This window comes from Pseudomonas jinjuensis, assembly GCF_900103845.1.
Taxonomy (GTDB): domain Bacteria; phylum Pseudomonadota; class Gammaproteobacteria; order Pseudomonadales; family Pseudomonadaceae; genus Pseudomonas; species Pseudomonas jinjuensis.
Map to the genome: position 1 here is coordinate 363,299 of NZ_FNIJ01000002.1, position 87,124 is coordinate 450,422.

At 63.5% G+C, this 87,124-nt stretch carries 77 protein-coding genes and 1 CRISPR repeat array (1 of these 78 only partly in view); of the genes, 34 read left to right on the plus strand and 43 right to left on the minus strand.

Going from position 1 to position 87,124, the window contains the following annotated elements:
- Positions 1-618, plus strand: the 3' portion of a protein-coding gene (gene ssuB, locus BLR75_RS04110; protein ID WP_084310091.1) for an aliphatic sulfonates ABC transporter ATP-binding protein. The gene continues 189 nt to the left of window position 1, outside the view; the window shows 618 of its 807 coding nt (coding positions 190-807); the start codon falls outside the window, past its left edge; its stop codon occupies positions 616-618.
- Positions 619-644: 26 nt separating this feature from the next.
- On the plus strand, positions 645-860 hold the full coding sequence (locus BLR75_RS04115; protein WP_084310092.1) for a TOBE domain-containing protein: 216 nt from the start codon (positions 645-647) through the stop codon (positions 858-860).
- 86 nt (positions 861-946) lie between these two features.
- Here the strand turns inward: BLR75_RS04115 and BLR75_RS04120 are convergent, their stop codons facing one another.
- Complete coding sequence (locus BLR75_RS04120) at positions 947-1,903, minus strand: threonine dehydratase (protein ID WP_084310093.1); 957 nt, start codon at positions 1,901-1,903, stop codon at positions 947-949.
- A gap of 388 nt (positions 1,904-2,291) precedes the next feature.
- Between BLR75_RS04120 and BLR75_RS04125 the strand changes: the two genes are divergently transcribed.
- The gene (locus BLR75_RS04125) at positions 2,292-3,260 is read left to right on the plus strand and encodes a DMT family transporter (protein ID WP_084310094.1); all 969 of its coding nucleotides are present in this window, start codon (positions 2,292-2,294) and stop codon (positions 3,258-3,260) included.
- Between the two features lie 41 nt (positions 3,261-3,301).
- Here the strand turns inward: BLR75_RS04125 and BLR75_RS04130 are convergent, their stop codons facing one another.
- The 3 genes from BLR75_RS04130 to BLR75_RS04140 all read right to left on the minus strand — a co-directional run bounded on the left by BLR75_RS04130 (position 3,302) and on the right by BLR75_RS04140 (position 6,409).
- Positions 3,302-3,925 carry an NAD(P)H-dependent oxidoreductase gene (locus tag BLR75_RS04130; protein ID WP_084310096.1) on the minus strand — a complete coding sequence of 208 codons (624 nt, stop codon included), beginning with the start codon at positions 3,923-3,925 and terminating at the stop codon, positions 3,302-3,304.
- On the minus strand, positions 3,918-5,312 hold the full coding sequence (locus BLR75_RS04135) for a class II fumarate hydratase (protein WP_084310098.1): 1,395 nt from the start codon (positions 5,310-5,312) through the stop codon (positions 3,918-3,920). Before BLR75_RS04135 ends, BLR75_RS04130 begins: the two co-directional genes overlap by 8 nt.
- A gap of 83 nt (positions 5,313-5,395) precedes the next feature.
- Positions 5,396-6,409 carry a DUF2804 domain-containing protein gene (locus BLR75_RS04140; protein WP_084310100.1) on the minus strand — a complete coding sequence of 338 codons (1,014 nt, stop codon included), beginning with the start codon at positions 6,407-6,409 and terminating at the stop codon, positions 5,396-5,398.
- 143 nt (positions 6,410-6,552) lie between these two features.
- Here BLR75_RS04140 and BLR75_RS04145 point away from each other — a divergent pair, with 143 nt between their 5' ends.
- The 5 genes from BLR75_RS04145 to BLR75_RS04165 all read left to right on the plus strand — a co-directional run bounded on the left by BLR75_RS04145 (position 6,553) and on the right by BLR75_RS04165 (position 10,946).
- Positions 6,553-7,110: a DUF2059 domain-containing protein gene (locus BLR75_RS04145; RefSeq protein WP_090415987.1), complete on the plus strand. Its 558-nt coding sequence runs from the start codon at positions 6,553-6,555 to the stop codon at positions 7,108-7,110.
- 24 nt (positions 7,111-7,134) lie between these two features.
- Entirely contained in the window at positions 7,135-7,443 is a 309-nt protein-coding gene (locus tag BLR75_RS04150; protein ID WP_084310104.1) for a BolA family protein, read from the plus strand.
- 139 nt (positions 7,444-7,582) lie between these two features.
- Positions 7,583-8,524 carry an oxygen-dependent tRNA uridine(34) hydroxylase TrhO gene (trhO, locus tag BLR75_RS04155; RefSeq protein WP_084310106.1) on the plus strand — a complete coding sequence of 314 codons (942 nt, stop codon included), beginning with the start codon at positions 7,583-7,585 and terminating at the stop codon, positions 8,522-8,524.
- A gap of 39 nt (positions 8,525-8,563) precedes the next feature.
- A complete protein-coding gene (locus BLR75_RS04160; RefSeq protein WP_084310170.1) occupies positions 8,564-9,166 on the plus strand; it encodes a DsbA family protein in 603 nt (200 codons plus the stop codon).
- Complete coding sequence (locus BLR75_RS04165) at positions 9,159-10,946, plus strand: ABC transporter ATP-binding protein (RefSeq protein WP_084310108.1); 1,788 nt, start codon at positions 9,159-9,161, stop codon at positions 10,944-10,946. The genes BLR75_RS04160 and BLR75_RS04165 overlap by 8 nt, the downstream gene beginning before the upstream one ends.
- A gap of 1 nt (position 10,947) precedes the next feature.
- On the opposite strand, the gene BLR75_RS04170 is transcribed toward BLR75_RS04165, so the two are convergent.
- On the minus strand, positions 10,948-11,814 hold the full coding sequence (locus BLR75_RS04170; RefSeq protein ID WP_084310110.1) for a class I SAM-dependent methyltransferase: 867 nt from the start codon (positions 11,812-11,814) through the stop codon (positions 10,948-10,950).
- A 287-nt stretch (positions 11,815-12,101) separates the two neighbouring features.
- On the opposite strand from BLR75_RS04170, the gene BLR75_RS04175 reads away from it, so the two are divergent.
- The 3 genes from BLR75_RS04175 (at position 12,102) to BLR75_RS04185 (ending at position 14,771) form a co-directional block, all read left to right on the plus strand.
- Positions 12,102-12,746, plus strand: a complete 645-nt coding sequence (locus BLR75_RS04175; protein ID WP_090415988.1) for a helix-turn-helix transcriptional regulator — start codon at positions 12,102-12,104, stop codon at positions 12,744-12,746.
- A gap of 175 nt (positions 12,747-12,921) precedes the next feature.
- Positions 12,922-13,404 (plus strand): curlin, encoded by a 483-nt coding sequence (locus BLR75_RS04180; protein WP_371858101.1) that lies wholly within the window; start codon positions 12,922-12,924, stop codon positions 13,402-13,404.
- Between the two features lie 41 nt (positions 13,405-13,445).
- Positions 13,446-14,771 (plus strand): hypothetical protein, encoded by a 1,326-nt coding sequence (locus BLR75_RS04185; protein ID WP_084310113.1) that lies wholly within the window; start codon positions 13,446-13,448, stop codon positions 14,769-14,771.
- Between the two features lie 55 nt (positions 14,772-14,826).
- Here the strand turns inward: BLR75_RS04185 and BLR75_RS04190 are convergent, their stop codons facing one another.
- Positions 14,827-15,933, minus strand: coding sequence for a helix-turn-helix transcriptional regulator (locus BLR75_RS04190; protein ID WP_084310115.1), 1,107 nt, complete (start codon positions 15,931-15,933; stop codon positions 14,827-14,829).
- A gap of 301 nt (positions 15,934-16,234) precedes the next feature.
- Here BLR75_RS04190 and BLR75_RS04195 point away from each other — a divergent pair, with 301 nt between their 5' ends.
- Entirely contained in the window at positions 16,235-18,673 is a 2,439-nt protein-coding gene (locus BLR75_RS04195; RefSeq protein ID WP_090415989.1) for an EAL domain-containing protein, read from the plus strand.
- Here BLR75_RS04195 and BLR75_RS04200 read toward each other — a convergent pair.
- The 3 genes from BLR75_RS04200 to BLR75_RS04210 all read right to left on the minus strand — a co-directional run bounded on the left by BLR75_RS04200 (position 18,670) and on the right by BLR75_RS04210 (position 20,914).
- A complete protein-coding gene (locus tag BLR75_RS04200) occupies positions 18,670-19,626 on the minus strand; it encodes a quinone oxidoreductase family protein (RefSeq protein ID WP_084310119.1) in 957 nt (318 codons plus the stop codon). The genes BLR75_RS04195 and BLR75_RS04200 overlap by 4 nt on opposite strands.
- Before the next feature lie 44 nt (positions 19,627-19,670).
- Complete coding sequence (locus BLR75_RS04205; protein ID WP_084310120.1) at positions 19,671-19,844, minus strand: DUF1427 family protein; 174 nt, start codon at positions 19,842-19,844, stop codon at positions 19,671-19,673.
- A gap of 293 nt (positions 19,845-20,137) precedes the next feature.
- A complete protein-coding gene (locus BLR75_RS04210; RefSeq protein ID WP_084310121.1) occupies positions 20,138-20,914 on the minus strand; it encodes an AraC family transcriptional regulator in 777 nt (258 codons plus the stop codon).
- Positions 20,915-21,312: 398 nt separating this feature from the next.
- Between BLR75_RS04210 and hppD the strand changes: the two genes are divergently transcribed.
- The 4 genes from hppD (at position 21,313) to BLR75_RS04230 (ending at position 25,030) form a co-directional block, all read left to right on the plus strand.
- Positions 21,313-22,398: a 4-hydroxyphenylpyruvate dioxygenase gene (gene hppD / locus BLR75_RS04215; RefSeq protein ID WP_084310122.1), complete on the plus strand. Its 1,086-nt coding sequence runs from the start codon at positions 21,313-21,315 to the stop codon at positions 22,396-22,398.
- Positions 22,399-22,445: 47 nt separating this feature from the next.
- Complete coding sequence (maiA, locus tag BLR75_RS04220) at positions 22,446-23,087, plus strand: maleylacetoacetate isomerase (protein ID WP_084310124.1); 642 nt, start codon at positions 22,446-22,448, stop codon at positions 23,085-23,087.
- 86 nt (positions 23,088-23,173) lie between these two features.
- Positions 23,174-24,583: an amino acid permease gene (locus BLR75_RS04225; RefSeq protein WP_084310126.1), complete on the plus strand. Its 1,410-nt coding sequence runs from the start codon at positions 23,174-23,176 to the stop codon at positions 24,581-24,583.
- A gap of 72 nt (positions 24,584-24,655) precedes the next feature.
- Positions 24,656-25,030: an MliC family protein gene (locus BLR75_RS04230; RefSeq protein WP_084310128.1), complete on the plus strand. Its 375-nt coding sequence runs from the start codon at positions 24,656-24,658 to the stop codon at positions 25,028-25,030.
- 176 nt (positions 25,031-25,206) lie between these two features.
- On the opposite strand, the gene BLR75_RS04235 is transcribed toward BLR75_RS04230, so the two are convergent.
- Positions 25,207-26,043, minus strand: a complete 837-nt coding sequence (locus tag BLR75_RS04235; RefSeq protein ID WP_090415990.1) for a nucleoside-binding protein — start codon at positions 26,041-26,043, stop codon at positions 25,207-25,209.
- Between the two features lie 278 nt (positions 26,044-26,321).
- Between BLR75_RS04235 and arfB the strand changes: the two genes are divergently transcribed.
- Positions 26,322-26,735: an alternative ribosome rescue aminoacyl-tRNA hydrolase ArfB gene (gene arfB / locus BLR75_RS04240; protein WP_084310130.1), complete on the plus strand. Its 414-nt coding sequence runs from the start codon at positions 26,322-26,324 to the stop codon at positions 26,733-26,735.
- A gap of 165 nt (positions 26,736-26,900) precedes the next feature.
- Here the strand turns inward: arfB and BLR75_RS04245 are convergent, their stop codons facing one another.
- The 4 genes from BLR75_RS04245 to BLR75_RS26295 all read right to left on the minus strand — a co-directional run bounded on the left by BLR75_RS04245 (position 26,901) and on the right by BLR75_RS26295 (position 29,612).
- Positions 26,901-28,094, minus strand: a complete 1,194-nt coding sequence (locus BLR75_RS04245; RefSeq protein ID WP_084310132.1) for an amino acid aminotransferase — start codon at positions 28,092-28,094, stop codon at positions 26,901-26,903.
- On the minus strand, positions 28,091-28,447 hold the full coding sequence (locus tag BLR75_RS04250; RefSeq protein ID WP_084310133.1) for a 4a-hydroxytetrahydrobiopterin dehydratase: 357 nt from the start codon (positions 28,445-28,447) through the stop codon (positions 28,091-28,093). Before BLR75_RS04250 ends, BLR75_RS04245 begins: the two co-directional genes overlap by 4 nt.
- A gap of 155 nt (positions 28,448-28,602) precedes the next feature.
- The gene (gene phhA, locus BLR75_RS04255; protein ID WP_084310135.1) at positions 28,603-29,391 is read right to left on the minus strand and encodes a phenylalanine 4-monooxygenase; all 789 of its coding nucleotides are present in this window, start codon (positions 29,389-29,391) and stop codon (positions 28,603-28,605) included.
- The gene (locus BLR75_RS26295; RefSeq protein WP_139206989.1) at positions 29,388-29,612 is read right to left on the minus strand and encodes a hypothetical protein; all 225 of its coding nucleotides are present in this window, start codon (positions 29,610-29,612) and stop codon (positions 29,388-29,390) included. The genes phhA and BLR75_RS26295 overlap by 4 nt, the downstream gene beginning before the upstream one ends.
- 39 nt (positions 29,613-29,651) lie before the next feature.
- Here BLR75_RS26295 and BLR75_RS04260 point away from each other — a divergent pair, with 39 nt between their 5' ends.
- From BLR75_RS04260 to cas2e, 11 genes are all read left to right on the plus strand, one after another.
- Positions 29,652-31,211 carry a sigma-54-dependent transcriptional regulator gene (locus tag BLR75_RS04260; protein ID WP_090415991.1) on the plus strand — a complete coding sequence of 520 codons (1,560 nt, stop codon included), beginning with the start codon at positions 29,652-29,654 and terminating at the stop codon, positions 31,209-31,211.
- Positions 31,212-31,300: 89 nt separating this feature from the next.
- Complete coding sequence (locus BLR75_RS04265) at positions 31,301-34,045, plus strand: CRISPR-associated helicase/endonuclease Cas3 (RefSeq protein WP_084315206.1); 2,745 nt, start codon at positions 31,301-31,303, stop codon at positions 34,043-34,045.
- A gap of 62 nt (positions 34,046-34,107) precedes the next feature.
- Entirely contained in the window at positions 34,108-34,359 is a 252-nt protein-coding gene (locus BLR75_RS04270; protein WP_084315207.1) for a type II toxin-antitoxin system Phd/YefM family antitoxin, read from the plus strand.
- The gene (locus tag BLR75_RS04275; protein WP_084315209.1) at positions 34,359-34,784 is read left to right on the plus strand and encodes a type II toxin-antitoxin system VapC family toxin; all 426 of its coding nucleotides are present in this window, start codon (positions 34,359-34,361) and stop codon (positions 34,782-34,784) included. Before BLR75_RS04270 ends, BLR75_RS04275 begins: the two co-directional genes overlap by 1 nt.
- Before the next feature lie 95 nt (positions 34,785-34,879).
- Positions 34,880-36,433 carry a type I-E CRISPR-associated protein Cse1/CasA gene (gene casA / locus BLR75_RS04280; protein ID WP_084315211.1) on the plus strand — a complete coding sequence of 518 codons (1,554 nt, stop codon included), beginning with the start codon at positions 34,880-34,882 and terminating at the stop codon, positions 36,431-36,433.
- Positions 36,430-37,074: a type I-E CRISPR-associated protein Cse2/CasB gene (gene casB / locus BLR75_RS04285; RefSeq protein WP_084315213.1), complete on the plus strand. Its 645-nt coding sequence runs from the start codon at positions 36,430-36,432 to the stop codon at positions 37,072-37,074. The genes casA and casB overlap by 4 nt, the downstream gene beginning before the upstream one ends.
- Positions 37,071-38,105, plus strand: a complete 1,035-nt coding sequence (gene cas7e / locus BLR75_RS04290; protein WP_084315215.1) for a type I-E CRISPR-associated protein Cas7/Cse4/CasC — start codon at positions 37,071-37,073, stop codon at positions 38,103-38,105. Before casB ends, cas7e begins: the two co-directional genes overlap by 4 nt.
- Positions 38,106-38,108: 3 nt before the next feature.
- The gene (gene cas5e, locus BLR75_RS04295; RefSeq protein ID WP_084315217.1) at positions 38,109-38,873 is read left to right on the plus strand and encodes a type I-E CRISPR-associated protein Cas5/CasD; all 765 of its coding nucleotides are present in this window, start codon (positions 38,109-38,111) and stop codon (positions 38,871-38,873) included.
- On the plus strand, positions 38,870-39,538 hold the full coding sequence (gene cas6e / locus BLR75_RS04300; protein ID WP_084315219.1) for a type I-E CRISPR-associated protein Cas6/Cse3/CasE: 669 nt from the start codon (positions 38,870-38,872) through the stop codon (positions 39,536-39,538). The genes cas5e and cas6e overlap by 4 nt, the downstream gene beginning before the upstream one ends.
- Complete coding sequence (gene cas1e, locus BLR75_RS04305; RefSeq protein WP_174688588.1) at positions 39,538-40,455, plus strand: type I-E CRISPR-associated endonuclease Cas1e; 918 nt, start codon at positions 39,538-39,540, stop codon at positions 40,453-40,455. Before cas6e ends, cas1e begins: the two co-directional genes overlap by 1 nt.
- Positions 40,452-40,751, plus strand: a complete 300-nt coding sequence (cas2e, locus tag BLR75_RS04310) for a type I-E CRISPR-associated endoribonuclease Cas2e (protein WP_084315223.1) — start codon at positions 40,452-40,454, stop codon at positions 40,749-40,751. The genes cas1e and cas2e overlap by 4 nt, the downstream gene beginning before the upstream one ends.
- A 65-nt stretch (positions 40,752-40,816) precedes the next feature.
- A CRISPR array of direct repeats spans positions 40,817-41,150; the repeat unit is 28 nt; unit sequence GTGTTCCCCGCGCCAGCGGGGATGAACC.
- A gap of 126 nt (positions 41,151-41,276) precedes the next feature.
- Here the strand turns inward: cas2e and BLR75_RS04315 are convergent.
- Genes BLR75_RS04315 through BLR75_RS26300 form a run of 3 tightly spaced genes read right to left on the minus strand, consistent with a single transcriptional unit; the run spans position 41,277 to position 42,235 of the window.
- Entirely contained in the window at positions 41,277-41,663 is a 387-nt protein-coding gene (locus BLR75_RS04315) for a type II toxin-antitoxin system VapC family toxin (RefSeq protein WP_084315225.1), read from the minus strand.
- Positions 41,660-41,905, minus strand: a complete 246-nt coding sequence (locus BLR75_RS04320; RefSeq protein ID WP_084315227.1) for a type II toxin-antitoxin system Phd/YefM family antitoxin — start codon at positions 41,903-41,905, stop codon at positions 41,660-41,662. The genes BLR75_RS04315 and BLR75_RS04320 overlap by 4 nt, the downstream gene beginning before the upstream one ends.
- A 30-nt stretch (positions 41,906-41,935) precedes the next feature.
- Entirely contained in the window at positions 41,936-42,235 is a 300-nt protein-coding gene (locus BLR75_RS26300) for a hypothetical protein (RefSeq protein ID WP_139206990.1), read from the minus strand.
- A 21-nt stretch (positions 42,236-42,256) separates the two neighbouring features.
- On the opposite strand from BLR75_RS26300, the gene BLR75_RS04330 reads away from it, so the two are divergent.
- The gene (locus BLR75_RS04330; protein WP_090415992.1) at positions 42,257-46,582 is read left to right on the plus strand and encodes a DEAD/DEAH box helicase; all 4,326 of its coding nucleotides are present in this window, start codon (positions 42,257-42,259) and stop codon (positions 46,580-46,582) included.
- Between the two features lie 631 nt (positions 46,583-47,213).
- On the opposite strand, the gene BLR75_RS04335 is transcribed toward BLR75_RS04330, so the two are convergent.
- From BLR75_RS04335 to BLR75_RS04350, 4 genes are all read right to left on the minus strand, one after another.
- Positions 47,214-47,444, minus strand: coding sequence for a YheU family protein (locus BLR75_RS04335; protein WP_084315233.1), 231 nt, complete (start codon positions 47,442-47,444; stop codon positions 47,214-47,216).
- A gap of 143 nt (positions 47,445-47,587) precedes the next feature.
- Positions 47,588-48,769, minus strand: coding sequence for an osmoprotectant NAGGN system M42 family peptidase (locus tag BLR75_RS04340; protein ID WP_084315235.1), 1,182 nt, complete (start codon positions 48,767-48,769; stop codon positions 47,588-47,590).
- Positions 48,766-50,544, minus strand: coding sequence for an N-acetylglutaminylglutamine synthetase (ngg, locus tag BLR75_RS04345; RefSeq protein WP_084315236.1), 1,779 nt, complete (start codon positions 50,542-50,544; stop codon positions 48,766-48,768). Before ngg ends, BLR75_RS04340 begins: the two co-directional genes overlap by 4 nt.
- 46 nt (positions 50,545-50,590) lie before the next feature.
- Positions 50,591-52,360 carry an N-acetylglutaminylglutamine amidotransferase gene (locus BLR75_RS04350; RefSeq protein ID WP_084315237.1) on the minus strand — a complete coding sequence of 590 codons (1,770 nt, stop codon included), beginning with the start codon at positions 52,358-52,360 and terminating at the stop codon, positions 50,591-50,593.
- Between the two features lie 130 nt (positions 52,361-52,490).
- Here BLR75_RS04350 and BLR75_RS04355 point away from each other — a divergent pair, with 130 nt between their 5' ends.
- Positions 52,491-52,949: a MarR family winged helix-turn-helix transcriptional regulator gene (locus tag BLR75_RS04355; RefSeq protein WP_084315239.1), complete on the plus strand. Its 459-nt coding sequence runs from the start codon at positions 52,491-52,493 to the stop codon at positions 52,947-52,949.
- A gap of 240 nt (positions 52,950-53,189) precedes the next feature.
- Here BLR75_RS04355 and BLR75_RS04360 read toward each other — a convergent pair whose 3' ends face one another.
- A complete protein-coding gene (locus tag BLR75_RS04360; protein WP_084315241.1) occupies positions 53,190-53,939 on the minus strand; it encodes a sulfite exporter TauE/SafE family protein in 750 nt (249 codons plus the stop codon).
- Between the two features lie 14 nt (positions 53,940-53,953).
- Positions 53,954-55,924 carry a bifunctional tRNA (5-methylaminomethyl-2-thiouridine)(34)-methyltransferase MnmC2/FAD-dependent 5-carboxymethylaminomethyl-2-thiouridine(34) oxidoreductase MnmC1 gene (gene mnmC / locus BLR75_RS04365; RefSeq protein ID WP_084315243.1) on the minus strand — a complete coding sequence of 657 codons (1,971 nt, stop codon included), beginning with the start codon at positions 55,922-55,924 and terminating at the stop codon, positions 53,954-53,956.
- Positions 55,925-56,014: 90 nt separating this feature from the next.
- On the opposite strand from mnmC, the gene pap reads away from it, so the two are divergent.
- The gene (gene pap, locus BLR75_RS04370; protein WP_084315245.1) at positions 56,015-57,505 is read left to right on the plus strand and encodes a polyphosphate:AMP phosphotransferase; all 1,491 of its coding nucleotides are present in this window, start codon (positions 56,015-56,017) and stop codon (positions 57,503-57,505) included.
- A 521-nt stretch (positions 57,506-58,026) separates the two neighbouring features.
- Here pap and rnt read toward each other — a convergent pair.
- Complete coding sequence (rnt, locus tag BLR75_RS04375) at positions 58,027-58,701, minus strand: ribonuclease T (RefSeq protein ID WP_084315247.1); 675 nt, start codon at positions 58,699-58,701, stop codon at positions 58,027-58,029.
- Complete coding sequence (gene pyrC / locus BLR75_RS04380) at positions 58,698-59,744, minus strand: dihydroorotase (RefSeq protein WP_084315249.1); 1,047 nt, start codon at positions 59,742-59,744, stop codon at positions 58,698-58,700. Before pyrC ends, rnt begins: the two co-directional genes overlap by 4 nt.
- Before the next feature lie 190 nt (positions 59,745-59,934).
- Here pyrC and BLR75_RS04385 point away from each other — a divergent pair, with 190 nt between their 5' ends.
- From BLR75_RS04385 to gloA, 3 genes are all read left to right on the plus strand, one after another.
- Positions 59,935-60,873, plus strand: coding sequence for a flagellar protein MotY (locus tag BLR75_RS04385; protein ID WP_245726098.1), 939 nt, complete (start codon positions 59,935-59,937; stop codon positions 60,871-60,873).
- A gap of 117 nt (positions 60,874-60,990) precedes the next feature.
- Positions 60,991-62,208, plus strand: coding sequence for an argininosuccinate synthase (locus BLR75_RS04390; protein WP_084315251.1), 1,218 nt, complete (start codon positions 60,991-60,993; stop codon positions 62,206-62,208).
- Between the two features lie 176 nt (positions 62,209-62,384).
- Positions 62,385-62,777, plus strand: coding sequence for a lactoylglutathione lyase (gene gloA / locus BLR75_RS04395; RefSeq protein WP_084315253.1), 393 nt, complete (start codon positions 62,385-62,387; stop codon positions 62,775-62,777).
- Between the two features lie 445 nt (positions 62,778-63,222).
- On the opposite strand, the gene BLR75_RS04400 is transcribed toward gloA, so the two are convergent.
- From BLR75_RS04400 to BLR75_RS26845, 18 genes are all read right to left on the minus strand, one after another.
- Complete coding sequence (locus tag BLR75_RS04400) at positions 63,223-65,307, minus strand: YjbH domain-containing protein (RefSeq protein ID WP_084315255.1); 2,085 nt, start codon at positions 65,305-65,307, stop codon at positions 63,223-63,225.
- Positions 65,304-66,077, minus strand: coding sequence for a capsule biosynthesis GfcC family protein (locus BLR75_RS04405; protein WP_084315257.1), 774 nt, complete (start codon positions 66,075-66,077; stop codon positions 65,304-65,306). The genes BLR75_RS04400 and BLR75_RS04405 overlap by 4 nt, the downstream gene beginning before the upstream one ends.
- Entirely contained in the window at positions 66,074-66,736 is a 663-nt protein-coding gene (locus BLR75_RS04410) for a YjbF family lipoprotein (protein ID WP_084315259.1), read from the minus strand. Before BLR75_RS04410 ends, BLR75_RS04405 begins: the two co-directional genes overlap by 4 nt.
- Positions 66,737-66,754: 18 nt before the next feature.
- Positions 66,755-67,861 (minus strand): polysaccharide biosynthesis/export family protein, encoded by a 1,107-nt coding sequence (locus tag BLR75_RS04415; protein ID WP_084315261.1) that lies wholly within the window; start codon positions 67,859-67,861, stop codon positions 66,755-66,757.
- A 166-nt stretch (positions 67,862-68,027) separates the two neighbouring features.
- The gene (locus BLR75_RS04420) at positions 68,028-68,330 is read right to left on the minus strand and encodes a hypothetical protein (RefSeq protein ID WP_084315263.1); all 303 of its coding nucleotides are present in this window, start codon (positions 68,328-68,330) and stop codon (positions 68,028-68,030) included.
- A 243-nt stretch (positions 68,331-68,573) separates the two neighbouring features.
- Positions 68,574-69,989, minus strand: coding sequence for an undecaprenyl-phosphate glucose phosphotransferase (locus BLR75_RS04425; RefSeq protein ID WP_084315265.1), 1,416 nt, complete (start codon positions 69,987-69,989; stop codon positions 68,574-68,576).
- 148 nt (positions 69,990-70,137) lie between these two features.
- Positions 70,138-71,550 carry a mannose-1-phosphate guanylyltransferase/mannose-6-phosphate isomerase gene (locus BLR75_RS04430; protein ID WP_084315267.1) on the minus strand — a complete coding sequence of 471 codons (1,413 nt, stop codon included), beginning with the start codon at positions 71,548-71,550 and terminating at the stop codon, positions 70,138-70,140.
- A gap of 29 nt (positions 71,551-71,579) precedes the next feature.
- Entirely contained in the window at positions 71,580-72,833 is a 1,254-nt protein-coding gene (locus tag BLR75_RS04435) for a glycosyltransferase (protein ID WP_084315269.1), read from the minus strand.
- Positions 72,830-73,984, minus strand: a complete 1,155-nt coding sequence (locus tag BLR75_RS04440; RefSeq protein ID WP_084315271.1) for a glycosyltransferase family 4 protein — start codon at positions 73,982-73,984, stop codon at positions 72,830-72,832. The genes BLR75_RS04435 and BLR75_RS04440 overlap by 4 nt, the downstream gene beginning before the upstream one ends.
- 79 nt (positions 73,985-74,063) lie before the next feature.
- Positions 74,064-75,272, minus strand: coding sequence for a hypothetical protein (locus tag BLR75_RS26305; RefSeq protein ID WP_139206991.1), 1,209 nt, complete (start codon positions 75,270-75,272; stop codon positions 74,064-74,066).
- Between the two features lie 86 nt (positions 75,273-75,358).
- Positions 75,359-76,411 (minus strand): CDP-glycerol glycerophosphotransferase family protein, encoded by a 1,053-nt coding sequence (locus BLR75_RS04445; protein WP_084315273.1) that lies wholly within the window; start codon positions 76,409-76,411, stop codon positions 75,359-75,361.
- Positions 76,408-77,640, minus strand: a complete 1,233-nt coding sequence (locus tag BLR75_RS04450; RefSeq protein WP_084315275.1) for an oligosaccharide flippase family protein — start codon at positions 77,638-77,640, stop codon at positions 76,408-76,410. The genes BLR75_RS04445 and BLR75_RS04450 overlap by 4 nt, the downstream gene beginning before the upstream one ends.
- Positions 77,641-78,335: 695 nt before the next feature.
- Positions 78,336-79,826, minus strand: coding sequence for an HAD-IIA family hydrolase (locus tag BLR75_RS04455; RefSeq protein WP_084315277.1), 1,491 nt, complete (start codon positions 79,824-79,826; stop codon positions 78,336-78,338).
- A gap of 789 nt (positions 79,827-80,615) precedes the next feature.
- A complete protein-coding gene (rfaH, locus tag BLR75_RS04460) occupies positions 80,616-81,125 on the minus strand; it encodes a transcription/translation regulatory transformer protein RfaH (protein ID WP_084315279.1) in 510 nt (169 codons plus the stop codon).
- Between the two features lie 85 nt (positions 81,126-81,210).
- A complete protein-coding gene (locus BLR75_RS04465) occupies positions 81,211-83,439 on the minus strand; it encodes a polysaccharide biosynthesis tyrosine autokinase (RefSeq protein ID WP_084315280.1) in 2,229 nt (742 codons plus the stop codon).
- Positions 83,440-83,463: 24 nt separating this feature from the next.
- The gene (locus BLR75_RS04470) at positions 83,464-83,910 is read right to left on the minus strand and encodes a low molecular weight protein-tyrosine-phosphatase (protein WP_084315281.1); all 447 of its coding nucleotides are present in this window, start codon (positions 83,908-83,910) and stop codon (positions 83,464-83,466) included.
- 448 nt (positions 83,911-84,358) lie between these two features.
- Positions 84,359-86,854 carry a glycerol-3-phosphate 1-O-acyltransferase PlsB gene (gene plsB, locus BLR75_RS04475; protein ID WP_084315283.1) on the minus strand — a complete coding sequence of 832 codons (2,496 nt, stop codon included), beginning with the start codon at positions 86,852-86,854 and terminating at the stop codon, positions 84,359-84,361.
- A gap of 47 nt (positions 86,855-86,901) precedes the next feature.
- A partial coding sequence (locus tag BLR75_RS26845) for a hypothetical protein (RefSeq protein WP_217633565.1) occupies positions 86,902-87,124 on the minus strand: 223 nt, incomplete at its 5' end.

The window sequence follows — 87,124 nt, forward strand, 5'->3', positions numbered from 1 at the left end:
GACCAGCCCAGCGGCGGCGCGCTGCTGGCCGGTCCGGCGCCGCTGGAGGCGGCCCGCGAGGAAACCCGCCTGATGTTCCAGGACTCGCGGCTGCTGCCGTGGAAGCGGGTGATCGACAACGTCGGCCTCGGTCTTTCCGGCGACTGGCGCGGCCAGGCCTTGCAGGCGCTGGAGGAAGTGGGGCTGGCGGATCGCGCCCATGAATGGCCGGCGGCCTTGTCCGGCGGCCAGAAGCAGCGCGTCGCCCTGGCCCGCGCGCTGATCCACCGGCCGCGCCTGCTGCTGCTCGACGAGCCGCTCGGCGCGCTGGATGCGCTGACCCGCATCGAGATGCAGCAACTGATCGAACGCCTGTGGCGGCAGCATGGCTTCACCGTGCTGCTGGTCACCCACGACGTCAGCGAGGCTGTGGCCACCGCCGACCGGGTGATCCTGATCGAGGACGGCGAGATCGGCCTCGACCTGCTGGTCGACCTGGCCCGCCCGCGCTCCCGCGGTTCGGCACGGCTGGCCGCGCTGGAAGCGGAAGTCCTCGACCGCGTACTGGCCCAACCGGCGGCCACCGCCGAGCCGGAACCCGTACAACCCCTGCCCACGCAACTGCGCTGGGCGCTCTGATCCGAACATCCCCAAGGAGAAATGCCATGACCATCAAAGCCATCAACGTCCGCAACCAGTTCAAGGGCACCGTGAAGGAAATCATCGAGGGCCCGGTGCTCTCGGAAATCGACGTGCAGACCGCCGCCGGTGTGGTCACCTCGGTGATCACCACCCGTTCCGTGAAGGAGCTGGAACTGGCGGTGGGCAGCGAGGTGATCGCTTTCGTGAAGTCGACGGAAGTGTCGATTGCCAAGCTGTGAGCTCCCGTAGGGTGGATGAGGCTTTTTTCATCCACCATTGCGGGGCCTGGAGTTGCGGGGTGGTGGATCGATGGAGCTGATCCACCCTACTGATGCAGCTCCCCCGCAAACACCTCGCGATCCACATTCCCACCGCTCAACACCAATCCCACCTTCAACCCCGCCAGCTTCTTGCGCTCCTGCATCGCAGCCGCCAGCGCCGCCGCGCCCGCGCCTTCGGCGACATTGTGGGTGGCGCTGAAATACAGGCGCATGGCCGCGCCGACTTCCTCGTCATCCACCTGCACGATGTGATCGGCGCCGTCGAGGATGATCGCCAATGCCTGCGGGTCCGGAGTGCTGCAGGCCATGCCATCGGCAAGGCGGGTGCTGGTCGGATGATTGACCGGCTTGCCCGCGGCGAAGGACAGCGCGTAGGCCGGCGCATGCTTCGACACCACGCCGACGATGCGCGTCTTCAGTCCCAGCGCGTTGCGCGCCGCGATCATCCCGCAGATGCCCGAGCCCATGCCGATCGGCACGTAGGCCACGTCCAGCCCGGCCACGGCGCGGAACAACTCCAGGCTGTAGCTGGCGACCCCGGCCACCAGCCAGGGATGGAAGGACGGCACCAGGTGCAGGCCGTCGCGCTTCGCCAGTTCGGCGGCATGTTCGCGGGCGGCCTGGAAGTCCTCGCCATGTTCGACCAGGTTGGCGCCGAGGCTGCGCATCGCCGCGTTCTTCTCGCGGCTGTTGCCGTGGGGCACGACGATGGTGGCCTGCATGCCATGACGTGCCGCGGCGAAGGCGATGGACTGGCCGTGGTTGCCGCGGGTGGCGCTGATCACCCCACGCGGTCGTTCCGGCTGCTCGCTGAGGCGCTGGAAATACACCAGCCCGCCACGCAGCTTGAAGGCACCCACCGGCGAGTGGTTCTCGTGCTTGACCCAGGCTTCGCAACCCAGCGCCTCGCCGAGCAGCGGCCAACGGAATTGCGGGGTGGGCGGCAGGCTGGCGTGGACGATGGCGGCGGCCTGTTCCAGTGATTCGAGGGAAAGGGGCATGGGCGGTCTCCGGGTGGGCTTCATTGCAGTCTAGGAGCCGAGGCGCAGGGTCGACAGGCACAGCTGGGGGCGGAAACTGTAGCGGCGGTACGATCGGTTGTAGGGTGGAAAACCGCGAAGCGTTTTCCACCATGGTGGACGTGGAAAGCGACGTCCACCCTACGTGTGTTGTGCCTGATGGGATCGGCAGGTAGCTGGTCGCGGGCATGGCCCGCTCCTACACAAATCCTGCACCTTGTAGGAGCGGGCCATGCCCGCGACCTATTGCAGGTGGCTGGATAGAGCACGTCCGTCCCAGCCGACCAGCACAGTTGCCCCGCTTAACTGTTCCTGTCGGCACGGCTTCGGCTGGCATAGCATGGTCGACCACTCACGCGTCGAGGCTCCCATGCACGTTTCTTCCGGCCGCTGGCAATTCGGTCTGTTTCTCGCCCTGGTCACCGCCGTGCTCTGGGGCATCCTGCCGATCAAGCTGAAGGAAGTCCTCAAGGTCATGGACCCGGTCACCGTGACCTGGTTTCGCCTGGTCGTTTCCGGCGGCCTGCTGCTGATCTACCTCGCCTTCACCCGCCAGCTGCCGCGCTTCCGGCCGCTGGGACGCAGCGGCGGCCTGCTGGTGGTGCTCGCCGTCGGCGGGCTGACCGGCAACTACGTGTTCTACCTGATCGGCCTGCGCATGCTCTCGCCGGGCACCACCCAACTGGTGATCCAGATCGCGCCGATCCTGCTGCTGCTCGGCAGCCTGTTCGTCTTCAAGGAAAGCTTCAGCATCGGCCAGGCGCTGGGCCTCGCGGTGCTGTTCTGTGGCTTCGGGCTGTTCTTCAACCAGCGCCTGGCGGAGCTGTTCGGCTCCCTCGGTGACTACACCGTCGGCGTGCTGATCGTGGTGCTCGCGGCGTTCGTCTGGACCTTCTACGGGCTGGCGCAGAAACAGCTGCTGACCCAGTGGAGCTCGGTGCAGGTGATGATGGTGATCTACCTCGGCTGCGCGGCGCTGCTGACGCCCTGGGCGCATCCGGCCGAAGTGTTCGACCTCAACCCGCTGCAGTTCTGGCTGCTGCTGGCCTGCTGCCTGAACACCCTGGTGGCCTACGGCGCCTTCGCCGAGGCGCTGGCGCACTGGGAGGCCTCGCGGGTCAGCGCGACCCTGTCGATCACGCCGCTGGTGACCTTCATCTCGGTGGCCGTGGCGGCTTCCCTGTGGCCCGACCATGTGCACCCGGAAAGCCTGAACGGGCTGGCCTATATCGGCGCGCTGCTGGTGGTCGGCGGCTCGGCGCTGATCGCGCTGGCGCCGTCGCTGCTGAAGAGCTACCGGGCGCGCCGGGCGCGGATGGCGGTTTCGGAGAACGGCTGAGGTTCATTCACCCTCTCCCATGAACGGGAGAGGGGATTTCCTCACACCTGCGTCCCCAACTGCTCCGCCCGCTTCAGCCAGGCCTGCCGCTGTTCCTCGTTGGAGCTGCGCACCGGGCTGAATTCCTCCAGGTGGTGGGTGTGGATGCCGCAGGCTTCGAGGATGCCGTGCTGCATCTGGCGGAACGCCGGGGCGCCCTGGCGGATGCGGTAGCGCCAGCGGGGCTGGTCGTGGCTGACCAGCAGGTCGGCGGTGCGCCCGCCAAGGAGTTTTTCCCAGTCGCGGTCTTCCGGATGGCGGTAGCGGAAGGCGAAGCCGGGCAGCAGCACGCGGTCGAAGAAGCCCTGCAGCAGCGCCGGCAAGCCGCCCCACCAGACCGGGTAGACCAGCGCCAGGTGCTCGGCCCAGTGGATCTGCCGCTGGGCTTCCAGCAGGTCGGGTTCGAGCACCTGGTTCTGCTCGTAGCCGCCGCGCAGCACCGGGTCGAAATGCAGTTCGCCGAGCTTCAGTACGTGCACCACGTGGCCCTTGCTGCGCGCGCCCTGGGCGTAGGCCTCGGCGAGGGCGTGGCAGAAGCCGAAGGGTTTCGGCGTGCCGAGGATCAGCAGGATGCGCTTGCCGTCGCCCTCCAGCGGGGTCGCGCCGAACTTCGTCGATTCAACCATTCTGGCCGGCCTCCAGCATGGTTTCCGGGCGCACCCACTGGTCGAACTGTTCCTCCGTCAGGTGCCCCAGCGCCAGCGCCGCGGCACGCAGGGTGGTGCCTTCGGCGTAGGCCTTCTTGGCGATCTCGGCGGCCTTGTCGTAGCCGATGTGCGGGTTGAGCGCGGTCACCAGCATCAGCCCGCGCTCCAGGTGCTCGGCCATCTGCCGCGCGTCCGGCTGCATGCCGGCGATGCAGTGGCTGTTGAAGTTGCGACAGCCGTCGGCCAGCAGGCGCACCGATTCCAGCAGGTTGTGGATGATCACCGGCTTGAACACGTTGAGCTGCAGGTGGCCCTGGCTGGCGGCGAAGGTGATCGCGGCGTCGTTGCCGAACACCTGGCAGGCCAGCATCGACAGCGCCTCGCACTGGGTCGGGTTGACCTTGCCAGGCATGATCGAGCTGCCCGGCTCGTTGGCCGGCAGCTTCACCTCGGCGAACCCGGCGCGCGGGCCGGAGCCGAGCAGGCGCAGGTCGTTGGCGATCTTCATCAGCGCCACGGCGAGGGTCTTCAGCGCGCCGCCGATCACCACCAGCGGCTCGTGGCCGGCGAGGGCGGCGAACTTGTTCGGCGCGGAGACGAAGGGCAGGCCGGACAGCGCGGCCAGCTCGGCGGCGATGGCGTCGGCGAAGCCCTTCGGCGCGTTCAGCCCGGTGCCCACCGCGGTGCCGCCCTGGGCCAGTTCGTAGACCGCCGGCAGCGCGGCGCGGATGGCGCGGTCGGCGTAGTCGAGCTGGGCGACGAAGGCCGACAGCTCCTGGCCGAAAGTCACCGGCGTGGCGTCCATCAGGTGCGTGCGGCCGGTCTTCACCAGCTTCGCGTGGCGCGCGGCCTGTTCGGCGAGGCCGTCGCGCAGTTCGGCGATGGCCGGCAGCAGCTGCTCGTGCACGGCCTTGGCGGCGGCGATGTGCATGGCGGTGGGGAAGCAGTCGTTGGAACTCTGCGCGCGGTTGACGTGGTCGTTCGGGTGCACCGGCGCCTTGCCGCCGCGCGGGTTGCCGGCCAGCTCGTTGGCGCGGCCGGCGATCACCTCGTTGACGTTCATGTTGCTCTGCGTGCCGCTGCCGGTCTGCCAGACCACCAGCGGGAACTGCTCGTCGTGCCTGCCGGCCAGCACCTCGTTGGCGGACTGTTCGACCAGCCGGGCGACCTCCGGCGGCAGTTCGCCGAGGCGGTCGTTGACCCGCGCGGCGGCCTTCTTGATCAGCGCCAGGGCATGGACCACGGCCAGCGGCATGCGTTGGCCGCCGATGGCGAAGTTTTCCAGCGAGCGTTGGGTCTGGGCGCCCCAGTAGGCGTCATCGGGGACTTCGATGGGGCCCAGGCTGTCGGTTTCGGTGCGGCTCATGGCGAATTCTCCTGGTCGGTCTCGGCCAGTTTAGGCCGTACTTGGTGCTCCGGGTTCCATGCTCCCTAAAGCCGATGACAGACCTACCAGCGGGCGTTGGTCTCGCCGATCCAGCCGAGCGCGCCGGCCACCGGCACGCGGGTGCCGGCGGCGTTGCGCAGGAAGCCGTCGAAGCGGCCGAACCACTGCCGGGTGTCGCTGTACAGGCAGGCGAGGGTAGGGCAGGCGCGATGCAGCTTGCGCGGGATGAACAGCAGTTCGACGCTGCCGCAGGCGCTGCTCAGGTTCCATGGCGCCTGCTCGCCGTCGGCGGGCTGGCGGATTTCCACCGGGGCGCGCAGGTGCAGCAGTTCGCCGCCGAACCACAGGGCGTTCTCCTTCAGCTCGCTGCGGTCGGTCCAGCCCCAGCCGAAGTTGCCGGCGATGCCGCCGGGCGCGGCGAAGGCGGCGCGTTGCCACCAACTGTTCAGCGGCCACACGCCGCGGCCGAAATCCAGCGCGGCGAAGCTCTGGCCGGGCTCGCAGTGGTAGCTGTCGCTGCCCAGGCGCAGGCTGCCGGTGATCGGCAGGCCCATCTGCCGGCTGCAGGCGTGGAAGTGGCGGCCGCCCATCGGCGCCACCAGGTTGACCGACTCCAGGTGCGACGGCCGCTGGACTTCCAGCGACATCAGCATCGGCAGGCCGCCGAGGTCCGGCGCGTGGGCGGAGATGCGCAGGCGGCCGGGCTGCTCGTCGAACTTCAGGGTCAGCCGGTCGTGCTGGAAGGAGTGGCTCTGGTTGGGCATGTCGGGCAGCTGGCAGCCCCAGCCGAACGGCTGCAGCTGCGAGCGGCTCACCGACTTGCCGGTTTCCAGGTCGAGGAAATAGATGGCGCCGTAGCCGAGGTAATCCAGGTCGGCGATGGTCAGCGAGAGCATCCAGCCGGGGGTGACGATGCACCAGTGGTTCCAGCGCTTGCGCCGGCCCAGGTTGCCCGGCAGCTGGCAGTTCACCCGCGGTCGTACCGACCAGCCGACCGCCGCCGGGTCCAGCCGGCCCCGCGCGTCGCACAGGGGCTGGAACCAGCCGGCCGGCGAAATGGTGGCGTGAGTAGTCATCGGACACATCCATGTGGCAACCGGACTCAGGATGCCGGTTCACCGGAGGCAGGGCAAGCGATCCCCGGCGCCAGGCGATCGCCGGCCGCTGCTGGCATTCCGTCATCGGCGAATCTTGAGGGGAACCTGAACTTGTGCCAAGAATGGAGGGCCTTATGGATACCCAACTTCACACTCAAGGACTGCCCATGACCAATCTCCGCAAGATTTGCACCGCCGCCCTGCTGGTGGGCTTCAGCTCGGTAGCCCTGGCCGATTCCGCCGCCGAGGCCGAGAAATTCCTCAAGCAGGTGCACGCCGACCGCCTGACCACGCCGGTGTACGCGCAGGTGCAGCAGATGTTCGCCCAGCGCTTCGCCCAGGCCAAGGCGCCGGAAAGCAAGAAGGCCGTGCTCGACCGCTACCAGGCCAAGGCCAATACCGAGCTGGACCGCGCGGTGGGCTGGGACAAGATCAAGCCGGACCTGATCAAGCTCTACACCGACAACTTCACCGAGTCCGAACTCAAGCAACTGAACACCTTCTATGCATCGCCCCTGGGCAAGAAAGTCCTGGAGAGGATGCCGCGCCTGACCGCGCAGTCCGCCCAGCTGACCCAGTCCAAGCTGCAGAACGCCGTCGATCCGGTGAACAAGCTGCTCGCCGACATGGACAAGGAACTGGGCGTGAAGGCCCCCGCAGCCCCAGCCAAGAAGCCCTGACGAGCGGCTTCCGAGAGAGTGAACATGAGTATGCGTGAACGACTCCAGACCGCCCTGGCCGCCCTCGAACCGCAGCACCTCGAAGTGTTCGACGAGAGCCACATGCACAGCCGCGGGCTGGAGACGCACTTCAAGGCAGTCGTGGTCAGCCCGGTGTTTTCCGGGCTGAACGCCGTCAAGCGGCACCAGAAGGTCTACGCCAGCCTGGGCGACCTGATGGGGCAGTTCCACGCCCTGGCCCTGCACACCTACACCCCAGATGAGTGGGCGACGCAGGGCATGGCGCCGGATTCGCCGACCTGCCGCGGCGGCAGCAAGCACGACGCGCACTGAGGCGAAGGTGCGGGGCGTGCCCCGCTCGGGTAGAATCCACGCAGCGCCGGCCTTCGCCGGCGCTGTCGTTTTCGCCAGGTCCAGATACCTGGCCGGTCCGCCCTTTACGTGGGCGATTACTGAAAGGAAATACCCCGCAATGACCCAGAAGATCGTCGTCGCGGCGCTCTACAAGTTCGTCTCCCTGCCGGACTACGTCGCGCTGCGCGAACCCCTGCTGCAAACCCTGCTCGACAACGGCATCAAGGGCACCCTGCTGCTCGCCGAGGAAGGCATCAACGGCACCGTCTCCGGCACCCGCGAAGGCATCGACGCCCTGCTGGCCTGGCTGAAAGGCGATCCGCGCCTGGTCGACGTCGACCACAAGGAGTCGTACTGCGACGAGCAGCCGTTCTACCGCACCAAGGTCAAGCTGAAGAAGGAAATCGTCACCCTCGGCGTGCCGGGCGTGGACCCGAACAGCCAGGTCGGCACCTACGTCGAGCCGCAGGACTGGAACGCGCTGATCTCCGACCCCGAGGTGCTGCTGATCGACACGCGCAACGACTACGAGGTGGCGATCGGCACCTTCGAGGGCGCGATCGATCCGAAGACCCAGTCGTTCCGCGAATTTCCCGACTACATCCGCGCCAACTTCGACCCCGCGAAGCACAGGAAGGTCGCCATGTTCTGCACCGGCGGCATCCGCTGCGAGAAGGCTTCCAGCTACATGCTCGGCGAGGGCTTCGCAGAGGTGTTCCACCTCAAGGGCGGCATCCTCAAGTACCTGGAGGAAGTGCCCGAGCAGCAAAGCCTGTGGCGCGGCGACTGCTTCGTCTTCGACAACCGCGTGACCGTGCGCCACGACCTCTCCGAGGGCGACTACGACCAGTGCCACGCCTGCCGCAACCCGATCTCGGTCGAGGATCGCCAGTCCGGGCACTACGCCCCCGGCATCAGCTGCCCGCACTGCTGGGATTCGCTGAGCGAGAAGACCCGCGCCAGCGCCCGCGAGCGGCAGAAGCAGATCGAACTGGCGAAGGCGCGCAACCAGCCGCATCCCATCGGCCGCGACCCGCGGCAAGCCGCAGTGGAGAACTGAACCTTGGCCAACGCCCGCCTGCTCTACGTGATGGACCCCATGTGCTCCTGGTGCTGGGGCTTCGCCCCCGTGGCGCAGGCGCTGGCGGAACAGGCCGCCGCCGAAGGGATCGGCATGACCCTGCTGCTCGGCGGCCTGCGCACCGGCCACGGCGCGGCGCTGGACCCGGCCACCCGCGACAGGATCCTCCAGCACTGGCAGGCGGTGCAGCTCGGCACCGGGCAGCCGTTCCTCTTCGACAACGCCCTGCCGGACGGCTTCGTCTACGACACCGAGCCGGCCTGCCGCGCCGTGGTGGCGGCGCGCGGGCTGGACGCGGCGTGCGCCTGGGCGCTGGTCAAGGCCATCCAGCATGCCTTCTACGCCGAGGGCCGCGACGTGACCCAGGCACCCCTGCTCGCCGAGCTGGCGGAAGGCGTCGGCCTGCCGCGCATCGAATTCGCCGAGGCGTTCGACAGCCAGGAGAACCACCTCGCCACCCTGGCCGATTTCGGCCGCGCCCGCGATCTCGGCATCGCCGGCTTTCCCACCCTGCTGGCCGAACGCAACGGCCAACTGGCCCTGCTGACCAACGGCTACCAGCCGCTGGCAGAGCTTTCCCCCCTGCTGGCCCGCTGGCTGGAGCGCGGACGACATGTCTGAAACCCCCGATCGCCTGAGCTGGACGGAAATCCGCAGGCTCGCCCTGCGTCACCGCAAGTCCCTGATGCTCGCCAACCTGGTGGCGGTGTTCGCCACCCTCTGCAGCGTACCGATCCCGCTGCTGCTGCCGCTGCTGGTGGACGAAGTGCTGCTCGGCAAGGGCGACGCCGCCCTGCTGTTCATGAACGACTTCCTGCCGGACGGCTGGCAGCGGCCGATCGGCTACATCGGCCTGATGCTGCTGGTGACCCTGACGCTGCGCGGCGCCTCGCTGGTGTTCAACGTGGTGCAGGCCAGGCTGTTCGCCAGCCTCGGCAAGGACGTGGTGTACCGCATCCGCCTGCGCCTGATCGAACGCCTCAAGCGCATCTCCCTCGGCGAGTACGAGACCCTCGGCAGCGGCTCGGTCAACGCGCACCTGGTCACCGACCTGGACACCATCGACCGCTTCATCGGCGAGACCCTGAGCAAGCTGCTGGTCGCCATCCTGACCCTGACCGGCACCGCGGCGATCCTGATCTGGATGCACTGGAAGCTGGCGCTGCTGATCCTGCTGTTCAACCCGCTGGTGATCTTCGCCACCGTGCAGCTGGGCAAGCGCGTCAAGCACCTGAAGAAGCTGGAGAACGACAGCACCTCGCGCTTCACCCAGGCGCTCACCGAGACCCTGGAGGCGATCCAGGAAGTCCGCGCCGGCAACCGCCAGGGGCATTTCCTCGGCCGCCTCGGCCTGCGCGCCAGGGAAGTGCGCGACTACGCCGTCGCCTCGCAGTGGAAGAGCGACGCCGCCGGACGCGCCAGCGGCCTGCTGTTCCAGTTCGGCATCGACGTGTTCCGCGCCGCGGCGATGATCACCGTGCTGCTCTCCGACCTGTCCATCGGCCAGATGCTGGCGGTGTTCAGCTACCTGTGGTTCATGATCGGCCCCGTGGAGCAGCTGCTCAGCCTGCAGTACGCCTTCTACGCCGCCGGCGGCGCGCTGGTGCGGATCAACGAGCTGCTGGCGCGCAAGGACGAGCCGCAGTACCGCGGCGGCGTCGACCCGTTCCTGAACCGGCCGACCGTCGGCATCCAGGTGCGCGGGCTGACCTTCGCCTACGGCGAGGAACCGGTGCTGCAGGACATGGACCTGGACATCGCGCCGGGCGAGAAGGTCGCCATCGTCGGCGCCAGCGGCGGCGGCAAGAGCACCCTGGTGCAGCTGCTGCTCGGGCTCTATACGCCGCAGGCCGGCAGCATCGCCTTCGGCGGCGCGAGCCAGGCGGAGATCGGCCTGGAAACCCTGCGCGACAACGTCGCCGTGGTGCTGCAGCATCCGGCGCTGTTCAACGACACCGTGCGCGCCAACCTGACCATGGGCCGCGAGCGCAGCGACGACGCCTGCTGGCGCGCGCTGCAGATCGCCCAGCTGGCCGACACCATCCGCGCCCTGCCGCAGGGACTGGACAGCGTGGTCGGGCGTTCCGGCGTGCGTCTCTCCGGCGGCCAGCGGCAGCGCCTGGCGATCGCCCGCATGGTCCTCGCCGAACCCAAGGTGGTGATCCTCGACGAGGCCACTTCGGCCCTCGACGCCGCCACCGAATTCGCCCTGCACCAGGCTTTGGCGCACTATCTGGAAGGCCGCACCACGCTGATCATCGCCCACCGCCTGTCCGCGGTTAAGCAGGCCGATCGCGTGCTGGTGTTCGACGGCGGGCGCATCGCCGAGGATGGCGACCATCAGCAACTGATCGCTGATGGCGGGCTATACGCGAAGCTATACGGCCACCTGCAACATTGAGTCAGCCGTGGCGGATCGCCTCGACGAACGCCACGCAGCCGCTCAGGTCATGGAAGACGCGGGTGCCGCCGATCTCCTCTTCTGGAATTCCGCCGAGCAGCGCCTGTAGCGCCTCGGCGCCGCGATAGCGCGGCCGCCAGTCGAGCAGGCCTTCGAGGTAGGCGATGTTCGGCACGCCTGGCCGGAAGTTGGCCAGCAGCAGCCGGCCGCCGGGCTTCAGGCGGCGGAACAGGTCGCGGACGAGGGTGGCGGCGAGCCTGTCGTCGAGCTGTTCGCAGAGGCTGGGGCAGTAGATCAGGTCGAAGTCGCGCAGCTCGGGATAGCCGCCCGGGAACTGCTCGATGCCGCCGAGGCAGGTGCGCACGCCAAGGCTGCCATAGCACTGTTCGATCACCTGCAGGTGCGGCGGATGGCTGTCGAAGGCGACGAACTCGCCGAAATGGCCGTGGCGCAGCGCCTTCGACAATTCCGCTTCGCGCAGGTGGCCGCTGCCCACGCAGAGGATGCGCGCCTGCCCGGCCCGCAGGTGGCAGCAGGCGTCTATCTCCCGCGACAGCCGTTGCCGGCGCGAACGCAGCGCGCGTGGCGCCGGGGCGCTGCAGGCGTAATGGAACAGCTCCTCGGTCAGCCCCGCGGGATTCTGCTCCCCCAGGGGGCTGTTGATGCCGTAGAGATAGTCGATCAGCACGGCGTTGCCGGCGCGGGGCGCCGCCGGCCGCGAAGCGCGCATGGAGAAGGGCGGCCGCTCGGCCTGCACCGGCCCGTCCGCCCGCGGGACGAACCCCCTGCCGAGCTGGCGGATCTTCCGCTCCAGCCTGCCGATGGCTTCTTCCAGCGAGACCGCCAGTTGTCGCGTCCGCTCTTCCATTCCGCCGTTCCCCCCTGCTTCAGCTCGAAAGGTGCCGTCTGCGCTGGACGGCGACCATGGGAGACAAGCTAGTGGCTTGGCAGCGCGCGGCCATCATTCATGTGAATGAAAGTGGCGGCGGTATGGCGGATGCGAGGCCGGCACCGACGAGCGGTCGAAAGATTCATCCAGATGAATGATGGTCCGGGGGGCTTTCCCGGACTAAGGTTTGATGTCAATTGGCTATCGGGGATGGTCGCCCTCATAGCGGAATCTTCAAGACGTACGCCAGGGACGTTTTCATGGAAATGGATTTGCTTCGCAGTGAAAGGGCCGGCCGGCCACGAGAAATCACCCTGCTCACCGCCAACGAACTGCTCGGCCAGTTGTTCCGGCATTTTCTCGGCAGCAGCGACGAGTGGGAGGTCACCCTGCAGCCGCTCGACCTGAGCCTGCCGGCCGATACCGCGCTATGGCTGCTCGACGTCGGCAGCGTCGAGCAGCCGCAGCTCTCGATGCTGCTCGAACGCCTTCTGGCGCAGGCGCCCGGGGCGCTGGTGAATGTCTCCGCGAAGGAAGCCGAGCGCCTGGTGGACAGGCACCCGGGGATCAACGGCGTGTTCTACAGCCACGCCAGCCGCGAGCAGGTGCTGAGCGGGCTGCGGACGCTGCTCGATGGCGGCGTCTGGCTGCCGCGCACCGTGCTGGAGCAACTGCTCTGGCAGTTCCGCCGCCTGCGCCAGTCCCCCGAAAGCCTGGCCGGGCTGACCGGCCGCGAGCAGGAAATCCTCGGCCTGGCGGGCAAGGGCCTGTCCAACGCCGAGATCGCCAGCCATCTCTGCCTCAGTCCGCATACCGTCAAAAGCCATATCCACAATCTCCTGGGCAAGCTGGGAGCGTCGAACCGCGTCGAAGCGGTGTTCCTCCTGCGCAGCCAGCTCAGGCTGGAGTAGCACCTCCGGATTCATCCCCCCACGGCATCCAGCCCGGCCGGCAGACCTGCGCGGAATGGCTGCGCTTCCACCCGGATTAATCCCCAGGGCGCGCATTTTCCATCCATCTACCGATACCGGGCCGGCGAGCCCCCTCTGAAACTGGCGCCATCCGTATCGAGGAAGGGAAATCGCCATGGGGCTCCTGCAAGGCATTCGCACAGCCATAGTGCTGGCACTCCTGGGGGGCTGGGGCTGCATGCCGGCGTGGGCCGGTGACCTGGCGGACAACTTCGACCTCGCCCCGGACCTCGACCTGGTCGTGCTGCGCGACCGGCTTCCGGTCGCCAACAACCGCGCCTACGTGCTGCAGCAGGGCGCCGCCAACCACGCCACGCTGAGCCAGACCGGCCACGGCTCGCTGGGGCTGATCGTGCAGGCCGGCAGCGACCAGGAGGCCTTCATCCTGCAGCAGGGCACCGGGCAGATGGCCGCCATCGGCCAGTACGGCTCGGCCAACGAGGCGTGGATCTCGCAGGTCGGCGCCTACAACCAGGCCCAGATCACGCAGTACGGCGCCGGCAACAGCGCCAGCATCGAACAGGCCGGCTACGGCCTCAACACCGGCATCACCCAATACGGCAATGGCCAGAGCGTGCAGGTACGCCAGCTGCGCTGAAGTCGGCCGCACACAACGAGCGCAACCCAAGGAGATCGACCATGTTCAAGCTAAAACCCCTGGCCATCGCAATCCTGACCCTTGCCAGCGCGCAGGTCATGGCGGCGGGCAACACCGCCACCCAGATCCAGCTGAGCGGCGACGGCAATGACTCCACCGCGATGCAGACCGGAATCTCCGACGGCAACACCTCGACCCAGGTGCAGGCGGGCGACAACAACACGGCCAACGTCAGGCAGCTGGACGTATCCACCGGCAACGTGGCTGGCCAGGCGCAGGCGGGCAACGGCAATACCGCCACCATCGAGCAGAAGTGGGGGGCCTACTACAACGAGGCTGCGCAGGCGCAGACCGGCAACGGCAACACCGCAACCGTGGACCAGCACGACGAGGCCACGGCCAACCATGTCTATCAGGTACAGGATGGTTCCGCGAACAAGGCATTCGCGGAGAATGCCTACGTCTCGACCGGCAACTACGCCACCCAGCTGCAGAGCGGCACCAGCCACGAGGCGGAGATCTGGCAGCAGTGGGGCGAAGGCAACCAGGCCCTGCAGGTCCAGGATGGCGACGATCACTACGCCAAGGTCTATCAGGGCGCGGATGCCAACAGCAACATCTCCGTGCAGACCCAGACAGGCACCAGCAACACCTCCACGGTCAACCAGCTGTTCAGCGCCGACGGCAACTATTCCGAGGTGACCCAGAACGGCGTCGGCGCTGGCAACTCGGCGCTGGTCGAGCAGAACTGGGGCGGTGGCAACGTATCGGTCCTCGACCAGGACGGCGACGGCAACGATGCCCACGTCACCCAGCAGCACGGCGACGGCAACGGCTCCGCCCTGACCCAGGCCGGCAACGGCAACCTCGCCAGCGTGTCGCAGCACGACGGCGACGGCAACCAGTCCGCCCTGACCCAGACCGGCAACTACAACAGCGCATCCGTCACCCAGGCGGACGGCGGCTGGAACGTCTCGTCCCTCAGCCAATCCGGCAACAACCACCAGGCGACCGTCACCCAGGGTGGCGGCAACAGCAACGAGCTGTATTTCGAGCAGGACGACGACGGCAACGTCCTGACCGCCGACCAGTCCGGCACCGACAACCTGATCACCGGCTACAGCCACGGCGACGACAATGTCGTGGACGTCGATCAGGTCGGCAGCCTCAACACGGCGCACGTGGAGCAGTACTCGGGGTCCAGCGAAAACCTGGCGGACATCTCCCAGACTGGCAGCGACCACGTCGCCACCGTGCTGCAGGGCGGCATGGGCAACGAGGCCTTCGTCACCCAGACCAGCACCGGCAATACCGCCTACGTGCTGCAGGCCGGCACCAACGGCACCGCCACCATCATCCAGAACTGAGCCTTTGCGTGTGCCTGGCTGCCGACTTCGGTCGGCAGCTTTTTTTATTTCCGGCCTACTGGCGCAGCCGCCCGATCAGGCCGACCAGCTCCACCTGGCGCTCGGTGCCGGTCTTGCGGAACAGGCTGCGCAACTGGCTGCGCACGGTGTTGATCGACACGCCCAGGCGCTCCGCGCACTGCTCCGGGGTCAGGTTCAGGCTCAGCAGTTCGCACAGGCGCCGCTCGGCGGGGGACAGGCCGAACAGTTCGGCCAGCAGCGGGCCCGGCCTTGCCTGTTCGAGCAGGGCGAGCAGCGCCAGGGGTTTCTGGAACTGCAGGTTGAACGCAGCGTCGGCCGGGATCGGCGTGACCAGCAGCTCGCAGGGCGGATCGCCGTCGAGGCGCAGCCAGCCGGCCTGGCGCTTGCTCCTGTCCCTGCGTTCGCAGGCCTGGCGGACCAGCGCCTGCAGGCGGGCGCCCTGCTGGCGGCTGTGCAGGCGCTGGAAGTTTTCGTAGAAGGGCGCGCCGCGCTGGCGCATGCGCTGCTGCGCGGCCTGGTTGCAGTAGAGCACCCGGCTGTCGCTGTCGAGCAGCCATAGCGGCGTCGGATGCTGGTCGAGCAGCAGGTCGCGCTTGGCCAGCTCCACGCGCATGTCGCTGATCCGTTCGAACATCCGCGCGGCCTGCAGCAGATGCGGGCCGAGGCGCCGCAGCAGGGCCTGCTGTTCCGCGCCGGGCTCCGCGGCGTCGGTGCTGGTCAGCAGCGACAGGAAGATGCCCGACGACGGCTGCTCGTGGAGCTTCATGCAGGAGATGTTGCGCATCCCGTGGGGGAAGTGGAATTCCTGGTAGTACGGGTCGGTCAGGATGTTCTGCCGGCCGTAGTGCTGGAGATCGTGATACCAGTCGCCCACCGCCCGGTTGAGCATGAAGCCGCGGCTCGGATCGAGATTGCAGAATTCGCGGTTGTAGGCGTCGATGGCCGAGGATTCGCAGAGATTGATCTCGCTCGCCTGTGCGGTGGCGGAGTTCAGGTCCCAGAACAGCAGGGCGCCGAACTGCCGGCCGGTGGCGCCGGCCAGCCCCTTGAGCAGCGGCAGCCAGGCGTTTTCGTCGAGTACGCATTCATAGCAGAGTCCGACCAGACGGTCGTACTCGGCTTCGAGGTCCCTCTCTCGCACGTGAGCTTCTCTCCCTTGCTGCCCAGGCCCGGCAATGCGTTGCGGCGGATATATGGCATATGGCCTCCACCCTCGCAAGACCGCCGCCGGGGCCTTTCCGATGGACGGCCGGGCAAGGACAGAACGGCCAAAGAACCATACTCGCGTGCATTAGTTCTTGAGGATTCAGCGACAAGCGCCTATCTGTATTGATGGGCAGAATGCCAGCTACCCGTCGCGATCGGACGGAGAAGCCGGGGGGGCCTGTGCCTGGCGGGCGCAGGGGTGAAGAAGAATACCGGTGCGATCGATGGAAGCAGTCATGCAGGACAGATTCCGGCGTGTTCCCCACCTGGCGAGGCTGGTATGGCCGTTCGTCCTGGTGGTGCTTTTCCAGGGGCTGATCAGCGGCGCGAGCCTGTATGCGCTCTCCGCCGTGCGCGCCTATGTCGGCGGCGAAAGCCTCTGGTCCAAGGGCCAGAAGGACGCCATCTACTACCTGCAGCGCTACGGCATCACCCATAACCCCCGGGACTACCGCGGCTATCTCGACGCCATCGGCATTCCCCTCGGCGACCGGGTGATGCGCCTCTCCCTCGACCAGCCCGAGCCGGACCTCGAACGCGCGCGGCGCGGCGCCCTGCAGGGCGGCAACCATCCCGCCGACGTCGACAGCCTGATCTGGCTGTACCGCAACTTCCACGATGTCAGCCAGTTCCAGCATGCGGTGAAGCTCTGGCTGATCGGCGATACCTATCTGGACCAGCTGATGGCCGTCGCCGAGACCCTGCATGCGCGGATTTCCAGCGGCAGGGTGGAGCCGGCCGAACTGCAGGCGCTGAGCGATCGCATCGAGGCGATCAATGTCGCGGTGACGCCGGTCGAGCAGGCCTTCTCCGAGACCCTCGGGAGCATTTCCCGCCAGCTGATGGGGCTGCTGCTGGCGCTGAACCTGCTCACCGGCGCCGCGCTGATCGCCCTGGCGAGCTGGCGCACGGGCAAGCTGCTGCAGCGCCAGCAGAGCTTCGAACATGCCCTGGAGGCCATGCGTGAACGGGCGCAGACCACCCTGGCGGCGATCGGCGACGGGGTCATCGCCCTCGACCTGGGCGGCCGCGTCACCTTCGTCAACACCGCCGCCGCCGGGCTGATCGGCTGCCATGCCGACGCGGGCGTCGGTGGGCCGCTGGCGGGGCTGCTGCAGATCGTCGACGAGCGTACCCGCGAGGAAGGCCTGCCAGTGCTCGGGCAGATTCTCCGTGGCGAGTCGGACGGCTGCTGCGAATCGGGCAAGGTCATCCGCCGGGCCGACGGCGGCAGCGTGGCGGTGACCCTGGTCTGCACGCCGATCCAGGCGCGCGGCCGGGTGGTCGGCGCGGTGCTGGTGCTGCACGACATCACCCGCGAGCGGCAGTACATGGAGAAGCTGTCCTGGCAGGCCAGCCACGATGCGCTGACCGGCCTGACCAACCGCCGCGAGTTCGAATTCCGCCTCGAACAGGCCTTGCAGCGCTCGGCGCGCCAGGGCGACCGGCACAGCCTGATGTATCTCGATCTCGACCAGTTCAAGCTGGTCAACGACACCTGCGGGCATGCCGCCGGGGACGAGCTGCTGCGCCAGCTCTGCGCCGCGCTGGAGGATGGCCTGCGCGAGGTCGACACCCTGGCGCGGCTGGGCGGCGACGAATTCGGCATCCTGCTGGAGAACTGCCCGCCGGAGGTCGCCGGGCAGATCGCCGAGCACCTGCGGCAGACGGTGCAGGGCCTGCATTTCATCTGGAACGGCCGCTCGTTCAAGATCACCGCCAGCATCGGCATGGTGCATGTCTCCACCCGGCTGGAGTCGGTGGAGGAGGCGCTGCGCTGCGCCGACATGGCCTGCTACATGGCCAAGGAGAAGGGCCGCAACCGCGTCCAGCTGTTCAGCGCCGACGACTCCGAGCTGGCGCAGCGCTTCGGCCAGATGACCTGGGTGCAGCGCATCCGCCTGGCCATGGAGGAAGACCGCTTCTGCCTCTACGCGCAGCCGATCTATCCGCTGCGGCCCTGCGGCGACGAGGGCGAGCATGTCGAACTGCTGCTGCGCCTGCATGACGAGGGCGGGCAGCTGGTCTCGCCGGGCCACTTCATCCCCGCCGCCGAGCGCTTCGGCCTGATGCCGCAGGTGGACCGCTGGGTGGTGCGCAGGGCCTTCGAGGAACTGGCGGCACGCGCCCGCGACGGCGAGCGGCGGCCGATCTCCACCTGCGCGCTGAACCTTTCCGGCGCCACCATCGGCGATCCCACCTTCATCGATTTCCTGCGCGAACTGCAGCCGCGCTACGGCGTGGCGCCGCAGCGCATCTGCTTCGAGATCACCGAGACCAGCGCCATCGCCGACCTCGACAGCGCGGCGCGCTTCGTCGGCGAACTCAAGGCGCTGGGCTACCGCTTCGCCCTCGACGACTTCTGCGCCGGCATGTCGTCCTTCGCCTACCTGAAGCACCTGCCGGTGGACTACCTGAAGATCGACGGCAGCTTCGTCAAGGACATCCTCGACGACCCGATCGACCGGGCGATGGTCGAGATGATCAACCAGATCGGCCATGTGATGGGCAAGAGCACCGTGGCCGAATTCGTCGAATCGACGGAAATCCTCGAAGCCTTGCAGGAGATCGGCGTGGATTACGTGCAGGGCTACGCGCTGGCCGCGCCGCAGCCGTTCGGCCGGCGCGTGCGCCAGGCCGAAGCGGTGGAGGAGGTCGGGGCGATCTGCAGTTAGGGAATCAGCACGATCTTGTCGCTGCGCCCCTCGTTCACTTCCCGATAGCGCTCGAGGCCTTCGCTGAGCGGCGACTCGTGGACGTCGATGGGCAGCGGCAGGCTGCCGTCGTCGAACAGCTGGCCGAAGCGGCTGAGCATCGCCGCGCAGGCCACGGTGTCGTAGAGCAGCGTGTTGACCCCGACCACCGCGCCGCCGCGGCGGTACAGCGCCAGGGCCGGCAGCTGCACCTGGCCGTCCACCGGGGCGGCGATGATGGCGATGCGGCCGAAGGTGGCCAGGGCCGGCACCGCCGCCGGCAGCCAGAAGCCGGTGGTATCGAAGATCACCTCGGCGCCGCCGGCGAATACGTGATCGACCTGTACCGCCAGGTCTTCCGGCGCATCCAGCGTCAACGCGTCGATTCCCTGGGCCTTCAGCTGCTGCGCCTGACCGGCGCGGCGCACCCCGGCCAGCACCTGCGCACCGCGCGCCTTGGCCAGGGCGATGGCGGCCGAACCCACGGCGCCGACGCCGATCACCAGCAGCCGCGTGCCGGCGCCGACCCCGGTGCGCTCCAGGGCGTCCCAGGCGGTGGTGTAGGGCACCCCGCAACTGGCGGCCTGGGCGAAGCTCAGCGCCTTCGGCATCAGCGCCACGCCGGCGGCGGGCAGGCAGAGGCGCTGGGCATGGCTGCCGTCGCTGAGGAAACCGGGCCCCCTGCCGGTGCCCCAGACGGCCTGGCCGAGCAGATGTTCCGGGCCTTCCAGCACCACGCCGGCGAAATCGCGGCCGGGCACGCGGGGCAGGGTGGTGTAGGGGAAGCGGCCGAGGACGTTCTTCACGTCGCTCGGGTTGAGGCCGGCGGCGCGCACCTCGACCAGGACTTCGTCGGCGGCGGGAACCGGGTCGGGAAGCTCGACCAGCTTCAGCGCGGCGAGGTCTCCGGTGTAGGCGAATTGCAGGGCTTGCATGGGGAATGTCCGTAGCGGATGGGTTGAAAGGAAGTGCCGGTTGTTCACTGTAGCCAGCGCAGCACCAGCTCGCGCCCGGCCGGCAGCAGACTCTCGCCGATGCTCATGCCGAGCAGCCCGACCAGCGCCACCGCGGGCGGGGCGGGCGAGCGGAAGTCCAGCAGGTTGTACAGGGCGCCGACGGCAAGGCCGATGGCCAGCGAGATCATGTAGTTCATGGTGCCTCCGAGGTGGGCCGGGGGAGTGGAGGCATTCTGGCGACAGCGGGTTGGGGCTGCCGGTCATAGGCTTCGGAATTTCGGACAGGGTGAGACTGGCACGATCCTTTCTCTTTGTAGGAGCCAGCTTGCTGGCGATTTCCGCGCTCTCCTTCCGCGCTGGCGTCGACGAGAAACCCGGATCGCCAGCAAGCTGGCTCCTACAGGTAAGGCACTGCGCCTGTAGGAGCGGGCCATGCCCGCGACCTCAGCCGCGCAGGAGGAACGGTGGAAAACGCTTCGCGTTTTTCACCCTACGGAGCGCCCGACTCCAGGAATGCCGAAGGCGCCACCCCCAGCTCGCGCCTGAACATCTCGCTGAAACTCCCCGGCTGGTACCCCAGCGAATGGGCGATGGCGCTCACCGGCGTGCCTTCGGTCAGCGCCGCCACCGCCGTGGCCAGCTGCACCTGGCGGCGCCAGGCGGCGAAGCCCATGCCGAGGCTGCGCTGGAACAGGCGGGCGAGGGTGCGCACGCTGGCGCCGGCGTCGGCGGCGTGCTGTTCGAAGGGGATTTCCTGCGACGGCGCCGCCATCACCGCGTGGCACAGATTCAGCAGGCGCCGGTCGGACGCATCCGGCAGCGGCACCCGCGGCAGGCTGCGGCGGGCGCGGCGCAGTTCCAGCACGGCGAGGTCGGACAGCGCGCGGTAGTACTCGGCGTCCGGGCTCTGCTCCTGCTCCACCAGCCTGAGGATCAGCTCGCGCAGCAGCGCGCCGACCTCGACCACCTGCACCTGCGCCTCCAGCGACTGCGCCAGGGACGGGCGCAGGTAGATGTTGCGCATCTGCAGCTCCGACACCACGCGAATCCCGTGCGGCACCCCCGGCGGCAGCCACACCGCGCGGTGCGGCGGCACCAGCAGGGCCTCCTCCGGCGTTTCCAGCCACATCAGCCCGGACATGGCGTAGAGCACCTGGCCCCAGTCGTGCTCGTGCGGCTCGATGTACAGGCCGCGCGGATAGTTGCGCGCCACGCCGCGCAGGGGCGTGGTGCTGTTGTTCAGGTCGGGTGGCGCGGCGCGGGCCATGGGCGATCACGGGGACGGAAGTGGGGTGAGAACTGTAGGAGCCAGCTTGCTGGCGATCAACTGTGCCTGCCGGCAACGTAGTAACCCGGATGAGATTTCGGATCGCCAGCAAGCTGGCTCCTGCCGGAGCGTGCGATGTGGTTGTTTCGGAGTGAGTACTTCATCTCCCGTGGCAGCTTGTCGCACCGCCTTGTAAGGATTTCGTTACGCCTGTCAGGCCCCCGGCACGGGGCTTTCGCGGCTGTAAGGATTTCTTGACGCCGCGAACGCCGGAGCGCATCCCAGAGCGCCTCGCCGCGTCTTGCCCGAAAGCCCCGCGGCGGTTGAGATGAAGGCATCCAATCCAGCCTGGCGGCCGCCTTGCGACGCCAGTTCCACAACAACAATGAGGAGGCCGGATGAACGCCGTGGCCAAGATCGAGCAACACAATCCCATCGGTACCGACGGTTTCGAGTTCGTCGAATTCACAGCGCCGGACGCCACCGGCATCGAGCAACTGCGCCAGCTGTTCACCGCCATGGGCTTCACCGAGACGGCCAAGCACCGTTCCAAGGAAGTCTGGCTGTTCCAGCAGAACGACATCAACATCGTGCTCAACGGCAGCCCCACCGGCCACGTCCACGAGTTCGCCAAGAAGCACGGCCCGAGCGCCTGCGCCATGGCCTTCCGGGTGAAGAATGCCGCCCAGGCCGCCGCCTACGTCGAGTCCCAGGGCGCCACGCTGGTCGGCAGCCACGCCAACTTCGGCGAGCTGAACATCCCCTGCGTCGAAGGCATCGGCGGTTCGCTGCTGTACCTCGTCGACCGCTACGGCTCGCACAGCATCTATGACGTCGACTTCGAGTTCATCGAAGGCCGCAGCCCCAACGACAATGCCGTCGGCCTGCTGGCCATCGATCACCTGACCCACAACGTCAAGCGCGGCCAGATGGACGTGTGGTCCGGCTTCTACGAGCGCATCGCCAACTTCCGCGAGATTCGCTACTTCGACATCGAGGGCAAGCTCACCGGCCTGTTCTCCCGCGCCATGACCGCGCCCTGCGGCAAGATCCGCATCCCGATCAACGAGTCGGCGGACGACAAGTCGCAGATCGAGGAATTCATCCGCGAATACCACGGCGAAGGTATCCAGCACATCGCCCTGGCGACCGACGACATCTATGCCACCGTGCGCCAGCTGCGCGCCAACGGCGTGGACTTCATGCACACCCCGGACACCTACTACGAGAAGGTCGATACCCGCGTGCCGGGCCACGGCGAACCGCTCGACCAGCTGCGCGACCTGAACATCCTGATCGACGGCGCGCCGGGCGACGACGGCATCCTGCTGCAGATCTTCACCAACACGGTGATCGGCCCGATCTTCTTCGAGATCATCCAGCGCAAGGGCAACCAGGGCTTCGGCGAGGGCAACTTCAAGGCCCTGTTCGAATCCATCGAGGAAGACCAGATCCGTCGCGGCGTGATCGCCGACGAGCACTGAAGCCAGCCGCCCTCTCCCGCGAGGGAGAGGGCCTGCGAGAAGCCCCCATGCCGACCCTGTACTCCTACTGGCGCTCCAGCGCCGCCTACCGGGTGCGCATCGCGCTCAACCTGAAGGGCCTGGCGTACCGCCAGGTGCCGGTGCATCTGCTGAAGGACGGCGGCCAGCAGCACGCCGCCGACTACCGCGCACTGAACCCGCAGGAGCTGGTGCCGCTGCTGGTGGACGGCGAGGCGCGCATCGCCCAGTCGCTGGCGATCCTCGAATACCTCGAGGAAACCCACCCGCAACCGGCCCTGCTGCCGCGCGAGCCGCTGCAGCGGGCGAAGGTGCGGGCGCTGGCGCTGCACCTCGCCTGCGACATCCATCCGCTGAACAACCTGCGCGTGCTGCAGTACCTCAGCGGCACCCTGGGCGTCGCCGACGAGGCGAAGAGCGCCTGGATCCGCCACTGGATCGATACCGGCCTGCGCAGCATCGAGGCGGGCCTGGCCGACCTGCGCGGCCCGCTGTCCCTCGGCGAGCGCCCGGGCTACCTGGAAGCCTGCCTGATTCCCCAGCTCTACAACGCCCGCCGCTTCGGCTGCGACCTCTCCGGCTACCCGCGCATCCTCGCCATGGAAGCGCGCTGCCAGGAGCTGGAAGCCTTCCAGCAGGCCGCCCCGGAGGTGCAGCCGGACGCGCAGTGATCCCCGCCTGATACGCCTTGTATCCCCCGGAGCCACAAGCGCCGGGGTTCCAGCTCCGTCACAGACAAAAACAAAAGGTGACGTTAATGACGTGTGACACCCAGCACGCAGGCCAGCTCCAGCGCGGCCTGAAGAATCGCCATATCCAGCTGATCGCCCTCGGCGGCGCCATCGGCACCGGCCTGTTCCTCGGCTCCGCCGGGGTGATCAAGTCGGCCGGGCCGTCGATGATCCTCGGCTACGCCATCGCCGGCTTCATCGCCTTTCTGATCATGCGCCAGCTCGGCGAGATGATCGTCGAGGAGCCGGTGGCCGGTTCCTTCAGCCACTTCGCGCACAAGTACTGGGGCGGCTTCGCCGGCTTCCTCTCCGGCTGGAACTGCTGGGTGCTGTACATCCTGGTGGGCATGTCGGAACTGACCGCGGTCGGCAAGTACATCCACTACTGGTGGCCGGACGTACCGACCTGGGCGACCGCGGCAGCATTCTTCGTGGTGGTCAACGCGATCAACCTGTTCAACGTGAAGGCCTTCGGCGAGACCGAATTCTGGTTCGCCATCATCAAGGTCGTCGCCATCGTCGGCATGATCGCCCTTGGCAGCTGGCTGCTGGTCAGCGGCAACGGCGGCGAGCAGGCCACGGTGAGCAACCTGTGGAGCCACGGCGGCTTCTTCCCCAACGGCATCAGCGGCCTGGTGATGGCCATGGCGATCATCATGTTCTCCTTCGGCGGCCTGGAAATGCTCGGCTTCACCGCCGCCGAGGCCGACCAGCCGAAGACCGTGATCCCCAAGGCGATCAACCAGGTCATCTACCGCATCCTGATCTTCTACATCGGCGCGCTGGTGGTGCTGCTCTCGCTGACCCCGTGGGACAGCCTGCTGCAGACCCTCAACGCCTCCGGCGACTCCTACAGCGGCAGCCCGTTCGTGCAGATCTTCTCGATGATCGGCAGCGACACCGCCGCCCACGTCCTCAACTTCGTGGTGCTCACCGCCGCGCTGTCGGTCTACAACAGCGGCACCTACTGCAACGGCCGCATGCTGGTAGGCCTGGCCGAGCAGGGCGATGCGCCGAAGGCGCTGGCCAAGGTCGATGCCCGTGGCGTGCCGGTGCGTTCGCTGCTGGTTTCCGCGGCGGTGACCTTCCTCGCCGTGCTGGTCAACTACCTGATGCCGGCCCGCGCGCTGGAACTGCTGATGTCCCTGGTGGTGGCGGCGCTGGTGATCAACTGGGCGATGATCAGCCTGGCGCACCTGAAATTCCGCGGCCAGATGGACCGCCGCGGCGTGCGCACCGGCTTCCGCGCCCTGTGGTACCCGGCGGGCAACTACCTGTGCCTGGGCTTCGTGCTGTTCATCCTCGGCGTGATGCTGCTGACCCCAGGCATCCAGGTGTCGGTCTACGCCATCCCGGTGTGGCTGCTGGTGATGTTCGCCTGCTACCGCCTGAAGCGCCCGCTGCCGGCGCGCCAGGCGGTGGCGCTGGCGGACTGAGTTTCCAGCGTTGACCCGTCGGCCCGGTCATTCCTAGAGTGACCGGGCCGATTTCATTTCAGAGGGATATCCATGAAAAAAGCACTCTGGCTGCTGGCTGCCGTTCCCGTGTTCCTGGTCGCCTGTGGCGGCGAGGAGCCGAAGTCCGCGGCGGCGGACGCGCTGGTCCTGCCCGGCGACGCCGAACTCGATTCGCGCAACGTCGAATACAAGTGCGAGGACGGCCGCGACATCACCGTCCAGTACCTCAACAAGGGCGACAACCGCCTGGCCGTGGTGCCGGTCAGCGACAGCTCGACCCTGGTGTTCGCCAACGTCATCTCCGGCTCCGGCGCGCGCTACGCCGCCGCGCAGTACATATGGTGGAGCAAGGGAGCGGAGGCGACGCTGTACAAGGAATGGATGGGCGGCGAGCCGGTGAATGGAGTGGTTTGCAGGGAGCGGTGAGGAGGACGCTCATGCCGATCCTGTAGGAGCGGGCCATGCCCGCGACATCGCGGTCGGTCGTGGGCATGGCCCACTCCTACAAAAAGCACTATCCGGCTACACCGGCGCTGAAGGAAAGCCGGATCGCCAGCAAGCTGGCTCCTACGGGTTCCTCCCGCGCCTTCGCGTTTCGAACCTCAGAAGGTGAACTCCACATTCACCGTCGGCGTCGAGGTACGGCTCCCTGTGCCGCCATCCACGCCGAACTTGTTGTGCCAGTACTCGTAGCCCACGCCCAGCCATAGATTGGGTTTGGTCTTCGCGCCGGGGAAGGTGGCGAACATCAGCGACGTGCGCATCAGCGTCTCCGGCGCCGTGTCCTTGTCGAAGTAGTCCTCGCCCTTCTCGCCGACGTGGTTGACGAAGCCCTGGAACTTCGCCGCGTGGTCGCCGACCTGGAACGGCTTCAGCCAGGTCAGGTTGAACATGTAGGTGCCGTCGAAGGTGTGGTCCGGATGCTTCGCGCCGGGGATGCCGGAATGGTTCTTCTCGCGGTAGTAGAGGACGCTCAGGTCGAGCACGGCGGCGCCGTTGAACTTCATGGTCGGGCCGATCACCAGGGCGCGCTTCTTCGCCGAGGCCAGGTTGTTGTTGCGGCTGGCGTCGAAGCCGAAGGTCAGCGCGTGGTCCTTCACCAGCCCGGTGCCCAGCGGCAGGTCGAACACCCGCGAGGCGTACAGCTGGTGGCGATAGACCGCGTAGACCTCGCTGCCGCCGTGGTCGGTGCCCTTGCGCGGGTCGTTGCTGTCGGAGAGGAATACGTCGACGTTGAAGAAATTGCTGCCGTAGCGGTAGCCGTCGGCATGGCTGAAGCTGTAGATGCGCTTGCTGATGTCGTCCGGATTGTTCGGATTGGTGAAGTGTTCGCCGTAGCGGAAACCGATGGTGTTGCTGGTCCACTCGAAGAACTTGCCGTCCTCGGCGATGGCGGCATCGGCCTGGAAGCCGGCCGCGAGGATGGCGCTCAGAACCATTCCGCGATTGATCGAACGATGGCGGGTTGAAGCAGGTGAAACCGGACTGAACATCGATGCACCTCATGTTGTTTTTGTTATGGGGCCGCGCCGCCTCTGTGGGCGTTTGGGACTGGCGATGTTCTAGCGTTTTGTTGGATACGTTGCAATAAGAAAATGTACACAATTTCGTGTACAAAATTGATCTCAAAGTCAGGATCGTCGTTGCGGATGCGATGGTTGCTGGTTTGCGCCGGTCGTCGCGTTATCCTGTGACGAACATTCCGCGAAGCGCCGCCATGCTCATCATTTCCAATTCCGTGCAGATTCCCGACAGCGAGATCGAGCTGACCGCCATCCGCGCCCAGGGCGCCGGCGGGCAGAACGTCAACAAGGTCTCCAGCGCGCTGCACCTGCGCTTCGACATCCGCGCCTCGTCGTTGCCGGAGTTCTACAAGGAACGCCTGCTGGCGCTGCGCGACCAGCGCATCACCGGCGACGGCGTGATCGTCATCAAGGCGCAGCAGTACCGCACCCAGGAGCAGAACCGCGAGGACGCGCTGAACCGCCTGGCGGAACTGATCCGCAGCGTGGGCAAGGTGCAGAAGACGCGCCGGCCGACCAAGCCGACGCTCGGCTCGAAGACGCGCCGCCTGGAAGGCAAGAGCAAGCGCGGGGCGATAAAGGCGGGGCGGGGGAAGGTGGACTTCTAGTAGGGCGCTCCCGCCGCGTGGCGACGGGAGAGGGGATCAGTACGTAGGGTGGATCACGCTCCATCGATCCACCACGGCCGCGCAGGCGGCCCCGCAATGGTGGATGGAAGAGCGCCATCCACCCTACGCCTGGCGCTCCCGCCGGGTGGCGACGGGAGCGGTGGATCAGCAGACGCTGGCGATCGCCGCCGCCAGCGCTTCCAGATGCCGCGCATCCAGCCCGGCGACGTTCGCCCGGCCGCTGCCGACCATGTACACGCTGTGCTCCTCGCGCAGGCGGCGCACCTGCTCCGGCGTCAGGCCGGTGTAGGAGAACATGCCGCGCTGGATGGCGACGTGGGCGAAGCGCTCGGCCAGTCCATGCGGGCGCAGCGCCTCGACCAGGCCCAGGCGCAGGCTGGCGATGCGTTCGCGCATGGCGTCCACTTCCTCCAGCCAGATGGCCTTCAGCTCGGGGTTGCAGAGGATGGTGGCGACCACTTCTGCGCCGTGGGCCGGCGGGGTGGACCAGAGGTTGCGCGCCAGGTAGGCGAGCTGGCTGCGCACGTCGGTGAGCTGGCCGGCGTTGGCGGCGCAGACGATCAGCGCACCGACGCGGTCGCGATACAGCCCGAAGTTCTTCGAGCAGGAGCTGGTGATCAGCAGTTCCGGCAGGCTGTCGGCGAACAGGCGCACGGCGCGCGCGTCCTCCTCCAGGCCGTCGCCGAAGCCCTGGTAGGCGAAGTCGATCAGCGGCAGCAGCTCGCGCCGCTTGACCACGTCCAGCACCCGCTGCCAGTCGTTGTAGGCCAGGTCGAAGCCGGTCGGGTTGTGGCAGCAGGCGTGCAGCAGCACCACGTCGCCATGGGGCACGTGCTCCAGCGCGGCGAGCATGCCCTCGACGTCGAGATGATTGTCGGCGCCGACATAGGGGTAGTAGCCGATGCGCACGCCGGCGGCGGCGAAGATGGTTTCGTGGATCGGCCAGGTCGGATCGCTCAGCCACACGCCGCGGCCGGGCAGGCAGCGGGCGATGAAGTCCGCCGCCAGGCGCAGGGCGCCGGTGCCGCCGGGCGTCTGGGTGGCGTCGGCGCGCTGGCTGGCGAGCAGCCGCGAGTCGCTGCCCAGCACCAGCTCGCACAGGCGCGCGGCGAACAGCGCGTCGCCGTGGCCGCCGACGTAGCTCTTGGTGGTCTCGTGCTCCACCAGGTGTTTTTCGGCGAGCTTCACCGCGCGCGGGATCGGCGTCAGGCCCTGGGCGTCCTTGTAGACGCCGACGCCGAGGTCCAGCTTGGCCGGATTCGGATCGGCGCGGAACGCATCGATCAGGCCGAGGATGGGGTCGCCCGGAATCCGGGTGACCTGGGCGAAATGGTTCATTTGCGGCCCTCGGCGGTTTTCGCCACCTCGTCGGTGCGGGCGGCCATGATGAAGTCGTTGCGGTGCAGGCCCTTGATCGAGTGGCTCCACCAGGTGACGGTGACCTTGCCCCACTCGGTCAGCAGGCCGGGGTGGTGGCCTTCCGCCTCGGCGATCTCGCCGACCGCGTTGGTGAACGCCAGGGCATGTTTGAAGTTCTTGAACAGGAAGACCTTTTCCAGCTCCATGTGGCCGTCGCGGACCTCGATGTTCCAGTCCGGGATCTGCTTGATCAGCTCGGCCAGTTCTTCGTCGGAAACCTTCGGTGCATCGGCGCGGCAGGCTTCGCAATGGGCTTGGGTGAGGGCGGTCATGGGGTTCTCCTTATCGATCTTGTGGGGCAAGGCGCACGCAAATCCGCCTTGAAGATTAGTTCGTCGTTTGCTGTAGGAGCGGGCCATGCCCGCGAAGATCGCCGCTGCGATTCCTGTCGCGGGCATGGCCCGCTCCTACGGAAAGGCGTACGGCGTCAGGCCGCCTGCTTCGGCGGAAACTTCGGCGCGTGCAGGCCCATCTGCATGGCCTGGTGGACCATCGCCATGATGTCCTCATGGGCCAGGTCGAACAGGCGCTTGAGTTCCGGCAGCACGAAGTACAGCGGCTGTAGGATGTCGATGCGGTACGGCGTGCGCATCGCTTCCAGCGGGTCGAACGGCTGGTGCTCGGGCTCGCCGGACAGGCAGTAGACGGTTTCCTTCGGCGACGAGAGGATGCCGCCGCCGTAGATGCGCTTGCCCCGGGAGGTTTCCACCAGGCCGAATTCGATGGTCATCCAGTACAGGCGGGCGAGGTAGACGCGCTCTTCCTTGCTCGCCTTGAGGCCGAGCTTGCCGTAGGTGTGGGTGAATTCGGCGAACCAGGGGTTGGTCAGCAGCGGGCAGTGGCCGAAGATCTCGTGGAAGATGTCCGGCTCCTGCAGGTAGTCCAGCTCTTCCGGGGTGCGGATGAAGGTGGCGACCGGGAATTGCTGGCTGGCCAGCAGTTCGAAGAAGGTCTGGAAGGGGATCAGCGCCGGCACCCGGGCGACGCTCCAGCCGGTGGAGGCCTGCAGCACCTTGTTGACTTCGCCCAGCTGCGGGATGCGGTCGTGGGGCAGGCCGAGCTGCTCGATGCCGTCGAAGTATTCCTGACAGGCGCGGCCCTCGATCACCTTCAACTGGCGGGTGATCAGGGTGTTCCAGACCTCGTGCTCGGCTTCCGGGTAGTGGATGAAACCGTGCTCGTCTGGTTTGCGGGCCACGTACTGCGTTGCTTTCATGGGTCCTCCGGCTCCGAGGCTTTGTTGTTGTGATGACCTATGAATAGCGCGCGAAGCGCCCCGGTGGGGTGTCCTGCCGGGGTGCCGGATGGGGGACGGGCGGTCTGATCCGTAAGGATTTCTTTACGAATTGGCGAAAGTCCTACATCGATAAGCTTGCTGCCGCTTCGAAATGTCACATAATCTTGACGGAAATTTCCGCATCCCTTGCGATAGGTCATGGCGGAATTCCCCTACCAGACTGCTTCCGGGCTCCCTCCATGCGCATCAAGGTGCACTGCCAGAACCGTGTCGGCATCCTTCGCGACATCCTCAACCTGCTGGTCGAGTACGGCATCAACGTCAACCGCGGCGAGGTCGGCGGCGAGCAGGGCAACGCCATCTACCTGCTCTGCCCGAACCTGATCAACCTGCAGTTCCAGTCGCTGCGGCCGAAGCTGGAGGCGATCCCCGGGGTGTTCGGCGTGAAGCGCGTCGGCCTGATGCCCAGCGAACGCCGCCACCTGGAACTCAACGCGCTGCTCGCCGCGCTGGATTTCCCGGTGCTGTCCATCGACATGGCCGGGCAGATAGTCGCGGCGAATCGCGCCGCCGCCCAGCTGCTCGGCGTGCGCGTCGACGAGGTGCCGGGCATCCCGCTGTCGCGCTATGTGGAAGACCTCGACCTGCCGGAACTGGTGCGCGCCAACAAGGCCCGCCTCAACGGCCTGCGGGTGAAGGTGAAGGGCGACGTGTTCCTCGCCGACATCGCCCCGCTGCAGTCGGAGAACGACGAGAACGAGGCGCTGGCCGGCGCCGTGCTGACCCTGCACCGCGCTGACCGCGTCGGCGAGCGTATCTACAACGTGCGGCGCCTGGAGCTGCGCGGCTTCGACAGCATCTTCCAGAGCTCGCGGGTAATGGCCGCGGTGGTCCGCGAGGCGCGACGCATGGCGCCGCTGGACGCGCCGCTGCTGATCGAGGGCGAAACCGGCACCGGCAAGGAACTGCTCGCCCGCGCCTGCCACATGGCCAGCCCGCGCGGGCAGTCGCCGTTCATGGCGCTGAACTGCGCCGGCCTGCCGGAATCCATGGCCGAGACCGAACTGTTCGGCTACGGCCCCGGCGCCTTCGAGGGCGCGCGCCCGGAAGGCAAGCTCGGCCTGCTCGAACTCACCGCCGGCGGCACCCTGTTCCTCGACGGCGTCGGCGAGATGAGCCCGCGCCTGCAGGCCAAGCTGCTGCGCTTCCTGCAGGACGGCTGCTTCCGTCGGGTCGGCAGCGACGAGGAGGTCTACCTCGACGTGCGGGTGATCTGCGCGACCCAGGTGGACCTCTCCGAGCTGTGCGCCAAGGGCGAATTCCGCCAGGACCTCTACCACCGGCTGAACGTACTGTCGCTGCACATCCCGCCGCTGCGCGAATGCCTGGATGGCCTCGAACCGCTGGTCGAGCACTTCCTCGACCAGGCCAGCCGGCTGATCGGCTGCCCGCTGCCGAAACTCGCCCCCCAGGCCCTCGACCGCCTCGGCCGCTACCACTGGCCGGGCAACGTGCGGCAGCTGGAGAACGTGCTGTTCCAGGCCGTGTCGCTGTGCGAAGGCGGCACCATCAAGCCCGAGCACATCCGCCTGCCCGACTACGGCGCGCCGCACCCGCTGGGCGACTTCTCCCTGGAAGGCGGTCTCGACGCCATCGTCGGCCGCTTCGAAAAGGCCGTGCTGGAACGCCTCTACCGCGAACACCCGAGCAGCCGCCAGCTCGGCAAGCGCCTCGGCGTGTCGCATACGACGATCGCCAACAAGCTGCGGTATCACGGGATTGGGCAGGACACCGAATAGCTCTCGCCACCCCGATGTAGGAGCCAGCCTGCTGGCGAATCCGGACGAAGAGGGTGGTCGGTTTGTAGCCCACAATCCGAGGAGCTCTTATGAGCAACGATCAGCCCGCGTACTTCGCTTATTGGGGCAAGGCATCTCCTGCGCAAGACGTGTCGGCTCGTTATCACCTGCTGGCATTCCACAGTCTCGACGTGGCCGCGTGCGGACAGGTCTTGCTCGGGTTGCCGCAGTTTTCGTTGCGGCCACTGGCACAGGCGTTGGACTGGTCATTGCCGATGGTCGAACGGCTGTGCGTGTTCTTCCTGGCCTTGCACGATCTGGGTAAATTCGCCCGTGCGTTCCAGGGGCTGGTGCCGGAACTGGCGCCTGAACTGGTGCGCAACGATGCCGGCAAGGCCTATAGCCGCCGTCACGACACCCTGGGCTGGCTGCTCTGGGCGGAAGAGCTGGCGGGCGCATTTCCGGATGACCGGTTGCCTGTCGCCGACGATGACTTCTGGGCAGCCTGGGTACGTGCGGTAGTGGGGCATCACGGCCAACCGCCAGAGGAGGACCAGGGTGGCGGCCTGTTCGGCTTGCCCGTGGCGGATTTCTTCCTGCGAGAGGATTGCCGGGCTGCCCGGGCATTCGTGGCGGACCTGGCGGATTGGCTGCTCCCGGACGGCATTCCCGAGCCGGGACGGCGGCAGTGCGGAGTGCTGCGTCAGCATGCCTGGCGCCTAGCCGGATTGGCGGTGCTGGCCGACTGGCTTGGTTCCAGCCAGGCGTCGTTCGCCTACGTGACGCAACCCCGGGACCTGCAGGACTACTGGCAGTCAACGGCCTTGCCGCAGGCTCGGCAGGCGGTGCAGGGCGCAGGGCTGCAAGCCCAGCCGATTCGCCACTGGCAGCAGCCATTGCAATTGTTCGACTATCTGCAGCAGCCCACACCGCTGCAGCGTTATGCCGCCGACGTGGCCCTGGAGGCAGGGCCACAGTTGTTCCTGCTGGAAGACGTGACAGGCGCCGGCAAAACCGAGGCCGCGCTTATCCTGGCCCAGCGGCTGATGCAGCAGGGCGTGGCCCATGGGTTGTATTTCGCCTTGCCGAGCATGGCCACCGCCAACCAGATGTACCAGCGGGTGGGGCAGGTCTACCGGCGGTTGTACGACGAGCAATCGCAGCCGTCGCTGATTCTCGCCCATGGTGCGCGACAACTGATGGACAGCTTTCGCCAGAGCATCCTGGAAGCCGGCGGGCAGCCGGCGGACCGCAGCTATGATCCAGGCGACACCTCGGCCACGGCACAATGCAACGCCTGGCTGGCCGACAACCGCAAGAAGGCGCTGCTCGCCGAGGTGGGCGTCGGTACCCTGGACCAGGCCCTGTTGGCGGTGCTGCCGGTGCGTCACCAGTCACTGCGCCTGCTGGGACTGGCCGGCAAGGTGCTGCTGGTCGACGAAGTGCATGCCTACGACAGCTACATGACCGTGCTGCTGAAAAAGCTGCTGACCGCTCATGCTCGCCAGGGTGGCAGTGTCATCCTGCTGTCCGCCACCCTGCCGGCGAAGATGCGCGAGGAGTTGCTGGGGGCATATCGCTTCGGCCTGGATGTGGCGCGCGACGACCTGCCGGTCGAGCGCAGCTACCCCCTGGCGACCCAGGTCGGCCAGCGCATTGCCAGCCATGCTTGCGCGACCCGACCGCAATTGGTGCGCCAGGTACGGGTGAGCGCCCTGCATGACGAGGAGTCGGTGCTGGCATTGGTCGCTGCGCAGGCTGCCGCTGGGCGCTGTGTCTGCTGGATACGCAATACCGTTGACGACGCCCGCCGGGCGTTCACTGCATTGGCTCAGCTAGTGCCGGCCGAACGTCTTCTGCTGTTCCATAGCCGCTTCGCCATGGGCCACCGGCTGGATATCGAGGAGCGCGCCCTGCAGTTGTTCGGCAAGCACTCCAGTGCTGCACAGCGTCAGGGCCGGGTGTTGATAGCGACCCAGGTGGTGGAGCAATCCCTCGATCTGGACTTCGATGCCATGGTCAGCGATATGGCCCCGATCGACTTGCTGATCCAGCGCGCTGGCCGTTTGCAGCGGCATGCGCGACTAGCCGATGGTTCGCCGGCCGAGGATGGCATCGAACGGCGGCCAGCTCCGCTCTTGCACCTGCTGTGCCCGGAAGTTGACGAGGAGCCCCCGGCGGATTGGTATGCGGCGCTGTTTCCAAAAGCCTGCTACGTGTACCCGAATATCGGTCAGCTCTGGCTGGGTGCCAGGGCGTTGCTGCGAGCCGGTTGCATTCGCAGTCCTGGGGACATTGGGCAGTCAGGTGCGGTGCGAGAGTTGGTGGAGGCGGTCTACGGCGAAGACGCCGAAAAAATCCCTGAAAAACTGCAAAAGGCCACTCAAGAGCAGTTGGGAAAATGCTTGGCCGAGGAGAGCCAGGCGCATTTCAACGCGCTCAATCTGGAAAAGGGTTATTGCATCGATAGCAGTGCCCGCTGGTACGAAGACTCGCGGGTGCCCACCCGCCTGGGCGAGGAAAGCCTGACGCTGTACCTGGCCAGGGAGCGGGACGGCGAGCTGCTTCCATTGCTTGAGGGCTTGGCCAATACCTGGGAGCAGTCGGCGGTACGCATCGATACGCGCGCGGCTGAGGCCTTGTCCAGCGACTGGCAGCAGCGCTTTTGCGCCGCACTGCACGCCTTGCGCGGCCGCTATCGACTGCTCGAAGAGCCGGCGTTCGTCCTGCCGCTTATTGTCGACGATGGCGGCAGGCTGCTGGGCAAGGTGGTGGACGAGAAGGGAAGGGAATTGACTCTGCATTACGACCCTGCCCAGGGGTTGTGTTGGTAATGGCTTGCCAATCGCGGATATCGGTTTAAAATGTAGAAACATATCTACATGCGGGGTGGGCGATGCAAACCATATTGAGCAGCCGCGAGTTCAACCAGGACACCAGTGGTGCCAAGCGGGCAGCTGATCACGGACCGGTGTTCATCACCGACCGCGGCCGGCCAGCGCATGTCCTGTTGAGTATCGAGGAGTATCAGCGCCTGACCGCCGGCCCTGGCAGCATCATCGAGCTGCTGGCCATGCCGGGCATCGAGGATATCGAGTTCGAGGCCCCGCGGGCCGATAGCCTGTCCCGTCCTGCGGACTTTTCCTGATGTTTGTCCTCGACACCAACGTGGTGTCCGAACTGCGCAAGGCGAAGGCCGGCAAGGCCGACGCCAACCTCACCAAGTGGGCGCGTGGCCTGTTGCCAGGCCAGTTGTTCATTTCGGCCATCAGCGTGCTTGAGCTGGAAACCGGCGTGCTGTTGGTCGAGCGTCGCGACCCCGCGCAGGGCGCCATCCTCCGCGCCTGGCTGGACGGTCATGTGCTGCCGGGTTTCGCTGGGCGGGTGCTGCCAGTGGATAGCGCAGTGGCACAGCGCTGCGCCCGCCTGCACGTGCCCGATCCTCGTGCCGAGCGCGATGCCCTGATCGCGGCGACGGCGCTGGTGCATGGCATGACCGTGGCCACGCGCAATGTGAAGGATTTCGAGCCGACCGGAGTGGGATTGCTCAATCCGTGGGAGTTTGCTGGTTGAGACATCGGGGCATCCATGCCTTGGCGCAGGACTAGAGTTGCACCAACACTTGGTTGAGCCAGGAGCCCCTGGCGAGCTGATTGAAGGAGTGCTCGATGGATTTGCTGGCAGCGGAATGGCTCGGCGTGCGCGATGTGGGCGGTGGGGTTTCGCGTATTGCACTGGGGGAAGTTGGCGGCCAATGCTGGCAGGAGCTCCAGGCCTTGCGCCCTGACTTCCGTGGCGCGCTCTATCAGTTCCTGATTGGCCTGTTGCAGACCGCCTATGCCCCGCAGGATCTCAATGAATGGCGCGAGCGTTGGCGTAACCCGCCCACGGCTTCCGAACTGGAAGGGGCCTTTGCGCCCTATCGCGATGCCTTCGTATTGGAGGGTGACGGCCCGGCCTTCATGCAGGATCTGCAACTGCCCGAGGATGCCAACCAGTTGCCGGTGCTCAACCTGCTGATCGACGCCGGCTCCGACAGCAACCAGTTCTTCAACAAGCCTGCCGCCGATCATGGTTTGTGCGAGAGCTGCTTCACCCAGGCATTGCTGACCCTGCAACTCAATGCTCCCCCGGGAGGGCGAGGGACCCGTACCTCGCTACGGGGTGGCGGCCCGTTGACCACCCTGCTGGTGCCGGCCGATCAGCAATCCACGCTGTGGCAGAAGCTCTGGCTCAACGTGCTGCCCAAGGACTTTCTCGGCTATCCCGAGGTGGAGACGCGGGGTGATGTCCTGCCCTGGCTGGTTCCCACCCGCACCAGCGATGCTGGCGGCACTGGCGACACCACGCCGGAAACCGTGCATTCCTTGCAGGCCTACTGGAGCATGCCGCGGCGTATCCGCCTGGATGCCTCTACCGCCAACCAGGGCGATTGCGCCATCTGCGGGGCCCGTGATGCGCGGCTGATCCGTCACTACCGCACCCGCTACGGCGGCACCAACTATACCGGCGCCTGGCTGCACCCGTTGACGCCTTACAACCTCGATGCCGAGGGGAAGAAACCGCCGCTGTCGATCAAGGGGCAGCGCGGCGGCATCGCCTATCGCCACTGGCTGGGGCTGACCCAGGGGCGTGATGACCACCAGCCCGACGCCGCGCGGGTCGTGCGGCACTTCACCCGAAGGATCAAGCATCCGGCGGTGCGCCTGTGGTGCTTTGGCTATGACATGGACAACATGAAAGCCCGTTGCTGGTACGACAGTACGTTGCCTGTGCATGCGCTCGAGGATGGTTTGCAGGAGACATTCGCCAGGCAGGTGAGCGCCTTGCTCGATGTCGCCAGCGAAACCGCCGGCATCCTGCACAAGCAGGTCAAGGCCGCCTGGTTCAAACGCCCCGGCGATGCCGGCAGCGAGCCAGCCATCGGGCAGAGTTTCTGGCAGCGTTCGGAGGCTGATTTCTACGAACTGCTGGAACAGTTGGCTACCAGCGATCTGGAGCGTGAGGCAGCGATTGCCCCATTGCACCGACACTGGTTGCTGCAAACCCGTCGCCTGGCTCTGGTGTTGTTCGATGAATGGGCCATGGCAGGCCCCGTCGAGGAGCTGAACCTGAAACGCATGGTCGAGGCGCGCGCGGCGCTGGGCAAGGAGCTCAATGGTGGCAAGGCGATGAAGCCGCTGTGGAAGATCGTCAACTCTCATCTCAAGGAGCATGCATGAAAGCCAGGAGCTCCTATCTGGACGAGGCGCAGCGGCAATGGGTGCGCGACTGGTGGGGCGCATTGCAGCCACGCCCGTCGGATGCCTCGTCATTATCCCCGATGCTCGCCGGATTGGGCCGTGGTGCGCGAGCCATGCTGCGACGTTGCGCGGATCTCGATGGTTTATTGATGGAGTCGGCCAACCATGTGCTGGCTCGGCGCCTGATCGAGTTGGATGAGCATAAGACCTGGCGCAGTTTGGCTGATGCAAATGCCTATAGCCATCTGGCGCTGATCGGGGGAGTGCTGGCACAAGTCAAGGAAGACCTGCGAGACAAACGCAGCCTGGCCTGGCATCTGGGCAACGGCGCGGGCAACGGGCGGCCATCGATGAGCGAGCTGCGCTTCAAACGCCTGCAACGAGTCCGCGATCCGGACGACCTCTATCTGCAATGGCGGCGTGCCGTGCAGCTCGCCGATGGCAAGGCCGATGTCGCTCAGTTGGCCGACGACCTGCTGGCCTGGCTGATCGAAGGAGAACGGCCCGTCGCCCGCGCCAGCGACGGCGTGAAGTTTCGCTGGGCCTATGACTACTACCTGACCAACCGGGAACAGGCGGCTGCCGCGGAACCCGAATCCAACAAGGAGTTGACCGCATGACGCGTTTCGTCCAGTTGCACCTGCTGATTTCCTATCCGCCGGCCAACCTCAATCGCGATGATCTTGGCCAGCCCAAGACTGCACGTCTGGGCGGTGTCGAACGCTTGCGGGTTTCATCGCAAAGCCTGAAGCGCGCCTGGCGTACCTCGGAACTGTTCCAGCAACACCTGGCCGGTAATATCGGGACGCGCACCAAGCGCCTGGGGCGCGAAGCCTTCGATGCCCTGGTCGTGGCGGGCGTGAGTGAAAAGCAGGCCACTGATTGGGCCGCTCAGATCGCCAAGGTGTACGGCGCGGTGAAGAAGGACAACCCGTTGGAAATCGAACAGTTGGTGCATATCGCCCCTGAGGAGCGAGCCTCCCTGGATGCGTTGGTGGCGACCCTGGTCGCGGAAAAGCGTGCTCCGGGCGATGAAGAGCTGGACGCGCTGCTGCATGAGCAGACGGCGGTGGATATCGCCATGTTCGGCCGCATGCTGGCTTCCAGGACTGAGCACAATGGCGATGCGGCGGTGCAGGTGGCCCATGCCATCGGCGTGCATGCTTCGGTGATCGAGGACGACTACTTCACGGCCGTGGATGACCTCAATCTCAGCGATCCGGGTGCTGCCCACATCGGCGAATCCGGTTTCGCCGCAGCGGTGTTCTACCAATACCTGTGCATCGACCGTGACCTGCTGAAGAAGAACCTCGGTGGAGACGAGGAACTCACTCGGAAAACCTTGCGAGCCCTGGTCGAGACCGCACTGAAAGTCGGCCCCAACGGCAAGCAGAACAGCTTCGCCAGTCGTGCCTACGCACACTACGCCATGGCGGAGAAGGGACCTCAGCAGCCGCGCGCATTGACCCTGGCATTCGTCAAGCCAGTCAGCGGCGATGACTATGCCAGCGATGCGGTGGTGGCCCTGAAGCGGGTGCGTGACAACATGGACAAGGTCTATGGCGCCTGTACCGACAGCCGTTACCAGATCGATGTCCTGCAAGGGGAAGGCAGTGCCGCCGAACTGCTCGATTTCGTCGCAGCGGAGTAAGCCATGACTGAATATCTGCTGCTACGCCTCTATGGCCCTCTGGCCAGTTGGGGCGAGATCGCGGTGGGCGAGTCGCGGCATTCGGCGGTCCATCCGTCGAAGTCGGCGCTGCTGGGGTTGCTCGCGGCCGCGCTGGGCGTCGAGCGTGATGACGAGGTGGCTCAGCAGGCATTGGCCCAGGGTTACCGTTTCGGCATCAAGCTGGAATGTATCGGTACGCCATTGCGCGACTATCACACGGTGCAGTCCGGCGTACCCCCGCGCAAGACGCGCTTCCGCTCGCGACGCCAGGAGCTGGCAGCGGACAAGGTGGGGACTCTGCTGTCCGCCCGGGAATATCGCTGCGACAGCCTGGCGTTGGTCGCCGTCGAGGCTCTCGACCAAGCTCCGCACTCGCTGGAGAAACTGGCTGAAGCCCTGCGCCAGCCACATTTTTCCCTGTATCTGGGCCGTAAATCCTGCCCGCTGGCGCTACCCCTGGCTCCACGTGTGCAAGGTGCGGAAAGCCTGCGACAGGTACTGGACGAGGTACCTTGGCATTCGCTGCTCGCCCTGCTCGGTCATGACCCGCAGCAGGCCTGGCCGACCCCGACGGATCGTCACGCGTTGCGCCCCGGTCAGACGCGCTACTACTGGGAAGACGGCATGCAGGCCGGCATGAGCGCGAGCTTCGACAGCGTCCGTCATGATCAGCCGGTGTCGCGTCGACGTTGGCAATTCGCACCACGCCGCGAACTGGTATTCCTTGCTGGAGGCAAGCAGCCATGAGCCATTATTTTTCCAGGGCTCAACTCGTTGTCCGCCCGCGGGACAGCGAACTGTTGCGTAATCTGGCTAGCCATGGCGATGCCTACCGTGACCATGCGCTGGTCTGGCGGCTGTTCCCTGGTGATGGCTTGCCGCGGGACTTCATCTTTCGCCGCGATCTCGATGCTCTGGGGCGACCGGTCTACTTCATCGTCTCCCGGCGCCCGCCCCAGACCGACTCGGGTTTGCTCCAGGTCCAGAGCAAAGCCTATCGACCACAACTGTCCGTGGGCGAATGGCTGCGCTTCGATCTGCGCGCCAACCCCACAATCAGCCGGAAGGTGGAGGGGAAGTCGTCGCGTCGGCATGACGTGCTGATGGACGCCAAGCGCAGGGCCGGCTCGCCGGTGCAGGTCCAGCAGGCGGTGGATGCCGCCGGCTTGGCTTGGCTGCTCGAGCGGTCGGTGAATTGGGGGCTGGAGGTGGCGGGCGATAGCGTTCTGCAGAGTGCCTATCAGCAGCATCGCCTGCATCCCAGGGGCAAGCGCATCGAGTATTCATCTCTCGATTACCAGGGGTTTGCCCGGGTAGTCGATCCGCAGCGCTTGCAACAGGCCTTGCTTGAGGGGGTAGGGCACGGCAAGGGTTTCGGCTGTGGCCTGTTGCTGGTCAAACGGGTGAGCTGATGCTGCCGCCCCTCAAGCCATTACCGATGAAGGACCGGGTGTCGATGGTCTTCGTCCAGTATGGGCAGATCGATGTGCAGGACGGCGCCTTCGTAGTGATCGACAAGACCGGGATTCGTACGCACATTCCGGTCGGCTCGGTCGCTTGCATCATGCTGGAGCCGGGCACCCGGGTTTCCCATGCTGCGGTGCACCTGGCCTCGACGGTCGGCACCCTCCTGGTCTGGGTCGGCGAATCCGGGGTGCGTCTGTACGCCAGCGGCCAGCCAGGCGGGGCGCGGGCGGATCGATTGCTGTATCAGGCCAAACTGGCGCTGGACGATGACCTGCGGCTGAGCGTTGTACGCAAGATGTACGAATTGCGCTTCCAGGAGCCGGCGCCGACGAGGCGTAGCGTAGAGCAACTGCGTGGTATCGAGGGCGCTCGAGTCCGTGAAACCTACAAGTTGTTGGCCAGGCAGTATGGCGTGGACTGGCGGTCGCGAAACTACGACCGCCAGCAGTGGGATGCCGCGGATGTGCCCAACCGATGCCTGTCGGCCGCTACTTCGTGTCTTTACGGCATCACCGAAGCGGCAGTCCTGGCCGCGGGCTACGCGCCTGCGGTGGGCTTCATTCATACCGGCAAGCCATTGTCGTTCGTCTACGATATCGCCGACCTGTTCAAGTTCGAGACAGTGGTACCGCTGGCCTTCAGGATTGCCGCCAAACACCCGCCGCAGCCGGAGCGCGAAGTCCGCCTTGCCTGCCGTGACCTGTTCCGCAGCAGCAAATTGCTGGGACGGATCATCCCTGCTATCGAAGAGGTTCTCGCCGCAGGTGGCATATCTCCACCCGAGGCACCTCCCGAATCCGTACCGCCAGCGATTCCAAACCCTGAGGGAATCGGTGAAGCCGGACATAGGAACCAGGGATGAGCTTTGTCGTAGTGGTCACCGAAAACGTTCCGCCGCGTCTACGCGGGCGCATGGCGATCTGGCTGCTGGAAGTGCGCGCGGGGGTGTACATCGGCGACGTCTCCAGGCGTACCCGGGAAATGATCTGGGAGCACCTGAGTGAAGGCCATGAGAACGGCAATGTGGTTATGGCCTGGGCCAGCAATCACGAGTCTGGATACGAGTTTCAGACTCTGGGCCCGAATCGGCGATTGCCGGTGGAGTTTGATGGCTTGCGTCTGGTGGCATTTCACCCAATTGAGCAATCCGATCTTTAACAAGAAAAGTTGGTAGATTTTTAGCGGACTATTTTTCCTTCTGGAAACAGGTAGTTACGCGAAGAGTGTTCCCCGCGCCAGCGGGGATGAACCGGTCCAGAAGGCCGCGGAGGACGCCATTCCAGGGTGTTCCCCGCGCCAGCGGGGATGAACCGCAACGTCGCCCAGTTGGGCAATAGGTGAGAACCGTGTTCCCCGCGCCAGCGGGGATGAACCAGCACCGGAACACACGGGAGATCCGCCAGTGATGTGTTCCCCGCGCCAGCGGGGATGAACCGGGCGGCTCGTTCACCAACTCCATCGTAAGTACGTGCTCCCCGCGCCAGCGGGGATGAACCGACCGAGAGCTTCTCGGGCAACCGCCTGCAGTAGTGTTCCCCGCGCCAGCGGGGATGAACCGTTTGCGCATATGTGGAAACTTGCACGGTAAGGCATCAATTTTGCGCGTGGTGAGGCGATCGCGTGGGCCTCTCGCGCAGTGTGGCGCAAATCTGGTGGCGTAGCGGCGATTTTACGGGGGAGGTGTCAGACGAGTTTGATAGCGCCCGGGTAGCGGGCGACAGTTTGGTCTGCCGTCACCAGCACCATTCCGCCGAGTTGCGCCTGAGCGATCAGGATACGGTCGAAGGGGTCGCCATGGATTTTCGGCAGCTCCGTCGAGGCCATGGCGTGGTGGCTGTCGATGGCGAGTTCCTGATAGCCGGCGTCCAGCAGTGCCTGGCGGATGACGGGCGCGTCATGCGGGAAGTCCGGGCGGCCACGGCTACGTTTGACAGCGATTTCCCACATGCTGGCGGCGCTGAATACCAGCGTGTTGCGGGTGTCCTCGACCAACTGCAGGACGGTTTTCGGCAAGCGTGGATCGTTGCCGGCGAGCCACAGCAGAATGTGTGTGTCGAGCAGTAGTCTCACTGGTCATCCTCGCCGTAGAACATGGCTTCGATATCAGCGGCGAACATGCTGTCGAAATCGTCCGGAACGGGCGGGTACAGCCCCTCCAGCATGCCGAAGCGCTTGCGCGGCTTGTCCTCGATCGCCGTTACCACTACCAGCGGCTTGCCGGCCTTGGCGATGATGAAGGGTTCGCCGGCGGCAGCCAGCTCGACCAGCTTCGACAGGTGCGTCTTGGCTTCGTGGATGTTGACGATTTGCATGGGGGTTCCTCCGCGGTTGTCTAGTCTAGTTTAACCAACTAGACCAAGCTCGGAAAAGCGCTGCGCCAGGCGCTCCAGGACTTTCTGTGCCACGCGCTCGGCGATTCGCTCCAGGTCGGCATCGCTGAGCGTGCCGCGCGCCGGCGGCGCCTGCTCGCGCAGCTCGTCGCGATAGGCCGGGTCGTTGTAGGCGCGGGTCAGCTGGGCCGGCGACAGGCGCACGTCGGCGCAGCGCCTGGCGTGTTCCCCGCGCCAGCAGGGACAACCCATCTCGACAAGATGAACAACGCCATGCCGGCGCACGATCGGTGGCCCTTGTGACCGCTCCATGTCGCCACCATCATCCCTGTCATGACCGACGCCCTCGCTTCCCCCGCCACCAGCGTGCTCGACGACTTCCACCCCGCCGTCGCCGCCTGGTTCCGCCGGCACTTCGCCGCGCCGACCCGTGCCCAGCAGCTGGCCTGGCCGTCGATCCGCGCCGGGCGCTCGACGCTGGTCGCCGCGCCCACCGGCTCGGGCAAGACGCTCACCGCCTTCCTCGCCGCCATCGACGAACTGGTGCGCGAAGGCCTGGCGAACGGCGGTGAGCTGCCGGATCGCACTGCGGTGGTCTACGTCTCGCCGCTGAAGGCGCTGTCCAACGACATCCGCATCAACCTGGAAGAGCCTCTCGCCGGCATCCGCGATGAGCTCGAACGTGCCGGCCTGCCGCAGGTGGACATCCGCACCGCCGTGCGCACCGGCGACACCACCCAGGGCGAGCGCGAATCGATGCGCCGGCGGCCGCCGCACATCCTCGTCACCACGCCGGAATCGCTCTACGTGCTGCTCGGCTCGGACTCCGGGCGGGCCATGCTGGCCGGGGCGCGCAGCGTGATCGTCGACGAGATCCACGCGCTGGCCGGCAGCAAGCGCGGCAGCCACCTGACCCTCTCGCTGGAACGCCTGCAGGCGCTGTGCGCGGCGCCGCTGGTGCGTATCGGCCTGTCCGCCACGCAGAAGCCCATCGAGGCGGTGGCGCGTTTCCTGGTCGGCAGCCGTGCCGGCGATGCGAAGCCGCGGCTGGAAGCCTGCCGCATCGTCGACATCGGCTACAGCCGCGCCCGCGACCTCGGCATCGAGGTGCCGCCGGCGCCGCTGGAGGCGGTGATGTCCCACGAGGTGTGGGATTCGGTCTACGACCGCCTCGCCGAGCTGGCGAAGGCGCAGCGCACCACGCTGATCTTCGTGAATACCCGGCGGCTGGCCGAGCGCATCACCCGCCACCTCGCCGAACGCCTGGGCAACGACCAGGTGGCGGCGCATCACGGCAGCCTGTCCAAGGAACTGCGCCTGGACGCCGAGCAGCGCCTCAAGGCCGGCCGCCTGCGGGTGCTGGTGGCCACCGCGTCGCTGGAGCTGGGCATCGACATCGGCGATGTCGAGCTGGTCTGCCAGATCGGTTCGCCGCGCTCCATCGCCGCCTTCCTGCAGCGGGTCGGGCGCTCCGGGCACAGCGTCGGCGGCACACCCAAGGGCCGGCTGTTCCCCACCTCGCGGGACGACCTGATCGAATGCGCGGCGCTGCTCGACAGCGTGCGCCGCGACGAGCTGGACAGCCTGGTGATCCCCCACGCGCCGCTGGACGTGCTGGCGCAGCAGATCGTCGCCGAAGTGGCCTGCCGCGAATGGCACGAGGACGAGCTGTTCCGCCTGCTGACCCGCGCGCAGCCTTATGCCGACCTGTCCCGCGCGACCTTCGACAGCCTGCTGCGCATGCTCGCCGAGGGCTACACCAGCCGCGTCGGCCAGCGCGCCGCCTACCTGCACCGCGATGTGGTCAACCACATGCTGCGCAGCCGGCGCGGGGCGAAGATGACCGCCGTGACCTCCGGCGGAACCATCCCCGACAGCGGCGACTACGCCGTGCTGCTGGAGCCGCAGGGGCTGCTGGTGGGCACGGTGAACGAGGACTTCGCGGTGGAAAGCCTGGGTGGCGACGTGTTCCAGCTGGGCAATATTTCCTACCGCATCCTGCGCGTCGAACCGGGCCGCGTGCGCGTCGAGGATGCCCAGGGCCAGCCGCCGAACATCCCGTTCTGGCTGGGCGAGGCGCCGGGGCGCAGCGACGAGCTGTCGGCCAGCGTGTCGCGCCTGCGCGAACGGCTCGACGGGTTATTGGCAGAAGGCGAGGGCAGCGCCGAACCGCTGGCGCCGGCCATCGGCTGGCTCGCTCGCGAACTCGGCCTCGACGAGGCGGCGGCGCAGCAGATGGTCGAATACCTGGCCCGCGCACGGGCGGCGCTGGGCGTGCTGCCGAGCCAGTCGAAGCTGGTGCTGGAACGCTTCTTCGACGAATCCGGCGGCATGCAACTGGTGATCCATTCGCCCTTCGGCAGCCGCATCAACCGCGCCTGGGGCCTGGCGCTGCGCAAGCGCTTCTGCCGCAACTTCAACTTCGAGCTGCAGGCGGCGGCCACCGAGAACGCGATCATCCTGTCGCTGTCCACCAGCCACAGCTTCCCGCTCGACGAGGTGTGGCGCTACCTGCACTCCAACACAGCGGAACACGTGCTGGTCCAGGCGCTGCTGGATGCGCCGCTGTTCGGCGTGCGCTGGCGCTGGAACGCCACCACCGCGCTGGCCCTGCCGCGCTCCCGTGGCGGGCGCAAGGTGGCGCCGCAACTGCAGCGCATGCGCAGCGAGGACCTGCTGGCGGCGGTGTTCCCCGACCAGGTGGCGTGCCTGGAGAACATCGTCGGCGAGCGGCAGATTCCCGATCACCCGCTGGTGGCGCAGACGCTGGACGACTGCCTGCACGAGGCCATGGACAGCGAAGGCTGGCTGGCGCTGCTGCGGCGCATGGAGTCCGGCGCGATCGAACTGCACGCCCGCGACCTGCCGGCGCCCTCCGCACTGGCGGCGGAAGTGCTGACCGCCAATCCCTATGCCTATCTCGACGACGCACCGCTGGAGGAACGCCGCACCCAGGCCGTGCAGAGCCGTCGCTGGACCGATCCGGAGTCGGCCGATGATCTTGGCGCTCTGGATGCCGAGGCGATCGCCGCGGTGCGCGCCGAAGCCTGGCCGGAAGCGCGTAATCCGGACGAGATGCACGAGGCGTTGAGCGGCCTCGGCTTCATCCGCGCCGACGAGGCCGTAGCCAATGAAGGCTGGCCGGCGCTGCTGGCGCAACTGCTCAAGGCTGGCCGCGCCACGCGCCTGGGAACGCTGTGGGTGGCGGCCGAGCGGCTTGCCCAGTTGCAGGCCGTGCATCCCGCCGCCCATCCCGAACCGGCGTTGCTGCTGCCGGCGGAGTTGCGAGAAAGCTGGACGGCGGAAGAGGCGCTGGTGGAAATCGTCCGCGTCCGCCTGACCGGCTTCGGCCCGCGCACCCAGGCATTGCTGGCCGAGGATATCGGCCTGCCAGAGGCGGATATCGGCTTCGCCCTGGCCAGCCTGGAGCGCGAGGGCTACGTGCTGCGCGGCCGCTTCACGCCGGGCGCTGCAACGGAGGAATGGTGCGAGCGCCACCTGCTGGCGCGCATCCATCGCTACACGGTGAAGCGCCTGCGCCGCGAGATCGAGCCGGTGGAGCGCGCCGATTTCATGCGCTTCCTGTTCGACTGGCAGCGCGTCGCGAAGGATTCGCGGGTGCGCGGCGCGGAGGCGCTGGCCGGCGTGCTCGGCCAGCTGGAAGGCTTCCAGGCCGCGGCCGGCGCCTGGGAAAGCGACATCCTGCCGGCGCGGGTGGCGGACTACGGGATCGACTGGCTGGACGACCTGTGCCGCGCCGGCCGGCTGGTCTGGGCGCGCCTGCCGTCACGCTCGACCATCCGCGGACGCAGCGGCGGCGGGCCGCTGCGCAGCACGCCCATTGTCCTGCTGCCGCGCCGCCAGCTGGCGCAGTGGAGCATGCTGGTAGCGGATGCGGCGGAGCCGGAGCTGTCGTCGAAGGCGGCCAAGGTGCTGGAAACCCTGAAGGAGCAGGGCGCGCTGTTCTTCGACGAGCTGACGACGGAGACCCACCTGCTGCGCACCGAACTGGAAAACGCCCTCGGCGAACTGGTGGCGGTGGGACGGGTGAACGCCGACAGCTTCGCCGGCCTGCGCGCCCTGCTGATGCCCGCCGCCCAGCGCAGCCGCCACGACCGCCGGCGGCGCACGCCGCTGTTCGGCATGGCCGATGCCGGCCGCTGGGCCGCCCTGCGCCGTCCGCGCAGCGAGGGGAAATTGCCGGCGGAGGTGCTGGAGCACATCGCCATGACCCTGCTGCGCCGCTACGGCGTGGCCTGCTGGCGCCTGCTCGACCGCGAGGCCGACTGGCTGCCGCCCTGGCGCGACCTGCTGCGCGTCTACCACCGCCTGGAAGCGCGTGGCGAGATCCGCGGCGGCCGCTTCATCGCCGGCCTGACCGGCGAACAGTTCGCCCTGCCCGAAGCGGTCGGCCTGCTGCGCGAAGTGCGCCGGCGCGTGTGGGATGGGGAATGGCTGGTAGTGTCGGCGGTCGATCCGCTCAACCTGACCGGCACCCTGCTGCCCGGCGAGCGGGTGCCGGCGCTGGCGGGGAATCGGGTGCTGTACCGCGACGGCGCGCCGGTGGGGGCGCTGGTTGCCGGGAAGGTGACGATGTTCACCGAACTGCCGCCGGCGGACGAGGCGCGGGCGCGGGAGTTGTTGATTCGGCGGGTTTGATGGGGACGTGCCGGTGGTGAAGTAGTTCGTAGGGTGGATGAGGCTCTTTTCATCCACCATTGCGGGGCCGCGTGCGTGGCTGTGGTGGATCGGTGGGGGCCGCTCTTCGTAGGAGCCAGCTTGCTGGCGATCCATGGTTTCGACCGGCGCCCCATCATCAGGGAATACACCGGATCGCGAGCAAGCTCGCTCCTACAAAAGCGTGCATTTCCGTAGGGTGGATGAGGTTCTTTTCATCCACCATTGCGGGGCCGCGTGCGCGGCTGTGGTGGATCGGTGGGGGCCGCTCTTCGTAGGAGCCAGCTTGCTGGCGATCCATGGTTTCGACCGGCGCCCCATCATCAGGGAATACACCGGATCGCGAGCAAGCTCGCTCCTACAAAAGCGTGCATTTCCGTAGGGTGGATGAGGTTCTTTTCATCCACCATTGCGGGGCCGCGTGCGCGGCTGTGGTGGATCGGTGGGGGCCGCTCTTCGTAGGAGCCGGCTTGCTGGCGATCCATGGTTTCGACCGGCGCCCCATCATCAGGGAATACACCGGATCGCGAGCAAGCTCGCTCCTACAAAAGCGTGCATTTCCGTAGGGTGGATGAGGTTCTTTTCATCCACCGTTGCGGGGCCGCGTGCGCGGCTACGGGTGCAACCACTCCTTCGGCACTTCGCTTTTCAGCATCAACTGGCACTGTTGGCTTTCCGGGTCGAAGACGATCACCGCTTCGCCGCGCTTCAGCGCATGGCGGGCGCGTTCGACGCGGGTGGGGAGGGGAGTTTCGTCGCCGTTGTCGGTGCCTTCGCGGGTGACGAAGTCTTCCAGCAGGTTGTCGAGGGTGGCGGGTTCGAGCAGGTCGTAGGGGATCAGCATGGGTGAAGCTCCGGGGCAGGCGGCGATTGTAGGGCGGCCTGCGATTCGGAGCGAGCGGACGGATGAACGGGAGGTTTCCTACGGCGCCTGTAGGAGTGGGCCATGCCCGCGACATCGCGGCGGGTCGCGGGCATGGCCCGCTCCTACTTTCCTGTCTCCACAATCTCCTCCACCGCCGGCACATGCGTCGTGCTTTCCATGTGCACCGGATGCTCCAGCTGCTTGCTGAATTTCTCCAGCGAAGCGTCCTTCGGCTCGGCGTCGCTGGCGAAGACCGGCGGGCTGAGGAGGTAGGCGGTGAGCAGGCGGGCGAGGGCGGCGAGGCTGTCGATGTGGGTGCGTTCGTAGCCGTGGGTGGCGTCGCAGCCGAAGGCGAGCAGGGCAGTGCGGATGTCGTGGCCGGAGGTGATCGCCGATTGCGCGTCGCTCTGATAGTAGCGGAACAGGTCGCGGCGCACGCCGATCTCGTGACGGTCGGCGAGGCGCAGCAGGTGCCGCGACAGGTGGTAGTCGTAGGGCCCGCCGGAGTCCTGCACGGCGACGCTGACGGCGTGTTCGCTGGAGTTCTGCCCCTCGGCCACCGGGGCGATGTCGATGCCGACGAATTCGCTGACGTCCCAGGGCAGCGCGCCGGCGGTGCCGGAGCCGATTTCCTCGGTGATGGTGAACAGCGGATGGCAGTCGATCGGCGGTTCCTGGCCGCTCTCGCGGATCGCCTTGAGCGCGGTGAGCAGGGCGGCGACGCCGGCCTTGTCGTCGAGGTGGCGGGCGCTGATGTGGCCGCTCTCGGTGAATTCCGGCAGCGGGTCGAAGGCGACGAAATCGCCGATGGACACTCCCAGCGCCTCGCTGTCGGCCTGGCTGGCGGTGGCGGCGTCGAGGCGCAGCTCGATGTTGTCCCAGCTCACCGGCAGGCTGTCCACCGCGGTGTTGAAGGCGTGCCCGGAGGCCATCAGCGGCAGCACGCTGCCACGCAGCACGCCGTTCTCGCAGAACACCGTGACCCGGCTGCCCTCGGCGAAGCGGCTCGACCAGCAGCCCACCGGCGCCAGGCACAGGCGGCCGTTCGGCTTGATCGAGCGGACCATCGCGCCGATGGTGTCGAGGTGGGCGGAAACCGCGCGGTCCGGGCTGTTGCGCTTGCCGGTGATGGTCGCGCGGATGGTCCCGCGGCGAGTCAGCTCGAAGGGCACGCCGAGTTCTTCCAGGCGTTCGGCGACGTAGCGCACGATGGTGTCGGTGAAGCCGGTGGGGCTGGGAATGGCGAGCATTTCCAGGAGTACCTGCTGCAGGTAGTTCAGGTCCGGCTGCGGCAGTTGCTTCATGCGGGTACCTCCGTCTCGCCGAGGCGCTGCAGCGGCTCGCGGCTGAGCGGGAATAGCAGGTCGACGAAGCGCTCGGCGGTGGGCTGCGGTTCGTGGTTGGCCAGGCCCGGGCGCTCGTTGGCCTCGATGATCACGTAGTCCGGCTGGCCGGCGTCCTCGACCAGGAAGTCCAGCCCGGTGACCGGGATTTCCAGGGCGCGGGCGGCTCGCACGGCGGCGTCGCGCAGCTTGGGGTGCAGGCTGGCGGTGACGTCTTCCATGGTGCCGCCGGTGTGCAGGTTGGCGGTGCGGCGCACCGCCAGGCGCTGGCCGCTGGGCAGCACGTCGTCGTAGTCGCAGCCGGCGTCGGCCAGGGTGCGCCCGGTTTCCTCGTCCAGCGGAATGCGGCTTTCCCCGCCGGTGGCGGCCTGCCGGCGGCGGCTCTGCGCCTCGATCAGTTCGCGGATGCTGTGGCGGCCGTCGCCGATCACCTCGGCGGGTCGGCGGATGGCCGCGGCCACCACTTCGTAGCCGATCACCACGATGCGCAGGTCGCTGCCGCTGTGGTAGCTCTCCAGCAGCACGCGGCTGTCGAACTGGCGGGCGCGCTCGATGGCCGCCTCGACGTCCTCGGCGCTGCGCAGGTCGACGGCGACGCCCTGGCCCTGCTCGCCATCCACCGGCTTGACCACCAGCGCGCCATGTTCGGCGAGGAACGCGGCATTCTCCTTCGCGCTGCCGGCCAGGCGCTGTTGCGGCTGGCTGAGCCCGGCGCGGTCGAGCACGCCGTGGGTGAGGGTCTTGTCCTGGCAGAGGGTCATGGTGACGGCGCTGGTCAGGTCGCTCAGCGACTCGCGGCAGCGGATGCGCCGGCCGCCCTGGGTGAGGGTGAAGAGGCCGGCGGCGGCGTCCTGCACCTGCACCTCGATGCCGCGCCGGTGCGCCTCGTTGACGATGATGGTGGCGTAGGGGTTGAGGTCCTGTTCCGGGCCGGGGCCGAGGAACAGCGGCTGGTTGAACGAGTTCTTGCGCTTGATGGCGAAGGTCGGCAGCTCACGGAAGGCGAGCTTGCGGTAGAGCGCCTTGGCCTGGCGGTTGTCGTGCAGCACCGACAGGTCGAGATAGGCCCGACCGCGGCTGATGAAGTGCTCCACCAGGTGCCGCACCAGCGCCTCGCCGACGCCCGGCCGGCTGCACTGCGGGTCCACCGCCAGGCACCAGAGGCTGGAGCCATCCTCGGGATCGTGGAACGCCCGGGCATGGTCCAGGCCCATCACGGTGCCGATCACCGCGCCGGTCTCGGCGTCCTCGGCCAGCCAGTAGGTCGGGCCGCCATGCTTGCGCGGGGTGACCTGGGACGGCTCCACCGGCAGCATGCCGCGCGTCAGGTACAGGCGGTTGATCGCCGCCCAGTCGTCGTCGCTGTGCACGCGGCGGATGCGCAGGCCACGGTGCGGCCGGCGCGCCGGGCGGTAGTCGGTGAACCACAGGCGCAGGGCGTCGGAGGGGTCGAGGAACAGCTGCTGCGGCGCGTGCGCCAGCACCTGCTGCGGCGCCGCCACGTAGAGGGCGATGTCGCGTTCGCCGGGGCATTCGTTGAGCAGCTCCTGGGCCAGCGCCTCCGCCGTCGGGAAGGTATGCCCGAGCAACAGGCGGCCCCAGCCGCAGTGCAGGATCATCGCTTCGCCGGGCTGCTTGCCGTGGCCCTCGGCGAAGCGCGCCTGCAGCCGTTCGTAGGTCGGCGTCTGGCCGCGCAGCAGGCGCTGGTTATGGGGAAGGTTGGTATGGGGTTTCATGGGGTACTCCCGGATCTTTCCATGTTCGCCGGTAGTTGGCCGGCTCTCAGAGCCCGTGCTCGCTGAGCCACAGGTTCAGCGCGGCGAGCTGCCAGAGCTTGGAGCCGCGCAGGGGAGTGAGGTCGGCGTGCGGATCGCCGAGCAGGCGGTCGAGCATCGCCGGTTCGAACAGGCCGCGGTCCTGGCTGGGGTCGAGCAGCAGTTCGCTGACCCAGGCACGGGTATCGCCCTGCAGGTGCTTGAGGCCCGGCACCGGGAAGTAGCCCTTGGGCCGGTCGATCACCTCCGCCGGGATCACCCGCCGGGCGGCGCCCTTGAGCACCTGCTTGCCGCCGTCGCCGAGCTTGAAGCGCGCCGGGATGCGCGCCGACAGTTCCGCCAGGCGGTAGTCGAGGAACGGCACGCGGGCTTCCAGGCCCCAGGCCATGGTCATGTTGTCGACCCGCTTCACCGGGTCGTCGACCAGCATCACCGTGCTGTCCAGGCGCAGCGCCTTGTCCACCGGATCGCTGGCGCCGGGGCGGGCGAAATGCTCGCGGACGAAGGCGCCGGCCACGTCCTCCACGCGCAGCGCTTCGCGCACGGTTTCCAGGTATTCGTCGTGACTGCGGTCGAAGAACACCGAGCGGTAGGCGTGCAGCGGCTCGCTGGCGCCATCCATCCGCGGATACCAGTGGTAGCCGGCGAACAGCTCGTCGGCGCCCTGGCCGCTCTGCACCACCTTGCAGTGCTTCGATACCTCGCGGGAGAGCAGGTAGAAGGCGATGCAGTCGTGGCTGACCATCGGCTCGCTCATGGCGCGGAAGGCCGCCGGCAACTGCTCCAGCACTTCCTTCTCGGCGATGCGCAGCTGATGGTGACGGGTGTTGTAGTGGCGGGCGATCAGGTCGGAGTAGTGGAACTCGTCGCCGCGCTCGCCGCCGGCATCCTGGAAGCCGATGGAGAAGGTCAGCAGGTCCTCGATGCCGGCCTCGTGGAGCAGGCCGACCAGCAGGCTGGAATCGACCCCGCCGGAGAGCAGCACGCCGACTTCGCGGGCGGCGCGCTGGCGCACCGCGACGGCGTCGCGCAGGCTGTCGAGCACGCGGGTTTCCCAGTCTTCCAGGCTGAGACCCTGCTCGTCGGCGCGCGGGCCGTAGTCGAGGTTCCACCAGGTCTGCTGCTCGCTGCGGCCGTCGGCGTCGAGCGTCATCCAGGTCGCCGGCGGCAGCTTGCGCACCCCGGCCAGCAGCGTGCGCGGCGCCGGGACCACGGCGTGGAAGTTCAGGTAGTGGTTGAGCGCGTGCGGGTCCAGCGCCGCATCGATGTCGCCGCCCTTGAGCAGCGCCGGCAGGCTGGAGGCGAAGCGCAGGCGCTGGCCGGTCTGCGACAGGTACAGCGGCTTGATGCCGAGCCGGTCGCGGGCGATGAACAGGCGCCGCCGGTCGCGTTCCCAGATGGCGAAGGCGAACATTCCGTTGAGTCTGGGCAGCAGCTCCGCGCCCCAGGCGTGGTATCCCTTCAGCAACACTTCCGTATCGCCGTCGGAAAAGAAGCCGTAACCCAGGGCTTCCAGCTCCTGGCGCAGTTCCGGGTAGTTGTAGATGGCGCCGTTGAAAACCATTGACAGACCGAGCGCCGGGTCGATCATCGGTTGGCCCGATGCTTCGGCGAGATCCATGATCTTCAATCGACGGTGACCGAAGGCGATCGGGCCTTCGCTGTGGAATCCCCAGGCGTCCGGACCGCGAGGGGCGAGATGGTGGGTGATGCGTTCGACCGCTGCGAGGTCGGCTGCCTGGTTATCGAGACGGAATTCTCCTGCTATGCCGCACATGTTCCTTACCGGTTCTCCGTTGGGGATGAATGGTGGCGAATGCCCTGTCTATGAACGGACAGTTCGTTATGAAAGTAGTTCTATCAGATTTTTACCTCATATGAACAGTTTTCATGTTGGATAAATGATTATGGTTAAAAGTAATTCGGCGTACGCGCTGGCGATCTTCCAGGCGCTGCGGCGCCTGCAGCAGGCGGGAGAGGTGCATTCCAAGCGCCTGGGCCGCTACGGTGGACTGACGCCGTTGCAGCTGCTGATCCTGCAGGTGCTGGAGGTGGAGGTGGAGATCACCGCCAGCCAGTTGGCCAAGCGCGTGAGCCTGTCCCAGGCGTCGCTTTCGGGCGTGCTCGACCGCCTGGAAAGCCGCGGCCTGATGGCCCGCCGCCGCGACGAACAGGACCGTCGCAAGCAGTGGCTGCTGCTCGAAGACGCCGGTCGCGAAGCGCTGCAGGCGGCGCCTTCGCTGCTGCCCGAGCACGCGATGGCGCGCTTCGCCGAACTGGCGGAGTGGGAGCAGCACTCGATCCTCGCGGGGCTGCTGCGGGCGGCGGACCTGTTCGAGGTGCCGGGGGTGGAAGAGGAAGAATGAGCCCAGGTGGCTTTTTGTAGGAGCCAGCTTGCTGGCGATCACCACGTTCACCTGCCACGCTGGCGTCGAGGGGAAACCCCGGATCGCCAGCAAGCTGGCTCCTACAGGTTCGTGCGTCTGGACGTAGTCGAACGCGCCGGCGTTATCCGCCGCCAGGCCCCCCATCGGCTCAGCCAAGCAGCTTCTGCAGCGCCAGCCCGTAGGATGGGTTGAGCGCAGCGATACCCATCGTCATTGCGCTCAGCCGAGCAGCTTCTGCAGTGCCAGTGAAAAGCTCACCGCCACCAGCATCAGCGCGAACAGGCGTTGCAGGGTGGCGCCGCCGAGGCGTTGGGCGAAATGGTTGCCGGTGAGGACGCCGAGGGCGCCGCCGGCGGCGAGGCTGGCGAGCAGCGGCAGCGGCGGTTGTGCGCCGCCGAGGTAGAGCAGGAAGCCGCCGCCGGAGACCAGTGCGATCACCGCCATGGAGGTGGCCGTGGCGGCGAGCATGGACAGCGGCGTGAACCACAGCAGCCCCGGCACGATGAGGAAGCCGCCGCCCACGCCCATCAGCCCGGACAGCGTGCCGACGCCCAGCCCCAGCGCCAGCAGCGGTCCGTTGCGCACCGGCCCGCCGCCTTCCTTGGGCGTCGACGAGTTGAACCAGATGCGCTGCGCCGACCACAGCACCAGCACGCAGAAGCCGACGATCAGCACCGCTTCCGGCACGTAATGGCCGAGCCACTGGCCGAGCGCGCTGCCCGGCCAGCCGGCGGCGGTCAGCAGGAGCACCGGCCGCCAGGCCACCTGGCCGAGGCGGGCGCGGGGAATGGCGCCGATCGCCGCCGACAGCGCCACCGCGCCGAGGCTGACGCCGATGGCGTCGTGCAGCGGCAGGTGCAGGCTGAGCAGCAGCGGCAGCGCCACCAGCGAGCCGCCGGCGCCGGTCAGGCCGAGCAGCAGGCCGAGGATGACGCCAACGGCCAGGTATTCCAGCAGTGCGATTTCCATCTGCAAGACAGTCCTTATGAGTCCTTGCGGGTGCCGCGCACCACCTCGCGGAGGAAGAAGCGGTTCGGGTGGCAGGCCTCGGCGACCGCGCGCGGCAGCGGCAGCGGCTCGTCGTCGATCCAGGCGGCCAGCAGTTCGCCGGCCAGCGGCGCGCTGATCAGCCCGCGCGAGCCGTGGGCGCTGTTCAGGTACAGGCCGTCGAGCCAGGGGCAGGGCGCGTCCGGCACCTGGCGGGCGTCCTTGCCGAGCAGGGCGTAGGTGCTGGCGAAGGCGTCGCGCTCGGCCAGCGGGCCGACCAGTGGCAGGTAGTCCGGCGTGGTGCAGCGGAAGGCGGCGCGGCCTTCCAGGGTTCCGGCGTCGATGGTGTCGCCGCCGAGGCGGGCGAGCAGGTCGGGGGAGATTTCCCGCAGCAGTTCGAGGTTGCCGAGGTGTTCCTCGCGCGTCGGTTCAAGATCATCGCTGTGAAAATCGAAGCTGGCGCCGAGGGTGTGTTCGCCGGCGCGCGGCGGGGCAACGTAGCCCTCGGCGCAGACCACGGTCGCCAGCGCGCCGCTGGTGGCGGTGGCCGGCAGGCGGCTGATCTGCCCGCGGATGCGCTTCAGCGGCAGGCTGGCGGCGGCGGGGAAGTCGCGTACTTCGGCGGCGGTGGCGAGCACCGCGACCGGCGCGCTGGCGAGTTTTTCCTCGCCGGCCCAGGCGCTCCAGCCGTCGGCGTCGCGCTGCAGGCGGATTTCCTTGCCGCAGATGACGCGGACGTTCGGCTGCGCGGCGAGCCAGCGGCACAGCGCCGGCGGATGGACCCAGCCGGCCTCGGGGAAGAACAGTCCGCCGGCCGGCAGGCTGACGCCGGCGATGCGTTCGGCTTCGCCCTTGTCCAGCGATTGCTGCAGGGACGCCGGGAAGGCGCCGGCCAGTTGCGCCTGGCGCTTGCCCTCGGCCTCGTCGAAGGCCAGTTGCAGCACGCCGCAGGCGTCCCACTCGCTGCCGCGCTGCAGGCGCTGGAGCAGGCGGCGGGTGTAGCCGAAACCGCCGACCACCAGTTGCGAAAGCGCCGTCCCGTGGGCGGACAGCTTGAGATAGAGCACGCCCTGCGGATTGCCCGAGGCTTCCTCGGCGAGCCCGGCGTGGCGTTCGAGCAGCGTCACCTGCCAGCCGCGCGCGGCCAGGCTGGCGGCGCTGGCGCAACCGGCCATGCCGCCGCCGATCACCAGCGCCTCGCGCGGGCCGCCGTGGCGCGGCGGGCGGGCGTACCAGGGCTTGGCGGAGTCGTCCGGCGTGCCGCTGAACTCGCCGACCAGCATCTCGCGCTTCTGCCCGTAGCCTTTCACCCGCTCCATGCGGAAGCCGGCGGCGATCAGCCCGCGGCGGACGAATCCGGCGCTGGTGAAGGTCGCCAGGCTGGCGTCGGGAGCGGAGAGCCGGGCCATCTGCCGGAACAGCGCGTCGGTCCACATCTCAGGGTTCTTCGCCGGGGAGAAACCGTCGAGGAACCAGGCGTCGATGCGCGCATCCAGTTCCGGCAGCACGTCCAGCACGTCGCCCAGCAGCAGGGTGAGGACCACCCGCCCGCCGGCGAACACCAGGCGCTGGAAGCCGGGATGGATGCCGACGTACTGCTCCAGCAGCGGGTCGGCCCAGGGCTGCAGCTCCGGCCAGAGGGCCAGGGCGCGTTGCAGGTCGGGCAGGGCGAGGGGGAATTTTTCCACGCTGACGAAGTGCAGGCGCGCATCCGCCGGGGCCAGTTGCTCGAACAGCGCCCAGGCGCAGAGGAAGTTCAGGCCGGTGCCGAAGCCGGTCTCGCCGATGCACAGGCGGCCGCCGGCGGGCAGTTCGGCAAAGCGCCGGGGCAGGCGGTTGCCGTCGAGGAACACGTGGCGCGTCTCCTCCAGGCCGCTGGCGCGGGAGAAGTAGACGTCGCCGTAGACGCGGGAGGTGGGCTGGCCGTTTTCGTCCCAGTCGAGCTGGGCGGGCTGGAAATCTGGCATGCGCGGGTCCGGGCGGAAAAGCGCGCATTCTAGCCCATCGCGGCGGGACGGCCTGCTACCTTGAATGCATCGGAAATCAAGGAGCCGTGCATGTTCGAGTCCGCAGAGATCGGCCATTCCATCGACAAGGCCACCTACGAGAAGGAAGAGGCCGAACTCCGCGAAGCGCTGCTGGAGGCGCAGTTCGAGCTGAAGCAGCAGGCGCGCTTCCCGGTGATCATCCTGATCAACGGCATCGAGGGGGCGGGCAAGGGCGAGACGGTCAAGCTGCTCAACGAATGGATGGACCCGCGGCTGATCCAGGTGGAAAGCTTCTTCAAGGCCACCGACGAGGAGCTGTCGCGGCCGACGCAGTGGCGCTACTGGCGCAAGCTGCCGCCTAAGGGGCGGATCGGCGTCTTCTTCGGCAACTGGTACAGCCTGATGCTGCAGTCGCGGGTCGCCGGCGACATCAACGACGCGCGCCTGGACGCCGGCATCGCCGCCGCCGAGCGCTTCGAGGAGATGCTCTGCGACGAGGGCGCGCTGCTGTTCAAGTTCTGGTTCCACCTGTCCAAGAAGCGCCTCAAGGAGCGCCTCAAGGCGCTGGAGAAGGACCCCGAGCACAGCTGGCGGATCAGCGAACTGGACTGGAAGCAGAGTGAGGTCTACGACAAGTTCGTGTGCTACGGCGAGCGCATCCTGCGCCGCACCAGCCGCGACTTCGCGCCATGGTACGTGGTGGAGGGCTCGGACCCGCGCTACCGCAGCCTGACGGTGGGGCGCACCCTGCTGGAAGGCATGCAGGCGGCGCTGGACACGCTCGAGCGGCCGGTCCGCCAGCCGCACACCGCGCCGCTCACCGCCAGCCTGGACAACCGCGGCCTGCTCACCAGCCTCGACCTCGGCAGGACGCTGGCCAAGGACCAGTACAAGCGGCAGATGGCCAAGGAGCAGGCGCGCCTGGCCATGCTGCTGCGCGACAAGCGCTTCCGCCGGCATGCGCTGATGGCGATATTCGAAGGCAACGACGCGGCCGGCAAGGGCGGCGCCATCCGCCGCGTAACGGCGGCGCTGGACCCGCGCCAGTACCACATCGTGCCGATCGCCGCGCCGACCGAGGAGGAACGCGCCCAGCCCTACCTGTGGCGCTTCTGGCGGCACATCCCGGGGCGCCAGCAGTTCACCATCTTCGACCGTTCCTGGTACGGGCGGGTGCTGGTGGAGCGGGTCGAGGGCTTCTGCTCGGAGGCCGACTGGCTGCGCGCCTACGGCGAGATCAACGACTTCGAGGAGCAGCTCGCCGAGTTCGACATCGTGGTGGTGAAGTTCTGGCTGGCGATCGACAAGGACACCCAGATGGAGCGCTTCAAGGAGCGCGAACTGACGCCGTTCAAGCGCTACAAGATCACCGAGGAGGACTGGCGCAACCGCGACAAGTGGGACCAGTACATCGACGCGGCGAGCGACATGATCGAGCGCACCAGCACCGAGATCGCCCCCTGGACCCTGGTGGAGGCCAACGACAAGCGCTACGCCCGGGTGAAGGTGCTGCGGACGATCAACGACGCGCTGGAGAAGGCGTACGAGAAGGACAAGTAGGGTGGACGGGGAGTGAGGGAAACGCTGCGAACGGCACCGTTCCCCGTAGGAGTCAGCTTGCTGGCGATTATCAGGTTCACCCGCCACGCTGGCGTTGAGGGGAAACCCGGGATCGCCAGCAAGCTGGCTCCTACAGGTTTGGTGCTGTGCTTAATCGTGATCGTCAATAACGGTTGGCGATGCGGCAGAGCGTAGGGTGGACGTGGCTCTTTACGTCCACCATGGGAACGCCGGAGTTGCTGCGGGTGGCACCGTTCCCTGTAGGAGCCAGCTTGCTGGCGATTACCAGGTTCGCCGGACACGCTGGCGTTGAGGGGCAACCCGGGATCGCCAGCAAGCTGGCTCCTACAGGTTTGGTGCTGTGCTTGATCGTGATCGTCAATGACGGTTGGCGATGCGGCAGAGCGTAGGGTGGACGTGGCTCTTTACGTCCACCATGGGAACGCCGGAGTTGCTGCGGGTGGCACCGTTCCCTGTAGGAGCCAGCAAGCTGGCTCCTACACGTTTGGCGCTGCGATCACTCAATCGTGATCGTCGATCCAGCCGCCCATTTCCTTCCAGCGGTTGACGATGCCGCAGAACAGCTCGGCGGTCTTCTCGGTGTCGTAGCGCGCCGAGTGCGCCTCGCGGTTGTCGAACTCCACGCCGGCCGTCTGGCAGGCTTTCGCCAGGACCGTCTGGCCGTAGGCGAGGCCGGCCAGGGTGGCGGTGTCGAAGCTGGAGAAGGGATGGAACGGGTTGCGCTTGATGCCGGTGCGGCCGACCGCGGCATTCAGGAAGCCGAGATCGAAGCTGCTGTTGTGCCCGACCAGGATCGCCCGCTTGCAGCCGTTGGCCTTGATGGCCTTGCGCACGCCGCGGAAGATCTCGTGGAGCGCCTGCTCCTCCTGCACCGCCATGCGCAGCGGGTGGTCCAGCTTGATGCCGGTGAACTCCAGCGCGGCCGGTTCGATGTTGGCGCCTTCGAACGGTTCGATGCGGAAGAAATAGGTGTGTTCCGGGTACAGGAAGCCCTTCTCGTCCATCGCGGTGGTGACCGCGGCGATCTCCAGCAGGGCGTCGGTGGCGCAGTTGAAGCCGCCGGTCTCGACGTCCACCACTACCGGCAGGTAGCCGCGGAAACGCTCGGCCATCGGATGGCGCGGGCCCGGCGGGAAGTTGCCGTCGAACTCGTCTTCGTACTGTTCCTGGCTCATGCGCCGGCCTCCAGCAGACGCCAGCGAAGCGTTTCGCCGGCACGCAGCGGGATCAGCTCCTGCTCGCCGAGCTGAAGGCTGGCGGGTGCCTGCCAGTCCTCGCGGACCAGGGTGATGCTGTCGGCGTTGCGCGGCAGGCCGTAGAAGTCCGGGCCGTGGAAACTGGCGAAGGCTTCCAGCTTGTCCAGCGCGTTGCGCTGTTCGAAGGCTTCCGCATACATCTCGATGGCGGCGTAGGCGGTGTAGCAGCCGGCGCAGCCGCAGGCGGCTTCCTTGGCGTGGCGGGCGTGGGGCGCCGAGTCGGTGCCGAGGAAGAATTTCGGGTTGCCGCTCACCGCCGCGTCGAGCAGGGCTTCCTGGTGCACGTTGCGCTTGAGGATCGGCAGGCAATAGAAGTGCGGACGGATGCCGCCGACCAGCATGTGGTTGCGGTTGTACAGCAGGTGGTGCGCGGTGATGGTGGCGCCGACGTTGGCCGGGGCTTCCTTGACGAACTGCGCGGCGTCGCCGGTGGTGATGTGCTCGAGCACCACCTTCAGGGTCGGGAAGCGCTGGACCACGCGGGTGAGATGCTCGTCGATGAAGCGCTTCTCGCGGTCGAACACGTCGACCTCGGCGCGGGTTACCTCGCCGTGCACCAGCAGTGGCAGGCCGACTTCGGCCATGGCTTCCAGCACCGGGAAGATGTTGTCGATGCTGGTCACGCCGGAATCGGAGTTGGTGGTGGCGCCGGCCGGATACAGCTTGGCGGCATGGACGAAGCCGCTGGCCTTGGCGGCGCGGACTTCCTCGGCAGTGGTGCGGTCGGTGAGGTAGAGCACCATCAGCGGCTCGAAGCGGCTGCCGGCCGGGCGCGCGGCGAGGATGCGCTGGCGGTAGGCGTCGGCCTCGGCGGCGTTGCGCACCGGCGGGACCAGGTTGGGCATGATGATGGCGCGGCCGAAGGTGCGCGCGGCGTCACCGACGGTGCGGACGAGGGCGGCGCCGTCGCGCAGGTGGATGTGCCAGTCGTCGGGACGCAGGAGAGTCAGGCGGTCGAGCATGCGAATTCCAGGGGGCGGTTTGCAGCAGGGAAGAGGTGGAATGCTACCGGAAAAGGGGGCTGACGTGTTCATCGAGGTGGCGATGGGGTGCCAGCGGGTCGCGGGCATGGCCCGCTCCTACAGGGTGTGGGCCATCAAGTTCTGCCGCGAACGGCCGATACCCATTCGAATCGCCCACACGGAGCAACCCGTGCGCCTGCCGTCCCTCATCCTCCTCACTCTCTGCACCGCCCTCCCGGCCTGGGGGCTGACCTTCCAGACGCGCCTGGAAAGCGCCGAGTGGACGGTCGCCGGCGATCAGTTCGAGTGCCGCCTGTCGCAGCGGGTGACCAACTTCGGCGTCGGCGAGTTCGTCTGGCGGGCCGGCGAGCAGCCGGTGTTCCGCCTGAAGCCGCAGCAGGCCCGCCTGGGTCGCGGCTTCGCCAACCTGCTGGCGGCGGCGCCGAGCTGGCGGCCGGGGCAGGGTGATATCGATCTCGGCAGTGTGGCGGTGGCGGGCGGTGGTGCGGCGTTGAACAGCAGCCAGCACCAGGCCGGCCGCCTGCTCGCCGGGTTGCTGGAAGGGCGCAGCCCGGAAGTGCGGCATCGCACGATGGAAGGCGACGGGCTGCTGGTGCGCCTGCAGCCGGTGCGTTTCGCTGCGGGCTACGGGCAGTTCCACGAGTGTTCGGAAAAGCTGCTGCCGGTGAATTTCGGCCAGGTGCGCTTGTCGCAGCTCGGCTTCCCCGCCGGAGGAGTCGACCTCGACGCGGCGGCCAGGGCGCGGCTGGAAGTGATCCTGCGCTACATGAAGGCCGACCCGACGGTGAACCGTATCGAGCTGGATGGCCATTCGGACAACAGCAGCAACCGCCTGACCAATCGCGATCTGTCGCGCCGGCGGGCGAACGCGGTGATGGAGTACCTGAAGGCCAACGGCGTGGCGGAAGAGCAAATCACCCTGCGCTTCTACGGCGAGCAGTTCCCGCTGGTGAAGAACGATTCCGCCGCCAACCGCGCGCGCAACCGGCGGGTGACGGTACGCCTGTCCCGCGCGCCGCAACCGGAGAAACCCGCCGAAGCCCCGTCGGCCGCGGCTCCGGTGGCCAGTCTGGGCGGTCAGAAAACCGATTCAGCGACCAGTGACTAGTCGCAACGTCGATCGAATCTGTCGCTTCATCGTCAAACCCTGTCGCACCCCTGTAAATAATCCCAAACGAACAGTAGAATCAGGCGTTTTCGTGACAACCCCCGTGGAGTTGATGGCATGGCGGACGTAAAGAAGGTAGTCCTGGCGTATTCCGGTGGCCTGGATACCTCGGTAATCCTGAAGTGGCTGCAGGATACCTATAACTGCGAAGTAGTGACTTTCACCGCCGATCTCGGCCAGGGTGAAGAGGTCGAGCCGGCCCGTGCCAAGGCCAAGGCTCTGGGTGTGAAAGAGATCTACATCGAAGACCTGCGCGAAGAGTTCGTCCGCGACTTCGTGTACCCGATGTTCCGCGCCAACACCATCTATGAAGGCGAGTACCTGCTGGGTACTTCCATCGCCCGCCCGCTGATCGCCAAGCGCCTGATCGAGATCGCCAACGCGACCGGCGCCGACGCCATCTCCCATGGCGCCACCGGCAAGGGCAACGACCAGGTGCGCTTCGAGCTGGGCGCCTACGCGCTGAAGCCGGGCGTCAAGGTCATCGCACCCTGGCGCGAGTGGGACCTGCTGTCCCGCGAGAAGCTGATGGACTACGCCGAAACCCACGGCATCCCGATCGAGCGCCACGGCAAGAAGAAGTCGCCGTACTCCATGGACGCCAACCTGCTGCACATCTCCTACGAAGGCGGCGTGCTGGAGGACACCTGGACCGAGCACGAAGAGGACATGTGGAAGTGGACCAAGTCCCCGGAAAACGCCCCGGACAAGCCCACCTACATCGAGCTGACCTACCGCAAGGGTGACATCGTCGCCATCGACGGCGTCGAGATGACCCCCGCCACCGTGCTGGCGACCCTGAACCGCATCGGCGGCGAGAACGGCATCGGCCGCCTCGACATCGTCGAGAACCGCTATGTCGGCATGAAGTCCCGCGGCTGCTACGAGACCCCTGGCGGCACCATCATGCTGCGCGCGCACCGCGCCATCGAGTCGATCACCCTGGACCGCGAAGTCGCTCACCTGAAGGACGAGCTGATGCCGCGCTACGCCAAGCTGATCTACACCGGCTACTGGTGGAGCCCGGAGCGCGAGATGCTGCAGAGCATGATCGACGCTTCCCAGGAGAACGTGAACGGCGTGGTCCGCCTGAAGCTGTACAAGGGCAACGTCATCGTGGTCGGCCGCAAGTCTGACGACTCGCTGTTCGACGCCAGCATCGCGACCTTCGAGGAAGACGGCGGCGCCTACAACCAGGCCGATGCCGCGGGCTTCATCAAGCTCAACGCCCTGCGCCTGCGCATCGCCGCGAGCAAGGGCCGCAAGCTGGTCTGAATGGCTCTTGGGTAGGAGCGAGCTTGCTCGCGAAGCTTTTGCTTTTTGCTTTTTGCTTTTTGCTCGGTTCGCGAGCAAGCTCGCTCCTACAAGAGCACAACAAACCCCGGCCATGAGCCGGGGTTTGCATTTATAGGCCTGGCACACCGGGCAACCTGATGACGAGGAGAACATCGATGAGACTGCTGCATACCATGCTGCGCGTCGGCGACCTGGACAAATCCATCGCCTTCTACACCGAAGTCCTGGGCATGACCCTGCTGCGCCGCAAGGACTACCCGGACGGCCAGTTCACCCTGGCGTTCGTCGGCTACGGCGCCGAGGACGAGAACAGCGTCATCGAGCTGACCTACAACTGGGGTGTGGACAAGTACGACCTGGGCACCGGCTACGGCCACATCGCCCTGGAAGTGGACGACGTCTACAAGGCCTGCGAAGACATCCGCTCCCGCGGCGGCAAGATCACCCGCGAACCGGGCCCGATGAAGCACGGCACCAGCATCCTGGCCTTCGTGGAAGACCCGGACGGGTACAAGGTCGAACTGCTGTCGCCGCAGCGGAAGGATTGATTTCGGCGGGTGATGGGGAACTGTAGCGGGCCATGCCCGCAACACCGTCCTGTTTCGCCGGCATGGCGCCGGACGTAGGGTGGATGAGGCTCTTTTCATCCACCATTCCGCCCCGCCCAATCGGTGGAAAACGCTTCGCGTCTTTCACCCTACGGCCATGGCAGCGGAGTTGCGCCTGGGCACTGTACTTGTAGGAGCCAGCTTGCTGGCGATCCCGAATGATCCGGCGATCGCTGTGTTGCAGGCCAGCATGGATGATCGCCAGCAAGCTGGCTCCTACAGGCCCACTAGCGATGCTGCGAACCGGGCAAACGGTAGATGAAAACGCCTCATCCACGGGCGTGAGTAGGGCGCATGACGCGCCAGCGTCATCCGCCGAGTCGTCGAGTCGCCATTGCGGCGGATAACCGCGAACGGTTATCCGCCCTACGCGCTGGCTGCTCTATCACTCCACGATCTTGCCAAAGCTCCCATCGAACATGTCGAGGTTGCGCCCTTCGGTGAGGGTGTACAGCGAGTAGCTGCGTCCCAGCCGCGCGCCGCCGTCACGGGTCAGCGGGGCCCAGGCGAGGTTGGCGCGGCGCATGGTCGAGCTGCTCATCAGCTCGTCGAAGGGAATCGACACATAGATGCCCTTGTCGAAGCTGCCCTCGCCGAACTCGTCCTTGGACGCCGTGGTGACAGTCACCCAGCCGCCGAAGCGCACGCCGTTGCTGAACTCGCGGGACAGGTCGATGGTGGTACCCCAGTCGCGCGCCAGGTAGCGGCCGACGCTGACCGCCGCCAGGATGTCCTGGAAGTCGGTCTTCAGGTAGCCGGTGACGTTGCCGGTGATCACGTCGTAGTCGCGCAGGCCGAAGCCCTGGTCGAAATTGCGCTGGCGCACGAAGTTCCAGTCGGTGCCGATGGCCCAGCGCTCGCCCATCGGCCGGTACAGCAGCTCGCCGCCGACGCCGGCAAACATCGACTCCAGGTAGCCGCCATAGACCATGCCATACAGGTCCTCGTCGAGACGCCTGGCCTTGTTCAACTGGAAGGTCGGCATGGTCACATCGGAGGTGGTCATGTACTGGCGCAGGTCGGTGCGCACGCGCGGCAGGCCGCTGGGGGCGTCGTACTTGAACTTGTCGAAGTTGTTCACCAGGTTGGCGCTGAGCATGCCGCTCCACCAGGTGTCCGGGGTGAAGCGGTATTCCGCGCCGAGGTCCGCGGTGAACTGGTAGAGCAGGTAGCCGTCGGGGCCGCCGATGTTCTGCTTGTAGCCGAGGCCCAGGCCATAGCTGAACGGATCCGGCTGCTGCTCGAAGAGCACCTTCTCGCGGCGCGGCAGCGGCCAGTTCTGCTCGGTGCTGCGGCGCAGGTCGGCGAGCGGGCGCTCGTTCTGCACCACTTCGCGGAAGGTCTCGCGACGCACGCTGGTTTCCTGCACCGGCATGTCGTAGCGCTTGTCGACCACGGTGAACCACTGGATGTCGTCGTCCACGCTGTTGTCGAGGATGCGCGCCGTGCGGCCCACCGCCTTGGGCGGGTAGAGATAGCGGGTCTGCTCGCCGTAGACGACGATCTCCGAATCGCGCTGGGCGATGCGGTCGACCTTGTAGCCGGCGTTGTTCTGCAGGCGCCGGGACACGTCCGCCCAGTCCACCTGCTCGGGGTGCAGGTCCGGTGCCTTGGCCGGTAGCTTCTCGGCCGGCGGGTCGTAGGTCTTGGCCGGCGCCGCGCGGTTGACGAAGTTGGTATGCAGGGTGATGCCGAACATCGCCGTATTGCCGCGCTCCCAGGCGGCGTGCAGGTCCACCGAATCGGCGGCCTTGAACACGAAGCCGAGGTTCACCGGCGAATCCTGCTCCTGGTTGTTGTCCTGCGGTTCGTGCTTGTAGTCGTTGCCGTCGTATTCGAGCTTCACCGACAGGCGATCCCACGGCGTCTGCCAGAGCACGCCGCCGAACAGGGCAGGGGAGCCGCGGAAGTAGGTGTTGCCATTAAAGTCACCGGTGCCGGTACTTTCGGGGCGCTCATCGAACTTGTCGTCGATCCAGCCCAGCGGGTTGTCCAGATCGCCACGATTGCCGAGATAGCCCCAGGCGATACCCAGGCTCAGGTCGAAATCGCCAAAGCGCTTGTTGCCGACGAAGTATTCGCTGGAGAACAGGCCGGTACCGCCGACGTCATGCGCGCCGACCGCTACTTCCGGCAGGTAGTGGCTTTCCTTGAGCAGCCGCAGCTTGGCGTCGAACGCCTTGTCCTTGTAGCTCTGGTCGCCGCTGAGTTCTTCCGGGCCGTAGCGGCGGTTGCTGATCGAGGTGTAGCGGAAGGCGGTTTCCAGCCAGTCGAACGGCTGCAGCGAGAAGCTGTAGCGCGAGTAGGGATCGGTGCGGTTGGCGTTGATGCTGACCTCGCCGGCCGGCGCCATGCGCGCGGTCGGGGTCTGCAGCAGGCCGACGCCGCCGAAGTCGTTCTGCGTATAGCGTGGGTCCGCATGCGCCATGGTGTAGGGCAGCAGGATGCAGAGTGCGTAGCGGAGTCTCATCGAGCCACCTCGGACAGCGGTTGGGTGGCGAGGAACTCGGCAAGCTCCTGGTTCAGGTCCGGAATCGGGCTATCCGAGCCGGCGGCCTTGAGCGGGACCAGGATGATCGCGCCGGGTGCGGGCGGAGCCATGTCGTCCTGGCGATTCCACAGGGCGATGCCCAGGCGGCTGACCTGGCCGTCCGGCTGGATCAGGTAGAGATAGTCGGGGTCGGCTTCGGCGCGGCTGGCGCACTGCTGCAGATAGATGCGGGCCTGTTGCAGCGGCGCGTGGGCGAGCGTGCAGTCGGCCTGCACCGCGCCCATCACGCGGATGGAGTCCGGACGGGGCGGATAGATGAAGATGTCCCCCGCGCTGACCGGCGGATTCTGCGCGGGATCGACCTCGGCATTCACCGGGTCGAGCAGATGCGGGCGGCGGCCGGTGACGGGCAGGACAGCGACCTGCTCCTCCAGGCGCTTCGCCAGCTCGGCCAGGGACGGCTGGTCATCCAGCAGCGCATTGCGCCGCAGCAGTTGCAGGTCGAACAGCACGCCAGCCTTCAGGCGCTGCTGTTCCTTTACCAGCGGCTGGTGCAGCCAGGCGGCGCCGAGCCAGTAGGATTCCGCATTCACCTGGGCGGCATTGAGCACCGTACTCAGGCGTGTGCCGGTGGAAATGGCGATAGGGCCAGGCTTCACTGCATCGCCACGCACTTCCACCTGATCCTGGGCGGCGGCATTGCAAGCGAAGAGGGCGGCGATGATAGCGGTCAGGAGTCTGCCTTTCATTGCGCGGCGCTCCTGTACGGGCGGATCTGGGTGATGACCACCTGCAGCTCTGGCGTGACCTGCTGACGGCTCGCCATGACGAAGCCATCCGCCGGGTCGACCCAGTAGCTGTTGACGGCATCGAGGCCGATCAGCGGCGCGCTGACGTGCTCGTCCACGCGCAGCAGGCTGTAGCTGCGTTCGAGGATGTCGAGCTGCTCCAGGCCTTTCTTCTCGAAACGGCTCTGCAAGGGGATGCCGACCTGGTAGCCGTCGGCGTAATCCACCCAGCGCCGGCTGGTGGCGCCATCGACAACGCGGTGCAGTCCGGAGGCGAACGGTGAGTCGGTGGAGAGGCGGGAGGCGGCAAGGTTGCTGCCGAAGCCGGTGGTGCGCACCACCAGGCCGTCGCGCATCATCAGCACCTGGCGGGTGGAAGCGACCCAGAACTGCAGATCGCCCTGCTGGCGCACGAGCGCCATCACGGCCTCGCCACCGGGGACGGCCTGCAGTTTGATCTGGTAGTAAGGCACGGCATCGACCTGTGCCTGGGTCAGCTCAAGCGGTTGCGGCCCGCTGGTCGCGGCGCGCAAGGTGTCCCAGGATGCCTTCATCAGGGGATTGCATGCGCACAACGACAGGGCCGCTGCCGCCAGGGCGGCATGGCGGAGAATATTCACGATGGACCTGAACTCCGATTAATTGTCGTCGTTCATGTCGCTCTTGATATTCGCGCCGGTACCCAGGATGCCTGCCGACGGTACGAGCTGGCTGATGAAGCGGTTCCAGCGGGTGATGCCAGCCGGGCCGACATAGACCACATCCTGCGGCTGCAGGTCGAAGCGCTGGGCGAGGATGAAGGCGGTGGGCGACTGGGCGTCCAGCTGGAACACTTTGGCCGGCTCGCGCTCCAGATCCTCTACGCCGCGAATCACATATACGGCCTTGCCGTTGGAGGTGGTCTGGTTCAGCCCGCCGACTGTGCCGAGGGCATCGGCGAGATTGAGGGAGCGGGTCTTGAAGGTAAGCGCGCGAGCCCCGTTGACCTCGCCCATCAGATAGACCTTCTTGTTGTCGTTGTAGGGCAGGTAGATCTGGTCGCCGTCTTTCAGATATACGCCGTACAGCGCGGAGTCCCTGCCGTTCAGGGCATCCAGGTCGAGCTGGTATTCGCGGCCGTCGCGCTTCAGGACCAGGCCGGAAAGATCGGCTGCCCCCGTATTCACGCCAGCATTGCCGACAGCTTCCATCAGGCTCAGCGGGGTAGTGGTGATCGGCTGCGGGCCGCCCTTGCCGAAGGCGCCATTCAATACGACTTTCTGGCTGGCGTAGCGCAGCACGCTGATATCCACCTGCGGGCTTTCCACGTACTGGGCCAGGCGGCCGGCGATATCTGCCCGCAGTTGCTCGATGGTCCTGCCAGCGGCGCGAACGTTGCCAATGTAGGGATAGAACAGCGTGCCATCCGGACGAACCAGGCGGCCGTTGGCGTCGACCTGCTGCTGCGGGCCGGACGGCGCGGTCAGTTCCGGATGATCCCATACGGTGATGTACAGCAGGTCGCCCGCACCAACGCGGTATTCCTCGGGCTGATAGGCCAGCAGATCGGCAGGTACGCTTGCGCTCGGCTCTGTCGCGGCATTCACGGCCAGCAGTTTCGGTGTGATCTGGACCAGCTCGACGCGGCTGCTTTCGGGCGAATCGTCATTGACGATGCGGCTGGTATCCATGTGTTGGCCAGGGGCGAACATGCAGCCCTGCAGGGTGAGGGCGGCGAGCACTGCGACAGACAAGGAGCGGATCATGAGGAAGGACTACGTTGAATAGGGTCAATACGACACCGCCCGGCGAGGGGGCCGAGTGGTCATGGAATTTGGGGATTTGCAGACTGCCGAATGAACGGCAACACCTGGTGGAGTGGGACCCGGCAACGGGCGCCGCTCCACCAGGGCGACTGGGGTCAGTCAGTGCTTAGCGGGTGGTGCCAGTAGTACCGGTGGTGCCAGTAGTGCCGGTGGTGCCCGGAGTACCGTCGCTGCCGCCACCGCCGCTGTTGGAAGCAGCCACGCCAGCCGCTACAACGGCTGCACCCACACCCAGAGCGGTACCAACAGTGAGGCCACCGGCGATCGGAGTGGACAGGCCCAGGGAGCCGGTAGTGGTGGGTGCCGCGCCGGTGGTCGAGGTGGTCGAAGAGCCCGACTTCTCGGTCTCGGCTGCAAGGAGAGTGGTACTAAACGCTGCCATTACAGCAAGCGCCAGAATTTTCTTCATACGTCAGTTTCCTTGTAGGAGTGGTCCTTCAGAGTGAAGGTTAAGGGTGGCAAGGAGCCAGTGCAAGTGACAAAGCACTCACCTCTCACCGGTTACAACCCATAAACGCTTTACGTAGGAGCGGACCATGTCCGCGACCAGCGTCTGTTGCCAGCTCCCGTGTGTTGCAGAGATAAGCTTGCTGGCAATTTTCAGTTTTGACTTTACGTAAATTCCTAAAAAGCTGCCGGTGCTTTGAAAAGGTCAATATGCATTCTTATGCACAAACCCCTTGAACACCGTAAAGAACACGATCTTCAAATCCCACCACAGCGACCAGTTATTGATGTATTCGAGATCATGCTCGATACGCTTCTGCATCTTGTCCAGCGTATCGGTCTCACCCCGCCAACCATTCACCTGCGCCCAGCCGGTAATACCCGGCTTGACCTTATGGCGCAGCATGTAACTGTCGATCTGCGTGCGATATTGCTCGTTATGCGCCACCGCGTGAGGGCGCGGCCCGACAATGGACATATCCCCAAACAGCACATTGATGAATTGCGGCAGTTCATCCAGCGAAGTGCGGCGGATAAAGGCGCCCACCCTGGTAATGCGATTGTCGTTGCGCGTGGCCTGGACCACATCCGCACCATTCTCCATCACCCGCATGCTGCGGAACTTCCAGACCTGGATCGGTCGTCCATCGATGCCGTAACGCTGCTGACGGAAGAAAACCGGCCCCGGGGAACTGAGTTTCACCGCAAGCGCGATGAAGAGCATGGGTATGGCAATCAGGCAAAGAATCATCAAGGAAAGAACGATATCTTCAATACGCTTGATGATCGCCTTGGCTCCGGTCATCGGACTGTCGAAGATACTGATGGTCGGTACGCCGTTTATATTCTGGCTACGGGCATGCAGTAGTTCGAAGATGAATACATCCGGCACGATATAAACGGAAGCCGTGGTATCGCTCAACTGATCCACCAGCCAGCGAATACGCGCCTCGCTGCGCATTGGCAAAGTGATATAGATGCGATCGATCTGCCCGGCCCGAGCCTCCGCTACCAGTTGTTCCAAGGTGCCGGAAACCGGCAGGCTGAGTTTGCTTTTGGCGAAGTGCACCGGGTCGCGGCGCTTGTCGTCATAGAAACCCAGCAATTCCAGCCCCATCCAGGGTGCGCCGGCAATATTGCGTGCCAGTCGTTGTCCGAGCGTCCCTGCACCGGCAATGGCTACGGAGCGGGTATTGAAGCCCTTGCGCCGAAGTGCGTTCAGGCTCAGTCGCAGGCCAACCCGGTAAATGCACAGGCCCAGCAAGCTCTGGAAGAACCACTGCGCCAGGTCCAGCGCATCGAGAACAGGCAGGCTCACCACGAACTTGTCGACGAGCAATACGCTCGCGAAACTCGTCGCCCAGATCCAGCAAACCCGGCGCAGTTCCACGATCACTCGCTCGCCGCGCCAGGAACTGTACAACTGGGCGAAATCGCTCAGCAGGTAGAACACCACCAGCGCGAGCAGCGAGGCAATCAACTGGCCCCTGTCGAAATGATCGCCGTGCAGGATCACGGTTCCGACAATGCCGGCCAGGATAAACAGCAGATCCAACAGCCTGTGCAATATCGCAATATTGGCTTGGTGGGGACGTAGGATACCCCTTTCCTTACTGTTCATGGATGCAACTCTTGCCCAGTTTTAGGCTGTTGATTGGTAGAGATCAGGCGCGCCGATGTGCCACGGCAGGCCAGTTTCATCTGGTATTAGCGGAGGAGCAATAACTTGTATTTCTACAAGATTTGAGCGAGGGTATCGAGCCTAATAATCATGCTCTGCCATAACGATCATCAAAGCGGACAATGTCATCTTCGCCAAGATAAGAGCCTGACTGCACTTCAATCAGTTCCAAGGGTATCTTGCCGGGGTTCTCCAACGCATGAATCTGGCCGATGGGAATGTAGGTGGACTGGTTCTCCGTCACTAGATAGGTTTCATCACCGTTAGTCACCTGGGCAGTTCCACTTACGACAATCCAGTGCTCCGCCCGATGGTGGTGCATCTGTACCGATAGTTTGGCGCCGGGTTGTACCGTAATACGCTTGACCTGATAGCGATGACCGTTATCGATGGAGTCATAAACACCCCACGGGCGATAAACTTCTCGGTGGTTCAGATGTTCACTGCGCGCCTCGTTCTTCAGGCGTTCAACAATTTTCTTTACATCCTGTACTTGGTTCTTGTGCGCAACCAGAACTGCATCCTTGGTTTCCACGATCACAAGATCTTCCAATCCAACGGTAGCGACCAGTCGACTATCTGCATGGACGTAGGTATTTCGCGATTGCTGGTCGATAACGTCGCCCTTGAATACGTTGCCCTCCGCATTCTTCCTGCTTACATCCCAAAGGGCAGACCACGACCCAATATCACTCCATCCTGCATTCAGTGGCACCATCACTGCGTCAGATGTCTTCTCCATTACTGCATAATCGATGGAGTCCTCTGGGCAAGCCAGAAATGCTGTCGGCTCAACGCGGGTGAAGTGCATATCCTGGGTGCCGCCAGCCAAGGCTTTTTGGCAGGCATCGAGAATATCTGGACGGAAACGTCCAAGTTCTTCCAGATAGCGACTGGCGCGGAACATGAACATACCGCTGTTCCAGTAGTGGCTACCGCTAGCGAGATACTCTTGTGCGGTAATCAGATTTGGTTTCTCGACGAAGCGGCTGACCCTAAAGCCACCGTCACCCACTGACTCGCCTTTTTCGATGTAGCCATACCCTGTTTCCGGATGGCTGGGCACGATGCCGAACGTCACCAACTTGCCTTCTGCAACAAGGGGTAGAGCGGTGCGGATGCTGGAATGGAATGAGGCGACGTCCTGGATCAGGTGATCAGCTGCCAGGACCAGGAGGATCGGGTCCCTCGATTCGGAGCATGCTTGCAGTGCTGCGAGCGCTATCGCCGGTGCGGTATTACGTCCTGCTGGTTCAAGCAGGATGTTGGCCTGCTCCATCCCTAGCTGACGAAGCTGTTCGGCAGCGAGGAAGCGGTGTTGTTCGTTACAAATTAGATATGGTAGCGATGTATCAAGGCCTTGCAGTCTGTGAATAGTAGATTGCAGCATCGAGAGATCGCTATTGGCGAGCGGTAGAAATTGCTTGGGGTTGAGTTGACGAGACAAAGGCCAAAGGCGAGAGCCCGATCCGCCAGCCAGAACAATGGGAGTGATTTTCATGGTCGTTCTCGTTCAGTTTCGTTTTGTTTCTAATCGAGTGCAGATTTCAGAATTTCTAGCTCGTAGCTATTTGAGAAATAACGGTCGAGAATAAACGATTGTTCGTCGAGCCATTTGGTAAGAAATCCTTCGTCTGAGGAAAGCCTCTGCGCTGCAGCGATCATGTCATCGTCAGAGTTTAAGGGGCGGAAACAAGTGTTTTCTTTGAAAGGGATACCTTGAAAGCCAATGTCGTTTGTTATTACCGCAACTCGATGAGCAATTGCCTCAAGCAGTTTTATCTTTATACCTGTCCCGAATTTAAATGGTGCAATCAATATTTTTCCGGGCAGCAAGAATGAATCTATGTCGTCCACATAGCCGATGAATTCAATTCCTGCAATGCCGGAGAATTCGGTTAGCGTTTTTCCACTAGTCTTTCCGGCAATTTGAAGTCTGTGCTGCTTGAGCTTGGGCTTGATGCTTTTAATTAGATTTTCCAGCGCAGCCAGATTGTGAGGGACCTCATTGTTTCCGAGCCAAATCAATTCTTTTGAGTTGGAATGGTCTAATGGCCTTGTGTTTCGTGGCTTTTCGATTACTGGGAAATTTGTAAAGGTTGCAATGGAGTTTTTGATGCGCTCTTGATAGATATGCTGTTCAGCAGGCGAGGTAAGTAATATGACGTTCGAGACTCTCGATGCTTCGATCTCGCGCTTTAGGCTTCTGCGAGACTCTATCGAAAGTAATAGTCGGCCCAAGGTGTTTATAATTGATTTGATTTTCTCGTTGCCGATGAAATTGGAGTAGCTTCCTAGTAGGTTGAGTGACTTGGAATCCGATTCCATGAAATATGAATATCTGAGCGATAGCAGATCGTCGAGGTCGTAGATGATTCGCGCTGTTGAATATTTCCTAGTTTCCAGCGCGTATCTAAAGAGCCTGATCATATCGAAGTATACTACATCAATTTTCTTGGAGCTTATTATGTGTAGTATTGATTTTGAGTTTTCGTGTGAATAAAAAAGAGCTTCCTGCAGCGTGGGTTTTACAGATAGCAGGTTTCTAAAGATATTGAATGCGCTAGGTCTTTTTAGAGGAATTATGGAGGAAATCCCTGCCTTTTCGTATTCAGGCATGACTTCATTCAGAGGCTTTCTTTTGTTATCAAAGAAGGCAATATGTATCTCGCAGTGCGGGGAGATTCTTCGAATAAAATCAAGAATTAGAGTTTCCCTCCCCCCATCTGCCGGTATAACAGCTCTCGATAGAACTAGCAGGACCTTTGTTTTTTTAGGAGTCATTTTAAGATTGGTGCTATATCGTGGATATCAAGTTTCGAAGGATAGTTTATCGATTGCGTTAGGTTTGAGTACTTCTCGGTATCGTTCAAGTAAAGACTCAAAATTTCGATCCATTGGTGTGGGTCTAGGCTCGCACAAATAGCTCCGGAAAGATAATGGTAGGAGATTCCCTGGCTTGCTAGAGGAGTGCCTAGTACTGGAACTTTGTTATAAAGGCTTTCGGCAACCTTTATATTTACACCTGCACCACTTTTTATAGGTGCAAGCGAAAAAAAGCAGTTGTTCCATACGTCTGAAATGTTTTCCACAAAACCATGAAAAACAATATTAGCCGGAGCATTTTCTGAGAAGCTATTGCTGTTTTTTCCGTACACATGTATTTGGAAGTTATCAGGAAGAACTGGAGCTAGTTCATTCTTTATCCAATTGAATGCCTCGACGTTGGGCCACCAATCAAAGTTGGCAATAAAAGCAAGCTTTATAATTGGTGATTGAGTATTGAATGCAGTATGTGTGCATGAATAATTGAATGAAGGTGGGATTGTAGTGACTTGTAGGCACGAGGACTTTCCTAAACTGTCTGCCAGACTTTTAAAATGTCTAGACTCAGTTTCAGAGATTGAAATAATTCCGTCAACAATTTCTGCTGTGTTTATTTCGAAACTCGAATAGGGGGTGCAATGCTCGGAAAGTTTGTAAATAAAGTTATTGTTAAGTCGCTGCTTGAAAAGGTCCGGCTCACAGTTGTGACTTATATGTAGTATTTTTACCTTGTCCCCATATTTTTTCCTTATCGTTTTCGCTGCATAGCAAAGTTCCAAGTGGTCGATAAATAATATGACTAGTTTGTCTTTGTTGCTGTGGCGAGAAATATGGGTTGATTCTATTTTTTCGATAAGTTCTTTGATGACTTTTTTGCTGTAGAAGTACGCTACCGGAAGCGGGAGGCGATATAGCATGGCGATTGGAAATGCCATCATCTTTCTTATGGTTTTATTCTTTATTCGGCTTATGTCGTAATAGTTAAGAATATCCAGATGGGTGGAGGAAGTTTTTAGTATATTCAAGATGCCTTGGGTAAACTTCGCGCCGCCATTGGTGGGTTCTTTGTGGTCGCCAAATGTCAAGAATAAATAATGGTGCGTCGTCATTCTAATGGTCTTCTTCTATCGGCATCAGAAGGGTTAAAGCTTTATAAAAACCAATTGAGTCAATGGTTGTATGTAAATGTTATCTTTGAGCTAGTCTGAGTTTTTCATTGTGCATGGATTGTGAGCTCTTTATTGCGTCCTGATTGGTAGGCTCGGAGAAAAATAGTAATATCCAGGCAGTAAAGAGCGTCAATGGTTGCAGGAAACTACCACTAGTGATGAAAATCAATGTAAATATTGGAAGACGCAAAGAAGGTTGTGCCATTCTCTTAATTGTTATCATCCACCATGCTAAGTAGGTTAGTGAGAATAATACGCCGTATTCCATTAAGGCTTTAATAAGAGCTGGGTAATTGGCTTGGTTGCCTAGTTGCATTCTGTCCGATATTCCAGGGCCTGCACCGAACATGACTCCGAGAATGTCTAACTGGCCAAGCAGATTGAAGTAGTTTAGGAAGGGGGCGATAAATCTTATATGGGCACTACTTCCTTGGTTGTTGAATTCCGCTATACGATTTAAAAGGTACTCGTTAGTGAGAAACAGTGTGAGCGGGCCTATAGTGGCGAATGAAATAATGATTAATTTTCGTCCCAGCCCAATGCTTGATGTTAGGAACAGGCCAATGAGCCACGATCCAAGAATCATGAATCCTGTTCCTGAGTATGAGGTGAGAATTCCTATGGAAAAAGCTGCTAAAAAGTGAAGTCTTTTTTTGTTATGAACTTCAATAATGAAAAAAATTGCTAAAAATTGCGAGAAAAATGAAGGTTCTAGAAGAGTGAATCCGTTGGATTTATAGATTCCGCTTCCATAGTTCGTCTCGTAAGAGTAGTTGTACCCAGCCAGGATAAAATCCTCTGGAAATATATTTCTTACATCATAAAAGCTCAGTCCAAATGATTGGAAAAGTGATTGCCCTATTCCCGCTAGACAAAAAAGAATGCCAATATTTGGTATTTTGGAGATTAATTGGCGAGGGTTCTTGGGGGAAATAAAAAATATTAAATAGATGACAAGAAAGTACAAAAAGGAAAGGGTGGAGATTTTGTCAGGGCTTTCTATTACTGAAATCATATATGAGGTTATTGCGAGAAAATAAGCGACGATAAGTAGTTTGTCTCCTTTAAGTTTGGCGGTTTTGGATGCCAAAAGAGCTGTTGCTATTAATGAGAATAGCAGTGCAATTATTGGTATGTTGCTTATTTCGGGTATGCAGATTTGTTGGAATGCCAATAGTGAGAAGATTGATGCTGTGAATAATGCATTTAGTATTTTGCTATTTTTCAATTTGGATTGACAATCTGCTGGGCTGGTTAATGGATAGAGGCTCTATAGCTGTTTACAGCTTGCTCTTTGGTCGTGTGAGGTCGTATTTACAGTTTTAGGATTTTTTTAATTGTTGGGATTGCGGATTCAAAATTGAATTTGTTTTCTTCGCTAAGAATGTTTTGATATTTTGGGGTGAGACCGACAGCTTTGATGTAGCAGGCTGGGTCGTGTGCGACCACCATGCATGGAATATTAAGTTCGTTGCTGTCGTAGAAGAGGCTGGAATAGTCAGTAATTACAAGAGCGTACTTGTTAATTGATTCATATATATCAATGGATGTATCGAGAATATACGGATGGAGTAGGTCAATGGATTTGATGCTTTCAGAGTCTATCGGGTGTGGTCGAATTACCAAAACGATGTCATGTTTCTTTAGGAAATCAGAGATGATTTTGCTAAAAACTCTGGTTTTCTCCAGTGTATCTTTAATATTGGATCCTGGAATTTGCATGCGATGGGTGGGGGCATATAATATTTCGAGACGTTTTTCTTGTTTTTTGCTGAATGTGTTTCTTGCTTGTTTTTCAATTTTAATTTTCGGATTTGGTATGGAGAAGAATCTTTTGTAGTCGTCTTCAAGTGATTTTTCTGGACAAACTACGGTATCGCAATGCATGTAATATGCGTATTTGAATACTTTATAGTAAATAGTCAGTATTCTTCTTCTGAGCACGCTTTTGTTCTTCCAATCGCTCGGTGGCCCGATCTCTTTCAGCGGGACGCCATGCCATAGATTTATTATCTTTGAGCCCATTATCAGCATGGGTACAAAGTCAAATATTGAATGTGTGAAATACGCTTCTTTGGCAGTAAGTTGGAGATAAATTCCCCGGAGGGAGTAAGCATAAATTGGACGAGGCGTTATTGTGGCGCTTTTGCAGAGTTCTTTGTTTTTTGTTATCCAGCGCCGATTGTTTATAGGGGTGTTCAAGAATAGGTATTTTGCATTGTCCGCAATTTGGTAGCCACTCATGGAAGAGAAGATTTTTATATTTTTATTCTTGGGGGTCAGTTTCGAAAGCAGCGCGATCGGCCAAAGGAGTGGATAAATTGCTTTAATGAAGAGTGATCTTTTATGGAAATTATTGTAGTTCATGCTATTTCTCGGGTGATCAGTTCTCGAGACTTTTTGATTCGTATTAGCAGTACAATTGTTTCAACTATTAATACGGTTGCGGCAATGTGAGTTGCAAAAGTCATTTTCATGAGGAAGCATGCCGCAAGAAGAATAGCCTGGATTAAGCCGGCGATTATAACGCTAATATTCGCTATGCGTACCTCGCCAAAGGCTCCCAGCATTGGATAGCCTAATAGTATTGATGGCGCCGTTATAGTAAAGATAATCATAAAAAGAACTAGCGTGCTATAGCTCGCTATGTACTCGGCGCCAAAGATTGTTTTTAGCCAGAATTCGCCAGTTAGAATTCCAAATATTAGACCAGATAGACTAATCAATACGGTTGCTTTTATTATTTTTAGAAGCAGCTTTATGTTTCTGCTCTTCACCATGTAAGGATAGAGGGCCTGCGAGATAGGCGTGATTAAAGATTGGGCGGCCTTATATAGCTGTTCTGCTGCTGAGTAGTACGCAACTTGAATTGGCGAAGAGACTAGGCCAAGAAAAAAAGCCCCGCCCGCGGTGTAGGTGGCAACTGCCGCGCGTGACCAGAAGTATTCGGTAGAGTCCTTAAAGGTTTGCCTGACATAATTCCAACCGCACCATTCTGGCCAGTACCCTAGACGATACATTAGGCCCATGCCAATCACGGCGGCAGAAATGTTGGCAATTCCATTAGCAACAGCCACCATGTAGTTGTCATCCGGACCGGATACCCAAAGAATAACCATAAGCAAATACAAGGTGCGTGCAAGTGCAGTGTATATAGTAATAAAACCCATGCGCTCAATCCCCTGGAAGAACCAGATAGGCTGGAAGGTTTGCCCAATAATCGGGAGTATAAGCAGCAAAAAATAGAGGTGATATTCTGAATATTTATCTTGTAGCAGCAAGAATGCTGAAGCTAATACAATCACCGGGATGAGCAAGAGCGCTTTGCATGTCATTACAGCTCCCGCTATCTTGCGAAGCGCAATTGAATCTCCTGAATGTTTTGCAATCTGGTACGTTGCGGAGAGACTAAAACCATAGTCAGTAATTATGCACGCGATTTGTACTATGGTTAATCCAAATGCGATTATGCCATATACTGATAATCCAAGGGTCCGCGTCAAATATGGAATTAGCAGGAATGGTAGTATGTAATTAGCGATTTGAATTATTAATAGAGCGCTAGCGTTGCTGAATAGTAAGCGATGGCTTTGCATTGATTGGTCTTGGTTTTAGGAGTGCCGTATTGTTTTTAGGTTCTGATGGATGTGGTCTTTAGGGGGGGCGGATTATTATATTTCTAGCCTGTAAACGGAAGTTGGTAGGCTTTATTTAAGGTTTCGCTACTGAAAACTGTGTCTTCAGACTGATGTTCTTCCCGAACTTGCAGTGTCAGAAACCAGAACGCACTTGATGGGCTCTTCACGCTGTATCCAAAATATTTCTGGTGTAATGAAAAGGCAAGGATCTCAGTAGTATGCTAATAATAGATGAGGGAAGATGCTCTCGACCTTGCAACCTTCTCAGTCCGTTGATAAAAGTTCTGGCTAGTCCTGTCTGTTCGCCGTGCAGTGCGTGTTCGTCAAAATAATCTGTCTTCTAAATATTTTTTAATTTTATAAATTATTGAATGGCCAAGCTAAAATCAGTAAATACGCACGAAGTCTGGGGGATAGATAAGTACGATGAAGATATGCCAAAGAGCGAAATTCCAAATGGTTTTTTGAGGTTTGGAATTAAGATGAGGGTAAGTGCGTGACTACTAATTTTATCCAAGGTGAGGTGCTGGAGTTTAGTGCTAAAATCTGCGAGAGCTTAATCATTTAATCTCTTCTATTTTGCTGAAAAAATTTTATAGAGATTAATGAGGGGCTATGCTTGATGCCGAGCCCCTCTTAGAATCATTAGCGGGTTATAGATCGGAAATTGAATTTAGTACAAAGTCTGGTTGTGTTTCCGAAAGCTCCAGTTGGTCTCTTGTGCTTTCTCCCGTAAGTACTAGCATGCTTAGAGTATTGATTTTTTTGGCCATCAAAATATCTGTGTGCAAGCGGTCGCCTATTATTATTGTTTTATCGGAAATAAGGTTTCTAGATTTAATAATAAAATCAATCATGTCCTTTGATGGTTTTCCAAATACTTTCTTTGGTGACTTTCCAGTTGTGAGTCGAATCATTTCTAATGTTGCCCCAATGTCAGGAATGGGGCCATATTCCGAGGGGCAGAACATATCACAATGAGTGGCTAGAATATCTGTTCCTTCATTTATGTATTTGCAGGCTGTGATAAGTTTCTGGTAGTTCAGTTCGGTGTCATAACCGAGTACAACGTACTCGGGAGTTGCTGAGTCAATTTGAAAGCCTTCATCAAGAAGAGTTTTTTTCAGACTATTAGTTCCAAGAACATGAATGCTCGTAACACGTTCTTTATGTAGGTATTGAACCAGGGCGTCCGTAGACAGAATTATTTGAGAGGAAGAGGTTTCTATTCCAAATTGCTTAAGGCGCTCAATGTAATCGATTTTGCTTTTTGATGAGTTATTTGAAAGGAAAAATACATTCTTTCCGTTTTCTTGTAGTTTCTGTATTGTTTTTGCGGCCCCTTCTATAGGGGAGTTTCCCACATAAACGGTACCATCCAGATCAAAAAAGAAATTTTCTACTTCGCCAATCTTTTTATCAAGGTTGGAGAATTTTCTGTCGGAAAGCGCCAGATCCTCGTAATTATCAATTTCGACCCAATCAAGTCCTGAGATGTCGCAAGGGGCGAATTGAAGTCTTTCTTGCTGGAATAGACGCTGCATGGCAACTTCAGTCCAGTCTTTGAGATTTTTTTCTTCTTCAATTATTCGGGTGATTTCCTGGAGAAATACTTCAGATGCTGAGGCTGAAAATTTATAAAAATCAATAGAGCAACCATAGGATTCAGTCTCTGGAATTTTCTTTGATATATCCGAAATCGTTCCGTTGTCACGGACGCTAATTTTCATGGACTCGTCATTGAAAATTGTCCTATCTACAGCGATCGCATCACTTGCTTGGTTTTCTAATAGTTTCTTGACGATCTGTCTGTCGATACTGAGGTCTGCGTTATTTAATATGAATGATTTTCCGGCTATGTGGTTCTTTGTGAGATACAAAGAATACATATTGTTTGTTGTTTCGTAGTCCGGGTTCTCTATGATTGTTATTTGGATGTCTTTTATGTGCTTGCAATACTCTTTTATCGCAGAGCCTTCGTAGCCGACTACGATAACAACTTCACTAAATCCAGCTTCGATGTAGGAATCGATCTGATATTGAAGGACCGGCTTTCCGGCGGTGGTTACAAGGCATTTGGGTTTGGAGTTTGTCATTGGGCGAAGGCGAGAGCCAACTCCAGCGGCAAGTATTATTCCAATCATTTTCTCGTCCTGGTGCGAATGTTTTGGCTAGAATGGTTAGATGGAAGGGGCGAAAGCTGAAAGAGTTTTTAAGAATAAAGTATTCGTATTGTCAATACTTGTAGTTTGTCGCCGCGAAGCTTTGACAAAAAATCAAGCTAGGAGCTGTTCTGATTTGAACGATAGAAAACGCTCCGAAGTAGAGGCTGCTTTGATAGCTGGACACGCTACCGCCCCAGGATTGAAGGTCAATTTCCTGAGGACGCAAATCTATCGGCAGGGGAGGTGGCGAGACTCGACCGGCTTGTGGCCAGAAACGAAGACTTGCCCAAGGTGAAGGAGGGAAGCGAGAGATACTGCGCGTTCTTCCTTGACCTCTCATCCTTTTGCACTTCTCGGAGTGCTTGATGGTCTACAGCGCAATGCAGCATGTAACTTTTAGATTGTACGTAACTGGACCTGAAATGTGAAGGCGGTCACTATTCTATGGCCAGGCGAAAAGCCTGATTTAGAGCGGTTGGCTGGATGCTGATGTGGCTATCCGACGAAGTGTCCGGTTGGGCGGTGGATGTGTTTTTTACAAGCCGGTTTTCGTGTTTTTCTGTTTTCTGGATCCCTGCGTTCGCGGGGATGACGGTGCGATAGAGGGGGGCGCATTAGCGGATGGCGGTGTGATAGGAGGTGACGGTGCAATAAGGGATGTCGATGCAATAGTTGGGGGCGGTGCAGTAAGGAGTGACGGCGCGGTAGGGGATGGCAGCGCAACAGGGGAGTGAGGCGCGCGAGAGGAAGTACCTGCGGCTTGTATCTTCAGTGGTAACTGGCAACTTGCCTCAATGGAACGCTGACCACGGTTTCTCGCTGCAGGATATTGAGCAACAACAGAACCCGCTCTTCGCCATCTTTCGCCAGAAATATGGCGTCAATATGCTGGAAGGCTTCATTGTTAATTATTACTTTGTCGCCTTCAGTGAATACCGGTGCGGGCTCGAAGATAGTCCTGTTTTGCAGTCGCTCGATAACTTCCGTAGGCACTGGGATCGGCTGGTTGCCAAAACTGACGATCTGGTTGACCCCGCGCGTCGAGCGGATCGGTAGCCAGTTGTCTTCGACCCTGTCCAGATGAATGAACAGGTAACCGGGGAAGAGCGGTTCGCTGCGAAGTTGCAGTTTTCCCCTGCTCAGGCGTTCCACGCAGTGTTCCGGCAGCAGGCAGGTGTAACCCTGGCGCTCCAGGTGTTCCAGCGCTCGCTGGTCCTGGCGGGGTTTGCATTGAACGAGGTACCAGCGCTTCGCACTGCCACCGGTAACGCATTGCATGGGGCCTCACTTGCAGGACCGCCATCGATCCTGCGCCATCTCTTGGGGAGCGTGGCCGGGGTAGGAGGAACTACCCCGGTTGGGTTCAGGCTTTGTCCGACTTGTACTCGTACTGGTAGTAGCCGTAGCCGCCGTATCCGTAGTAGGCGGACGCGCGCTTTTCCACGCCGTTGAAGATCGCGCCCTTCAGTTCGATGCCGTTCTGCGCGAAGCGGCGCATGGTCAGGTCCACTTCGCGAGCCGGGTTCAGGCCGAAGCGGGTGACGATCAGGCTGGTACCCGCCTGGCGGCCGACGATGGCAGCGTCGGTCACGGCCAGCAGCGGCGGGGTGTCGAGGATCACCAGGTCGAAGTTCTTGCTCGCTTGTTCCAGCAGGGCGGTGAAGTTCGCGTGCATCAGTAGTTCGGACGGGTTCGGCGGGATCTGGCCGCGCGGGATGAAGAAGAAACCATCCACATCGGTCTTGCGAACTGCCGCGTCGAAGTCACAGCGCTTGACCAGCAGGTCGGAGAGGCCGTTGGTCTCCTCGGTGCCGAGCACCTTGTGCAGGTAGCCCTTGCGCATGTCCACGTCGATCAGCAGTACGCGCTGGCCAGTCTGGGCGATCACGGCGGCGAGGTTGGCGGAGACGAAGGTCTTGCCCACCGCCGGGCTGGGGCCGGAAATCATCAGGCGGTTGTTGTCCGCTTCCAGCATGGCGAAGTGCAGGCTGGTGCGCAGGCTGCGCAGGGATTCGATGGCCAGGTCGGTCGGGTGGCTGGTCGCCAGCAGCGGTGCGGCCTTGGCGGATCGGCTCTTGCCCTTGCCGCGTTTCTCTTCTTCGGCTTTCTGCAGGACGCTGTAGGGGATCGAGGCGTAGACCGGCAGGCCCAGTTGCTCGATGGCTTCCGGGGTTTCGATGCCGCGGTTGAGCGCCTTGCGCACCAGCACCAGGGCGACGGCGACGAACAGGCCGAGCATGGTGGCGATCAGGACGATCAGCGGTTTCTTCGGCTTGACCGGCTTGGTGACGTCGACGTCGGCGGTATCGATGACGCGCACGTTGCCCACCGCGCCGGCGCGCATGACGTCCAGTTCCTGGGCCTTGTTCAGCAGTTGGGTGTAGATCTCGGTGCCGACCTGCACGTCGCGGGTCAGGCGCAGCAGTTCCTGCTGGGTTTCCGGCAGGCCTTCGATCTTCTTCGACAGGCCATTCTGCTTGGCGCTGAGTTCGCCGATCTGCTGGATCAGTGCCCGGTAGGCCGGGTGCTGGCGAGTGAACTTGCGGTCCATCTCGGCCTGCTGCAGCTTCAGCTCGGAGATGCTGGTATCCAGCGCAACGATCTGGTCGAGGATGGCCTTGGTTTCCAGGCTGATATCCACCGACTTGCTCTGGGTCTGGTAGGCGTTCAGGGCGTTTTCGGATTTTTCCAGGTCACGGCGTACTTCGGGCAACTGGCCGCGGAGGAATTCCAGGCTGGATGCGGCTTCGGCGGAAGTGCGCTCGACATTCTGCCGTACATACAGCTTGCTGATCTCGTCCAGTACCTGGATAGCACGAGCCGGGTCGTCGTTTTCCAGGGCCATGGCGATGATGCCGGACTCCTTGCCGCGCTCGCTGACATCCAGGTCTTCCTGATACTTCAGGATAGTGGTCATGCGACGCTCGCGGACCACATCGAACTCGGTGCCCAGGTTGGCGTTCAGCTTCTCGACCTGGATGGTCACGCCGTTCTGTTCGTATGGATGGCCGGCTTCGCCCTGGAGCAGGATGTTGTCCTCGTCATCCAGCAGCGTGAAGTGGCCGTTCTCGCCTGCTATTAGCTTGAGGTTCTTCTCCAGCAGCGCTTCAGGCACATCCAGCTGGAAAATTTCCAGTTCCTCGCCGCCCCAGCCATAGCTGTTCAGGCCGAACAATGGCGCAGCGACTTCGCCGGCGGTTTCCGGGGCGAATCGACGGGCGAGGAAGTTGCCGATCAGCGGGAAGCGCTTGGGCTCGGCAATGATGTTCAGATGCAGGTTGTCGACCGCCTTGCCGATGATGGCGCGGGACTTGATCAGCTCGATTTCGGTAACCGCAGCCGACTCCCCGCCGAACATCTCGCTCATGTCGGAAAGGCCGGGAATCGCCGCCTTCTTCTGCTCCACCTGGACGATGGCGTTGGAGCGGTAGATCGGCGTGGCCAGCAGGGCGTAGGCGACGCCCACGGCCATGAAGCCGGCGGTGACACTGGCGATCAGCCACTTGTGGTCGAGCAGGGTGCCGAACAGACCAAGGAGGTCGATCTCGTCGTCGTCTTGGTCGTGCATGGCGATCGCGGGTTGCTGCTGCATGTTTCTGCTTCTTCTTGCGTGAGACTAGCGGTTAGGGCGGATGCGTCTGGACCACGCATCCACGCCTTCCTTGATCAGGGCGTAGGCGTGCTCGAAGGCGGCGCTGCTTTGGCGGTAGGGATCGGGAATTTCGCGGTCGTCCTGCCATTTGCCGAGCAGGAAGGTCTTGCCGCGTGCCTCCGGGGCGATCTGGGTAACGCCTTGCAGGTGGCGTTTTTCCATCACCAGGACCAGATCGGATTCGCGCAACAGGCTGGACGTCAGCTGGCGGGCGCGATGCTCGTGCGGCTGTTCGCCGTGCTGCTGGAGGGTTGCGAGGGCGTTGCGCTCGATGGGCTTGTCGACCAGGGCGCCGAGGCCTGCCGAGCTGACTTGCACGTCAGTACCAGCCAGAGTCTGGCGCAGCAGATGCTCTGCGGTGGGGCTGCGACAGATGTTGCCGACGCAGACGATCAAGATCCTTTTGAACACAACAGCAGTCCGTGCGCATGGTGGGTTGGGGGGATATGGGGCAGCGAATGTAAAGATTGCCTACGTTATGAGTCAAGGAAATCCGTCGGAAAGTTCCCCAGCGGTTTGGAACTTTTCCGAGGAGTTGATGTCATTCTGCCGTCTTTTTTGGTGGGACGTTTTGGTGGGAAATTGGGGACGTTTTTCGCCGGCAGGCTGTCTCCAACAGGCTTCGGCAGCCGCCATACGCACGGCGCGAGCCGTAGGGTGAATCAGCTCCATCGATCCACCATGGTCGAGCATGTGGCCGCGCAATGGTGGATGAAAAAAAGCCTCATCCACCCTACGTCAGCGCCATTCCGCATCCGCCATGCACACTGAAGCTGTAGGAGGCAGCTTGCTGGCGATCGATTGGTTTCCTGTGCACAGCGGTGCCGGTTGATACCTTGGATCGCGAGCAAGCTCGCTCCTACAGGGGGGAGGTGTGGGCGGGCTCCTGCTGCTCCGGCCTTTCCAGCGCCACCTGCCTGATCGACAGCCGTATCTCCGCCGGCAGCACGCGCTTGGCGACGCCTTCGGCGAGGTCGCCGAGTTTTTCGCGGTAGCTCAGCTTGCCGGTTTCGTCCTCGCTCAGGACGCGCTGGTCGAGGAGGGTCTGGATGAAGTGGCGGAACAGGCTCTTGTCGAAGAATTCCGGGGCGTTCAGGCCGTGGAGGATCGACAGGCGCTGGGCCATGACGGTGCACAGGTCTTCCAGCTCCTCGGCGCTGAGCTGCTTCTGGCCGGCGTTCAGCAGCAGGGCGATGGCCATGTAGAAGCGTTGCAGCGTCTGGGTGATGGCGCGGGCCAGCACGGTGAGCAGGACGAACTGCCGCGAACTCGGTGCCGGGCGGATATAGAAGTCGTTGTCGCGGTTCAGCAGGCCATGCGTGACCAGCGCGTCCAGCCATTGGTCGACCACCGCGTCGAGCTCCTCAAGATCCCAGCGGATGAACAGTTCCGCCTGCAGGTAGGGATACAGCGCGCGGGTGAAGTTCAGCAGCTGTTCGCGGCTGATCCGCGCATGATTCTGGAAGAAGCTGGCGATCAGCGCCGGCAGCGCGAAGACGTGCAGGACGTTGTTGCGGTAGTAGGTCATCAGCACCGCGTTCTGTTCGTCGAGGTAGCAGATGCGGCCGAGCGCGTCCTTCTGTTCGGCGAGCAGGCCGAGGCTCTTCACGTACTCCAGCAGGCCCTGGCCGTCGCCTTCCGGCAGGGTGGCGTCGGGCGAGTAGGGCGCCTGGCGCAGCAGGCCGAGGTAGAGGTCGAGGACCCGGGCCAGGGCGTGTTCGTCGAGGGCCTGGCGGTTGGTGGAGAGCAGCGCCAGGGCGACCAGGTTGACCGGGTTGATGGCAGCGGCGTCGTTGATCCGCCGGGCGACTTCGCGGCCCAGTTCGTTGGTGGTTTCGTTCAGCCAGTCGGGGCGGAATTCCGGGGCGAACTGCTGTTGGCGCCAGCCGGGCTGCTGCTGTTCGAGGAAAGCGCTGAGGTGGATCGGCTCGCCGAAGTTCACCCACACCTGGCCGAAGCGCTGCTTCAGCGCGCCGAGCACCTTGACCAGGTCGAAGACAGATTCCTTCTTCTTCGCCGCGCCACGCAGTTCGCCGAGGTAGGTGCGGCCTTCGAACACCCGTTCGTAGCCTATATATACCGGCACGAAGACGATCGGCCGGCGCGAATCGCGCAGGTAGCTGCGCAGGGTGATCGCCAGCATGCCGGTGCGCGGGTTGAGCATGCGCCCGGTGCGCGAGCGGCCGCCTTCGACGAAGTATTCGGTGGAGAAGCCGCGGGTGAACAGCGAGTGCAGGTATTCGTTGAACACCGCCGTGTACAGCTGGTTGCCCCTGAAGCTGCGGCGCATGAAGAAGGCGCCGCCGCGGCGCAGGATCGAGCCGACCACGGGCATGTTGAGGTTGATGCCGGCGGCGATGTGCGGCGGGGTCAGGCCGTTGCGGAACAGCAGGTAGGACAGCAGCAGGTAGTCGATGTGGCTGCGATGGCAGGGCACGTAGACGATCTCGTTGCCGTGGGCGACCTCCTGCACGCGCTCGATGTGGTTGACCTTCACGCCCTCGTAGAGCTTGTTCCAGAACCAGGTCAGCACCACCTCGATGAAGCGGATCACCGGATAGGAGACGTCCGCGGCGATCTCGTTGGCGTAGCGCAGGGCGCTGGCTTCGGCCTTCTGCAGGGAGACGTTCTGTTCGCCGCTTTCCCGCAGGATCGCCTCGCGCACCAGCGGCGCGCGCAGCAGGCCCTTGACCAGGGTGCGGCGATGGGAGAGGTCCGGGCCGATCACCGCGGTCTTCTGGTTGCGGAAGTGCACGCGGAGGATGCGCTGGACCATGCGCAGCGTGCGTTCCGGGCCCTTGCCCTGGTCGACCAGTTCGCGCAGGCGGATCGGCGCGGAGAATTGCACGCGGGTCTTGCGGCCGAGGATGAGGATGCGCGCCAGCTTGCGCAGCCGGCCGGTGACCGCCCAGTTGTCGGCGAACAGCAGCTTCCAGGCGCTCTTCTCGCTGTCCGGCGATTGGCCCCAGAACACGCTGACCGGGATGACCTGTGCATCGGCGATGCCGTTCTGGCTGATCGCGGCGAGGGTGCGCACCAGCGCCGGCGGTGCGCCGCGCTTGTCCTGGCGGCCGAGCCAGTCCGGTTCCGGGGTGAGATAGAAGAAGGCTGCCGGCTCGCTGCTGCCGCCGATATCCACCGGTTTCACCGGGCGCGGCAGGTCGGCCTTGCGGCATTCCGTATCGACCACCGCCAGGTCGCTCACCGAGGGCTGCTGAAGGACGTAGAGGATCGGCTTGCTCCGATCGACCTTCAGGTTGAGCGCGGACTGGTTGATGGTTTCCGAGCGTACCCAGAGATACAGCAGACGACGCAGGGCGCCGAAACCAAGGCGGCGGAACGGATAGCGGGGCATACGGGATTCTTTGATCGGACGGCGAAACGAGCGATTGCTCGGGTGGATTAGTTTGCCGGATTCGCCGGGGCGCGGCAAAAGGACGTGGTGGTGAAGTCCGATGGTTCCCACGCGGGAGTGAGGGAACCATAAAATCCCGCCGACGTGGCCTTGTCGGCGAATGCAGGTGTGGCGACGCTCTTCGTAGGAGCCAGCTTGCTGGCGATCATCCATGCCAGATGGCGGCCCAGTGGCTGCCGGTAAGTCCGGATCGCCAGCAAGCTGGCTCCT

What these genes read in the sequence shown, in the direction of transcription:
- BLR75_RS04115 (WP_084310092.1), top strand. Translation starts at nt 645, where the DNA reads ATGACCATCAAAGCCATCAACGTCCGCAACCAGTTCAAGGGCACCGTG.
- BLR75_RS04120 (WP_084310093.1), bottom strand. Translation starts at nt 1,903, where the DNA reads ATGCCCCTTTCCCTCGAATCACTGGAACAGGCCGCCGCCATCGTCCAC.
- BLR75_RS04125 (WP_084310094.1), top strand. Translation starts at nt 2,292, where the DNA reads ATGCACGTTTCTTCCGGCCGCTGGCAATTCGGTCTGTTTCTCGCCCTG.
- BLR75_RS04130 (WP_084310096.1), bottom strand. Translation starts at nt 3,925, where the DNA reads ATGGTTGAATCGACGAAGTTCGGCGCGACCCCGCTGGAGGGCGACGGC.
- BLR75_RS04135 (WP_084310098.1), bottom strand. Translation starts at nt 5,312, where the DNA reads ATGAGCCGCACCGAAACCGACAGCCTGGGCCCCATCGAAGTCCCCGAT.
- BLR75_RS04140 (WP_084310100.1), bottom strand. Translation starts at nt 6,409, where the DNA reads ATGACTACTCACGCCACCATTTCGCCGGCCGGCTGGTTCCAGCCCCTG.
- BLR75_RS04145 (WP_090415987.1), top strand. Translation starts at nt 6,553, where the DNA reads ATGGAGGGCCTTATGGATACCCAACTTCACACTCAAGGACTGCCCATG.
- BLR75_RS04150 (WP_084310104.1), top strand. Translation starts at nt 7,135, where the DNA reads ATGAGTATGCGTGAACGACTCCAGACCGCCCTGGCCGCCCTCGAACCG.
- trhO (WP_084310106.1), top strand. Translation starts at nt 7,583, where the DNA reads ATGACCCAGAAGATCGTCGTCGCGGCGCTCTACAAGTTCGTCTCCCTG.
- BLR75_RS04160 (WP_084310170.1), top strand. Translation starts at nt 8,564, where the DNA reads ATGTGCTCCTGGTGCTGGGGCTTCGCCCCCGTGGCGCAGGCGCTGGCG.
- BLR75_RS04165 (WP_084310108.1), top strand. Translation starts at nt 9,159, where the DNA reads ATGTCTGAAACCCCCGATCGCCTGAGCTGGACGGAAATCCGCAGGCTC.
- BLR75_RS04170 (WP_084310110.1), bottom strand. Translation starts at nt 11,814, where the DNA reads ATGGAAGAGCGGACGCGACAACTGGCGGTCTCGCTGGAAGAAGCCATC.
- BLR75_RS04175 (WP_090415988.1), top strand. Translation starts at nt 12,102, where the DNA reads ATGGATTTGCTTCGCAGTGAAAGGGCCGGCCGGCCACGAGAAATCACC.
- BLR75_RS04180 (WP_371858101.1), top strand. Translation starts at nt 12,922, where the DNA reads ATGGGGCTCCTGCAAGGCATTCGCACAGCCATAGTGCTGGCACTCCTG.
- BLR75_RS04185 (WP_084310113.1), top strand. Translation starts at nt 13,446, where the DNA reads ATGTTCAAGCTAAAACCCCTGGCCATCGCAATCCTGACCCTTGCCAGC.
- BLR75_RS04195 (WP_090415989.1), top strand. Translation starts at nt 16,235, where the DNA reads ATGCAGGACAGATTCCGGCGTGTTCCCCACCTGGCGAGGCTGGTATGG.
- BLR75_RS04200 (WP_084310119.1), bottom strand. Translation starts at nt 19,626, where the DNA reads ATGCAAGCCCTGCAATTCGCCTACACCGGAGACCTCGCCGCGCTGAAG.
- BLR75_RS04205 (WP_084310120.1), bottom strand. Translation starts at nt 19,844, where the DNA reads ATGAACTACATGATCTCGCTGGCCATCGGCCTTGCCGTCGGCGCCCTG.
- BLR75_RS04210 (WP_084310121.1), bottom strand. Translation starts at nt 20,914, where the DNA reads ATGGCCCGCGCCGCGCCACCCGACCTGAACAACAGCACCACGCCCCTG.
- hppD (WP_084310122.1), top strand. Translation starts at nt 21,313, where the DNA reads ATGAACGCCGTGGCCAAGATCGAGCAACACAATCCCATCGGTACCGAC.
- maiA (WP_084310124.1), top strand. Translation starts at nt 22,446, where the DNA reads ATGCCGACCCTGTACTCCTACTGGCGCTCCAGCGCCGCCTACCGGGTG.
- BLR75_RS04225 (WP_084310126.1), top strand. Translation starts at nt 23,174, where the DNA reads ATGACGTGTGACACCCAGCACGCAGGCCAGCTCCAGCGCGGCCTGAAG.
- BLR75_RS04230 (WP_084310128.1), top strand. Translation starts at nt 24,656, where the DNA reads ATGAAAAAAGCACTCTGGCTGCTGGCTGCCGTTCCCGTGTTCCTGGTC.
- BLR75_RS04235 (WP_090415990.1), bottom strand. Translation starts at nt 26,043, where the DNA reads ATGGTTCTGAGCGCCATCCTCGCGGCCGGCTTCCAGGCCGATGCCGCC.
- arfB (WP_084310130.1), top strand. Translation starts at nt 26,322, where the DNA reads ATGCTCATCATTTCCAATTCCGTGCAGATTCCCGACAGCGAGATCGAG.
- BLR75_RS04245 (WP_084310132.1), bottom strand. Translation starts at nt 28,094, where the DNA reads ATGAACCATTTCGCCCAGGTCACCCGGATTCCGGGCGACCCCATCCTC.
- BLR75_RS04250 (WP_084310133.1), bottom strand. Translation starts at nt 28,447, where the DNA reads ATGACCGCCCTCACCCAAGCCCATTGCGAAGCCTGCCGCGCCGATGCA.
- phhA (WP_084310135.1), bottom strand. Translation starts at nt 29,391, where the DNA reads ATGAAAGCAACGCAGTACGTGGCCCGCAAACCAGACGAGCACGGTTTC.
- BLR75_RS26295 (WP_139206989.1), bottom strand. Translation starts at nt 29,612, where the DNA reads ATGACCTATCGCAAGGGATGCGGAAATTTCCGTCAAGATTATGTGACA.
- BLR75_RS04260 (WP_090415991.1), top strand. Translation starts at nt 29,652, where the DNA reads ATGCGCATCAAGGTGCACTGCCAGAACCGTGTCGGCATCCTTCGCGAC.
- BLR75_RS04265 (WP_084315206.1), top strand. Translation starts at nt 31,301, where the DNA reads ATGAGCAACGATCAGCCCGCGTACTTCGCTTATTGGGGCAAGGCATCT.
- BLR75_RS04270 (WP_084315207.1), top strand. Translation starts at nt 34,108, where the DNA reads ATGCAAACCATATTGAGCAGCCGCGAGTTCAACCAGGACACCAGTGGT.
- BLR75_RS04275 (WP_084315209.1), top strand. Translation starts at nt 34,359, where the DNA reads ATGTTTGTCCTCGACACCAACGTGGTGTCCGAACTGCGCAAGGCGAAG.
- casA (WP_084315211.1), top strand. Translation starts at nt 34,880, where the DNA reads ATGGATTTGCTGGCAGCGGAATGGCTCGGCGTGCGCGATGTGGGCGGT.
- casB (WP_084315213.1), top strand. Translation starts at nt 36,430, where the DNA reads ATGAAAGCCAGGAGCTCCTATCTGGACGAGGCGCAGCGGCAATGGGTG.
- cas7e (WP_084315215.1), top strand. Translation starts at nt 37,071, where the DNA reads ATGACGCGTTTCGTCCAGTTGCACCTGCTGATTTCCTATCCGCCGGCC.
- cas5e (WP_084315217.1), top strand. Translation starts at nt 38,109, where the DNA reads ATGACTGAATATCTGCTGCTACGCCTCTATGGCCCTCTGGCCAGTTGG.
- cas6e (WP_084315219.1), top strand. Translation starts at nt 38,870, where the DNA reads ATGAGCCATTATTTTTCCAGGGCTCAACTCGTTGTCCGCCCGCGGGAC.
- cas1e (WP_174688588.1), top strand. Translation starts at nt 39,538, where the DNA reads ATGCTGCCGCCCCTCAAGCCATTACCGATGAAGGACCGGGTGTCGATG.
- cas2e (WP_084315223.1), top strand. Translation starts at nt 40,452, where the DNA reads ATGAGCTTTGTCGTAGTGGTCACCGAAAACGTTCCGCCGCGTCTACGC.
- BLR75_RS04320 (WP_084315227.1), bottom strand. Translation starts at nt 41,905, where the DNA reads ATGCAAATCGTCAACATCCACGAAGCCAAGACGCACCTGTCGAAGCTG.
- BLR75_RS26300 (WP_139206990.1), bottom strand. Translation starts at nt 42,235, where the DNA reads ATGGAGCGGTCACAAGGGCCACCGATCGTGCGCCGGCATGGCGTTGTT.
- BLR75_RS04330 (WP_090415992.1), top strand. Translation starts at nt 42,257, where the DNA reads ATGACCGACGCCCTCGCTTCCCCCGCCACCAGCGTGCTCGACGACTTC.
- BLR75_RS04335 (WP_084315233.1), bottom strand. Translation starts at nt 47,444, where the DNA reads ATGCTGATCCCCTACGACCTGCTCGAACCCGCCACCCTCGACAACCTG.
- BLR75_RS04340 (WP_084315235.1), bottom strand. Translation starts at nt 48,769, where the DNA reads ATGAAGCAACTGCCGCAGCCGGACCTGAACTACCTGCAGCAGGTACTC.
- ngg (WP_084315236.1), bottom strand. Translation starts at nt 50,544, where the DNA reads ATGAAACCCCATACCAACCTTCCCCATAACCAGCGCCTGCTGCGCGGC.
- BLR75_RS04350 (WP_084315237.1), bottom strand. Translation starts at nt 52,360, where the DNA reads ATGTGCGGCATAGCAGGAGAATTCCGTCTCGATAACCAGGCAGCCGAC.
- BLR75_RS04355 (WP_084315239.1), top strand. Translation starts at nt 52,491, where the DNA reads ATGGTTAAAAGTAATTCGGCGTACGCGCTGGCGATCTTCCAGGCGCTG.
- BLR75_RS04360 (WP_084315241.1), bottom strand. Translation starts at nt 53,939, where the DNA reads ATGGAAATCGCACTGCTGGAATACCTGGCCGTTGGCGTCATCCTCGGC.
- mnmC (WP_084315243.1), bottom strand. Translation starts at nt 55,924, where the DNA reads ATGCCAGATTTCCAGCCCGCCCAGCTCGACTGGGACGAAAACGGCCAG.
- pap (WP_084315245.1), top strand. Translation starts at nt 56,015, where the DNA reads ATGTTCGAGTCCGCAGAGATCGGCCATTCCATCGACAAGGCCACCTAC.
- rnt (WP_084315247.1), bottom strand. Translation starts at nt 58,701, where the DNA reads ATGAGCCAGGAACAGTACGAAGACGAGTTCGACGGCAACTTCCCGCCG.
- pyrC (WP_084315249.1), bottom strand. Translation starts at nt 59,744, where the DNA reads ATGCTCGACCGCCTGACTCTCCTGCGTCCCGACGACTGGCACATCCAC.
- BLR75_RS04390 (WP_084315251.1), top strand. Translation starts at nt 60,991, where the DNA reads ATGGCGGACGTAAAGAAGGTAGTCCTGGCGTATTCCGGTGGCCTGGAT.
- gloA (WP_084315253.1), top strand. Translation starts at nt 62,385, where the DNA reads ATGAGACTGCTGCATACCATGCTGCGCGTCGGCGACCTGGACAAATCC.
- BLR75_RS04400 (WP_084315255.1), bottom strand. Translation starts at nt 65,307, where the DNA reads ATGAGACTCCGCTACGCACTCTGCATCCTGCTGCCCTACACCATGGCG.
- BLR75_RS04405 (WP_084315257.1), bottom strand. Translation starts at nt 66,077, where the DNA reads ATGAAAGGCAGACTCCTGACCGCTATCATCGCCGCCCTCTTCGCTTGC.
- BLR75_RS04415 (WP_084315261.1), bottom strand. Translation starts at nt 67,861, where the DNA reads ATGATCCGCTCCTTGTCTGTCGCAGTGCTCGCCGCCCTCACCCTGCAG.
- BLR75_RS04420 (WP_084315263.1), bottom strand. Translation starts at nt 68,330, where the DNA reads ATGAAGAAAATTCTGGCGCTTGCTGTAATGGCAGCGTTTAGTACCACT.
- BLR75_RS04425 (WP_084315265.1), bottom strand. Translation starts at nt 69,989, where the DNA reads ATGAACAGTAAGGAAAGGGGTATCCTACGTCCCCACCAAGCCAATATT.
- BLR75_RS04430 (WP_084315267.1), bottom strand. Translation starts at nt 71,550, where the DNA reads ATGAAAATCACTCCCATTGTTCTGGCTGGCGGATCGGGCTCTCGCCTT.
- BLR75_RS04435 (WP_084315269.1), bottom strand. Translation starts at nt 72,833, where the DNA reads ATGACTCCTAAAAAAACAAAGGTCCTGCTAGTTCTATCGAGAGCTGTT.
- BLR75_RS04440 (WP_084315271.1), bottom strand. Translation starts at nt 73,984, where the DNA reads ATGACGACGCACCATTATTTATTCTTGACATTTGGCGACCACAAAGAA.
- BLR75_RS04445 (WP_084315273.1), bottom strand. Translation starts at nt 76,411, where the DNA reads ATGAACTACAATAATTTCCATAAAAGATCACTCTTCATTAAAGCAATT.
- BLR75_RS04450 (WP_084315275.1), bottom strand. Translation starts at nt 77,640, where the DNA reads ATGCAAAGCCATCGCTTACTATTCAGCAACGCTAGCGCTCTATTAATA.
- BLR75_RS04455 (WP_084315277.1), bottom strand. Translation starts at nt 79,826, where the DNA reads ATGATTGGAATAATACTTGCCGCTGGAGTTGGCTCTCGCCTTCGCCCA.
- rfaH (WP_084315279.1), bottom strand. Translation starts at nt 81,125, where the DNA reads ATGCAATGCGTTACCGGTGGCAGTGCGAAGCGCTGGTACCTCGTTCAA.
- BLR75_RS04465 (WP_084315280.1), bottom strand. Translation starts at nt 83,439, where the DNA reads ATGCAGCAGCAACCCGCGATCGCCATGCACGACCAAGACGACGACGAG.
- plsB (WP_084315283.1), bottom strand. Translation starts at nt 86,854, where the DNA reads ATGCCCCGCTATCCGTTCCGCCGCCTTGGTTTCGGCGCCCTGCGTCGT.